General features: G+C 33.5%; 104 protein-coding genes and 1 riboswitch (1 of these 105 running past the window's edge). Of the genes, 58 read left to right on the top strand and 46 right to left on the bottom strand.

Features of this window, described 5'->3' with window-relative positions:
• A protein-coding gene (locus HM986_RS07725; RefSeq protein ID WP_179334511.1) for a heme-binding domain-containing protein crosses the window boundary here: on the bottom strand, positions 1 to 140 show its start. The gene continues 334 nt to the left of window position 1, outside the view; only the first 140 of its 474 coding nucleotides appear in the window; it begins with the start codon at positions 138 to 140; its stop codon lies beyond the left edge, outside the window.
• Between the two features lie 40 nt (positions 141 to 180).
• Here HM986_RS07725 and HM986_RS07720 point away from each other — a divergent pair, with 40 nt between their 5' ends.
• The 3 genes from HM986_RS07720 to HM986_RS07710 all read left to right on the top strand — a co-directional run bounded on the left by HM986_RS07720 (position 181) and on the right by HM986_RS07710 (position 2,436).
• Positions 181 to 747 (top strand): adenylosuccinate lyase, encoded by a 567-nt coding sequence (locus HM986_RS07720; RefSeq protein ID WP_179334510.1) that lies wholly within the window; start codon positions 181 to 183, stop codon positions 745 to 747.
• Positions 748 to 852: 105 nt separating this feature from the next.
• Positions 853 to 2,196: an adenylosuccinate lyase gene (gene purB, locus HM986_RS07715; RefSeq protein WP_179334509.1), complete on the top strand. Its 1,344-nt coding sequence runs from the start codon at positions 853 to 855 to the stop codon at positions 2,194 to 2,196.
• A gap of 12 nt (positions 2,197 to 2,208) precedes the next feature.
• Complete coding sequence (locus HM986_RS07710; protein WP_179334508.1) at positions 2,209 to 2,436, top strand: hypothetical protein; 228 nt, start codon at positions 2,209 to 2,211, stop codon at positions 2,434 to 2,436.
• Positions 2,437 to 2,477: 41 nt separating this feature from the next.
• Here HM986_RS07710 and HM986_RS07705 read toward each other — a convergent pair whose 3' ends face one another.
• From HM986_RS07705 to HM986_RS07690, 4 genes are read right to left on the bottom strand one after another with little or no spacing between them, the layout of a single operon-like run.
• Positions 2,478 to 3,023 (bottom strand): DUF4252 domain-containing protein, encoded by a 546-nt coding sequence (locus tag HM986_RS07705; RefSeq protein WP_179334507.1) that lies wholly within the window; start codon positions 3,021 to 3,023, stop codon positions 2,478 to 2,480.
• A gap of 40 nt (positions 3,024 to 3,063) precedes the next feature.
• Complete coding sequence (locus HM986_RS07700; protein ID WP_179334506.1) at positions 3,064 to 3,636, bottom strand: DUF4252 domain-containing protein; 573 nt, start codon at positions 3,634 to 3,636, stop codon at positions 3,064 to 3,066.
• 18 nt (positions 3,637 to 3,654) lie between these two features.
• Positions 3,655 to 4,140, bottom strand: coding sequence for a hypothetical protein (locus HM986_RS07695; protein WP_179334505.1), 486 nt, complete (start codon positions 4,138 to 4,140; stop codon positions 3,655 to 3,657).
• Positions 4,127 to 4,636 (bottom strand): RNA polymerase sigma factor, encoded by a 510-nt coding sequence (locus HM986_RS07690; protein WP_179334504.1) that lies wholly within the window; start codon positions 4,634 to 4,636, stop codon positions 4,127 to 4,129. Before HM986_RS07690 ends, HM986_RS07695 begins: the two co-directional genes overlap by 14 nt.
• 320 nt (positions 4,637 to 4,956) lie before the next feature.
• Here HM986_RS07690 and HM986_RS07685 point away from each other — a divergent pair, with 320 nt between their 5' ends.
• Positions 4,957 to 6,390, top strand: a complete 1,434-nt coding sequence (locus tag HM986_RS07685) for a S41 family peptidase (protein WP_246288477.1) — start codon at positions 4,957 to 4,959, stop codon at positions 6,388 to 6,390.
• 104 nt (positions 6,391 to 6,494) lie between these two features.
• On the opposite strand, the gene HM986_RS07680 is transcribed toward HM986_RS07685, so the two are convergent.
• Positions 6,495 to 7,544, bottom strand: coding sequence for a YncE family protein (locus tag HM986_RS07680; protein WP_179334503.1), 1,050 nt, complete (start codon positions 7,542 to 7,544; stop codon positions 6,495 to 6,497).
• Between the two features lie 10 nt (positions 7,545 to 7,554).
• A complete protein-coding gene (locus HM986_RS07675; RefSeq protein WP_179334502.1) occupies positions 7,555 to 9,405 on the bottom strand; it encodes a TonB-dependent receptor plug domain-containing protein in 1,851 nt (616 codons plus the stop codon).
• Positions 9,406 to 9,434: 29 nt separating this feature from the next.
• Positions 9,435 to 9,685, bottom strand: a riboswitch (cobalamin riboswitch).
• 191 nt (positions 9,686 to 9,876) lie between these two features.
• Between HM986_RS07675 and HM986_RS07670 the strand changes: the two genes are divergently transcribed.
• The 7 genes from HM986_RS07670 (at position 9,877) to HM986_RS07640 (ending at position 16,295) form a co-directional block, all read left to right on the top strand.
• Positions 9,877 to 11,022 carry an ABC transporter substrate-binding protein gene (locus HM986_RS07670; protein ID WP_179334501.1) on the top strand — a complete coding sequence of 382 codons (1,146 nt, stop codon included), beginning with the start codon at positions 9,877 to 9,879 and terminating at the stop codon, positions 11,020 to 11,022.
• Entirely contained in the window at positions 11,023 to 12,054 is a 1,032-nt protein-coding gene (locus HM986_RS07665; protein ID WP_179334500.1) for a FecCD family ABC transporter permease, read from the top strand. It abuts the gene before it with no gap.
• Between the two features lies 1 nt (position 12,055).
• The gene (locus HM986_RS07660) at positions 12,056 to 12,850 is read left to right on the top strand and encodes an ABC transporter ATP-binding protein (RefSeq protein ID WP_179334499.1); all 795 of its coding nucleotides are present in this window, start codon (positions 12,056 to 12,058) and stop codon (positions 12,848 to 12,850) included.
• A 97-nt stretch (positions 12,851 to 12,947) separates the two neighbouring features.
• Positions 12,948 to 14,336: a DNA recombination protein RmuC gene (gene rmuC / locus HM986_RS07655; protein WP_179334498.1), complete on the top strand. Its 1,389-nt coding sequence runs from the start codon at positions 12,948 to 12,950 to the stop codon at positions 14,334 to 14,336.
• A 102-nt stretch (positions 14,337 to 14,438) separates the two neighbouring features.
• The gene (locus HM986_RS07650) at positions 14,439 to 15,050 is read left to right on the top strand and encodes a transcriptional regulator (RefSeq protein WP_179334497.1); all 612 of its coding nucleotides are present in this window, start codon (positions 14,439 to 14,441) and stop codon (positions 15,048 to 15,050) included.
• Complete coding sequence (locus HM986_RS07645; RefSeq protein ID WP_317167342.1) at positions 15,047 to 15,763, top strand: DUF3307 domain-containing protein; 717 nt, start codon at positions 15,047 to 15,049, stop codon at positions 15,761 to 15,763. The genes HM986_RS07650 and HM986_RS07645 overlap by 4 nt, the downstream gene beginning before the upstream one ends.
• The gene (locus tag HM986_RS07640) at positions 15,756 to 16,295 is read left to right on the top strand and encodes an acyl-CoA thioesterase (protein ID WP_179334496.1); all 540 of its coding nucleotides are present in this window, start codon (positions 15,756 to 15,758) and stop codon (positions 16,293 to 16,295) included. The genes HM986_RS07645 and HM986_RS07640 overlap by 8 nt, the downstream gene beginning before the upstream one ends.
• Before the next feature lie 57 nt (positions 16,296 to 16,352).
• Here HM986_RS07640 and HM986_RS07635 read toward each other — a convergent pair whose 3' ends face one another.
• The 3 genes from HM986_RS07635 to rpmH all read right to left on the bottom strand — a co-directional run bounded on the left by HM986_RS07635 (position 16,353) and on the right by rpmH (position 19,929).
• Complete coding sequence (locus HM986_RS07635) at positions 16,353 to 16,703, bottom strand: T9SS type A sorting domain-containing protein (protein ID WP_179334495.1); 351 nt, start codon at positions 16,701 to 16,703, stop codon at positions 16,353 to 16,355.
• A 76-nt stretch (positions 16,704 to 16,779) separates the two neighbouring features.
• The gene (carB, locus tag HM986_RS07630) at positions 16,780 to 19,635 is read right to left on the bottom strand and encodes a carbamoyl-phosphate synthase large subunit (RefSeq protein WP_179334494.1); all 2,856 of its coding nucleotides are present in this window, start codon (positions 19,633 to 19,635) and stop codon (positions 16,780 to 16,782) included.
• A 132-nt stretch (positions 19,636 to 19,767) separates the two neighbouring features.
• Positions 19,768 to 19,929, bottom strand: a complete 162-nt coding sequence (gene rpmH / locus HM986_RS07625) for a 50S ribosomal protein L34 (protein ID WP_115809298.1) — start codon at positions 19,927 to 19,929, stop codon at positions 19,768 to 19,770.
• Between the two features lie 173 nt (positions 19,930 to 20,102).
• Between rpmH and HM986_RS07620 the strand changes: the two genes are divergently transcribed.
• Complete coding sequence (locus HM986_RS07620; RefSeq protein ID WP_179334493.1) at positions 20,103 to 20,681, top strand: tetratricopeptide repeat protein; 579 nt, start codon at positions 20,103 to 20,105, stop codon at positions 20,679 to 20,681.
• 4 nt (positions 20,682 to 20,685) lie between these two features.
• Here HM986_RS07620 and cls read toward each other — a convergent pair whose 3' ends face one another.
• The 3 genes from cls to HM986_RS07605 all read right to left on the bottom strand — a co-directional run bounded on the left by cls (position 20,686) and on the right by HM986_RS07605 (position 23,889).
• On the bottom strand, positions 20,686 to 22,134 hold the full coding sequence (gene cls, locus HM986_RS07615) for a cardiolipin synthase (RefSeq protein ID WP_218841416.1): 1,449 nt from the start codon (positions 22,132 to 22,134) through the stop codon (positions 20,686 to 20,688).
• A gap of 3 nt (positions 22,135 to 22,137) precedes the next feature.
• Positions 22,138 to 23,091, bottom strand: a complete 954-nt coding sequence (locus HM986_RS07610; protein ID WP_179334492.1) for a lytic transglycosylase domain-containing protein — start codon at positions 23,089 to 23,091, stop codon at positions 22,138 to 22,140.
• 135 nt (positions 23,092 to 23,226) lie between these two features.
• Positions 23,227 to 23,889, bottom strand: a complete 663-nt coding sequence (locus HM986_RS07605; RefSeq protein WP_179334491.1) for an alpha/beta fold hydrolase — start codon at positions 23,887 to 23,889, stop codon at positions 23,227 to 23,229.
• A 160-nt stretch (positions 23,890 to 24,049) separates the two neighbouring features.
• Between HM986_RS07605 and HM986_RS07600 the strand changes: the two genes are divergently transcribed.
• Positions 24,050 to 24,346 (top strand): N-acetyltransferase, encoded by a 297-nt coding sequence (locus tag HM986_RS07600; protein WP_179334490.1) that lies wholly within the window; start codon positions 24,050 to 24,052, stop codon positions 24,344 to 24,346.
• Positions 24,347 to 24,421: 75 nt separating this feature from the next.
• Here the strand turns inward: HM986_RS07600 and HM986_RS07595 are convergent, their stop codons facing one another.
• On the bottom strand, positions 24,422 to 24,925 hold the full coding sequence (locus tag HM986_RS07595; protein WP_179334489.1) for a hypothetical protein: 504 nt from the start codon (positions 24,923 to 24,925) through the stop codon (positions 24,422 to 24,424).
• Positions 24,926 to 25,010: 85 nt separating this feature from the next.
• Positions 25,011 to 26,345, bottom strand: coding sequence for a tRNA (N(6)-L-threonylcarbamoyladenosine(37)-C(2))-methylthiotransferase MtaB (mtaB, locus tag HM986_RS07590; protein ID WP_179334488.1), 1,335 nt, complete (start codon positions 26,343 to 26,345; stop codon positions 25,011 to 25,013).
• A 45-nt stretch (positions 26,346 to 26,390) separates the two neighbouring features.
• On the opposite strand from mtaB, the gene HM986_RS07585 reads away from it, so the two are divergent.
• Positions 26,391 to 28,040: an ABC transporter substrate-binding protein gene (locus HM986_RS07585; RefSeq protein ID WP_179334487.1), complete on the top strand. Its 1,650-nt coding sequence runs from the start codon at positions 26,391 to 26,393 to the stop codon at positions 28,038 to 28,040.
• A gap of 9 nt (positions 28,041 to 28,049) precedes the next feature.
• Here HM986_RS07585 and HM986_RS07580 read toward each other — a convergent pair whose 3' ends face one another.
• From HM986_RS07580 to HM986_RS07570, 3 genes are all read right to left on the bottom strand, one after another.
• Entirely contained in the window at positions 28,050 to 28,997 is a 948-nt protein-coding gene (locus HM986_RS07580; protein WP_179334486.1) for a TolB family protein, read from the bottom strand.
• Positions 28,966 to 30,141: a GlmU family protein gene (locus HM986_RS07575; RefSeq protein WP_179334485.1), complete on the bottom strand. Its 1,176-nt coding sequence runs from the start codon at positions 30,139 to 30,141 to the stop codon at positions 28,966 to 28,968. The genes HM986_RS07580 and HM986_RS07575 overlap by 32 nt, the downstream gene beginning before the upstream one ends.
• A 148-nt stretch (positions 30,142 to 30,289) precedes the next feature.
• Positions 30,290 to 30,541, bottom strand: a complete 252-nt coding sequence (locus HM986_RS07570; protein WP_020896857.1) for a type B 50S ribosomal protein L31 — start codon at positions 30,539 to 30,541, stop codon at positions 30,290 to 30,292.
• A 147-nt stretch (positions 30,542 to 30,688) separates the two neighbouring features.
• On the opposite strand from HM986_RS07570, the gene HM986_RS07565 reads away from it, so the two are divergent.
• The 7 genes from HM986_RS07565 to HM986_RS07535 all read left to right on the top strand — a co-directional run bounded on the left by HM986_RS07565 (position 30,689) and on the right by HM986_RS07535 (position 37,714).
• Positions 30,689 to 31,222, top strand: coding sequence for a DUF4199 domain-containing protein (locus HM986_RS07565; RefSeq protein ID WP_179334484.1), 534 nt, complete (start codon positions 30,689 to 30,691; stop codon positions 31,220 to 31,222).
• Positions 31,223 to 31,265: 43 nt separating this feature from the next.
• Complete coding sequence (locus HM986_RS07560) at positions 31,266 to 32,216, top strand: glycosyltransferase family 2 protein (protein WP_179334483.1); 951 nt, start codon at positions 31,266 to 31,268, stop codon at positions 32,214 to 32,216.
• A gap of 75 nt (positions 32,217 to 32,291) precedes the next feature.
• A complete protein-coding gene (locus HM986_RS07555; RefSeq protein ID WP_179334482.1) occupies positions 32,292 to 34,019 on the top strand; it encodes a phospho-sugar mutase in 1,728 nt (575 codons plus the stop codon).
• A 3-nt stretch (positions 34,020 to 34,022) separates the two neighbouring features.
• Complete coding sequence (locus HM986_RS07550; RefSeq protein WP_179334481.1) at positions 34,023 to 35,852, top strand: ABC transporter ATP-binding protein; 1,830 nt, start codon at positions 34,023 to 34,025, stop codon at positions 35,850 to 35,852.
• 305 nt (positions 35,853 to 36,157) lie between these two features.
• Entirely contained in the window at positions 36,158 to 36,700 is a 543-nt protein-coding gene (locus tag HM986_RS07545; protein ID WP_179334480.1) for an RNA polymerase sigma factor, read from the top strand.
• Between the two features lie 71 nt (positions 36,701 to 36,771).
• Positions 36,772 to 37,275 (top strand): hypothetical protein, encoded by a 504-nt coding sequence (locus HM986_RS07540; RefSeq protein ID WP_179334479.1) that lies wholly within the window; start codon positions 36,772 to 36,774, stop codon positions 37,273 to 37,275.
• A complete protein-coding gene (locus HM986_RS07535; RefSeq protein ID WP_179334478.1) occupies positions 37,268 to 37,714 on the top strand; it encodes a Spy/CpxP family protein refolding chaperone in 447 nt (148 codons plus the stop codon). The genes HM986_RS07540 and HM986_RS07535 overlap by 8 nt, the downstream gene beginning before the upstream one ends.
• Before the next feature lie 43 nt (positions 37,715 to 37,757).
• Here the strand turns inward: HM986_RS07535 and HM986_RS07530 are convergent, their stop codons facing one another.
• From HM986_RS07530 to HM986_RS07435, 19 genes are all read right to left on the bottom strand, one after another.
• On the bottom strand, positions 37,758 to 38,801 hold the full coding sequence (locus HM986_RS07530) for a WD40/YVTN/BNR-like repeat-containing protein (protein WP_179334477.1): 1,044 nt from the start codon (positions 38,799 to 38,801) through the stop codon (positions 37,758 to 37,760).
• Positions 38,802 to 38,878: 77 nt separating this feature from the next.
• Positions 38,879 to 40,174 (bottom strand): sulfatase-like hydrolase/transferase, encoded by a 1,296-nt coding sequence (locus HM986_RS07525; protein WP_179334476.1) that lies wholly within the window; start codon positions 40,172 to 40,174, stop codon positions 38,879 to 38,881.
• Between the two features lie 76 nt (positions 40,175 to 40,250).
• Entirely contained in the window at positions 40,251 to 40,901 is a 651-nt protein-coding gene (locus HM986_RS07520) for an SCO family protein (RefSeq protein ID WP_179334475.1), read from the bottom strand.
• A gap of 9 nt (positions 40,902 to 40,910) precedes the next feature.
• A complete protein-coding gene (locus HM986_RS07515; protein WP_317167341.1) occupies positions 40,911 to 41,411 on the bottom strand; it encodes a toxin-antitoxin system YwqK family antitoxin in 501 nt (166 codons plus the stop codon).
• 69 nt (positions 41,412 to 41,480) lie between these two features.
• Positions 41,481 to 42,347 (bottom strand): YHYH protein, encoded by an 867-nt coding sequence (locus tag HM986_RS07510; RefSeq protein ID WP_218841415.1) that lies wholly within the window; start codon positions 42,345 to 42,347, stop codon positions 41,481 to 41,483.
• Positions 42,348 to 42,500: 153 nt separating this feature from the next.
• The gene (locus HM986_RS07505; protein WP_179334474.1) at positions 42,501 to 43,196 is read right to left on the bottom strand and encodes an SCO family protein; all 696 of its coding nucleotides are present in this window, start codon (positions 43,194 to 43,196) and stop codon (positions 42,501 to 42,503) included.
• Positions 43,171 to 43,794, bottom strand: coding sequence for a toxin-antitoxin system YwqK family antitoxin (locus HM986_RS07500; RefSeq protein ID WP_179334473.1), 624 nt, complete (start codon positions 43,792 to 43,794; stop codon positions 43,171 to 43,173). Before HM986_RS07500 ends, HM986_RS07505 begins: the two co-directional genes overlap by 26 nt.
• A 2-nt stretch (positions 43,795 to 43,796) precedes the next feature.
• Positions 43,797 to 44,546 (bottom strand): YHYH protein, encoded by a 750-nt coding sequence (locus HM986_RS07495; RefSeq protein ID WP_179334472.1) that lies wholly within the window; start codon positions 44,544 to 44,546, stop codon positions 43,797 to 43,799.
• A 78-nt stretch (positions 44,547 to 44,624) separates the two neighbouring features.
• Positions 44,625 to 45,752 carry a YHYH protein gene (locus HM986_RS07490; protein WP_179334471.1) on the bottom strand — a complete coding sequence of 376 codons (1,128 nt, stop codon included), beginning with the start codon at positions 45,750 to 45,752 and terminating at the stop codon, positions 44,625 to 44,627.
• A gap of 64 nt (positions 45,753 to 45,816) precedes the next feature.
• Entirely contained in the window at positions 45,817 to 47,031 is a 1,215-nt protein-coding gene (locus tag HM986_RS17740) for a YHYH protein (protein WP_246288476.1), read from the bottom strand.
• A 56-nt stretch (positions 47,032 to 47,087) separates the two neighbouring features.
• Complete coding sequence (locus HM986_RS07475; RefSeq protein WP_179334470.1) at positions 47,088 to 47,615, bottom strand: EF-hand domain-containing protein; 528 nt, start codon at positions 47,613 to 47,615, stop codon at positions 47,088 to 47,090.
• Between the two features lie 34 nt (positions 47,616 to 47,649).
• A complete protein-coding gene (locus HM986_RS07470; protein ID WP_179334469.1) occupies positions 47,650 to 49,989 on the bottom strand; it encodes a CotH kinase family protein in 2,340 nt (779 codons plus the stop codon).
• A 167-nt stretch (positions 49,990 to 50,156) separates the two neighbouring features.
• Complete coding sequence (locus HM986_RS07465) at positions 50,157 to 50,789, bottom strand: hypothetical protein (RefSeq protein ID WP_179334468.1); 633 nt, start codon at positions 50,787 to 50,789, stop codon at positions 50,157 to 50,159.
• A 12-nt stretch (positions 50,790 to 50,801) separates the two neighbouring features.
• Positions 50,802 to 51,800, bottom strand: coding sequence for a YHYH protein (locus HM986_RS07460; protein WP_179334467.1), 999 nt, complete (start codon positions 51,798 to 51,800; stop codon positions 50,802 to 50,804).
• A 91-nt stretch (positions 51,801 to 51,891) separates the two neighbouring features.
• The gene (locus HM986_RS07455) at positions 51,892 to 52,644 is read right to left on the bottom strand and encodes a hypothetical protein (protein ID WP_178983996.1); all 753 of its coding nucleotides are present in this window, start codon (positions 52,642 to 52,644) and stop codon (positions 51,892 to 51,894) included.
• Between the two features lie 101 nt (positions 52,645 to 52,745).
• A complete protein-coding gene (locus HM986_RS07450) occupies positions 52,746 to 53,030 on the bottom strand; it encodes an EF-hand domain-containing protein (RefSeq protein ID WP_178983995.1) in 285 nt (94 codons plus the stop codon).
• 128 nt (positions 53,031 to 53,158) lie between these two features.
• The gene (locus tag HM986_RS07445; protein ID WP_179334466.1) at positions 53,159 to 53,662 is read right to left on the bottom strand and encodes a hypothetical protein; all 504 of its coding nucleotides are present in this window, start codon (positions 53,660 to 53,662) and stop codon (positions 53,159 to 53,161) included.
• A gap of 2 nt (positions 53,663 to 53,664) precedes the next feature.
• The gene (locus HM986_RS07440) at positions 53,665 to 53,979 is read right to left on the bottom strand and encodes a hypothetical protein (protein ID WP_179334465.1); all 315 of its coding nucleotides are present in this window, start codon (positions 53,977 to 53,979) and stop codon (positions 53,665 to 53,667) included.
• A gap of 39 nt (positions 53,980 to 54,018) precedes the next feature.
• Positions 54,019 to 54,597, bottom strand: coding sequence for an RNA polymerase sigma factor (locus HM986_RS07435; RefSeq protein WP_179334464.1), 579 nt, complete (start codon positions 54,595 to 54,597; stop codon positions 54,019 to 54,021).
• Positions 54,598 to 54,787: 190 nt separating this feature from the next.
• On the opposite strand from HM986_RS07435, the gene HM986_RS07430 reads away from it, so the two are divergent.
• The 12 genes from HM986_RS07430 (at position 54,788) to HM986_RS07375 (ending at position 75,444) form a co-directional block, all read left to right on the top strand.
• The gene (locus HM986_RS07430) at positions 54,788 to 55,999 is read left to right on the top strand and encodes an RsmB/NOP family class I SAM-dependent RNA methyltransferase (protein WP_179334463.1); all 1,212 of its coding nucleotides are present in this window, start codon (positions 54,788 to 54,790) and stop codon (positions 55,997 to 55,999) included.
• A gap of 27 nt (positions 56,000 to 56,026) precedes the next feature.
• A complete protein-coding gene (locus tag HM986_RS07425; protein WP_179334462.1) occupies positions 56,027 to 57,844 on the top strand; it encodes an endonuclease in 1,818 nt (605 codons plus the stop codon).
• A 224-nt stretch (positions 57,845 to 58,068) separates the two neighbouring features.
• A complete protein-coding gene (locus HM986_RS07420) occupies positions 58,069 to 59,157 on the top strand; it encodes an endonuclease (protein ID WP_179334461.1) in 1,089 nt (362 codons plus the stop codon).
• Between the two features lie 162 nt (positions 59,158 to 59,319).
• Positions 59,320 to 62,994 carry a phosphoribosylformylglycinamidine synthase gene (purL, locus tag HM986_RS07415; RefSeq protein WP_179334460.1) on the top strand — a complete coding sequence of 1,225 codons (3,675 nt, stop codon included), beginning with the start codon at positions 59,320 to 59,322 and terminating at the stop codon, positions 62,992 to 62,994.
• Between the two features lie 35 nt (positions 62,995 to 63,029).
• Positions 63,030 to 65,054, top strand: a complete 2,025-nt coding sequence (locus tag HM986_RS07410; RefSeq protein WP_179334459.1) for a sensor histidine kinase — start codon at positions 63,030 to 63,032, stop codon at positions 65,052 to 65,054.
• Positions 65,055 to 65,057: 3 nt separating this feature from the next.
• Positions 65,058 to 65,690, top strand: a complete 633-nt coding sequence (locus HM986_RS07405) for a response regulator transcription factor (protein WP_179334458.1) — start codon at positions 65,058 to 65,060, stop codon at positions 65,688 to 65,690.
• Positions 65,691 to 66,913: 1,223 nt separating this feature from the next.
• Positions 66,914 to 68,686 (top strand): AMP-dependent synthetase/ligase, encoded by a 1,773-nt coding sequence (locus HM986_RS07400; RefSeq protein ID WP_179334457.1) that lies wholly within the window; start codon positions 66,914 to 66,916, stop codon positions 68,684 to 68,686.
• Positions 68,687 to 69,028: 342 nt separating this feature from the next.
• Entirely contained in the window at positions 69,029 to 69,484 is a 456-nt protein-coding gene (locus HM986_RS07395; protein ID WP_179334456.1) for a MarR family winged helix-turn-helix transcriptional regulator, read from the top strand.
• Position 69,485: 1 nt separating this feature from the next.
• Positions 69,486 to 71,894, top strand: coding sequence for a 3-hydroxyacyl-CoA dehydrogenase/enoyl-CoA hydratase family protein (locus HM986_RS07390; RefSeq protein WP_179334455.1), 2,409 nt, complete (start codon positions 69,486 to 69,488; stop codon positions 71,892 to 71,894).
• A gap of 101 nt (positions 71,895 to 71,995) precedes the next feature.
• Positions 71,996 to 73,189 carry an acetyl-CoA C-acyltransferase gene (locus HM986_RS07385; RefSeq protein ID WP_179334454.1) on the top strand — a complete coding sequence of 398 codons (1,194 nt, stop codon included), beginning with the start codon at positions 71,996 to 71,998 and terminating at the stop codon, positions 73,187 to 73,189.
• Positions 73,190 to 73,226: 37 nt separating this feature from the next.
• Positions 73,227 to 73,589, top strand: a complete 363-nt coding sequence (locus tag HM986_RS07380; protein ID WP_179334453.1) for a four helix bundle protein — start codon at positions 73,227 to 73,229, stop codon at positions 73,587 to 73,589.
• A gap of 46 nt (positions 73,590 to 73,635) precedes the next feature.
• Positions 73,636 to 75,444, top strand: a complete 1,809-nt coding sequence (locus HM986_RS07375; RefSeq protein ID WP_179334452.1) for an acyl-CoA dehydrogenase family protein — start codon at positions 73,636 to 73,638, stop codon at positions 75,442 to 75,444.
• Positions 75,445 to 75,519: 75 nt separating this feature from the next.
• Here HM986_RS07375 and HM986_RS07370 read toward each other — a convergent pair whose 3' ends face one another.
• Together HM986_RS07370 and HM986_RS07365 are read right to left on the bottom strand one after the other, a co-directional pair.
• On the bottom strand, positions 75,520 to 76,932 hold the full coding sequence (locus tag HM986_RS07370; protein WP_179334451.1) for an N-acetylmuramoyl-L-alanine amidase: 1,413 nt from the start codon (positions 76,930 to 76,932) through the stop codon (positions 75,520 to 75,522).
• Positions 76,925 to 77,311 (bottom strand): BlaI/MecI/CopY family transcriptional regulator, encoded by a 387-nt coding sequence (locus HM986_RS07365; RefSeq protein WP_020896819.1) that lies wholly within the window; start codon positions 77,309 to 77,311, stop codon positions 76,925 to 76,927. Before HM986_RS07365 ends, HM986_RS07370 begins: the two co-directional genes overlap by 8 nt.
• 120 nt (positions 77,312 to 77,431) lie before the next feature.
• On the opposite strand from HM986_RS07365, the gene HM986_RS07360 reads away from it, so the two are divergent.
• Entirely contained in the window at positions 77,432 to 77,893 is a 462-nt protein-coding gene (locus tag HM986_RS07360; protein WP_179334450.1) for a DUF6265 family protein, read from the top strand.
• Positions 77,894 to 77,896: 3 nt separating this feature from the next.
• Entirely contained in the window at positions 77,897 to 78,688 is a 792-nt protein-coding gene (locus tag HM986_RS07355; protein WP_179334449.1) for a sugar-binding protein, read from the top strand.
• 5 nt (positions 78,689 to 78,693) lie between these two features.
• Here the strand turns inward: HM986_RS07355 and HM986_RS07350 are convergent, their stop codons facing one another.
• On the bottom strand, positions 78,694 to 80,496 hold the full coding sequence (locus tag HM986_RS07350) for a glycoside hydrolase family 15 protein (protein WP_179334448.1): 1,803 nt from the start codon (positions 80,494 to 80,496) through the stop codon (positions 78,694 to 78,696).
• 82 nt (positions 80,497 to 80,578) lie between these two features.
• Between HM986_RS07350 and HM986_RS07345 the strand changes: the two genes are divergently transcribed.
• From HM986_RS07345 to HM986_RS07320, 6 genes are read left to right on the top strand one after another with little or no spacing between them, the layout of a single operon-like run.
• The gene (locus HM986_RS07345) at positions 80,579 to 82,777 is read left to right on the top strand and encodes a bifunctional alpha,alpha-trehalose-phosphate synthase (UDP-forming)/trehalose-phosphatase (RefSeq protein ID WP_179334447.1); all 2,199 of its coding nucleotides are present in this window, start codon (positions 80,579 to 80,581) and stop codon (positions 82,775 to 82,777) included.
• A 1-nt stretch (position 82,778) separates the two neighbouring features.
• Positions 82,779 to 84,125, top strand: a complete 1,347-nt coding sequence (locus HM986_RS07340) for a M28 family peptidase (protein WP_179334446.1) — start codon at positions 82,779 to 82,781, stop codon at positions 84,123 to 84,125.
• 51 nt (positions 84,126 to 84,176) lie between these two features.
• Complete coding sequence (locus HM986_RS07335; RefSeq protein ID WP_179334445.1) at positions 84,177 to 84,527, top strand: hypothetical protein; 351 nt, start codon at positions 84,177 to 84,179, stop codon at positions 84,525 to 84,527.
• Positions 84,524 to 86,167 carry a M1 family metallopeptidase gene (locus HM986_RS07330; protein ID WP_179334444.1) on the top strand — a complete coding sequence of 548 codons (1,644 nt, stop codon included), beginning with the start codon at positions 84,524 to 84,526 and terminating at the stop codon, positions 86,165 to 86,167. The genes HM986_RS07335 and HM986_RS07330 overlap by 4 nt, the downstream gene beginning before the upstream one ends.
• 15 nt (positions 86,168 to 86,182) lie before the next feature.
• Positions 86,183 to 88,642, top strand: a complete 2,460-nt coding sequence (locus tag HM986_RS07325; protein WP_179334443.1) for a TonB-dependent receptor — start codon at positions 86,183 to 86,185, stop codon at positions 88,640 to 88,642.
• Positions 88,643 to 88,654: 12 nt separating this feature from the next.
• Entirely contained in the window at positions 88,655 to 89,257 is a 603-nt protein-coding gene (locus HM986_RS07320; protein ID WP_179334442.1) for a YdeI/OmpD-associated family protein, read from the top strand.
• 1 nt (position 89,258) lies between these two features.
• Here HM986_RS07320 and HM986_RS07315 read toward each other — a convergent pair whose 3' ends face one another.
• The 3 genes from HM986_RS07315 to HM986_RS07305 form a co-directional block, all read right to left on the bottom strand.
• Positions 89,259 to 90,716 (bottom strand): MoxR family ATPase, encoded by a 1,458-nt coding sequence (locus HM986_RS07315; RefSeq protein ID WP_246288475.1) that lies wholly within the window; start codon positions 90,714 to 90,716, stop codon positions 89,259 to 89,261.
• 83 nt (positions 90,717 to 90,799) lie between these two features.
• On the bottom strand, positions 90,800 to 91,930 hold the full coding sequence (locus tag HM986_RS07310) for a vWA domain-containing protein (RefSeq protein ID WP_179334440.1): 1,131 nt from the start codon (positions 91,928 to 91,930) through the stop codon (positions 90,800 to 90,802).
• Positions 91,931 to 92,303: 373 nt separating this feature from the next.
• The gene (locus HM986_RS07305) at positions 92,304 to 92,981 is read right to left on the bottom strand and encodes a Crp/Fnr family transcriptional regulator (RefSeq protein ID WP_179334708.1); all 678 of its coding nucleotides are present in this window, start codon (positions 92,979 to 92,981) and stop codon (positions 92,304 to 92,306) included.
• Between the two features lie 107 nt (positions 92,982 to 93,088).
• Between HM986_RS07305 and HM986_RS07300 the strand changes: the two genes are divergently transcribed.
• The 9 genes from HM986_RS07300 to HM986_RS07260 all read left to right on the top strand — a co-directional run bounded on the left by HM986_RS07300 (position 93,089) and on the right by HM986_RS07260 (position 102,424).
• Complete coding sequence (locus HM986_RS07300; RefSeq protein WP_179334707.1) at positions 93,089 to 95,464, top strand: heavy metal translocating P-type ATPase; 2,376 nt, start codon at positions 93,089 to 93,091, stop codon at positions 95,462 to 95,464.
• 79 nt (positions 95,465 to 95,543) lie between these two features.
• On the top strand, positions 95,544 to 95,732 hold the full coding sequence (gene ccoS, locus HM986_RS07295; RefSeq protein WP_179334439.1) for a cbb3-type cytochrome oxidase assembly protein CcoS: 189 nt from the start codon (positions 95,544 to 95,546) through the stop codon (positions 95,730 to 95,732).
• An 11-nt stretch (positions 95,733 to 95,743) separates the two neighbouring features.
• Positions 95,744 to 97,942: a cytochrome-c oxidase, cbb3-type subunit I gene (gene ccoN, locus HM986_RS07290; protein WP_179334438.1), complete on the top strand. Its 2,199-nt coding sequence runs from the start codon at positions 95,744 to 95,746 to the stop codon at positions 97,940 to 97,942.
• A gap of 6 nt (positions 97,943 to 97,948) precedes the next feature.
• Positions 97,949 to 98,134: a CcoQ/FixQ family Cbb3-type cytochrome c oxidase assembly chaperone gene (locus HM986_RS07285; RefSeq protein WP_179334437.1), complete on the top strand. Its 186-nt coding sequence runs from the start codon at positions 97,949 to 97,951 to the stop codon at positions 98,132 to 98,134.
• Positions 98,131 to 99,021 carry a cbb3-type cytochrome c oxidase N-terminal domain-containing protein gene (locus HM986_RS07280; RefSeq protein ID WP_179334436.1) on the top strand — a complete coding sequence of 297 codons (891 nt, stop codon included), beginning with the start codon at positions 98,131 to 98,133 and terminating at the stop codon, positions 99,019 to 99,021. Before HM986_RS07285 ends, HM986_RS07280 begins: the two co-directional genes overlap by 4 nt.
• 54 nt (positions 99,022 to 99,075) lie before the next feature.
• A complete protein-coding gene (ccoG, locus tag HM986_RS07275) occupies positions 99,076 to 100,500 on the top strand; it encodes a cytochrome c oxidase accessory protein CcoG (protein ID WP_179334435.1) in 1,425 nt (474 codons plus the stop codon).
• Between the two features lie 131 nt (positions 100,501 to 100,631).
• Positions 100,632 to 101,078: a FixH family protein gene (locus HM986_RS07270; protein ID WP_179334434.1), complete on the top strand. Its 447-nt coding sequence runs from the start codon at positions 100,632 to 100,634 to the stop codon at positions 101,076 to 101,078.
• Positions 101,079 to 101,780, top strand: coding sequence for a sulfite exporter TauE/SafE family protein (locus HM986_RS07265; RefSeq protein WP_179334433.1), 702 nt, complete (start codon positions 101,079 to 101,081; stop codon positions 101,778 to 101,780).
• Positions 101,781 to 101,860: 80 nt separating this feature from the next.
• Positions 101,861 to 102,424: a hypothetical protein gene (locus HM986_RS07260; protein WP_179334432.1), complete on the top strand. Its 564-nt coding sequence runs from the start codon at positions 101,861 to 101,863 to the stop codon at positions 102,422 to 102,424.
• A 196-nt stretch (positions 102,425 to 102,620) separates the two neighbouring features.
• Here HM986_RS07260 and HM986_RS07255 read toward each other — a convergent pair whose 3' ends face one another.
• Both HM986_RS07255 and hemN read right to left on the bottom strand, forming a co-directional pair.
• On the bottom strand, positions 102,621 to 103,454 hold the full coding sequence (locus HM986_RS07255; RefSeq protein ID WP_179334431.1) for a universal stress protein: 834 nt from the start codon (positions 103,452 to 103,454) through the stop codon (positions 102,621 to 102,623).
• A 98-nt stretch (positions 103,455 to 103,552) separates the two neighbouring features.
• Positions 103,553 to 104,917: an oxygen-independent coproporphyrinogen III oxidase gene (gene hemN / locus HM986_RS07250; protein ID WP_179334430.1), complete on the bottom strand. Its 1,365-nt coding sequence runs from the start codon at positions 104,915 to 104,917 to the stop codon at positions 103,553 to 103,555.
• Positions 104,918 to 105,064: 147 nt separating this feature from the next.
• On the opposite strand from hemN, the gene HM986_RS07245 reads away from it, so the two are divergent.
• From HM986_RS07245 to HM986_RS07215, 7 genes are all read left to right on the top strand, one after another.
• A complete protein-coding gene (locus HM986_RS07245; RefSeq protein WP_179334429.1) occupies positions 105,065 to 105,694 on the top strand; it encodes a YceI family protein in 630 nt (209 codons plus the stop codon).
• A gap of 54 nt (positions 105,695 to 105,748) precedes the next feature.
• Entirely contained in the window at positions 105,749 to 106,324 is a 576-nt protein-coding gene (locus HM986_RS07240) for a superoxide dismutase family protein (RefSeq protein ID WP_179334428.1), read from the top strand.
• A 95-nt stretch (positions 106,325 to 106,419) separates the two neighbouring features.
• A complete protein-coding gene (locus HM986_RS07235; RefSeq protein ID WP_179334427.1) occupies positions 106,420 to 106,947 on the top strand; it encodes an RNA polymerase sigma factor in 528 nt (175 codons plus the stop codon).
• 1 nt (position 106,948) lies between these two features.
• A complete protein-coding gene (locus HM986_RS07230) occupies positions 106,949 to 107,743 on the top strand; it encodes an anti-sigma factor (RefSeq protein ID WP_179334426.1) in 795 nt (264 codons plus the stop codon).
• Between the two features lie 219 nt (positions 107,744 to 107,962).
• The gene (locus tag HM986_RS07225; protein WP_179334425.1) at positions 107,963 to 108,658 is read left to right on the top strand and encodes an SMI1/KNR4 family protein; all 696 of its coding nucleotides are present in this window, start codon (positions 107,963 to 107,965) and stop codon (positions 108,656 to 108,658) included.
• 332 nt (positions 108,659 to 108,990) lie between these two features.
• Positions 108,991 to 109,287, top strand: coding sequence for a hypothetical protein (locus tag HM986_RS07220; protein WP_179334424.1), 297 nt, complete (start codon positions 108,991 to 108,993; stop codon positions 109,285 to 109,287).
• A 631-nt stretch (positions 109,288 to 109,918) separates the two neighbouring features.
• A complete protein-coding gene (locus HM986_RS07215) occupies positions 109,919 to 111,901 on the top strand; it encodes a T9SS type A sorting domain-containing protein (protein ID WP_179334423.1) in 1,983 nt (660 codons plus the stop codon).
• Between the two features lie 303 nt (positions 111,902 to 112,204).
• Here HM986_RS07215 and HM986_RS07210 read toward each other — a convergent pair whose 3' ends face one another.
• Positions 112,205 to 114,352, bottom strand: coding sequence for a S46 family peptidase (locus HM986_RS07210; RefSeq protein ID WP_179334422.1), 2,148 nt, complete (start codon positions 114,350 to 114,352; stop codon positions 112,205 to 112,207).
• Positions 114,353 to 114,676: 324 nt separating this feature from the next.
• Here HM986_RS07210 and HM986_RS07205 point away from each other — a divergent pair, with 324 nt between their 5' ends.
• Positions 114,677 to 115,138 (top strand): hypothetical protein, encoded by a 462-nt coding sequence (locus HM986_RS07205; protein WP_179334421.1) that lies wholly within the window; start codon positions 114,677 to 114,679, stop codon positions 115,136 to 115,138.
• Positions 115,139 to 115,343: the final 205 nt, after the last annotated feature.

The following is a 115,343-nucleotide window of genomic DNA, read 5'->3' as shown; positions in this document are numbered from 1 at the left end:
TTAACATCTTCGGGTGGATTAGTATCTGCGAAAAAAGCATTAACCGAAATAATAGTCTCCTCATTTCTTTCAGGTCCAAAAAATTGAGCCACTGCAAATATTATTAAAAGTAAAAGGCCTATCTTTTTTATAATCTTCATTTTTGATTATTTTTAAAGCTCTAAAGTAACCAATTTACATTTGACCAAAGCAGAACTTTATAAGGAATTGAATTACGTTAATCATTCGCGAGACATGCGATTAAAGTATGCTAATCTCGTTATTGATAATCCGGAATTGATACCTCCACTCTTAGATATTCTTTTTGATGTGGATGATAAAATTTCATGCCGAGCTGCTTGGGTTTTTGAGTTTATGTGTGGAGAAAAACTAACCGCTATTATTCCGCATCTCGAGAGTTTTACTAATAATATTTCAAAAGTACATTTAGATCCAGCGGTCAGACCTATAGCAAAGATTTGCGAATATTTAACCAAAGCTCATTACTCCAAAACGGTCAATGCCATCACAACAGCACTTTCTGAAACGCATAAAGAAAAAATTGTAGAAGCTTGCTTCGATTGGATGATTAATGATGAAAAAATTGCACCTAAAGCTTATAGCATGAATAGTCTATTTCTTTTAGGAACTGAATATGATTGGATCCACCCTGAACTCGCTATTATTTTAGAGCGCGATTATGAAATGCAAAGTTCAGGATTCAAAGCTAGAGCTAAGCATATTTTGAAGAAGATAAAGCATCGTTAGCATTTGGAAGCTTGGTGTTAAAAAATATCCTAAAAACTTCGTGCTTCGAGCTTCAAACTTCAAACATACTTCCATATATTTACCACTTCAAAAAAACCAACATAAATGGCACTTTCACCTCTTAATGCAATTTCACCAATCGATGGTAGATACCGATCTAAAGTTGAAGCTTTAGGCAATTATTTTTCAGAAGAAGCACTGATTAAATATCGTGTTTTAGTAGAGATTGAATATTTTATTGCCCTGTGTGAATTACCATTACCGCAATTAGACTCCGTTTCTTCATCTGTTTTTGAAGATTTAAGAGCTATTTATAAAAATTTTACAGCCGTTGATGCTTCTGCAATTAAGGAGATTGAAAGCGTTACTAATCACGATGTAAAAGCAGTTGAATATTTTATAAAAGAAAAATTTGATGCATTAGACTTATCTGCTTACAAGGAATTTATACACTTTGGGTTAACCTCTCAAGACATCAATAATACTGCAATTCCTTTAAGTATTAAGGAGGCGATGAATGATGTTTACGTTCCTGAATATTTATTACTTTTAGAAAAAATTGAAGGCCTAGCAAAAGATTGGGGACATATCCCAATGTTAGCAAGAACACATGGTCAACCAGCATCGCCAACACGTTTAGGAAAAGAGATTGAGGTTTTTGCAGTACGATTAAAAGAGCAATTCAATTTATTAAACGATGTACCTAGTGCCGCTAAATTTGGTGGTGCAACCGGAAACTTCAATGCTCACAAAGTCGCATATCCTAATATCGACTGGAAAGCCTTTGGAACTAAATTTGTTCAAGAAAAATTAGGCTTACACCATTCTTTTCCAACAACACAGATAGAGCATTACGATCATGTTGCAGCTTTATTTGATGCCTTAAAACGTATTAACACTATAATTATTGACTTAGATAGAGATATTTGGACCTATGTGTCAATGGATTATTTTAAGCAAAAAATTAAAGCTGGTGAAGTCGGAAGTTCTGCAATGCCACATAAAGTAAATCCTATTGATTTTGAAAATAGTGAAGGGAATTTAGGAATTGCAAATGCTATTTTTGAGCACCTTTCTGCGAAATTACCTCTTTCTAGATTACAACGTGATTTAACGGATAGTACCGTTTTAAGAAATGTGGGTGTGCCATTCGGACATACACTTATTGCGTTTAAATCTACAGTGAAAGGCTTAGGGAAATTATTATTGAACGAACCTAAGTTCGCTCAAGATTTAGAAAACAATTGGGCTGTGGTTGCCGAAGCTATTCAAACCATACTGAGACGCGAAAGTTATCCTAACCCATATGAAGCTTTAAAAGGACTTACAAGAACTAACGAAGCAATAACACAAACTTCTATTTCAAATTTTATTGATACCTTAGAGGTTTCTGATGCTATTAAGTCGGAATTAAAAGCGATTACACCTAGTAATTATACTGGAATCTAATTTTTAAAATCTGTGAAATTTCTACCAACATCACCAGACTCTCAAGCCTTAACTTGCGTAACGCTTATAACCTTAAGCATATTCATAGCTGGTTTGTTAGATGTGCTTGACTATATAATTGTAAAAGGAATTTTATTTTTAGCGGTTGGAACGTTGTTTGTTTTTGCGGTTCACTATGCAGTGAGAAATGATATTAAAGAAAATCGTCTTAAGGATATTCCTCAAGACGATTCACATTAATATTTAAATATTAAGACCTATTACACTTGGGCCTATTCAGGTTACTTAAAAAAATCTGTTAATCCTTTTAATTTAGCTTTATCAAAATCTGCCTTTTCCAATACAGAACTTAAAGACATTAATTTGCTAGCATTCATATCATCACCTAAAATCCTAGCGATTACAAAGCCCTTGTTTTTAGCATTCCCAAAAATGATAAGCTCATCTATATTATCGATATCGCCTAAAAACTTCACCACAAATTTTCCATCCACAGCATTACCACCACGCATTAATTCTTCGTATTTAGGATTCTTAAGAATGGTATTTACCTTCTCTAATTCTAGTTTATAGTCTTCAGTATCTGTATCATCTTTCATAAATGTTAAGACATTCAACTTATCCACAGAGTTATAAGCTTCTTCTTGCTCTTCAGTTAAGTCAACATTCTCAACATTTATAAAACTTGTTGGCACATCAAACGACGCAAAACCAGGTTTTAATTCATTATCTACGTAATAGGTTTGCAATGTAGGCCCTTGGTTACAGCTGGTAAAAGCGGTAACCAAAAGCAACATTACTATTGATTTTTTGATTGATTGTATCATATTTATCGACCACAAAAATGGTTGTCTTTTTTAGTTAATATTAGTTTTTCTTATCACCTGCTTTCTTTAACTGCTCACCACCTGGAATATCCATTGTATTGGTAATTTTTGAGATTTGTCTTAAATCAATATCTCCTGTTAAGGACAATACAACGGTTTCAAACACGCGTTTTTTACCGTTAATTTCTATATCTTGTCCTTCAGTTAACTCCTTCAAACCTGACATAAACATCAGTAATTCTTTTACATGGTTTTCGTCTTTACCTTCTTTTACGTAAAACTTTACGGTTTGATCACCATCTTTAAAGCGCATTAATTCTTCAAGCTTAGACGATTTTAGATAAGAATCTACTGTAGACTTCATATCCGCAGATACTTTATCATCTCCTGTAGTGAATACTTTAAGTCCGGTTATTTTCTTAACCATTTCCATAAATTCTTTCGCTTCAGGATCATCAATATCCATATCTATAGTGGCTAACATTCTAAAAGCCTTTTGATTAATAACGAAGGATGCGACCACATCAATATCTTCATATTTATCGAATATACCTTGAGCGAATGTCAATATTGGTGTCAATAAAAGGGCTGTGATTATAATTAATTTCTTCATAATTCGTGATTTTTTGTTTTAATTGTTTTTCAAAATTTTGTTTGTCATTATACTAAATTGGCTTAGTTTACTTGCTTGTTGAGCACCTTCTTTGATGTTCTCACCAACTAAAGCTAAACTTGATAATTGTGTTTTTCCTTCATTCATCCCTAAAGAAATTAAACTAAAAGCTTCCATCGTTTGGTTATACACCATAAGGGCTTCTTGTTTTTCCTCTTCTGTAGGACCCATAAAACTTGGCACAATTAAACCAAGCATTAGAACGGCAACAGCTGCGACAGAAATCCATTGATACAATTTTGTTTTCTTAGAGTTTAATGGAACGTCTTTGGTATACTGTTCTTGTTTTGATTTAGAAAAGTATATAAACATGGGCTTGTAATGCTCAAATTCTGGTGCCACATGATCTCCGTTGAAGTACGCCTTTAGTTGCGCTTCTTCTTGCAAAGATGTTTCTGCATTATTATACTTTTCTATTAATGTTTTTATATTATTTAATACCATATTGATGTGTATTAGTTAATTTTTCTCTTATTGTTTTTCGTGCTCTAGATAAATTGACTCTTATCGCTGTTTCATTCATGTCTAACATTTTTGCGATCTCTGAAAAATCATATTCTTCAATATCTCTTAATTGCACTATTATTTTTTGTTGTTCTGGTAGCTCTTCCATTATTTTAGATACCCAATCCACGCTATCCTTTGCTTCAACCTGATGTTGTAATGATGCATTGTTATCTGTATAGTTATTATGAACAATTTTTAAATTCTGTGCCTGTCTCGATTTTAATCGGTCTAAGCAAAAATTCTTTGTCATCGTCATTGAAAATGCTTCTACATTTTTATAATCCCCAATCTTTTTGTTGTTCTTCCATAATTTCAAAAGTATCTCTTGTGTGGCATCTTCTGCCTCTTCACGAGAAACTAGTAATCGTTTTGCTAAACGAAACACTTTATCCTTAAATGGCATTACTAAGCTTACAAAATCTGCTTGCTTCATTACGTTTTTGATTGGTTGGTAAAGTCGGTTGTTATTCGCCTTCATTATTACGACGATACACTTTATGTTTTGTTACACGTCGGAGTCATTTAATCTTCTTCTCTTATCTACGAATTTGCATTTTGCATCCTAATTTTTAAATTTCTTAGATCACACTATGCAATGTAAAATTGATTTCATTAGAGCACATAAACCTTTATTCTCGTTCACAAATAAAAAGATAATATCTCTTCATTTTTTTATTTAACAATAATGTAAGTAAATTTAGAGTTTTACACTAAGAGATAAGACGTTGCTACTTATAAAATAAAAACTACATTATGAAAACAATTAGAATTATATTACTGACTTGTGTTGCTATGGTTACAATGACAGGTTGTTTTGACGATATGGATGATAATATCGTACCAACTTCTACATTAAACATTAATGATTTTGTTTGGAAAGGAATGAATATAGTATATTTATATAAGTCTGATGTCCCTGATTTAAATGAAGGCAGATTTATTTCTGATGAAGATTACACCACTTATTTAAGTGATTTTAATAGTCCTGAAGTTTTATTTGAATCCTTAAAATATAACCCGGATACCGTGGATCGGTTTAGTAGAATCTACGAGAACTATTTTGATTTACAAAACCAGCAGTCTGGTACAACTTTAACTGATGGTTTAGAATTTAATTTATACCGTATTCCCGGAAGCAATACTGAAATATTTGGAGTCATTACCTTAGTTTTAAATAATAGTGTTGCGGACAATTTAGGATTACAGCGTGGTCAAATATTTAGAGCAGTCGACAGCACCAATTTAACAGATTCTAACTATATCAATTTACTCTATGGTCAAAATTCTTATACCTTAAATTTTGCGAGTTACAATGATAACGGTACGCCAGCAACCGCAGATGACACTTTAGAATTAACTGGAGATAGTGCCGATTTAACCAAAGTAATATATACCGAAAACCCAGTACATGTTTCAGAGGTTTTGAATATTAACAACGTTAATATTGGCTACTTAATGTATAATGGTTTTAATCAAAATTTTGATAGCGAATTAAATAACGCTTTTGGGGAATTTAAATCTGCAGGAGTATCTGAATTAGTCTTAGATCTTCGCTACAATGGCGGAGGTTCTGTGCAAACAGCTGCTTATTTAGGAAGCATGGTTACAGGGCAATATAATGGCGAGATTTATTCAAAATTATTTTATAATGAAAACTTAAGCAACAATGATCGCAACTACTTATTTACCAATTCCATTGAAGATATAGGTGCAATTAACAGCCTTAACCTTTCAAAAATATATGTATTAACCACCAATAGAAGAACAGCATCTGCTAGCGAGCTAATAATTAATAGCTTAAAACCTTATATAGAAGTCGTCGTTATTGGAGAAAATACTGTAGGAAAAACGCAAGCCTCACGAACAATTTATGATTCACCTGACTTTTCGTTTGAAAATGTAAATCAAGGTCATACGTATGCAATGCAACCCTTAATTGCCAATTCTACAAACGTTAATGATTTACTAGTGCCACCTAACGGAATTATTCCAGATATAGCTATTAGTGAAACTTTCAGCACGTTAGGAACTTTAGGTGATGTAAACGAACCGTTATTGGCCGAAGCTATCGCCCAAATAACGACAACTGACCGACCTGTAAATCGATCTGGTATTAATGAAAATCTTCAATTTATAGAAATTATAAAACCAATTTCTGCTTTAGAACAGGATATGTTTATTGATTAATTTATTCATTAAAAAAAATAAAGCCGCTTTCTACAAAATGTAAAAAGCGGCTTTTTTAATCAAAAAATAGGAACAGACTTAATAATCTTAAATCATGTTTATAGTTAATTAAAATATATTTTTGAAGCTACTACTGGCGCTGTAAAACTATTTATTAAAGAATAGCTCGTTTCATCATAGATGAACAATTGCCCTGCACTAGTATAATCAACTGCATCTACAAAATACAAACGATCATCTTTTGCTGCCATTCCATATAAAGTTGTTGCTCCTGTTGTAAATAGAGGTGTTGATGTTACAGCAGTAGCATCATCCGTTATACTCAAAACTGAACTTCCTAAGTTGTAATACAGATTTCCATTTAAATACATCATTAATTCAGGATGTTCTCCATCTGAAAACTCTAGTGTTGTAGATACCGTATTTGTATCCATATCTATTTTTGTTATTGCAGCCTTTGTTTCATCACCTGTCCAAGCTGGTTTCCCACTACTTAAAACCACTAAATCACCAGTATTATCCACAATCATTTCATCTGGATTATCGTTTACAGTGATTGTTGTTGTTAGAACATCTGAAGACGTATTTATCACTGAAACAATATTGTTTGTACTAAAGGCTCCTTTATGAGACACATACAGAAAATTATCTTCAACTAAAATTTGCTCAGGCCCATTACCAACAGGTATAGTATTAATTACTGTATTAGCAGTTAGGTCTACCACAGCTATAAAATCATCAGTTTCATCATTGGGATCTCCCCAATTTGTAACATAGCCTTTATCATTTGCAAAAGCAATATACCTTGGATAAGTTAATCCTGTAGAAATAGTTGCTAACTTTTCAAAAGTATAACGATTAACAACCGTAATTGTACCAGCATCTACTACAATATATGCTTTATCATCATTAAAGCCTAAAGATTGTAAATACACCCCAGTAGCTTCATTATTAGCATTGAAATAAATTTGATTTTCTGAAGTCGTTAAATCTTCTGATATATAAGAAATAGATGATGGTGATCCTTCACCACTAATTATAATTCCATCTTCGTAGGCACCTAAAGGTTCCGTAGATATATTATCATCATTGTCTTCTGAACACGAAACGATTAATAATGACATTGCAAAAATTGATAAAATGATTCTTTTCATTGTACTTGTTTTAAAATTTATATTGAATTTGAAAATTAAAATTACGATCTGGCATTGGTCTAAATGCCACGTTCTCGTATGCTGTATTAAATAGATTATTCACCTTTAAACTTACATCTATTTGCTGTGATTTTGTTTTGAACAACTGATAACTTACACCTAAATTACTTACCTGATAAGCCTCTACACTATAAAAACGGCCAGACAAATTTTCTGGAGTTGTATATACTTCTCCGTTATATAAATGTTGAAAAAATAAGGACATACGCTTGTAGGCATAAGCCAAATTGACATTTGCTTTATGGTAAGGCACATAAATTAATTGGGCATTGGTTTCTAAATCTTCAGAAACGGTGTAGGCATAATTCATTAGTAAGGAAAAATGATGCGTCTTAATCCTTTTGGTGATGTCCAAGTTTGCTTCGGCTCCAAAATTTTGAGTTTTAGCAATGTTTTCTGGACTCCAAAATCCTGTAGTATTCGGTTTCCATTGAATGAGATCGGTGGTCTTTATATAAAAAGCGTTAAAATTTAGTTTAGCACTTTTATATGTTATTTCTTGACCTAAATCTATTTGATAAGAGGTTTCGGGTACTAGATCTAAGTTACCTCCTGGTTGCCAATATAAATCGTTAAATGTCGGTACACGGTAGTTCTTAGAGCCATTTATTTTTAAAGTATAATAGTTGGTAACATCGTATGCGATATCAAAAGAAAACAATAAAGGGCTTTCAAAACCAGACGTTATATCCTGCCTTATATTCAGTCCATATTGCCATTTCTCATTAGGTTTGTACTGAAGCAGTGCGGTGGTTGAAAACTCCTGTCGGTTAGGATCTTCAAAACTACTGCCACTACCTTCGTAATAATTATAAGACACTATTGGCTTCAATTTTAGATCTGTTGATACATCTATATCAGCTGTATAGTTAATGAGGTAAGTATTCACCTTTCCGAAAGTAAAATTTTCAGTATTTTTAGTACCAAAGTATTTAAAGTGCTCTTGTAAATGTGCCACTTTCAATTTCGAAAACGCCTTATCTCCGTTGCGCGACCATTCTAACATGGTTCTAAAATTTTCATCCTCATATTTCGCCAAAGAAGGAGAACTTAGGGTGCCAGAAAATTCACGTTCACCAATAAACGTCTGATGATAAAGCTTTAAGACATCTTTACTAGATAAGACATGACCGACATTAGCATTGACACTCCCATTGTAATAAGCTCCATTTGTATTACGTTTATCAGTATTTAGGTATTTATAATCATTGTCAGAGTCAATATAATTTACCCCAATATTAAAAGACCATTTATCATTGGCATAAGACGACAGGTAACCGATATTCTTAGTCTCATAACTTCCATACGATAAAGTTACCGTATTATCAAAATGAGGATTAAAACTCAACGTATTATTTAAATGGATACTTCCACCAATGGCACCACTACCATATTGTACTGAGCCCCCACCAGAACGTATTATTACACTATTAAAATTAGTGGTATTAATCGTATTAAAATCAGTTTGCCCCGTTAGTTGGGAATTAATGGAAATCCCATTCCATATTACAGCAGTTTGTGAAGCATTGGTACCCCTAAAAGAAGGTGAAGAGACCATGCCATACCCATTTTCCTTAAAATAGAGATTAGAATTAAAACGTAAAAGATCGGTAAATGAGCTTCTATTCTTTTGAAGTAAAGAGTCTCCGAGAGCAGTGACTTTATAGCCATGAGCATAACGTTTCAATTTCACATCGCTCAATATGACTTCATCAAGTTTCTGAATAGAATCAGTAGGTGTCTGTGACTTAGCAACACTACCAAATAACAACAATAAAAAAAAGAGTACTACACGTATCATTCTGCAATCACTTTTATCCCGAAAGTTTGATGTCTTCGTTGAATTAGGCAGGTCTCCTGACTTGTTTCTTATTATTTCACCTTCCCAACATGAACGTCAGTGGTTTTGAAGAAAATAATAACTCTCAAAAATGAGATGCTCAATCTAATTGAGCATAAAACTTACAGTTGCGGGAACAGTACAAGAATGAAGATTTTCGATTGTAAATCGTGCCTCTTTTCACTTGATTCCCTTTTAATCTAATCGGTTAACGATTAGAACCTAATTTCGAGGCAAAAATAGAATAAAGTTATGAGATTAGTCGTCCTTTTTCTTATTCATTTTGTAGATTAAATAGATGAATCCTATTAAAAAATGTGCTAGGATTATTCCTGCAACGATATATAGTGTTAAATTTGAATCGTCTCTCATGACTTTAGTTTTAACAAATTTATCTATTCAAGATATAATCATTAGTTACAAAGGTTACATATGAAAATTATAAAATTCTTAATACTTCTACTTGTCGTAAGTGCATGTAAAAACGAAACTAAAAGCACTAGCCCTTTACAGCACACTGAAAGTAAACAGATAGCTCTAAAATATGCTAAAGGGTTTAAAATTTCGCAATCAGATCATAGTAAAACTATAAAAATCACTAAAGCCTGGCCAACAGCAGAAAAGACATATACCTATTTATTACTTACAAAAGAACAAGCTGCAAAAACGACCTATAATAAAGACGATTATGATGGCATCATTATTACGCCAATTACTAAAACCGTAGTGACGTCTACAACCCATATTCCCGCTTTAGAGCTTATAGGAGCGGAAGAAACCCTAATTGGTTTTCCTGGTTCTGATTATGTGTCTTCAAAAAAGACCAGAGCGTTAATTAACGCGGGCAAAGTACGAGAGCTAGGAAAAAATGAAGGTCTTAATACCGAAGTTTTACTCGCTTTAAATCCTGATATTGTGGTTGGTTTTGGAGTCGATGGAGTAAATAAAACCTTCGAAACCCTTAAAAAATCTGGTATTCCTGTGATTTACAATGGTGATTGGGCAGAAGCTTCTGCCTTAGCAAAAGCGGAATGGATTAAATTTTTTGGTGTACTTTTTAGTAAAGAAAAAGAAGCCGATTCTATATTTAACAGTATTGAACGAGACTATCTCGCAGCAAAAGAAATTGCAAAACAAGCCAAACACCAACCTACTGTTTTAAGTGGAGCGATGCACAAAGATGTGTGGTATTTACCAAATGGCTCTAGCCCTGAGGCTCAGTTTTTAAAAGATGCTAACGTCAATTATTTATGGAGTGATACGACAGGAAACGGTAGTTTAGCCTTAAGTTTTGAAGTGGTCTTAGACAAAGCTAAGGATGCTGATTTATGGCTGAGCCCATCGTACTATTCTAGTTTAAAACAATTAGAAGACACAAATTCACTTTACACCAATTTTGACGCTTTTAAAGAACAAAACATTTATAGCTTCTCCAACACAACAGGAGAAACTGGAGGTGTCCTATATTACGAATTAGGAACCACACGACCAGATTTGGTTCTAAAAGATTTAATAAAAATTTGTCATCCTGAATTGCTCACAGATTACACACCTTATTTCTTTAAACGTCTTAATTAATTGAATAACCAAAAAACATATCGATTTCAATTCTTATGCCTCTCAGTAGTACTATTGGTTTGCTTTATTGTGAATATTAGTTTGGGCTCCATTAATATTCCGCTTAACGCTATTTTTGGAAGCTTTTTTGGAACTATTGATACCACTTCAAATTGGAACGTTATTGTTATAAATTATAGATTGCCTAAAGCCATTACTGCGATTATGGTGGGGTCTGGTTTGGGAATTTCAGGATTATTGATGCAAACCTTATTTAGAAACCCTTTAGCTGGTCCTTTTGTTTTAGGGATTAGTTCTGGTGCTAGTTTAGGTGTGGCTTTAATTATTTTAGGCTCAGGTCTTTTTGGTGGCTTATTTGCAACTGCTCTAGCTACAAAATGGAGTATTGTTATCGCAGCAAGTTTAGGCAGTTTTCTGGTTTTATTGGCGGTTTTGGCGGTTTCAAATAAAGTTAGAGATACGATGGCAATTCTTATCATTGGTTTAATGTTTGGAAGCATTACCGCAGCAGTCGTTAGTGTATTATCTTATTTCAGTTCAGCAGAACAGCTTCAACAATATATATTTTGGGGATTTGGTAGCCTGAGTAATTTATCTTGGAGTGAACTTTTAATTTTCTTCGCTATATATGTTGTTGGGCTATTACTCAGCATCTCGTCTATCAAAGGATTAAACAGTTTATTATTAGGTGATAATTATGCCAAAAGTTTAGGTTTAAATTTGAAGCAAAGTAGACTCATAATCATATTAGCCACCAGTTTAATTGCAGGCACAGTTACGGCTTTTGCAGGACCAATTGCATTTATCGGTTTAGCAATTCCGCATTTAACACGTCAGGTTTTTAAAACAACCAATCATAAAATATTATTACCAGCTGTATTTTTATTTGGAGCGATTGTGATTCTAATATGCGACACTATTGCACAAGTTCCAAATAGTGATTACACCTTACCCATTAATGCGATTACCGCTTTGGTTGGTGCTCCGGTTGTAATATGGTTATTAGTGAGACAACGAAAAATGATGTTTTAAAATGAAAACAGAAACCTCACAAATCATCCTTAAAGCAGAGCAACTTTCTATTGGCTACAAAACTAAGAAAGCTGAAACAGTTATTGCTTCAAATATTAATTTTGAATTAAAAAAAGGCCAACTTATTGGCTTAGTTGGCGCCAACGGCATTGGCAAATCAACCTTACTAAGAACACTCATTAAAGTACAACCTGAATTATCGGGTTCAATTCTACTTAACGATAAAAACCTTAAATCGACTTCGATTGTAGAACTCGCCAAACAATTAAGTATTGTGTTGACAGAGCCTTTAACGTCTAAAAATTTATCAGTTTTCGAGTTGGTATCTTTAGGTCGACATCCTTATACCAATTGGATAGGCAACCTCACCGAAAATGATACTGCAATTATTAAAAAGGCCATGACATTGGTTAATATTTTCGAATTAAAAGATAAAAAATGCTACGAGCTTAGTGATGGGCAGTTACAAAAAGTAATGATTGCAAGAGCTTTAGCCCAAGATACAGCTATTATTGTTTTAGACGAGCCCACCTCACATCTCGATATGTATCATAAGGCCTACATTTTAAAGTTGCTTCAAAAGTTAACCAAAGATACAGGTAAAACCATATTATTTTCTTCGCATGAAATTGATTTAGCCATTCAATTATGTGATACCATGATTGTAATGCAAAAGGATAATGTAGTTTGCAATCAACCTTGTCAATTAATTACGGAAGGTATTTTTGAATCCCTTTTCCCTAAAGACCTGATTGTTTTTGATGATAAAACAGGAAGCTTTAGAGTGACGAAATAATTTTACTGTTTCTTCAGTTCAATTTTATTTTCATTTTCATTTTCAACTTCAATTTCCTTTTTATAAATTATCTTTGAAAAATATCCATTTTCAAACTATGAACGACTCACTAATTCTATTTTTAGCTATTATTATTTCTGCAGGTATCGGAGCATTTATTGGTCTCAAATTTTCTCAATTAAAGAGTAAAAGTGACAAAAGCACTTTAGAAGAGCGTAATGCTAATTTGCAACAACAATTCAATGAATTCAAAATCCATTCTGAAACTGAAAATCAAAAACAGAATCAATTTTTCACGCAACAATTAACAGATTTGAAAGAAACGGTTTCTAAAATTGAAATTGAACGTGAAGCGATTAGACAAGAAAAAGACTTTTTAAATACGGAACTTTCGAGACGTAATTCGGAATACGAGAATCTTGAAAAAATAAACCTAAAACGCGACGAAGAACTCATCTTACAACAAGAGCAGTTGCGAAAGGATTTTGAGCTAATGGCCTCTAAAATATTAGATGAAAAATCTGAAAAATTCACACTTCAGAATAAAGAGAACATCAAAAATATATTAAATCCTTTACAAGAAAAAATACAACTCTTTGAGAAAAAAGTTGATGATACGCAAAAGGAAAGTATCAGCATGCACTCGGCTTTAAAAGAGCAGTTAGTGGGGCTTAAAGATCTTAATCAAATTATGGCAAAAGAAGCCACAAACCTTACCCGTGCGTTAAAAGGAGATAGTAAAACACAAGGAAATTGGGGCGAATTAGTCTTAGAGCGTGTCTTAGAAAAATCAGGATTAGAGAAAGATAGAGAATATTTTGTACAACAAAACTTTCAGCGTGAGGATGGTTCTCGTGTGATGCCAGATGTAGTATTACATCTACCGGATTCTAAAAAAATGATTATAGATTCTAAAGTGTCATTAACCGCTTACGAGCAGTTTGTAAACGCTGAAGACGACCAACGTCCTCTGTTTTTAAAAGCGCATGTGAATTCAATTAAGAAACACGTAGATCAGCTTTCTGCTAAAAATTATCAAGATTTATACGATATTGAATCACCCGATTTTGTATTGATGTTTATTCCTATTGAACCTGCTTTTGCAGTCGCCATTAATGAAGATAATTCATTGTACAATAAAGCTTTTGAACAGAATATTGTAATCGTTACACCTTCTACCCTTTTGGCAACTTTACGTACCATAGATTCTATGTGGAATAACGAAAAACAGCAACAAAATGCTTTAGAAATTGCGAAACAAGCTGGTGCGCTTTATGATAAATTTGAAGGCTTGGTTATAGACTTAACTGGTGTTGGTAAAAAGATTGATGCCGCTAAGAGTGACTATTCAGCTGCGATGAATAAGTTGGTGGATGGAAAAGGTAATCTTATTTCTCGAGTCGAGAAGATTAAAAAAATGGGAGCTAAAGCTAAGAAATCACTTCCTGAAAGTTTTATCAAACGTGCTAATGAAGATGATTTATAAAATAGTCCTATTTAAAGGCATAATTACAAATATGCCATAATAAAGGCATAAATTAGATTATTCCGTTTTAAAGGCATATATTTGAGGGTAATATAAGAATATATGACAAGTATAATTACTGGTGATATTATAAAATCTAGAGAAGCAACGAGCCAAAGTTTATGGTTAGACACCTTAAAAACGGCTTTAAGCACACTATCTACGCACACTTCTGACTACGAAATCTACAGAGGAGATAGCTTTCAAATTGAATGTAGTGATGCGCTCAACGGTTTCAAAAATGCTGTATATTTAAAAGCATGTATTAAAACGATAAAAGGTTTAGATGTGCGACTTGCTATTGGTATCGGAGACAAAACGTATCAAGGTAAAACGGTAAGCGAATCTAACGGTGAAGCTTTTATATATTCTGGTGAAACTCTTGAAACCTTAAAAAAAGAGAAAGTCAATCTAAAACTTAAGACCAACAGCGACGTGATAAATACAGAGCTTAATCTTTATTTTAAACTTGCTTTAATTGCCATGGATAATTGGACAGTAAACTCTGCAGAGGTTGTGAAACTCAGCATAGAACACCCAAATATGATTCAATCTGACTTGGCTAAGCTTATTAACATAAGTCAAGATGCAGTAAGTAAACGCCAAAAACGTGCGTATTTAGACGAAATTTTAGAATTAGACCATTTATTTAGGCAGAAAATAGACCAATTATGATGTTACTCATTTTAAAACTTTTCTTGGCACACCTTATTGGAGATTTCTTTCTTCAGCCCACAAATTGGGTAAAACATAAAGAGCAAAAGAAACTAAAATCCGTTTGGTTGTATGTACATGTTGCGGTTCATCTGGCCTTAATGTTTGTATTCGTTTGGGATTTATCATACACTCCATTAATATTAGGTATTGGTTTGTTACACCTAATTATCGATGGCTTAAAGCTTATTCTTCAACGTAAAAAAACAAAACGTTTATATTTTTTATTAGATCAGTTATTCCATATTATTTCAATCGTTGGGTTAACAGCACTTCTATATGTTGATGATTTTGACTTCTCTTTGATTTTAGATGCTCAGCTTCTACTCTTGATAATTTGTGTGGCCTTTTTAACAAAGCCTACATCTATAATAATGAAAACCATTTTCTCTAAATGGAACATTTCAAAACTGACAAAAGACAACGAATCATTAAAAGATGCAGGCACCTATATTGGTGTTTTAGAACGCCTTTTAGTATTTGTCTTTGTCATTTTAGGCCATTGGGAAGCCGTGGGATTTTTAATAACGGCAAAATCCGTTTTTAGATTTGGAGATCTCACGGCATCTAAAGAACGAAAATTAACAGAATACATTTTAATAGGTACATTAATCAGTTTTGGCATTGCTATAATGACTAGTTTGCTATACTTAACTCTTATAAATTATGTTTAAACCCACTGAAGATTCTAGGATTCAGATTTCAGAATTAATGAAACCATCTCATGCCAATTTTGGCGGAAAGATCCATGGCGGTTACATTTTGAGTCTAATGGATAATGTTGCTTTTGCTTGCGCATCAAAGCACTCTCGCAGTTATTGTGTCACAGCATCCGTTAATAAAGTCAACTTCTTAAATCCAATTGAAGTTGGAGAATTAGTAACCATGAAAGCCTCAGTAAATTACGTAGGTAATTCCTCCATGGTTGTAGGCATAAGAGTAGAATCTGAGAACATTAGAACAGGCGCAACAAAACATTGCAATTCTTCTTATTTTATAATGGTCGCTGTTGATGAAGAGGGCAATAAAGTTTCTGTTCCCGGTTTAATTTTATCCAATAAATTAGCGGCAAAACGCTTTATTAAATCTATAATTAGACAAGAAAGCGATACTAAACGAAGTATGGATTTAGAGAATCTCTATAAAAATTTAGACCAACACTTAGAAAAGCTCGAGGATTACAAAGTCCAAGTTGCCTTTAAATAGAAAAAAGGCTAGTTCAAAAATGAACTAGCCTTTTTTTTATAAATAATTATGGCTATTTTACTGTTTAATAAAACGTTTAGTGTGTGTAACTGTGTCATCAGTTATTCTCACTAAATAAACTCCACTTTTCCAATTAGAAACGTCAATTGAAGATTCTAATTTAGTTATTAGACCTTTATAGATTCGTTTTCCTAAGACATCAAAAACTTCTAATTTTAAATCTTCACTTGTATTAAGTAATTTAATATTAAGTTTATTCTTAGCCGGGTTAGGTGCAATAGTAAATTCATTATTTTGAATCTCAATTGAACTTAAGCCCGTTCCGCTATTAGAAACTTGAGTTGCCGGTGCCTGAGCAAACGAATATGCCACTATAAAAAAGAGTAAGAAAAGTAATTTTAATTTCATATAAGTAGGGCATTGATTAATGCTAAGTTAGTAATTATTAATGAATAACACTTACACTTCATCGAAAACCATGCCATTATTTACTTAAATACATTTTTCTTCTCGCATATAAATCATAAAACTGATCGTCCTTTAAATTCTCAATAAATAAGATACTTTCTCCTGTACTTTTCATTTCTGGCCCCAATTGTTTATTAACGTTTGGAAACTTATTAAATGAAAATACAGGTTGCTTAATAGCGTACCCTTCTAATTGCGGATTAAAATTAAAATCAGTCACTTTTTTCTCTCCTAACATTACCTTAGTTGCATAATTTACATACGGTTCTTTGTACGCTTTTGCGATAAAAGGAACTGTACGTGATGCTCTAGGATTGGCCTCAATAATGTAAACAATATCATCTTGAATAGCGAATTGAATATTAATTAAACCAATAGTATTTAAGGCTCTTGCAATAGTATGGGTATGATCTATAATTTGCTGCATTACCAAATCACCCAAATTGAAGGCTGGTAATAATGCATTACTGTCACCTGAATGAATTCCACACGGCTCAATATGCTCCATTATACCAATAATATGAACATTACCATCTGCATCACAAATAGCATCTGCCTCTGCCTCTATCGCACCATCTAAATAATGATCTAATAACAACTTATTACCAGGAATAGATTTTAATAAATCGATTACATGAGATTCTAGCTCTTGTTTATTAATTACAATTTTCATCCCTTGGCCTCCTAATACGTAAGAAGGTCTCACTAGAATCGGAAAATCTAAGACATCTGCAATAGCTAACGCTTCATCTGCTGATTCAGCAACATCAAATTCTGGGTATGGAATATTATGTTCTTTTAATATATTTGAAAAACTTCCTCTATCTTCGGCTAAATCTAAAGATTGGAAGCTCGTTCCCATAATTTTAATACCATAGCGCTCTAGCTTTTCAGCAAGCTTTAAAGCTGTTTGACCACCTAATTGAACAATAACACCTTCTGGCTTTTCATGTTGAATGATATCATAAATATGTTCCCAAAATACAGGTTCAAAATATAATTTGTCTGCAATATCAAAATCGGTAGAAACCGTTTCTGGGTTACAGTTAATCATTATAGTTTCATAACCACATTCTGCAGCTGCCAATACACCATGCACACAACAATAATCAAATTCGATACCTTGACCAATTCTATTTGGACCAGAACCTAAAACAATAATTTTCTTTTTATCTGTAACGACACTCTCGTTTTGTACATAAACAGATCCGTCTGGTTTTTCTACTTCACTTTCAAAAGTTGAATAATAATATGGTGTCTGTGCTTTAAACTCGGCAGCACAAGTATCTACTAATTTAAATACACGATTGATACTTAATTCGCTTCGTTTATTATAAACTTCACTTTCTAAACAACCTAACATATGTGCTATTTGTCTGTCACCATAGCCTTTTTGCTTAGCTTCTAACAATAGTTCGCGCTCAATAGTATTGATTTTAAAGGTCGAAATCTCTTTTTGAAGTTGAAACAATTCTTCATATTGCTTCAAAAACCACATATCAATTTTTGTGATTTCATGAATACGACTCAATGGAATTCCCATAGCGACTGCATCATAAATCACAAATACACGATCCCAACTGGCATGTGTTAATTTTTCAATTATAGTATCGTAATCTTTATTACTTTTACCATCTGCTCCTAATCCGTTTCTCGAAATTTCTAAAGATTGTGTGGCTTTATGAAGTGCTTCTTGGAACGAACGACCAATTGCCATCACTTCACCAACAGACTTCATTTGTAACCCTAATGTACGATCTGAACCTTCAAACTTATCGAAGTTCCAGCGTGGAATTTTTACTACAACGTAATCTAAAGTTGGCTCAAATAACGCAGATGTTGATTTTGTAATCTGATTATCTAATTCATCTAAATTATAACCAATAGCTAATTTTGATGCAATCTTGGCAATAGGATAACCTGTTGCTTTACTCGCTAATGCAGAAGAACGAGATACACGTGGATTGATTTCAATGGCGATTATTTCCTCTTCATCATCAGGACTCACAGCGAATTGCACATTACAACCACCTGCGAAATCACCAATACTTCGCATCATATGAATGGCCATATCTCGCATTTTCTGATACGTTTTATCAGATAATGTCATTGCAGGCGCCAATGTAATTGAGTCTCCGGTATGAATTCCCATCGGATCCATATTTTCAATTGTACAGATAATAACTACATTATCGTTTTTATCTCGTAATAACTCTAATTCGTATTCTTTCCAACCGATTAAAGCTTTGTCAATCATGACTTCGTGAATTGGAGAAACCTCCAAACCACGCGTTAGCATTTCGTCAAAATCTTCTTCTTTATATACAAAAGAAGCGCCTTCCCCACCTAAGGTGTACGATGCTCTAATTACTAAAGGGAAACCAAATTCTTGTGCAATTTCCTTACCTTTTAGATACGAGGTTGCTGTTGCTTGAGGTGCCATTCCAACACCAATCTTTAACATTAACTCTCTAAATTGTTCTCTGTCTTCAGTAATATTAATAGCATCAATATCTACCCCTATAATATCGACGCCAAAATCTTTCCAAATTCCTTTTTCGTCAGCCTCAATACAAAGATTTAACGCCGTTTGTCCTCCCATGGTAGGTAATACAGCATCAATTTGCGGATGATTCTTTAAAATTTGAATTAGTGATTTAGTAGTTAATGGCAACAAATATACATGATCCGCCATCGTGGGATCAGTCATTATCGTTGCAGGGTTAGAATTAATAAGAATAGTTTCAATTCCATCTTCTCTTAATGATCGAAGCGCTTGAGAACCTGAGTAATCGAATTCACAGGCTTGCCCTATAACTATAGGACCAGAACCGATAAGTAAAACAGATTTTATGTTTTTGTTTTTTGGCATGAGACTTTATGTTTAGTGAAATTGCAAATGTGTTTCATATGTCATTTGCAGATGCAAAAATAGTTATCAATAGGATACAAAAAAAGGCGTTACACCTAAGTAACGCCCTAATATATTAACAATTGTTAATCATTATTTTTTATGTCTTGTTTCTGTAGATACAGATAATTTCTTTCTTCCTTTAGCTCTTCTACGCGCTAAAACTTTTCTTCCGTTAACAGAAGCCATTCTTTCTCTGAAACCGTGCTTGTTTTTTCTTTTTCTTTTTGACGGTTGAAACGTTCTTTTTGGCATGTCTTATATATTTTATAAACTAATAATCATTTTTCAATTTGAGAGGGTCTCTCAAAACTGCGTGCAAATATACAACAAGTTTTTACTTTAGCAAGAAGCAAAAGAAAAATTTTGTTTAGAATTTTAACTCTTAGATTTTATTATCTTTGCGCTCTGCAAAAATACACAGAAATATGTTTAATAAAAATATAAAACTAGTCATTGCCGCGTTAATTATTGGTTTCGGCGTCTATCAATTCACTGAAGGTAACATTGGTAATGGTATAATGTACCTTTTACTTTCTACGATATTCATTTTCCTTTATTTTAAAAATGAAATGATTCTACTAGCATTTTTAAAACTCAGAAAACAAGATTTTGTTGGAGCTAAAAAGTGGTTAGATAAAATAAAGAACCCTGAAGGCGCTTTAGTAAAAAAACAACAAGGCTATTTAAATTATCTAAACGGTATTATGGTGTCTCAAACAAATATGAACGAAGCTGAAGGCTATTTTAAGAAAGCAATTAGTTTAGGTTTATCAATGGATCACGATTTAGCAATGGCGAAACTGAATTTAGCCGGAATCGCTTTTTCTAAACGCAGAAAGCCAGAAGCGCAAAAATTATTAGCTGAAGCTCAGAAATTAGACAAAAGAGATATGCTTGCTGAGCAAATTAAGATGATGAAAGATCAAATGAAAAAAGCGACCATGCCAAAACAGCAATACGGGCAACCAACATCTGCTAGACAAAACCGAAGAAGCAGACGATAATAGTTTACAATATAGGAGCCATTAAACGCGCAACTGCCTCAATTAGTTTTGTGCGTTTAGAGCGGTTTTTCCAAGATTCTAAATCTAACCTTTCGCAATGCTTTAAATCATCATTAAAGAAGTCCGTTAACTCACTACTGATTTTTTCATTATAGATTAAAGCATTCACCTCAAAATTAATATTGAAACTTCTATAATCCATATTGGTTGTCCCTACGGTACAAAATACGCCATCAACAACCATCGTTTTGGCATGGATAAATCCTTTAGTGTAGCGATAGACCTCTACTCCCGCCTCTAAAAGCATTTCTAAATAAGAATTTGTTGCATATTCTGCAATCCAAGAATCCGACGTTTTTGGAACAATAATTTTAACCTCTTTATTACTCCGAGCCAAAACTTGAAGCGCTGTAACTATTTCGCTATTTGGAATAAAATAAGGTGTTGTAATATACACATGGTCTTCTGCATTTGTAATAGCCACAAAAATAGCCTCCATAATATTAGACCAATCTGTATCCGGACCACTAGCTGCAATTTGAAGTGGAACATTTTCTTTACAATTATGCTTTGGAAAATATGTTTTTGAAATTTCTAATTTGTCGCCACTAACAAAATCCCACGTTGTAAAAAATAATATTTGTAATGGTTTTACAGCTTCTCCTATAATACGAATATGTGTATCTCTCCAATACCTCGTGTTATTAGCATTGACATAATCATCAGAAACATTAATACCACCAACATAGCCAATTTTTCCATCGATCACAACAATTTTACGATGATCGCGATAATTCATTTTTCCTGTTGAATTAGAAAACCGAACCGGCATAAAGGAATGCATTTCTATACCACATTCCTTTAACTTACGTTTCATCTTAGACGTTATAGAGCTTCCAACGTCATCTATTGCTATTCTAATTTCTAATCCTTCATTTGCTTTTTTACATAATAAATTGAGCAATTCAGTTCCTATTATGTCATCTTTAATTATAAAATATTCAAGATGGATATGGTATTCTGCTTCTTCAATATCTTTAAATAATAATCTAAATTTTTCGTCACCATTTTTAATGAGTTTTACATCATTATTAATGGTCAGTTTTGATTTTTCATTATTGTATAATAAAGGTATGACTTTAGATTTTTGATCTAATAAATCATCAACTTCGTTGACCTCCTTACTATCTAGCTCTAATTCGCTTTGAATTCTTTTAACAATCGATTGATTTAAAACATTCTTTCTAGAGAAAATTTTATTCTTTCGGTACTCTTGCCCAAATAGGTAATAGACAATTAAACCTAAAAAAGGTAAAGCCAATAGACCAATAATGTAACTTAAAGCCTTTGTTGGATTTACCTTTTTTAATAAAATAGTAACCACTGCAGACAAAGCAACCGTATAATTGAGAACAATTAAAATTTGCCAAATATGGTTTTTTAAGAACTCCAAAATTTATGGATTGGTATTATAATACCCTTCTTTCGGAATCTCTATAAAATACGATTTCCTAGATTTATTATTTAAATGAGGTTCTCTTAACCAAGGATTATGAAGTTTTAGGATTTTATAGTTAACACCAAATTGTTTAGCAAACTTTGCAAAATCAGTTACCGCAGTATCAACTTTTACTTTATAAGTTGGCACTTCTTTGTATAAATGTGATTTATTAAAATTAAAGCCATACTTCTCTGGATTAGAAAGTATTTCTTTTAAAGCCACTATTCTAAACACATAACGACCAGTTTCTTCACCTAAGAGTAAATCGTAATAACCAGAAACGTCTTGTTCTTTTAATCGTCTAGACACGCCATAATTACCTGCATTATATGCTGCTGCTGCTTTGGTCCATGACCCTAAACTTGCTTTTGCCTTCTTTAAATAATCGCAAGCAACTTCCGTGGCTTTTTCTAGATTATAACGTTCATCAACATTATCGTTAACCTCTAGACCATTTTCACGTCCGGTGGCAGACATAATTTGCCAAACACCACTTGCACCTGCTGGCGATTTTGCAGTTTGAACCAATCCACTTTCAATTACTGCTAAATATTTAAAATCATCTGGCACACCATTTTTCTTCAAAATTGGCTCTATTATTGGAAAATATTTTTGAGCACGCTTAAACATTAAAAGTCCATTAGATTGCCAATATGTATTTACCAATAGCTCCCTATCCATACGCTCATAAATATCCGGATCGTTAACCGGTACAACTTCACCTGCAAAGTTTAAATTTTCTGGCATTTCTAAGGCGTACACATTATAACTATTTACGATAGGGTCTTCTTTCCCTACTAAATAATCTGGTATCGCCATCTCATCTGGTGACTTTTGCATTGAAAAAATAAATAAGCCTGATATACAAATCACACCTATTAGTGCTAAACTATTTTTTATAATTTTCATGTGTTCTATTTTAATTTAATTGAATATTTATAGTCTCCGACATCGTTCACACCTCTGAATAACAACACCTTAAACATAAACATTCATCATTTTTCTTTTTTATAAATGTAATCAATCTAAGAACAGTATTCAACTTCAAGCTTCAATAAGTTTTGGTAAATTTTCGTTAAACCACTTATACTTACTAATCACCATAATATGCGTACCGCCTTTAACAACTATACAATTCCCCCCACAAGAATGGGGAAAAACGGCATCGTTATCACCATGAATATAAACAGCCTCTGGATGCGGTTCTTCTTGACTCCAACAAACCACTTGCTTAATAGCCCAATCCAAGTAAGTTTTATCACTTACAGAAAGGTATTTCTTATATAAATCTACACGTTTCTTTACAGTCTCACCGAAAGCATATTTAGCTAAAAGGTCTATATTACTCACTAAAGATGTAGGTAATATTTTGTAAGCTTTAGTTACTTTAAGTAGTTTTAATCGTTTAGGAAGTTCGTGATGAGACTTAACACTCGAAACAACTATTAATTTTTTTACACTTATATACTTACTCATTTCCTGAACTAAAATACCACCAAAAGACACCCCTAATAAAACGATATTATTATGTTCTATAAATTGACACATACGTTGTGCGTAAGCATTAAGCGTTTCATTGATATCAGGAATTTGCCACTCTAACCAATGAATTTTATAATCCTCCTCGGGTAATTTAATATGTTCAAAAATCGTTGGATTTGCAGCCATGCCTGGCATTAAATAAACATGTGTTAATTTACGATTCATTGGTCTTAAAACTTTTAAATGGTCGTCTTAATTAATTACAATTTAAGGTTTTAACACGGACAACCTGAAACATTCGTTGATTTTTTGTACCTTTGCACAGCAAAACTATATAAAATATAGTATCTACACTGCCAACCGCTGAATTTAATAAAAAGAAATTATGACAGAAACTGCTCAGTTAATTGACAACGACTTCCTGCGTCAATTTGAATTAAATGTTGAAAACGAAATGGCAATTATTGAATATTCTTTGCAGGAAAGGAAGATATTCTTAACAAAAATGATTATTCCAGATGCTATTAGAACCGAAGAATTTGAATTAGATTTTATAGATTTAGTTTTTTCTAATATTAAAGAACGAAACATCAGTGTGGTGCCAACAAGTCCTGAAATTGCTAAATTTGTAAGACGTAACAGAAAATATAAGCGCATGCTTCCTGTAGGTATTCGCATATAACTGCAGAAAATTAACACATAAAAAAAACCGAAACTTTAAAAGTTTCGGTTTTTTTTATGTGTTAATTTGATAAACTTACTGTTTCGTATAAATGAGTTTTAAATCTTTAGTTTCGATGACTTCAGAAAAATCTTCAGTATAAATTTTTACCGAATTTTTATAGATTGTTGTTAAGGTATCCCCACTTAATACATAATCTCTATTTGAAATTTTAATTGTAGTTTCTTCAATGATTTGAAACTCAGACGCGAAACTTATTATACCTTCCGTGTTACAGTCCGAAATTATTTTATATTCATTTGTTCCCTCTTCTTTGTAATACTTTAGTGGATTAGAAAACTCATTGCCTGAAAACACAGTACCATTATTTTCAAATGTTAGTGTCTCTTTTGTATTACAGTCTAATTCTTTAATGAGATTTTCATTAGACACCCCATCTTTATTTACATCAAAGGGGAGGTCAATTGTACGCGTCGTTAATAACCAAACTCCAATAACGTGGTGTTCATTATTATCTGAACACGAAACCGCAGAGCTCAATAAAACAATAAGAAGAAAAGCAGATGCTATTTTTTTCAATGTAAAATCCTTAATTAAAAGTCAAATATAAAACGAAATAACTTATTTATAGGAAAATACCTATTATTAAAACATAAAAATCTAATTAGTGAAGTGTTAAATCTTCTTGAAACTCAAATCGAACGAGGCCATCTTCATCTATCTTAGTTAATCTCACTTTCTCTAATGTGTTAACTAACTCTGGATTCCACGGTGTTTTTACTTTGACATAGTTTTCTGTAAACCCATGAATATAACCTTCCTTGTTTTCGCTTTCAAACAACACAATACGGTCCGTATCTAATTGATTTTCATAAAAAGCACGACGCTTTTTAGCAGATAAACCTCTCAACATTTTACTGCGCTTAACTCTTTTTGCCTTAGAAACAACATCTGGCATTTTTGCCGCTTCAGTGTTATCGCGTTCAGAATATTGAAACACGTGTAAATATGAAATATCTAATGAGCTTAAGAAATTATAAGTTTCTAGAAAAACATCATCAGTTTCCCCAGGAAAACCTACTATTACGTCTACACCAACGCAAGCATGAGGCATGACTTCTTTTATTTTTGAAACTCTATCTATATACAATTCCTTCATATAGCGGCGTTTCATCTTCTTTAATATCTCATTACTTCCGCTTTGTAATGGAATATGAAAATGAGGTACAAATGCTCGCGAATTTGAAACCAAGTCTATAGTTTCATTTTTCAACAAATTTGGTTCTATTGACGAAATTCGTAAACGTTCTATGCCTTCAACTTTATCTAATTGCTTGACTAAATCTAAAAATGTATGTTCGTGTTTTTTATTCCCAAATTCTCCTTTTCCGTAATCACCAATATTAACACCCGTTAATACAATTTCTTTAATCCCTTGTTCCGAAATCTCTTGAGCATTCTTCAAAACATTGGTCATGGTATCACTACGAGAAATTCCTCTAGCTAAAGGAATGGTGCAATACGTACATTTATAATCACAACCATCTTGTACTTTTAAAAATGCTCTTGTTCTGTCTCCAATAGAATAGCTACCAACATAGAAATCTGCTTCTTCTATTTCACATGAATGAACTTCACCAAAATCATTTTTAGTTAAATCGTTTAAGTAGTCGGTTATCTTAAATTTTTCTGTGGCCCCCAAAACCAAATCTACACCATTTACATCTGCTAATTCCTCTGGCTTTAATTGCGCATAGCAACCAATGGCCGCGACAAAAGCATCTGGATTACTTTTCTGAGCCTGCTTTACAATAGTTTTAAAACGCTTGTCTGCATTTTCGGTTACCGAACAGGTATTTATCACATAAATATCAGCCGATTCTTTAAAATCTACACGATCAAAACCTTCTTCTGCAAAACCTCTTGCAATTGTAGACGTTTCTGAAAAATTCAATTTACAACCTAATGTATAAAATGCGACTTTTTTTGTTGGATTCATTCTTGTACTTTTACCAAGTTGGCAAATTTACAACATATAACTTATATGCTAAAGCTCGTACGATTCTTATTCAATAGTTTACTATGTGGAGCCATCTTCTTAATGGCTATTTCTTGTACTTCAAAACAAAATGAACCATTAGACCACCTCGTTTTTAGATATAATGAACATAAAAATATAGGATCCTTAGACCCTGCATTTTCTAAAGATTTAGCAGACATTTGGGCTACGCATCAATTATTTAATGGACTAGTACAAATGGACGACCAACTCAATGTAAAACCCTCTATTGCTAAATATTGGTCCATTACTGATAGTGCGAAAACTTACACTTTTACACTTAGAGATGATGTGTTTTTTCATAAGCATGAATTGTTTAGTACTTCAACTTCGCTGAACAACCAAGATTCTACAAGGATAGTTACAGCATCTGATTTTGAATATAGCTTAAACCGCTTACAAAATAAAGCAATTGCGTCTCCAGGAAGTTGGGTTTTAAATAAGGTTGAAGACTTTTCTGCTGTTAACGATTCTACATTTCAGATTAAATTGAAACAAGCTTTCCCTGCATTTTTAGGCTTATTAACCATGAAATATTGTTCTGTAGTGCCAAAAGAAATTGTGGAACACTATGGTAACGATTTTAGATCTCACCCTATTGGCACGGGGCCTTTTAAATTTAAACGTTGGGAAGAAAATTTAAAATTAGTATTCAGAAAAAATGACAGCTATTTTGAAAGAGACTCTATAAACCAAAAGTTGCCGTATCTTGAAGCTGTAGCCATTACTTTTTTACCAGATAAACAAAGTGAATTTCTACAATTTGCCCAAGGTAATATTGATTTTGTATCTGGTTTAGACGGCTCTTATAAAGATGAAATCTTAACTACCGTCGGGCAACTAAAATCGAATTATATTAATGACGTAAATATGATTCGCGGCCCTTATCTTAATACAGAATATCTCGCTTTTTTTATGGCAAGTGAAGTTAGCACGATTCAATCTTTAAAACTCCGAAAAGCGATTAATGTAGGTTTTGACCGTAACAAAATGATGATGTATTTAAGAAATGGTATCGGAATTCCTGCAAATGGTGGTTTTATCCCAAAAGGTTTACCTGGTTTTAATGCCACAATTGGTTATGACTACCAGCCCGATTTAGCAAAGCAATTGGTATCCGAGTTTAAAGTAGAAACAGGAATTAATAATCCAGAAATTACATTAACCACTACAAGTAATTATTTAAGTTTTTGCGAATTCATTCAACGAGAACTGCAAAAAACAGGTTTGTTGGTTGCTATTGATGTTATTCCACCTTCGAGTCTTAAAGACGCAAAAGCCAATGGTCAAGTCGATTTTTTTAGAGCGAGTTGGATTGCGGACTATCCTGATGCTGAGAACTACTTATCCCTATACTATAGTAAGAATTTTGCCCCGAAGGGTCCTAATTACACCCATTTTAAGAATAATGCATATGACGCTATGTATGAAGCTGCATATTTAGAAACAGATTATAATAAACGCATAGAACTGTATACTAAAATGGATTCTTTACTTATGGCGTCTGCGCCAATAGTGCCTATGTTTTATGATGAAGTGGTTAGATTTACGAGAAAGAATGTCACTGGTTTAGGAATTAATGCGACTAATTTATTAGAACTGAAATCCGTTAAAAAGAGTGCAATTCAAAATTAAACACTCCAATTAATCGTTACTCTTAAATCCTGAAAAATAATACAAATCATCTCTGCCCTCACCTCTTAAGCGTCGCGACGATAAGTACCCTGTAGATAAATCATCATTGAGAAAGAATGAGAAATCATCACCAATACTATTTATAGGTTCATCTAAAGATACAGCAATCTGTTCAGGATTATCGTTCTTTAAATCATAAGAATACACATCTAAAGAACCTTTACCCCCTCTTCTATCAGAAGAAAAGTAAAGTTTGTTATCTGTGCTTACAAAAGGATAAAGCTCTGTTCGAGAAGAATTAATACTATCGGATAATTTTGTTACTTCACCATAACTTTTATGATCCGACACTGAAACTTTATATAAATCTGATTTCCCCTTTGTCCCTTCAACATCTGCAATAAAATACAAGGTTGAACCATCTGGAGATAAAGCCGGATGTGCATAATTAAATGCAGGGTCACAAAATGGTAAATCTTCAAAGTTTGTCCACCCTTTATCTTCAATATATTCAGCTCTTTTGATTAAAAGTTTATTAACTTTTTTATCCTTTAATTTATCCTCTCCCTTTCTGTTATGATTACCGGTGAAGTACATATATTTTCCATCTTCTGAGTGAGTTGTAACAGACATATTAAACTGGCCATATTCTGTTTTCTTTATAAGTTCGATATCTTTTATCTCACCATTGTTATCAACGATACCAGAATATACTCCAAAAAGTTCCTGAGAAAAATCATCTGTTATTGCTCTCCCTCTTTTTGTGACAAGATTAGAGCTAAAAAACACTTTATCATTTACAACTCTAGCTGCAAAATGATCTAGTTTGGTGTTAATTTCAAGTTTTTTAATTTCAATCTCTTGTGAAAATCCGAGACTTATCAAAAATAAAAAAAGTAAGGTAAATTTAGGCTTTAACATGGCTTTAGTCTTTTCTATATTGCTTTGATTCTTCAAAAATATGATTTAAAATTGCTTTGTCTATATCTGTGAATTCCTCTTTACGTCGTCCCATTACCACTTCTGCAACTTCAAAGGCCTTATTCGTTTTATACGTTACAAATCCTTTGCTTCCTCCCCAAGAGAAACTCGGCACAAAGTTTCTAGGAAAACCACTTCCGAAGATATTAGCGCTCACACCAACAACGGTACCTGTATTAAACATGGTATTAATACCGCATTTACTATGATCTCCCATCATTAATCCACAAAACTGTAAGCTTGTTTTAGCAAAACCTTCCGTTTGGTAATCCCAAAGTCTAACTTCTGCGTAATTATTTTTTAAATTACTAGTATTCGTATCTGCCCCTAGATTACACCATTCGCCTATAACAGAATTCCCTAAGAAACCATCATGGCCTTTATTGGAAAAGCCAAAAATAACTGAGTTACTTACTTCTCCTCCAACTTTACTATGTGGTCCTACAGTCGTTGGGCCATAAATCTTACTCCCCATTTTTAATGTAGCATTGTTACATAACGCAAAAGGACCTCTTACAATAGAACCTTCCATAACTTCGGCATCTCTACCAATATAGATTGGACCAGAACTAGCATTTAATGTTGCAAAATTTAAGGTCGCTCCTTTTTCGATAAAAATATTTTCGGGATTAATGGTATTTATTGTCGCAGGTATTGGTTGCGATTCTCTATCCTTAGTAATTAAACTAAAATCTTCAATAATCGCCTCACCATTCAGCCTAAAAATATCCCAAGTATGTTCAATTTTTAAAAGATCCCCCTCAAACTCTATCGCTTCAAAGGTTGAAAAATCACTAACTTCTTCACCTTCTTCAATAAAAAAGGCTACGACATCTTCGCCTTTAAATAGCGCTTGATTTTTGGTTAAGTTTTTAACAACTTCTGCAACTTCCATATTAGGTAGAAAAGTAGCGTTAATCATAATATTATTTTCCATTTCTACCATCGGAAACTTCTCAGATAAGTAATCTTCGGTAACAGTTGTCGTGGTATAATCAATATACGATTCCCATTTTTGGCGTATCGTTAAAATACCAACTCTTAAGTCTGCAACTGGTCTTGTAAAAGTAAATGGCAGAAGATTATTACGATAAGGACCGTCAAATAATATGTAATTCATGGCGAGATTTTGAGTTATAAATTGACATTTAGATGCGTGAAGCTTATAAACTCAACTTAATTATAAGATCAAAAATAATGTAATTGCTTAAAATAAAAAAGCCTTTCTGATCACAGAAAGGCTTTTTATAAATATTATTAAGCAAAGTTTATTTTTTAAACTTTGCGTATTTGTTTTTGAACTTGTCGATACGACCAGCTGTATCTACTAATTTAGATTTACCTGTATAGAATGGATGAGATGTTCTAGAAATCTCCAATTTTACTAATGGATATTCAGTACCATCTAGATCGATAGTCTCACTTGTGTCTGCTGTAGATTTTGTTAAATATACCTCTTCGTTAGACATATCTTTAAACGCTACTACTCTATAATTTTCTGGATGTATTCCTGCTTTCATCACTAAATGCTTTAAATGTATTCGATTTTTCGAGGTGCAAATTTAACCAATTTTTATAAATCTACAATCTTTTTGACAAATTTTATTTAGTAAAAGTATGTAACATTTATGTAACTTTGAATACTAACTAGAAAAACCAACTTAATTATGGAAAAAACTTTAAAATCTGTAGCAGTTAATTACGGAGTTTATTTGAGTCTTATTTTAGTTTCATTTACAATAATAGGTTATGCTATAGACCTAGAATTATTAGTGAATTTTTGGCTTGTAATGTTATTACTACCTTTAGTCAGTATTATTTTTGGAATTATTTCTTGTGCAAAGGCTAAATCCATGCTAAATGGATTTATTAGCTTCAAACAAGCGTTTTCATCATATTTTATAACGATCGCAATAGGTATTTTCATTAGCACACTCGTTACATTTATATTATTCAATTATGTGGATCAAGATGCCGCAATAATTCTTAAAGAAATTGTACTTGAAAAAACATCGACTTTAATGGAAAGTTTCGGAGCTCCAGCTAGTGAAATAGAAAAAGCGATGATTGAAATGGAAAAACAAGATACCTTTGCAATCGGAACACAAATAAAATCTTTAGCTCAAGGCTTTGTCTTTTATTCAATAATTGGACTTCTTGTTGCTTTGGTTATGAAAAAAAATGATCCTAACGAAGCTTAAATAATTTCTTTATTTTTGAAGTGTAGAAATTAGACTTAAACATATGGATATATCAGTAGTAATTCCACTACTTAACGAACGCGACTCTTTAAAAGAATTACACGATTGGATAGTATCAGTAATGCTATCCAATCAGTTTTCTTATGAAATTCTTTTTATAGACGACGGTAGCACTGATAAATCATGGCAAATTATTTCTGAACTAGGTGAAATTAATCCTAAAGTAAAAGGTATTAAGTTTCTAAAAAACTTTGGGAAATCACAAGCCTTGCATGCTGGTTTTGCGAAAGCAGAAGGAGATGTAGTCATTACGATGGATGCGGATTTGCAAGATAATCCTGAAGAAATCCCAGAACTTTTTAAAATGATAAAAGGTGATGGTTTTGATCTTGTTTCTGGCTGGAAAAAGAAGCGTTACGATTCTTATTTCTCTAAAAATTTACCTTCAAAATTATTCAATTGGGCAGCAAGACGTACTTCTGGTGTTACTTTAAATGATTTTAATTGCGGCTTAAAAGCCTATAGTAATACCGTAGTAAAACATATTGATGTGTACGGCGAAATGCATCGCTACATCCCTGTTCTTGCTAAAAATGCAGGATTCACGAACATAGGGGAAAAAGTAGTACAGCACCAAGCCCGTAAATATGGCCATACTAAATTTGGGATGAATCGCTTTGTAAATGGCTTTTTAGATCTCATTACCATTTGGTTTGTATCCCACTTTGGAAAAAGACCAATGCACTTATTTGGGGCACTTGGCGTCATCATGTTTTTTATCGGGTTTTGTTTTTCCTTTTATTTAGGTATGGACAAGCTATTTTTAAACCCCGCAGGACGACTCATTACAGACCGACCACAATTCTACATTGCATTATCTACCATGATTATAGGTTCGCAATTATTTATCGCAGGCTTCTTGGGCGAACTTATTTTACGCTCTAACCGGCAACAACAACGCTATTTTATAAAAGAAAATTTGAATCTTTCTTGATAAACTAATTTTATTGTTTACAAGACTTATTAAAATTTTGAATTGTTTATTTTTGTTAATAAATCCACTTTATCCATGATACATATTAAACCAGAAATTTTAGAACGTATAAATTCTTGGCTAACACCAACTTTTGATGACCATTCTCAAAAGGAAATTAAAAACATGATTGCCTCTAATCCTAAAGAATTAGAAGAGAGTTTTTATAAAGATCTCGAATTTGGAACTGGTGGAATGCGAGGTATTATGGGATTAGGCACCAACCGAATCAATAAATATACTTTAGGAAAAAACACACAAGGTTTAAGTAACTACTTAAAAGAATCCTTCCCAAACGAAGAATTAAAAGTTGCGATTGCCTATGATTGTAGGCATAATAGCCAATCTTTCGGAAAGCTTGTTGCTGATGTATTTTCAGCTAATGGTATTAAAGTGTTTTTGTTTGAAGAATTAAGACCAACACCAGAATTATCATTCGCGTTAAAACATTTAGACTGCCATTGTGGTATCGTTTTAACAGCGTCTCATAACCCACCAGAATACAATGGATATAAGGTATACTGGCAAGATGGTGGTCAATTAGTGCCACCACAAGATGCTGCTGTAATCGCTGAAATAAATCGTTTAGATTATTCTGAAATTAAGTTTGAAGCTAATTCCGATTTAATTCAATATATAGGTAAGGACGTTGATGATGTATTCATTGATGCTTCTGTAAAAAATGGAAGTTTTGATACTTCGAAAGAAGCTAAAGAAAATCTAAATATTGTATTTACCTCTTTACATGGTACTTCAATTACAGCCGTTCCAGAAACCTTAAAACGTGCAGGCTATACCAATGTAAATATTGTTGAAGAACAACGTGTCCCTAATGGTGATTTCCCAACGGTAGTCTCTCCAAATCCTGAAGAACCAGAAGCTTTAAAAATGGCTATAGCACTTGCAGGAAAAGTTGATGGAGATATTGTTATTGGTACAGATCCAGATTGCGATCGTTTGGGAGTTGTGGTGCGAAACTTAGAAAATGAATTGGTGATTCTTAACGGAAATCAAACGATGATTTTAATGACTAATTTTCTATTAAACCAATGGAAAAATGAAAATAAAATAAACGGAAACCAATTTATAGCCTCTACAATTGTATCTACTCCAATGATGTCTGTTTTGGGTGATTCTTATGACGTAGAGTGTAAAATTGGATTAACTGGTTTTAAATGGATTGCAAAAATGATTAAAGACTTCCCAACCATGGATTTTATTGGAGGAGGTGAAGAAAGTTTTGGATTTATGGTAGGTGACTTTGTTCGCGATAAAGATGCTGTAACTTCTACGCTATTAGCTATTGAAATTGCTGCACAAGCAAAAGAAAAGGGCAAAACTATGTATCAAGAATTAATTGATTTATATGTTGAACATGGTTTTTTTAAAGAGCGCTTAGTATCTATAACTAAAAAAGGAATTGAAGGAGCACAAGAAATTAAACAAATGATGATTGATGCTAGAGAAAATCCGCTAAAAGAAATCAACGGCGAAAAAGTAGTCTTAATTGAAGATTACCAATTATCTATTTCTAAAAACCTTCAATCTAACGAAGAAACAACTATAGATATTCCAAAATCTAATGTATTAATTTACTACACTGAAAACGGAAGTAAAATTGCACTTAGACCAAGTGGTACAGAACCAAAAATCAAATTCTACATCAGCGTAAATGCTGACCTTGACAATTCGGCAGACTTTGCGACAACGGAGCAATTGTTGGATAATAGAATTAATGCGATTTTAGCAGACATGAATTTATAGTAGATGAATTATATAAAGAAACTCATACCTTTTGCACTACCTTACAAGAAGTATGCGTATTTAAACATTTTCTTCAATATTTTATATGCCCTTTTTAGCACGCTTTCTTTTGTTGCTTTAATTCCAGTATTAAAAGTTATTTTTAGTGATCAACGTGAAGTAGCTATTAAGCCTACATGGCAAGGTTGGTTAAAACTCCAGAATTACGGTGAAGATTACCTTAATTTCTTTATGGTTGATAGCATAGAAAAGTATGGTGACTTTAAAGTGTTAATGATGATGGTAGGTGTTATAATAAGTATGTTTTTACTTAAAAACATTTCAAATTATCTCGCCATGTATTTCATTACGTTTTTAAGAAATGGAGTATTAAAAGATATCAGAAATAAGTTATACGATAAGATTGTAACACTACCATTGGCTTTTTATTCTGAAAAGTCAAAAGGTGATACCATCTCTAGAGTAAGTGCAGATGTTAATGAGGTAAGAAACTCATTTCTATCCATCTTAGAAATGATTGTAAGAGAGCCGCTTACTATATTGTTTTCATTAATTACCATGCTGGTTCTTAGTCCTAAGCTGACCTTATTTGTTCTCGTATTTATTCCTATATCAGGTTTTATAATCTCTAAAATCGGTAAATCGTTAAAGAAAGGATCGTTAAAAGTTCAAAAAGAGCAAGGCATCTTTTTATCTGTTTTAGAAGAAACTATGGGAGGTTTGAGAATTATCAAAGCCTTTAACGTAGAAAAAATGTTTGCTGGTAAATTTGAAGACAGTAATGCTAGATATTATAAGTATTCTAACAAACTATTAAACCGACAAAATTTAGCATCTCCTCTAAGTGAATTATTAGGTATTATTGTTATTGGTGTGTTACTCGTTTATGGTGGTTACCTCGTCTTTGTAGATAAAACAATGGATGCCAGTTTCTTTGTTGGCTATATAACATTAGCATATAACATTCTTACGCCTGCTAAAGCAATAGCTAAAGCAAGTTATAGCGTAAAACGTGGTGATGGTGCTGCCAATAGAATTCTAGAGTTTTTAGAAACAGAGAATGACATAAGAGAAATTGAAAATCCGATAGAAAAGCAAAATTTTGAAACGGAAATTACACTTGAAAATATTTCCTTTAAATACGAAGATCACTATGTTTTAAAGAACTTCAGTTTAGCAATCCCTAAAGGAAAATCCATAGCACTTGTTGGACAATCTGGAAGTGGTAAAAGTACTATCGCTAATCTCGTCACTCGATTTTACGATGTAAATGAAGGCAACATTTTAATTGATGGTGTAAATATTAAGGATCTTTCTAAAAAATGTTTGAGAGGTTTCTTAGGCTTAGTGAACCAAGACTCTATATTATTTAATGATACTGTAGCAAATAATCTAAGAGTCGGAAAAGAAGACGCTAATGATGATGAAATTATCGAAGCCTTAAAAATTGCTAATGCTTGGGAATTTGTTAAAGATTTACCTCAAGGTATTAACACTAACATTGGAGATTCTGGTGGAAAAATTTCTGGTGGACAAAAACAACGTATCAACATTGCCAGAGCTGTTCTTAAGAATTCACCGATAATGATTCTAGATGAAGCCACCTCAGCTTTAGATACTGAAAGTGAAAAATTAGTGCAAGATGCCTTAGAAAACATGATGAAAAACAGAACTTCGATTGTCATTGCACATAGACTTTCTACCATTCAAAATGCAGACCTTATTGTCGTAATGCAAAAAGGAGAAATTGCAGAACAAGGCACTCATGCAGAATTGATTGCTAAAAATGGAGTTTATAAAAAATTAGTGGAAATGCAAAGTTTCGATTCTTAAATAACCAGTTGCGCTAAGCGACAATAGAGAATAAAAAAAAGGATGTATATATTATACATCCTTTTCTTTTTTGTTATCAGATTTGGGGAACTGATAAACCATAATAGGTTAAGTTGAAACAAACATATACCAAATTAAAATAGCAAACAAGAAAAAACTGTATTTTATCGTTTATTTCAGTATTTTGTCGAAAAAAATGATTTTAAAACTCTGATTATCAACAAAAACTAAAAACAATAAATTTAACAGAAAAAATCAATTAAACTTTTAGTAATTTAAGAGGTCTTAATACCAAATGAAATCAATTGATTAACGAATCGGAATTTATAACCCGTTTAAAAAACCCTTTAACAAAAGAAGCAGCCTATAGAGAGTTATTACAGCTCTATAAGGAACGATTGTATTGGCATATTCGTAAAATTGTAATCAACCATAATGACGCTGATGACGCTTTGCAGAATACATTTATAAAGGTCTATCGTAGCATCGATAATTTTAAAGGGGAAAGTAAATTGTTTTCATGGCTGTATCGCATTGCTACTAACGAATCGATTACATTAATAAATAAAAATGCCAAACGTTTACAGATTAGTAACGAAGAACATCAAACCAGAGCTATCAATAATTTACAAGCCGATGTGTATTTTGAAGGAAATGATATCCAATTAAAATTACAGAAAGCCATAGCTACATTACCAGAGAAACAGCGATTAGTATTTAATATGCGCTATTTTGATGATTTAAAATATAAAGACATGGCCGATATTTTAGATACAAGTGAAGGAGCTTTAAAAGCGTCGTATCATATTGCAGCAAAAAAAATTGAAGCCTTTTTAACTTCAGATTAAACCATTTTAATAATTTGAAGTCTTAGTAATAGAAAACAGTTAAATCATTTCGGAAATTCCGAAAAACGAACATGAAAAATAATAATTTACATACGGTTAAATCTTCTGGTTTTAAAACACCCAAAAATTATTTTGAGTCGTTTGAAACTGATTTTTTTGAACGCTTGGATGAAAAAAAAGCCATGAAGACTTCAGAAGCTTCAGGTTTTATCATTCCTGAAAATTATTTTGATGTTGTTGAAGAGACAATCATAGAAAAACTTCAACCTAAATCAGAAAAACGAGTTATCAGCCTAAAACAAAAAAATACATTTTACTATTTTGCTGGTATTGCAGCAAGTATTGTACTCTTATTTAGTTTAGTATTCAATAACGACAACATTACAATTGATAATTTAGAAACCGAAATCCTTGAAAGTTACTTGTACCAAGAAGATTACACCAATGAGGATTATGCCTCATTGTTTAAATCTGATGATATTTCAGTAACCGATTTTATAGATATAAATATTTCAGATGAAGAACTCGATCACTACTTTGAAAACGTGGAGACTGAAGACCTAATTTTTGAATAAAACGATTATGAAAATAATACACACACTCATTCTTGCTTTGTTTATTTCTACTAGCATATTTGCACAAAAATTTGATAGAGAAAAAATTAAAGCTTTAAAAATTGCACACATCACAGAGCAATTAGATTTAACTGAATCTGAAGCACAGAAGTTTTGGCCTATTTATAATGCCAATGAAGACGCTGAAAACAAATTAAGAGAAAGTTCTACTAACAGAAGAAAAGACAAAAAGCCAGAAGAGCTTTCTGAAACAGAAGCAAAATCACTATTGTTAGCCATGGAAAAGACTGAGAAACAGAAAGTAGAATTACATTCTAAAATGCTTAATGAGTTATTAGAAATTCTCCCGGCAAAAAAAATAATTAAATTGTATCAAGCAGAACGATCTTTTAGGCAAAAAATGTTTGAAGAATATAAAAAACGGCACTCTAAACAATAGTGTATACCCTAAATAAAAAAGGAAGCTCTAGGGCTTCCTTTTTTTATTCTCTAAAAGTTAATTTACTAACTCTACCCTTACCTGCAGCGTAAGCTACAGAATCATTTAAAAATCGTATAGAATAAAAGCCTTCATTGCTTAAATGTCTCCATGAATCACCAGCATCATTGCTATAGTCAATACCTTTAAAACCGATAGCAACTAATTCTTTACCTTCAGAATTTGGAATGTACTGCACGCAGCTCCTGTAACCAGGTCCTTTTCCATTAGCTACAACTTGCCAAGTTTTTCCACCATCAATAGTTCTTATTTTATTGTTTATAGTATCGTTAGGTTTGGTGTAATCACCTCCAATAGCAAATCCATTTTTCTCATTATAGAAGTCTATAGAATAAATACCTGTAGTTACTTTACCTTGTATTATTGGTGTCTCGTAAACTTCCCATGTCGTTCCTTTGTCTGCTGAATATAGGATTCTACTCGCCTTGCCGCCGGTTGCGACCCAAGTATGATCACCAATTATAGAAATATTAGTATCACTCGCAGCGAATGCAGCTTCTCCATCTTTAGTTTTTGGTAAATCATCGCATAATATTTTTTTCCAAGTTTCACCTCCATCTCTAGTAATAATAATACTCATGCAGTCATCCGTCGGATCTCCAATAGCAATCCCTTCACTGTCATTCCAAAAGTCCATAGAATCGTAAAATGCTTTTGGATGGGTTTCAAAATATGTCAAAGCACCTCCTTTGAATAACTTTGCTGGATTTCCTATAGATAAAGTATAAGTATAATCTCCTTGAAAAGCCAATGCCCTAAAATTGTTATCCATTAACGAATCTTCGGTTATTTCCCAATATCTTCCAAAATCAAATTCCGAACCGAAACCGACATTTTGATAAATAGCACCTTTAGAAGTAGCTACTACGACTCTACCTTCATTTATTTCTATGGCTCTTACATCCAATGATGAATCTTGAAGCAATGTTTCAATTTTAACTTTCGAAAAACTTCTAGGTTTTACTGGTCCCTCTGATTTGCAAGAGACAAATCCTATTAATAAAAAGCAAGCAAGTAAACATCGCATAATTTTAATTTTCCCTAAAAATAGAAAAGCTTTGCGATATAACCGCAAAGCCTTTCAGATTATAAATTATAAAACTCTTAATCTACAATAGTATCCATCTCGGTTTTCAAAGTATTATATAGTTCCATATTTGAACCATCCAAAGCCTGATCTAATAAATTGGTATCTTCGAAGGGATCGTTAGATAAGTTAAAAAAGGCTTCCGTATTATCTTTAAACCTAATATATTTATGTGATAATGATCTTATTGCATAATCCGAGGTGCCATCGCCATAACTGATTTCTGAAAACAAATAGTTTCTGTTCCCTGTTATACTGTTAGAAAGTACATCTTTAAAACTTTCGCTATTATTGTTTTGAGTTGTAGAATTTCCTGACAAAGCAATAATGGTATCGTACAAATCAGTTGCATTAATTAAAGTAGTATCTATAGAATTAAGTCGAGAAACATCTTTCCCTGATATGACCATTGGCACATTAATTCCTCCGTCGTAAATAGCTCCTTTAGCTTTTCCTTGTCCATAACCTTGTGCTACCTGACTTGGGGAACCGTTATCTCCAATAAAAATTATTATGGTATTATCACGTTCTTCGGAAGGCATCGATTGTAGCAATCTACCCATTTCGGTATCCATTGCTTCAATAGCAGCTAAATAATATGGTAAGCGGTTCGCGTTAATACTAGCTTGGTTTGTTGGTAAATTACCTTGACTATGCAAATTAGTTGGCGGCAGATGAAAAGGTGTATGTGGAGCATTGTAAGCCATCCATAAAAACCAAGGTTCGTTCTGCTCTTCTACCCAAGTAATGGCTAAATCGGTAAGTTTAGTAGTGATATATTCTGTGCTAGTTGTAGAATTACCATTTTCTACTAATACCCAACTTTCATAATCTTGAACACCTCCAGACAAAATACCTGCGAAATAATCAATTCCCATAGCTATGGGCTGATTAATATCATTAGATAAATGCCATTTCCCTATTAAAGCAGTTGCATAATTAGGCATATCATTTTGTAAAATATGCGTTGAATTATTGAGCTGAAGTCCAACACGAGTGACTCCATTATTAGTTCCATATTTGCCTGTTAATATACTTGCCCTTGTTGGACTGCACACTGGATTAGCCCAAACATTATTGAAAGTGACTCCCTTAGACATTAAATCTTGAAGGACGGGCATATTGGGTTTTACACTTCCGATGTTATAATTTGGCGTAGCATCCAAACCCATATCATCAGCGATAATTAATAAAATATTTGGCGCTGATGGAGAAACATTATCGTCATCGTTTTGTAAACCGGCTGTGTCATCATTTCTACAGGATATGGCTAGTATAATAATGAATAGATATCTAATCTTCTTAAAAATCATGGTGTCTGTTTCTGATTATAACTTTTTAAACTTATATAGAATTTCTGACTTATAAAAACACAGTCTTTAAACCGACCTAAACTTCTTTTTCCAATAGCTTAATGTGACGTATTAAGCGCTGAAGGTCTAATTCTATAGTGCCGTTGTAGACTCCTCTTATATAACCTTCTTTGTCTACTAAAATAAAATTTTCTGTATGAATAAATTCACTTTCGTCTAGTGTTTTCTTAAAATCCTCATCAGCAAAATAGCCATTTCTAGCTATGGCATATAACTGATCTTTATCTCCTGTTACTAAATTCCATTTTTTAGAATCTACATTATTATTTAAGGCATAGGTTTCTAATTTATCAACAGAATCAACCCATGGCATTACAGAATGAGACAACAATAAAATATCATCGTTTTCTTTATATAGCTCTTGCAGTATATTCATGTTTTTTGTCAATTTCGGACAAATACCAGGGCAGGTTGTAAAAAAGAAATCAGCAATATATATTTTCCCTTTATAAGTGGCATTAGTTATGTTAATCCCATTTTGGTTTATAAATGAAAAGTCAGGGATTTTGTGCTTTACCTTTTCCCATTTTGGGGTAAAATCTGGAGACTCAAAATAAGGTAAATTTGTTGCAGAAACTTGAATGTCTTCAATTTTAGATTCACTGCTTTTCTTTTGGTTACAAGCAAAACAAATTGCAAATATTCCTATTATAAAAATTGATTTCATCTTCATCTCTTAGTTAACCTCTTCACTACCTACGGGGACTTGATAGCATTTTTTTAATCCGATTAATCCAAAGCGTTCCCCATTAATAACTTCGTAGTTTGCTTTTATCTTTCCGGTTTCATACCATACTTTTTGGCTCCCTACTTCGTTTCGATTAACGTAGTTAAAATCCTTTAGTATAGACCCCGTTTCGTACCATTCTTGTATATTACCGTGGTATTCACCTTTAGAATTAAAATGATATATAAATTTTGGATTTCCGTTATGCCACCATGCTTTGTGGACACCAATTTTTATACCTTTATTATAAAAACGTTCAGAAAAAACAGAATCATTTTGATACCATTTTTTTTCTAAACCTTCTTTTCTACCTGTACTATAATTTGTTCGAGATTTTATTTTCCCCGAGTTATAATACGATTCTAAAAGCCCTGTAAAAGGAATGTTTCCATGCATTAAAACACCATTTACTAAATCTAAGTTCTCCTCTGTATCGGGTATAACTAACACTCTATTTGATTGCTGACAAGACCAAATTAAACAGATAAAAAACAGATAATGTAAGCCGAAATTTTTCAATTAGTTGGTGATATTTCCTGGTGTTCCATAAAACCCATTTCCATTAAGGTATGGATCATCAGCTGTTATATGATAGTGGTAAATTCCATCAGGAAAATCTGCTGTAACTGTTAAGTGACCATGATAAACATCTAAATCTGATGATGAAATAGTTACACCATTTTCAATTGGTCCGTAAACAGGAAAACCATCCGCGAGTAATCCTAAAAAGGCACTATCGCCAAACTGCTGCGTTAAATACGTAGGTTCTATATGGTAGTGATACATGTCTTGCCCTGTTGGGTGTCCTAACCACTGATCGAAAGAATCAATCTCATTAGTTAATGGCTGATCTGGCCCTGCGTATTGATTAAAGAACACCACTCCGTTCCTCGAAATCCCTATAGGCCCAAGAGGTGTTGCCTGATGATTTACAGCTTCTGCTGGATTTAATGTTATTGTGAATGTAATATTTTGAGTTGCTATTTCATTTGGGTTTTGGTTATAATTGGAATTACTTCCATTGTATACTTCATATAATGCATTATTAGTCGGCCAATATGAACTCGTATGATTCGGTAAATCTTGAGTTGTAAAAGTTACGGAATCTTCATTAACAGCGTACGATAAACCTGTGCCATCAAATAAGGTTAATAGGGATGAAATATCATAATTTGCGGCATTAGGATTATCATTGGTGTCTGAGTTATCCGCTACATAACCTTCTGGCTGCTCGCAACCTTCTTGGCTCACATCTGGATTTCCTAAACCATCGCTATCTAAATCTTGATACCACATTGATTCCACACAAGGCGTTTCATCATTATTGGAACAAGAAAACATAATTAAAATCGCTAAAACTGCTACAAGTGGGTTGTTTATTTTCATATTTTTTCTATCTGATTAGCTGTTAATGTTGTGATAAGACTGATAAATAATTAAATCGTTTAATTGAGATCAAAAAAGAAAAGCTTTGCGATTTAACTGCAAAGTTTTTCAGTAACCATAATCAATCAATCAAATAAAAACTAGGTCATCACTCTAGCCTTCTTCTTTTAAAGCTTTAATATCTATTATTAATTGCTGCATTGATGCTCTATTTAATCCGTTATAGATACCTCTTATATGTTTGTTTTTATCTATGAGCAAAAAATTCTCTGTATGTAAAAAATCTTCGATACTCTTGGGTTCACCTAAATCATTTTCTACAAAATATTGCTCGCGACCTAAGTTGTAAATCTCTTGCTTGTCTCCGGTCACTAAATGCCATTTATTAGCAATTACTCCATATTTTTCAGCATAGTTTTTTAATACCGGAACTGAATCTTGTGATGGTGTGACCGTATGAGAAAGAAATAAGATCTCATCATCATCTTTAAATTCTTCCTGAAGCTTAAACATATTTCCTGTCATTTGTGGACAAATCCCTGGACAGCTCGCAAAAAAGAAATCTGTGATATAAATCTTATCATCAAAAGTGTTCGGGGTTACGACATCTCCTAATTGATTCCATAACTTAAATTCTTGAATCTTATGAAATTGACGTTCTTCTTCTGTTCCTGGTGTCATCCAATTAGGCGTAAACGATGCTTCATCGTAATAGGGTAAATACTCTACTCTACTTATTTCCGCTACTTCCAAATCTTCATTTTTAATTTGTTCTTTACAGCTAAAAGAAAGATTAGTTAGCACAATGACAATCCATAAAATTTTACTTTGTTCTAATAACTTTTTCATTTTCTAATTTATAACAAGTTGTCGCTCGCTTCATCCCAAAAACACGTCCATTTTTAGCTTCGTAATTCACATATAATTTACCATTAGGCAGCCAAGCTTTTTGAATGCCTTGTTCTAGACCGTCATTTAACCAAAGTAACTTAGAGCGTTCACCATTAGAATACCATTGCCCTTCTTCACCTTGCTTTTTACCATTTACATAATTGACTTGCAACGCAACATTACCATTTTCCCAGAAGCTTTTATAAACTCCGGTTAATCTATTTTGATTATAATAAGCCTCAATACGCAAAACTCCATTTTCGGACCATGTTTTAGCTACTCCCTGTCTCTTACCATTATGAAATCCTAATTTTTCTTGTAATGAATCGTTACCGTGAAATTTTACGGAATAGCCATTATAAGGTTCATTATGATAATACCACGTACCTTCGAGTTGATTCAGGCTTAAGTCGGATTTTAAAACTTCTTTATTTTTAATCGTAATTACATTTTCTACATGGACTTTAATAAAATCATCCGAAGTATTATTCTTCGAAGCGTCCTGACAACAGAAACAGCATATAGTAGTAAATAGGATAACAGTAAATGACTTCATAATTAATAGCCTTGGTAAGGTCCTGCAAATGCTAAATATGATCCTGTAGTAGAATACACTTCATTAATAATATGATAATGATATTCCTCTTCTCCATCTGTATATTGTGTTGTTGATGTATGTCCGCCAGAAGCATCTAAATCTGTTGGATACGTTCCTGTTGAACTACATTGTCTCCCATAAAGAAATACTCCGTCTAATAAAATGCCCACTAAATTATCGTCATCATCTGAAAATGCTTTTGGCTCTAAATGGTAGTGGTATACTCCTGGTCCTATGTGTGCTCCTGTCCAATCTAAACTAGCAGCTGCTTGATCTAAATCCCCTGCACCTTCTTGATCATTAAATATGGAAGCTCCACTCACAGCTATCCCAATAGTATTTAATTGTGTTGAGACAGTACTTCCTGTTAAATCTGGCGTCGCATCGACTGTAATTGTAACAGCATTATTGTTACTAGACATAATGCTTGGTGTTAAAGCTACATCGGGTTCGTCTCGATAAAGCTCATTCCCAACTCCCCAATATACTGTTTCATGATCTGGCAAACCGGTTGTTTCAATTATAATATTAGATCCATCGACATAAATAGTTGTAGCATCCGTGTTGAATGCTGCAAAAGCTGCATGAAGTTCTGCGACCACACTATCATCACCATCATCTGTTACTGTTGAATCGTCGTCTGCTGAGCAAGCTACCCCTATAGTAAAGAGAAGCAAGATCAAAGTTGATAATTTAAATACCTTTTTCATAATTAAATTTTATTAGTGTTTGCAATCGTTTAGTTTTTAGATGCGATTGTCAGCAAAAACTTGCGCACTATTTTAGAATTATTTTCTATCCCTTTGAGAACCTTGCTTTTTACCTCGACTTTCTTTTTTTAATTCTTCTTCTGTAAGGTAACCATCTGCATTAGAATCGACTTCAGAAAACGCATCAACCAAAGGCCCTTTTACTTCGTCTTTAGATAGTTTACCATCTTTATTAGCATCCATCTTTTGAATTAAATCAGAAGCATTTGATTGTTGACCTTGTCCTCCCCCTGGTCTTTGTCCTCCGCCTTGTGGTCTCGCTTCTTCATAGTCTCCCATTAAACATCTACTGATGTATGGAAACTCGGCTGTGACTAAATACATATAATCTCCATCAATTGTGATACCGTTGCATTCATCTAAGTCTCCTAAACCTGCTATATATTCATAATCAGAAGTAAATGTTCCATCATGATGACCTCCGACAGAAATATCGATAGATTGATGCGGATTTTCATAGGTGCAATCTTCACCTTCTCTATTACCATCTATAGCCTTATAACTTGGTTTGAATTTCCCTGATTTAGAATAATACATAGGAAAGCCATCGTGCGCAAAACCAACATGTACTAAATCTTCGCCTGCAACAAAATCTTCAATTACAGACGTTGGTGCGCCATGATAATGATACGCTCCTGTTGGTTGCACATGTGCATGATTAAAATCTAAGCCTAAATCTATGGCATCTTGAAGTGCTTCTACACGATAATTTTCGCCTGTATCACAAACCACAACTTCTGCTGTTCCTGGTTCAAATTTTATACCATTTAAAGCGACACCTGGCTCTCTTGCCCAAGTTGCTTTTCCTGTATATTTTGGGTTTAAAGGAAAACTGTAAGTATTATTCTGAGCAGAAATTGTATTTGGATTTCCTGGGTTTGGAAATTCTCCTGTTTTATGATTTGGTAATGCGTTAGTAACCATAATGCGCTCGTCTTTTGTAAGTGTCATTTTAGTTATAGTACCGTACTCCTTATTTTCTAAATTGTACGCTCCAAAATAATTATTGCTCTCAACTATACTTTCTGTAGTATGTGAATGCGCTTCGCCTCCATTGTGACTGTGTTCTGTATTGTTTTTTTTGCTTTGGCAACCGAACACTACACATAAGGCAAGAATACCTGTGAATTTAAATATATTTTTCATTTATAAATTTTTGAATCGTGTATTTAGATGCCAATTAGATTTAAAACTTGCGTTACATTTCTTATTATCCTTTAACTGTGAGTGAGCCACTAACTCCATGCAAACAACCTAAAACTTGATTGCTACCAGCATCTCCTGCGTGGTAATGATATCCTCTAACATCGTCATAATGTCCTCCACAATCATCTAGATCACTATACTCTTTTCCGCTGTTGTCTTTATGTCCATAAATACCAAAACCATCCATAGCATAACCAATCATTGGTGCATGAACATCTTTTTGTTTGACCTCTTTTGTATTACCTGTAACGGCATGATAATGGTAACCTTGATGAGGATTAACATGACCACCAGCATCATCTAGAGGTGCCAAAGTATGAGCTGCAAGAATAGCATGTGTTGGTGCAGGTGCTTCAAAATTAACACCGTTAAATGCAACACCAATTCCGTTTCTTCCTAATGTATTTGAACTCTCTAAATACATAGGTTTAACAGGAATAATATAAGTTGAGACTTTTTCTTTATAATAACTTGGCAGACACTCTACGCAATAGTTGTTGTATTTCTCGTCAACATCTGGTCTTGCAGCAGCTTCACATTCCTCTTGAGTTGTTGTCACTTTAACTGAACCATCTTCTCTAAATAAAGCCCATTCCTCATCTGAATAAAACGCTTTTAGATTAGCTATAAAATGACCATCTACATCATATACTTTATCGTCTTTAAACCAAATTCCGCCTTTATCTTTACCATCATTAATATGTGTTGGGCACCAAGGCCCCATTTTGTGCTCTTGTGGTTGAGAAGCTGTTGTAATTACGTAACAAAGAGCTTTAGTTCCGTTTGCTAACGTGCGTTCTTCTTTGGAAATTTCTTTTAATAAACTTTCCTTTATAAATAATGAAGGATCTACATTTATAGTGACTTCGAAATCTTTTTGAACACTAGTGTTACTTGTATTATTGCCTCTTGGCTCTCTTCTTTGTGGTCTTGGTGCATTATCTAATTCTTCTTTAGAGAGGAAACCGTCTTCATTGACATCAATTTTAGAAAAATCATTTGATAGAGGTCCTTGAACTTCAGATTTTGATAGTTTTCCATCTTTATTGGTATCCATTTCGTTTATTAAACTTTCTACACTTGGACCTTGTTCTTGTTCTTGACCTTGAGGTTGGTTTGAAACATTTTCATCGGCAGATTTTGTACCTGGTTTACAACACACTAATAAAAGTGTAATTATACATAATTGAGAAAATCTTAAAACTTTTATATAATTCATTTGAAGTTGATTTTTGAATTAAACTATAATTTAGTGAAAAAAAAGCATGGTATGGTCTAATCCTTCTTTTTCCTAGTTTTCTTTTTATCCTCATCTTTAGAATAAAAAGCCTTGAGTTCTTCTAAATCTAATTGACTATCCGCATTAACATCTATCACAGAAAAATGCTCCATTAAATCACGTTTATCTTTTGCTGCCACTTCTAATTCATTTAACAATCCGTCTTCATCTTGATCTACTTCTTTTAAAAGCTTCTCTGCAGAGACTTTTTTAGGCTTTGAACTATCTAAAAACGATTCCAATTCTTCTAAATCTATAAATCCATCCTCGTTACTATCTATTGTATCAAAATCTTGAGAAATCTTTCCTCTTTCAGCTTTTGAAGCTTCATCTTTATCTATAAGATCATCATTGTTAGCATCTAACACTTTCAATATTTCTGAGGCATCTGGTTTTCCGCCTTTGGGTGCTCCACTTCCTCCTCGTCTTCCGCCTCCTCCTCCAGGAGGTCCTTGTGCAAACATTGGAATACATACTAGCATTGAAAAAACTGTGATGGCTATTTTAATTTTTTTATAATTCATTTTATTTCTTTTTAATATTATGCCTCTTTATTCGTTAATTTTTTGAAATTTTTAATACTGCTGATGTATTAACAACAACGATATACAATCCTTTTGAAAAAGGTGAAAAATCAATAGTTATAGCAGCTTCGTTTGAAAACTTATTAGTAAATAATTGTTGTCCTTGTAGATTATAAATCTCAACAGTTTGAATATTATAATTTGAATTTTCAATAGTAAGATAATTCGACGTTGGATTAGGATAAACTTTAAGCGCATTTTTAAAAAGCACCTCGTCAACAGACAGTGTTTCATTATTGGCATTAAACGTTGGTTCTTGGATAACAAAATCACCTGTACCGTTAGGATTTCTCGCATAACCCATATCATCTGTTTGGGCGCCAAACGTTATATTTTCAATTACAGTTCCGTCTGCATAAGATAAAATGGCACTTTCACCATCTGAAGAAAATTTTATATCTGCATGTAAACCTTCTTGATCATCATCTTTATCGCACCAAACGATTAAATAACTATCTGGTTCTATTGTTAATCCTGAAGGAAAAGCCCACACTAATAAATCATCTTGATCATCAGATAAATATAAATTATCTAAACTTAATGTCTCTGAGCTATTATTGTATAGCTCTAACCAATCATCATAGTCTCCATCTTGATCTACAACTGTAGTTTCATTGGATGCCATAATTTCATTGATAACTAAATCTCCAACTGCGATAGTGGTGTAGGTTGCTTCAATACTATAAAATTCATACTCAGCTCTAGCTGGTGAAAACGCACCAATATTTGAATTTTCTGCATAAATATAATATTGAAGATTAGCCGTATCTATAGTGACATCAATGCCATAAACATTATCACCTGCAGCACCATCATTATGAGTACCATCATCAAACATTTCTATTTTTGTAAAAGGTTCCGTTAGATCTGTTCTATAACCTAAATACACATTATCTGTATCTGTTACCTCTGCAGTGATTGAAACCGTATCTCCAATTAATGGTGTCGATTCCGAAGATTCAACATTACTTATAGTAGGCTGTGCCGTTGTAAAATCTGACTGACTTAGTAGATATGAACTTCTTGCGATCATTAAATTGGTTAATCCACATGCCGTATTTCCACCGATATTATAATCCGTATTTATATTACCTGAGAATTGTGTATTTGTGTAAAATTTATTTAGGTCTGCAGTAACAGCTTCTGAAATTATAGCTTGGTAATCATTAGCTAATGTTAAGTAATTTGAGTTACTGATGTTTTCGGTCAAAATAGTTTTAAAATGTGCTAAATACATTCTTTTGTATTTAGGTATTGCTAATAATTTAGATATCAACGGAAAATCAGTATCTGTATCATGAAGCAAATAATCCAACTCTGCTTTTTCAGTAGTTGAATTCAAAGTTCCACTTGAGCCACCTGGTCCTCCTGGACCACCCGGACCTCCTGGACCACTAGTACTAGTCTCACCTGTCATAGCAAACGTACCGAAAGACATATTTAAATCCCAAACTACAGGTTTAAACTGGCCATTATTGTCTTTATATAAATAATAATTTTGTTTAAATTGACCTATATAACTATCTAGGTTTACCATTACATTATCGAAGGCCAACATCCATATCGCCATATCAACGTCTAAAACAGTTTCAATATTCGTAATATCATTATTCAAAACATTGGTTAATTCTATCAAATCATCCCAATGTGGAAGTGCTACGGACGCATCGTCTTCATCATCAGATTTAATTTCATAAGCATCATCGTAGCTTGTGTAACTGGTTCCCAAATATTCTAAATTAGGGAGTGTGATTGTTTCTGGACCGGCTCCATCTGGTGGACTACAACTAAAGAACGCATTATCGTTAGAATTAAAATGCTTGTTTACAAATTTCTTAGAAACAGATTCCGTATTGGTATACAAACCGATTAAAGTGCCATTGACATAGACATTTGCATAATTGGCCTGAGGTGCATCCATATATTGGTTGACAATATTATAAGCTACGGTCTCTCTTACGAATGAAGGATCTGCAAAAACATTAGCTAATTTAATATCTGTATACCCTTGATAATCTTGATCTACATAGGTATCTAATTCGATATGAAATGGATTTTTTGTCTGGTTAGCACTATAAGAACTATTGCCCTTATACTTAACACCTACTTGGTTAAAAACCGTACCATTAATAGTAACAGATGTCGCTTCTGTATACTCATTGTCACCGGCTTTTTCAGCATCTAACAACGCATCCCAATTGCTTTCAGCAAATTCAATTTCTATAGTTTGTATCGTATTAATGTCGTACAATTCTTGTGAAAAGACATTGATAGATATCAACAAAATAATAAATTGAGTAATTGTTTTTTTCATCGTATTTATATTGAAATTATTTCTTGTATAAAACTTTAGATGCTATAAGTGGTTAAAACTTGTGCTCAATTTTAAAATTTTCAAAAAAAAAAAAAAAACTTCGTGATTTCTCACAAAGCCTTTTCCAATCAAACAATTTAAACAAATATTATTTTTAGTATGTTTTATTAATAATTCTTTTTCAACTTTTTTCTTATGCCGATACTATGAACCAAAAGACCTAAAGCACAAATCACAAATAAAATTAAAATCACATTTAAGGATGATGAACTCAGTGTTTTTTCTTCAACGCGAATAAATTTATGTCCTGTTGATTCAAGTTTCAGAATATGGTTATTGTCTTTGGTTAATACAAAATTATCTTTATCATAGCCTTCTTTCAAAATCACGACTGCACTTTTATTATTATAAATATCTTGAAAGGTTTTATTTTCAACTACAACAGAAGAAATTTCTTTCGGTACACCTTCAAGTTGAAATATGACTTTAGTCTCATGACCTAATTTAACCAAACCTTGACTTAAGGTAACTTCATGATTTCCGTTAAATTCTATGTCTAAATTAGTCTTAACATGGGCAATTACCATCTCACGAAATTCCTCTGGCGAACTGTAAGGTGTCTCGGCATAATGCAATTTAATTTCCTGTTGAAAGGCCGTTAACGACGCACTAATCTGAAGTACCCATATATTGTTACTATTTTCTACTAGCATAGTGGTAGAAATTTCTGGCTGATGCGCTTTTACCGATTGTGAAAAAAATAGCAATCCTAAAACACAAAATGACAAGATTCTTTTCATAAGATACCTGTTTTAAATCGCGTATGCTCCTTTCAGACCATTTATAAAATTGTTGTTTCCTGCCGCATCTACGTGGTAATGATAACCACGTGTATCATCTGTATGACCACGATAGGTATCTAGGTCAGTTGGTGAATTACCTTCACTATCTTCTAATTCATAAATCCCATGACCATCTAAAGCATAACCAATTAATGACGCATGTCCATCGGTTTGCTCTATTTTAGTACTAAAACCTGTTGCAGCGTGGTAATGGTAGCCTTGATTAACATTAATATGTCCGCCTGCATCATCAAAAGGTGCCAAAGTATAAGCCCCAAGAATATTATCCACAGGTGCTGGTGCTGAAAACTCAATACCATTTAAGGCGATACCTCGTGTTGAAGGTGCTGTATTTGCTGGTCCACCTGGTCCTGTTGCAAAAAACACGCCTGTATTTTGAAGTACTGGCGAAATTGGTATCAGCCAAGTTTGCGTTAAATCGGTGATGTAAGATGGCAGACATTCTACACAAAAATTCTCGTAGGCTTCGCTAACATTAGGGTTTGCTGCGTTAATACAATCATCCTCTGTTTCTGTAATATAAATGTCTCCATTGCCATCGTACATTAACCAATTATCATCGTTATAAAACGTGGCAAGATTTTCTACAAAAGCGCCATCGACATCGTAGACTAAACCATCTTCTAACCATATACCACCAGCAGAAGCATCATCAGAAATATTATCTGGACACCAAGGCCCTAGCGTATGGTCTGTTGGTATGCTACTTGTTACAATTTGGTAGCAGTCTGTAGATGTACCATCAGATAAAGTACAAGGTACAGTTGTAATAGTAACCGATCCATCACTAGTTGTAAAAAAGGATGCATCTACATTGGTCACTAAAACTTCATCATCACCTCCATCGTCTGAACTATCTGTACTATCATCAGAACTACATGATGTAAATACTAATAAAACAAAGCTAAAAATTGAAATTGACTTTATTAAAAATTGATTCGTTCTCATAATTATTTACATGTTTTAGTTAAACTCTATTATTTTAGATGCCACAGTTTTAAAAAACTTGCGCTCCAACTAAAAATATCACATTTATTATTTAGTTTTCTAACTCCTTACTGAGTTGATAAGCTATGGTTTGTGTTTTATCCCTTAAGCTTATAGCGTTGGTTAATTGAATTTCAGTTTGTAATAACCTATCGACTAAACTATTCTGATATTCTCTACTTTTAAGCAGTTGTGTGTAATTTGATTCCGTTGAAAATGAATCGAGACAATTAATTTTAAATTCACGTTTCGTAAGCATGTCAATTAAAGACACATATTTCTCTATAGCTGGTTGCAATCGATTAACTATAATATTTTCAATTTTAGTTTCTTGGCTTTCAAAACTGTCTAATTCATTCGGATAAGCAGCTATTAAATCTTTTAGCATATCACTTTCTATAAACTCAAATTTGTTTGTCGTATTCACAGAGTTTATAGCTCCATAATGCAATTTTGTAGGTTTATAATTAACATAAACGACACTTCTTTTTTCCTTTTCTGTTAATGTTGAAGGGAGCTCGTCCATTATAATATCAATTGTGTTTTCTATAATTTTAGTGTTTTCAGTATAACTTACAATGGAAGCATCCAGAAGCACTAGGTTTGAATTTAACTCCTCATTAAGTGACTGATATATTTTTAATTCTACGATTCTATTTTTTCTTAATTCATTTAAATCATTAATTTTCCATGCTATTAAAACACCGATAACAATTAATAGAATTTCGCCTAATGCGTAAATTACGTAGTTTCGAATTTTGCCTGATATCAATAATTTTCTTCTGATTTTTCTAAATAGTCTCATAATTCCTACTGCTAATTATACATGTACATCGCTTTTTTATTTATAAAAAGACTTCGTAATTTCTCACGAAGCCTTTAAAAAATCAACCAATCAATTCAACTTTAATTATCTCTCTTTTTACGCTCTGGCTTTGGAGCATTTTTAAATTCTTCCTCACTTATAAAACCATCTTCATCCGTGTCTATTTCTGAAAAACTATCTTTCAAAGGTCCTTTTACTTCATCTTTTGCAAGTTTTCCATCATCGTTGGCATCCATCTCCTCTAAAAGTTTAGCATACGTTGGTGGTCCTTTTCTGTCTTGTTTGTCTTGCCCATAAGAATGGTTCACCATAAATAATGAAACTATTGCAACTAGGACTACTGTTTTTAATGTGTGATTTTTCATCTTTTAAATTTTTAATGTTATATAAGTTTAGATGTGCTTTTACTATTAAACTTGTGATGGTCTTTGTTAAATAAAACACAAAAAAAACCTTCATTTTAGTTGAAGGTCTTTATATCATTTTACTAGTATTAGTTTTGTCTCGGAGGTGGTCTATGACCCTCTTCCATATTAGGCGGAGGTGGTCTATTAGCATTATCTCCTTGTCGCAAAGCATCAAATAATATATTTTTAAATTTCTTCTTTTGCTTCTCATTAGAGATATCTTGAATCATCTTAAAATGATAAAACATTTCCTTTTCCTTCGCTGTTTCTTTTTCGCAAACTAAAGACGTAATGGAGTCTATTGTTCTTGTACTGACAGTATCATCAGATAACGTACTAAAAAGATAATCTTTTAATTCTTTTACTTCATCTGATAATTTAATCATAGTTTGATGATGTCCTTTACTTTTCTGATTAAATTCCTTTAATTGTGCTGCATTAAAGTTAAGTTCTTTTACGATAAAATCCTTATCACCATGCTGTTGTTTAGGCCTATCCTTAGCACTTAAACCCATGTAATTATACAGGAAGAATCCATTAACCACGATTAAAAAAACAAGTAAAACGTATAATATTGTATTTTTTTTCATAATTATTTTAATAAAGTAGATTCTGTACTCGTAGATAAACCATAAGACTCGGCAAAATCACTTAAGCCCTCTTCGTAAGTTGTGTCTTTTAAATTATTAAATGCTACAATATTTAAAACCACAACACATACCAAAGTTGCCAATTGTAATTTAGGTGTAAACCATGTCCTAGTAGCATCTTGGATGTCCTCTGATGCATGACGTATTTGATGCATAACATTTTCCTTCAAAAAAGGAGACACTTTAACCTCTTGGATAGACTCAATAGCATCGAAGGTGTCTTTTACTTTTTTATTCATTTCAACATTAGTTTTCATAATTATATCTTTAGATGCATAAGTTTAAAAAAACTTGCGTTAATGTTCATTTTTATAATAATTCTCTAAAAGATTTTTCAAATTCTTTTTAGCTCTAAACATAATAGACTCTATTGAAGACAAACTACGTTTTGTAATCTCAGCTACTTCTTGGTAACTTTTACCATCTATTTTATGTAGCGTAAACACAACAGACTGACTCTCAGGCAAACTGTTAATAGCTTTAAATAAGGTGGCATTAAGTTCCTTATTTTCTAATAAAATTCCCGGATGATTCATTTCTGTAAAATAATTGGTTTTATCCATCGGAATGGCATTTCCGGTTATAGACTGTAAAAAAGCAAAGCGCTTTTTAGTATTCTTCTTTCTTATAAACTCTAAACATTTATTGGTGGTAATTCTGTAAATCCATGTCGATAATTTAGAATCACCTTTAAACTTATTAATCGAATTAAAAACTTCTATAAATACATCTTGGGCTATATCTTCAGCATCTTCTTTGTTAGGCACAAAAGAAATACAAGTGCTAAACACTTTTTGCTGAAAATCATCTAAAAGCTGACTGTAAGCTTTAGTGCTTTTCAATTTTAGTTCTTGTATAAATTCAGTTTCTTCCAAAAAGTATATTCTATTATATAGCTGCTAATTTAGTTTAGATGTCACTAAAAAAAAAACTTGTAGAAATTATTTACTATTATAAGCTAACACTTTGTAATATTATATTATACTCTTAATCTTTTCTCTTACCTTTGCACGTTCATTTTTGCAGAAATATTAAAACTGCATTCTGAAATTCTAATACTTATTTATGAGATTACATAGAAACTTATGCTTCGCAGTTATTGACGGATTACACCTTATCTTTAATGAGGGCGAATATGCTGATAAAGTAATACAACAATTACTAAAACGCGATAAACGTTGGGGAAGCAGAGATAGAGGATTTGTTGCCGAAACTGTTTATAGTATCGTACGCTACCAAAGACTTTACGCCGAAATTGCGGATGTTAAAGCACCATATGACAGAGATAATCTTTGGAGAATTTTTGCTGTTTGGGCAACATTAAAAGGTATAAAACTACCCGATTGGAAATACTTTTCAGACACCCCATCTCGAAAAATTAAAGGTCGTTTTGACGAATTGTCTAAAATTAGAAAGTATAAAGAATCGATTCCAGATTGGATTGACGAATTAGGTGTAAAAGAATTAGGGGAAGCTGAATGGTCTAAAGAAATAGCCATGCAAAACGAACAAGCGGAAGTTATTCTTAGAGTGAACACCCTTAAAACAACTAAAGCCGATTTACAACTAAAGTTGCAGTCTGAAGATATTGAGACGGAATTTTTACCAAATCATCCTTCTGCTTTAAAGTTAAAAGAACGTGCTAACGTTTTTGTAACTCAAGCATTTAAAGATGGTTGGTTCGAAGTACAGGACGCCTCTTCTCAATTAGTTGCTGACTACTTAGATGTTAAACCAGGAATGAAGGTTGTGGATGTTTGTGCTGGTGCTGGTGGTAAAACCTTGCACTTAGCATCTTTAATGGAAAACAAAGGACAGCTTATAGCTATGGATATTTACGAAAGTAAATTGAGAAAACTAAAAGTGAGAGCACGTCGAAATGGTGTTCATAACATCGAAATGAAAGTCATCGATTCTACGAAGCCTATTAAAAAATTGCATGGTAAAGCCGATCGATTATTAATTGACGCACCTTGTTCTGGACTCGGGGTTTTAAGACGAAATCCGGATGCCAAGTGGAAATTACAACCTGAATTTATTGAGAATATCAAGAAAACTCAGCAAGAGGTTTTAGAACAGTATTCTAAAATGGTGAAATCTGGTGGAAAAATGGTCTATGCGACTTGCTCTGTCTTGCCTTCTGAAAACCAAAAGCAGGTTGAAAAATTCTTGAATTCGGAAACAGGTAAAGAGTTTACACTTGTTAAGGACAAGAAAATATTAGCCTATAAATCTGGTTTTGACGGTTTTTATATGGCCCTTTTAGAAAAGAAATAACAAAACAACTTATTTACCATACGATATATGAAACACATTTACATTCTGTTTTTATTTGTATCAAGTATTGGATTTGCCCAAATCCCTTCAAATTATTACGATAGTGCCAATGGTTTATCTGGTTTTGAATTGAAAACACAGTTAAAAAGTATTACCTCTAATGGACATACCGCTAGAACATACGATCAACTATATGACGGTTCTGGCGTGTCTGGCTCTAATGGCTATGTAGACACACACTCTGACACGGATGTTGTTGGTGGAACAAACTATGAAAATGACGGAACGGTTTTAGATTTCTATTCTGAAAATCCAACGGGTGATGACCCATACAATTTTACGCATAATGTGGATGAAGGTGGTAATCAAAATTCAGAAGGAGATTGTTATAACAGGGAGCATATTATTCCACAATCCTCTTTCAATAGTAATTACCCAATGCAAAGTGACATTCACCACGTTATCCCAACGGATTGTCGTGTAAACAACTACAGAGGCTCTTATCCTTTTGGTAATGTTGGATCTGTTAATTTAACATCCGACAACGGTTCTAAACGCGGAACAAGTGGAATGGCTGGTTACTCAGGTATCGTTTTCGAACCTATTGATGAATTTAAAGGCGATATCGCGAGATCATTATTATATTTTGCAACACGTTACGAAGATAATATTGACGGTTACACAAGTTTTAACATGTTCAACGGTAGTAATAACCAAGTCTTTTTTCCTTGGGCCATTGAGGTTTTGTTGGATTGGCACAATAATATAGACCCAGTAGATCAAAGAGAACGCGAAAGAAATAATGCTGCTTTTAATTTTCAAGGTAATGCAAACCCGTTTGTAGATCACCCAGAATATGCAAATTTGATTTGGAACCCTTCTCCAGATACTGAAGCTCCATCAACCCCTATTAATTTAGTTGCCTCTAATCCTACTGATAATTCTATTGATTTAAGTTGGGCAGCTTCGACAGATAATATCGGAGTGACAGCTTACGATATTTACATGGATGGAAATTTTGCTTTTAGTTCAAACAACACCTCCGCTACTAAACTGAATTTATTACCGGGCCTTCCCTTTTGTTTTACAGTAGTAGCAAAAGATGCTGCAGGAAATGAATCTGGTTTCAGCAATGAATCTTGTGAAACCACAACAAATAACGGTGATACAGATCTCACCTGTACAACTGAGACGTTTGAAAACATAGGTGCAGCTTCTGGTTCTTATACAGAAGTTACCTGGACAGGTGATAATAATCTTACATGGAAGGCAACTGATGCTAGAACGGATCAAACATTAGATAATAAAGCCATTACTATTAGAGATGGCCAATTAGAAGCTACAAATATTAGCGATATATTTGACACAATTGAAAATTTAACAGTAACTACAAAAAGAACTTTTGGCGGGGCTTCTGGAACTTTCGATTTGGTTGTAAACGGAACTATTGTGGGAACAATACCTTACGGCGATGACCCAATAACAACCACTATTAATGTTAATGTAAGTCCTGTAACATCATTAGTCATTAACAATAATAGTTCAACATCAAACAGAGTAATGTTCGATAATTTATCTTGGTCTTGTGGTTTACTTTCTGTTGCAGACTATAATTTAGACAATTTAAAACTGCACCCAAACCCTGTTAAAAATATGTTGACTGTAGATTTAAAGTCTGACGTTAGCACAAGCATAGAAATTTTTGATATTTTAGGAAAACGTGTTTTAAAGCATGCCACATCTAAAACAACGGAATTAAATCTTCAGAATTTAAAAACAGGAATCTATATCATAAAAATTACACAAGGTAATTCAACAGTAACGAAAAAGCTTATGAAGCAATAAATTCAAATATTCTCAATCATATAAAAGCAGTTATTCACTAAGCATTGTCAAAGTGTAACTGCTTTTTTTATTTAAAACCATCATCACCAACATTTAAAAGATATACATTCTAAAAAGGTGCTAAAAAAAACTAATCTCTATTTTTCTTTACCTTTGCTTCAGACAAAACCTAAAAATCTTTTTTCTAAAGATTCTATTTGCCTCTATTAAAAAATCAAAAATTAATGAAACACATTTACACATTATTACTAGCATTTGTAACCTCATTTTCATTTGCACAATTAGCTCCTCCAAATGAATTAGAATCGTATTATAGTACTGTGGATTTTACTGCAACCGGTATAGCATTAAAAGCTGATTTAATTAATATCACCACAGATAAACATATTAATTTTCTGAGCTATAGTGATGTTTGGGAGGCGTCAAGCGTTACTGATTTAGATCCAAATAATTCTAACAACGTTATCTTAGTGTATGGATATAACGATACGGACGGTAATTTAACGACAGACAGAACTAGAGGAAAGTTTCAAAACGGAGGAAACGTAGGCGACTGGAACAGAGAACATATCTACCCAAAATCCTTAGGAAACCCGGACTTGGGAACTTCCGGACCAGGTTCTGATGCGCAAATGTTAAGACCTAGCGATGTTCAAAGAAATGGTCAACGTGGAAATCTAAAGTTTGCCGATAAAAGTACTAATCAATTCAACAATGGTGAATCTGGCGCATCTAATGGCGGCTGGTATCCTGGAGATGAATGGAAAGGTGATTGTGCCAGAATCATAATGTACATGTACCTACGCTATGGTGAGCGTTGTTTGCCAACAAGTGTCGGTTTTGGTAGTAACGTTTCTACTCCTGATGATATGATAGATTTATTTTTAGAATGGAATGCTGAAGACCCTGTTATTGAAGGTGGATTAGAAGATGTTAGAAATGCGTATCACGGAAATTCAAGTAACACGTTTGCCCAAGGCAATAGAAACCCATTTATTGACAATCCTTATTTAGCGACTGTAATTTGGGGAGGACCTGAAGCTCAAAACAGATGGGAAAGCTTATCGGTTGCAGACGTACAACAAGATCATATTAAAATGTTTCCTAATCCTGCCAATGGTAATGAAGTCACCATCTTATCAAATCAAGATATTATTGTTGAAGTTTTTAACATTTTAGGAAAAAAGGTAACGGTTCAAAACATCACGTCTAACCAAACTAAATTAAATATCTCTGAATTAACTACAGGAGTTTATATCGTAAAATTGAATTCTGATAACGGAAGTCAGACGAAAAGATTGATTAAACAATAATTATAATTACACCTATTACACTAAACGACTCCATGAGTCGTTTTTTTTATGTTTAAAACATCGTGAACAACTCCCAATTTTCAATACTAGATTATGAGTTAAATAACGTATAAAAAAGGTAAATTTGCATTTTACTAAACACAACTCAAACACACGACATAAATGATTCATTTCTTCGGAAACCAAAACAGTAAGGTATTTGCTGTTCAAGCCACAAAAGAATTATCAACAGAAACCATTTCTAAATTGACATGGTTATTTGGCGACCAACCAAAACTAGAACAAGCATCTCTCGATGCTTTTTTTGTTGGACCTAGAGCTGCAATGATTACTCCTTGGAGTACAAATGCTGTTGAAATTACCCAAAACATGGGCATTTCTGATATCATTAGAATTGAAGAGTTTACTTCAGCTACTAAAGATTTCAACGACTACGACCCTATGATTTCTGAGAAATATCAAGATTTGAATCAGGATATTTTCAAAATTGATATTCAACCTAAAGCCATTCTAAATATTGAAAATATTTCAGAATATAACCAACAGGAAGGTTTATCGCTTAGCGACGAAGAAGTTGACTATTTAGAAAGCGTTTCTAAAAAAATAGGACGTCCCTTAACGGATTCTGAAGTTTTTGGATTTTCACAAGTAAATTCAGAACACTGTCGTCATAAAATATTCAACGGCACATTTGTAATTGATGGAGAAGAAAAAGAAACCTCTTTATTCAAACTTATTAAAGAAACATCGAAACAAAATCCTGGTACTATTGTTTCTGCCTATAAAGACAATGTAGCCTTTATAAAAGGACCTGTTGTAGAACAATTTGCACCGAAACGCGCAGACATTCCAGATTACTATACGACTAAAGATTACGAATCTGTAATTTCATTAAAAGCAGAAACGCATAATTTCCCAACTACAGTTGAACCCTTTAATGGTGCTGCAACAGGTTCTGGTGGAGAAATAAGAGATAGACTTGCTGGTGGAAAAGGGTCTTTACCTTTAGCCGGAACAGCGGTTTACATGACATCCTATTCGAGATTAAACGATGAGCGTCCTTGGGAAAAAGCATTTCCTGAGCGTAAATGGTTGTACCAAACTCCAATGGACATTTTGATTAAAGCGAGTAATGGAGCTTCTGATTTTGGAAATAAATTCGGGCAACCTTTAATTTGTGGATCTGTTTTAACGTTTGAGCATCAAGATACAAATGGTAAAATTGGTTACGATAAAGTAATTATGCAAGCTGGAGGTATTGGTTACGGAAAAGCAGACCAAGCTATAAAAGATATTCCGCAAGAAGGAGATAAAATTGTGATTCTTGGTGGTGATAACTACAGAATTGGCATGGGAGGAGCTGCAGTGTCTTCAGCTGACACTGGTGCTTTGGCTTCAGGAATTGAATTAAATGCGGTTCAACGTTCTAACCCAGAAATGCAAAAACGTGCAGCAAACGCAGTTAGAGGAATGGTTGAAAGTGATGAAAACTATATTGTTTCTATCCACGATCATGGAGCTGGTGGACATTTAAATTGTTTGTCTGAACTCGTTGAAGATACCGGTGGAAAAATAGATTTAGATAAGTTACCCGTTGGTGACCCAACATTATCTGCCAAAGAAATTATTGGTAACGAATCTCAAGAACGAATGGGGTTAGTTATTGCAGAAAAGCATTTAGAAACTTTACATAAAATTGCCGATAGAGAACGTTCTCCAATTTATGATGTTGGTGAAGTGACAGGAAAACACCGATTTACATTTGAGTCTAAAACTACGGGCGAAAAACCAATGGATTTAGCCTTGGAAGATATGTTTGGAAGCTCTCCAAAAACCATAATGAACGACATTACTGTTGAAAAAAATTATGGAGGTATTTCTTATGACACTGATAAATTTTACGATTATTTAGACCAAGTATTACAATTAGAAGCTGTGGCTTCTAAAGATTGGTTAACAAATAAAGTAGACCGTTGTGTTGGTGGTAAAGTAGCCAAACAACAATGTGTTGGTCCTTTGCAAATCCCTTTAAATAATGTTGGTGTTATGGCACTCGATTTTAAAGGTAAAGAAGGGATAGCAACATCGATTGGGCACTCTCCTATTTCGGGATTAATTAATCCAGAAGCTGGAAGTCGTAATTCTATTGCAGAAGCGTTAACTAATATTATTTGGGCACCTCTTAAAGATGGACTAGAAAGTGTATCATTATCTGCAAACTGGATGTGGCCATGTAAAAATGAAGGTGAAGATGCTCGTTTGTATGAAGCTGTAAAAGCAATTTCAGAATTTTCAATTGATTTAGGCATTAATGTACCAACAGGAAAGGATTCATTATCCATGAAACAGAAATATCCTGATGGCGATGTTATTTCTCCAGGGACCGTAATTATTTCTGCGGCCGGAAATTGTAATGATATTACGAAAGTAGTGGAGCCGGTTTTTCAGAAAGGAAAAGGATCTATTTATTATATCAATATATCTCAAGATACTTTTGAATTAGGGGGAAGTTCATTCGCGCAAATCAATAATAAAATAGGAAACACCACTCCTAATATTAAAAGTGCCGCATACGTTAAAACGGTATTTAATACCATTCAAAATTTAATAAAAGACAATCAAATTGTTGCAGGTCATGATGTGGCTTCTGGTGGATTGATTACAACCTTATTAGAATTGTGTTTTGCAGACACTAATTTAGGAGCTGAATTAGATATTACTAGCTTAAACGAAAAAGATGCATTTAAAGTTCTTTTTGCTGAAAATGCTGGTATTGTAATTCAATCTGAAAATGATGCGACTATTGAAACGACTTTATCTCATGCAGATATTGAATTTCATAAACTAGGAAAAGTGACTGAAAGTGATGTTTTAGGTATCATTAACGGTAAACAAGTCTTTACAATGACAGTATCTAGATTACGAGATACATGGTTCAACACCTCGTATTTACTCGATCAAAAACAAACGGCCAACGGTTTAGCGAAGGAACGATTTGATAATTATAAAAATCAAGCATTAAACTTTACGTTCCCAAGTCATTTTACAGGAAAACTAAAAGATGCTCTTAGCACAAACAGCTCACGTCCAAAAGCTGCCATTCTTAGAGAAAAAGGTTCTAATTCTGAACGGGAAATGGCAAATGCGATGTATTTAGCTGGTTTTGATGTGAAGGATGTTCATATGACCGATTTAATTTCGGGTAGAGAAACACTTGAAGATATTCAATTTTTAGGTGCCGTTGGTGGTTTTAGTAATTCTGATGTTTTAGGCTCTGCTAAAGGTTGGGCCGGAGCCATTAAATACAACGAAAAAGCGAATAAAGTCATAAATGATTTCTTTAAAAGAGAAGACACGCTGTCTGTTGGTATTTGTAATGGAGCACAACTTTGGATGGAACTAGATTTGGTTAATCCAGAGCACGAAACACATGGCAAGCTAACCTATAACGATTCTAAAAAACACGAAAGTGGCTTTACATCTGTTGAGATTCAGAAAAACATTTCAGTAATGCTTTCTTCTTTAGAAGGAGCTACTCTTGGGGTTTGGATTTCGCATGGAGAAGGAAAATTTAATTTACCTTATTCTGAAGACCAATACAATATTGTAGCCAAATATGGTTATGCAGCGTATCCTGCAAACCCAAATGGTTCGGATTTTAACACGGCGATGCTTTGTGATAAAACAGGAAGACACCTAGCTACAATGCCACATATTGAACGCTCAATTTTCCAATGGAACTGGGCCAATTACCCACAAGATAGAAAAGATGAAGTTTCACCTTGGTTAGAAGCTTTTGTAAATGCTAAAAAGTGGATTGAAGGCTCTGAAGACTAAATTTTCACTAATTTAGTTTTTCGAAAAATGCTTCAATGAAAAATGTCCTAATAGTCTTTTTACTCTTATTTTATTCCATTACTCATGCGCAAGACACAACGCATCAACATAAAGTTGATGCGTTAAAAGCGCTAATAAAATCCGAAAAGAATAGCGGTAAAAAATTAAAATTATTAGACAGTATAACCGACTTTCTTATTGATTATCCTAAATTAGGTTACGACTCTATTTCTAGAGTCACTATAGATTACGCGATACAATTAGATTCGTTTAATATTGCTTCTCGGAATACTCAAAACCTAATTAACTTTCACAATAATATTTTAGGGCAACCTGCAGAAGGCATTGTACTATTCAACACCTATTTTAACACCTTAAAAAATCATATTTCAGATAGAAACATGGCTGGTATTTATATAGATGCTGGTGATAGTTTTTATGCTACAAAGGAAATAGACACCGCCATGTCTTATTACAACAAGGCTAAAATATATGCTGAAAAAGCAGGTAACCACCGCTTAAAAGCTTTTGCTATTTTAAACCAAGGTTACGCCTACATCGACGAAGCAGAATATGCAAAAGCATCTCAATACTTACAAGAAGCGTCGGGAATTTTCACATCAGTAAAAGACACCTTTAACATTATTGCTTCAAAGAATGCGTTATCTATTATATATAGTACAAATGGATTTTTTAAAGAGGCAAAACACGAACGTGATGACGCCATTGCTTTAGCTAAAATCACTAAAAATTATAGTTTTCTCGTGTCTCTTTATTCTAATTACGCTGCAGACAATAATAAACAAGGCCTACAAACAGAGCGCTTAAAACATTTACACAAGGCTGCTACTATAAATAAAAAATCGAACTACTTTGAGTATTTTAATCCTATACTATTACATTCATTAGTCATCGCTTATGCTGAAAACGACAGTATTACTAAAGCCAAATCCTATTTTGAGACACTAATAAAAGACAAAAAAAATATAGAAGGTATTTATGAAAGTAAATATTATAAAGCTTGTGGGTATTTAGCTTTTGCAGAAAAAGATTACAATGAAGCACTAAATTGGGGTTTGAAATATCTTAACATTGTGAAAACTTCTAATCAAATAGAGAATATAGAAGATGGCGAAGCTTTTTTAGCGAAGATTTACGAAAAACGTAATGAATATAGTAAGGCTTATTCTCATTTAAAGTCTGCAAAAAAAATTGAAGACTCCTTAAAATCTGTCCAAAAAAATAATGCTTTAAGTTATTATCAAACCCTTTATGAAACCAATAAACGCGATCAAAAAATAAAGGATCAAAACAGTGAAATAAAACTATTAGATGAACAGAATCATAGAAAAGCTCAATTACTTTGGGGAAGTGTTATACTTTTAATAGCGCTTTTTACAATCATCTACCTCTGGCGTTCACGAAAGTATTCACAAAAAAATGTTCAACTTCAAAAAGCTTTTGCTCAAGATTTAATACATAGTGTAGAGACTGAACGCAAACGTATTTCTAGCGAACTTCATGATAGTGTCGGTCAAAGCCTTTTGCTTATTAAGAATAAAATTTTCTTAGAGAGCGAAACTAAAGCGGATACCGATTTGGTAGATCATGCCATTGATGAAGTTAGAACCATATCGCAACAATTACATCCTTTTCAATTTGAAAAGTTGGGTTTAATAAATTCGATAAAGAATACGATAGAAAACTTTCAGAAGAATTCTAATATATTCTATTCAGAAAACATAGAAATTGAAGCTTTAAATATCTCTAAGGACAAAGAAATATTTATTTATAGAATGCTCCAAGAATGCCTAAATAATGTTGAAAAACATTCAGGAGCAAAAGCCTGTGTTGTCAGTATTGAAAATTTAAAAGATGCCGTTCTTTTTCAAGTAAAAGATAATGGTATTGGCTTTGATGTCACTGAAAACACTGATTTACTGAATAGCTTAGGCATGAAAACCATAAAAGAACGCGCACAACTTATTGGTGCACAACTGAGTCTCAATTCGGTTAAAGGTAAAGGCACAACCATTCAAATCAAAGTAAAAAAAGATTAAACTATGTCAACCACTATAATTCTTGCTGATGATCATCCTTTATTATTAAATGGGACTAAAGAATTTTTAGAAAAAAAATGGTTCAAGGTTATTGATACCGCAACTGATGGTAATACCGCTTATAATAAAATTTTAGAATTTCAACCAGATATTGCCATTTTAGACTTTGATATGCCCAAGCTTAATGGCTTAGAAGTCGCTCAAGAAATAAAACGACATAACCTAACGACTAAAGTTGTCATTTTAACGTTACATAAACAAAACTCTATTTTGCAACAAATCGGTGAAACGATTGATGGTTATCTCACTAAAGATAGTGCCTTAGAAGAATTAGAATCATGTTTAGAGAGTTTAAAAAACAACAAAACCTATATTGGTGAAAAACTAAAAAACAATATTCATTTTAGTACAAATGTCAACCCTAACTTTGACAAATTAAGCTCTACAGAACTTAAAATATTGAAATACCTAGATAAGAACCTTAATAGTACTCAAATCGCTGAAGAATTATTTATTTCTAAACGCACAGTAGAAAAACACAGAAGTAATATTATTAAAAAGTTAGAAATAGATACCACTAACCAAAATGCTCTTTTTGTTTGGTTAAAAAACCATCCAAACATTTTTAATACGTAATCCTACGTATACTGTTGTCATGTAAGATTTTATAGATTTAATTTTCAATAAACGACAGCAGGCCATCGATAAAAAACACCTATATCACACTCCTAGTACCCATTGGTTTCTATATGTTTATTCTATAGAATTGAGCGTTAACGGAATTTATACAATACAACCAGAGGGCCACAGCTACATCATTTATAAGTTAGAAAATAAAAACACTATAAATTATTATCAACCGCAAGTCCAACCTTTACTTCTGAATGTTAAAGAGAATGCAGTTTATTATATTGTAAAATGTAAACCAACATTTGTAGGCTATCTAAGCCTAAGAAAAGTTGAAATTATAGCACTGACTCCGTTACATTTTCTAAACTGTATCTATTCTGATCAATTTAAAAATATCCCTCCAACGTTATTAGATAACATGTTAATACATATGTGGCACGACGCCGATACAATAGGGTTATATGATTTAAAACAACGCTATCAATGTAGCTCAATAAAAATTCATTCGTTATTCAAAGAAATACTTGGGTTATCCTTTGACGACTATCAAAAGATAGTATTTAAACTACGTAGACCTACGCATTGATTTAGTCTTAAGATCCTTCTAATTTAGTCCTATCACATTCAGCTTATAAAAGCTTTATTAAGATTTAAATTACATACCATATAAACTCGCTATTAATCATGGGAGATCAGGTTGAGCCAATAATGTGCTTAGCCTGATTTTACTTAAAAAAAGAGTTTTAATTATCCATGTAATTGCGACAACAGCTACCGCCAATCAAAAATTCATTCTTCCATCCATATTATAACCTACATCGGTTAAATAAAGATTCCAATCGCAAAAAGCGATATCAAATAAATCAATGGTAACATCAATAGTCTTTAGATGTTCAATATATCCACCCGCTGAGAGCACATATTTAGCATAAGCGACTAATAATGGCTAGAGGATTACAGAAAAAGAGAGCTTTTATGTCTAAAAATGTTTTCATCATAAACTATTTGTTAAATGTTTTACTCATCAAATATTTAAGAATAATTATGGTGTTAATAAAAAAACTAAACTAATATTACGAAATTCGACATAGCATCATTAAATTTATATAATTATGATAATCAATTTTCATATTATCAATTTATTTATATCAACATTACTAATTTTATATTTTATAACTTTAATTTTTATATTTTCGTAATATCTCTATACTAAATAAGCGCCAATTAATATGACAGAAGTAACACGTCTTTTTGATTTTCCATATTTTCAATTACAACACAAACCAAATCCTAAGGCATTGGTTACCAAATACGATGGTAAATGGAAGCCGACATCTACACAAGAATATGTAGATAATTCTAATGCAATGAGCAGAGCTCTATTACGTTTGGGTGTGCAAAAAGATGATAAAATTGCAGTTATTTCTACGGCAAATAGGACCGAATGGAACATCATGGATATTGGAATTCTCCAATTAGGTGCACAAAACATCCCCATATATCCAACGATTAGCGCAGAGGATTATGAGTATGTATTAAATCACAGTGAATCAATTTACTGTTTTGTATCTGATGTGGAAGTCTTAGAAAAAGTAAGAAAAGTTCAAGCTAACACGAAAATAAAAGAGGTTTATTCTTTTGATCATATTGAAGGTTGTAAACACTATTCAGAATTACTAGAACTTGGTATGGATGAAAGCAATCAACCTGAAGTAGAATTAAGAAAAGATGCCGTAAAATCATCTGATTTAGCTACTATAATTTATACCTCTGGGACTACGGGTAAGCCAAAAGGTGTTATGTTATCGCATTGGAATATAACGAGTAATGCCTTAGACAGTTCTCCAAGAGTACCACACGTAGAAGGTGAAAACCGCATATTAAGCTTCCTACCCATTTGTCACGTGTTTGAACGGGTTTTAATTTATGTTTATCAATATGCTGGAATGTCCATTTACTATGCGGAAGGCATTGATAAAATTGGTGATAACGCTAAAGAGATAAAACCGAATTTAATGAGTGTTGTACCACGTCTACTTGAAAAAGTTTTCGATAAAATAATGCATAAAGGGGAAGAATTAACTGGGATAAAAAAAGGATTGTTCTTTTGGGCTGTAAGGTTAGCTGAGCGTTGGAAGCCTTATGGAGCTAACGGTGGATGGTATGAGTTTCAGTTAAAAATAGCGAATAAACTTATTTTTAGCAAATGGAGAGAAGCTCTTGGTGGAAACTTAAGCACAATGGTTTCAGGTAGTGCTGCATTACAACCAAGGTTAGCACGGATATTTGGAGCCGCAGGGATGCAAATTATGGAAGGTTATGGATTAACAGAAACCTCGCCAGTAGTTGCTGTTGGAATGTATAATGATAATCATTATAAAGTAGGCACTGTAGGTAAGCCAATTGATAATGTAGAGGTTAAAATTGCTGACGACGGAGAACTCTTAATTAAAGGCCCTAATGTTATGATGGGTTATTATAAAGATCCTGTAAAAACTGCTGAAGTCATGACTGGTGATTTCTTTCATACAGGAGATAAAGGAGAAATTGATGCCGATGGTTTCTTGAAAATTACGGGGAGAAAAAAGGAAATGTTTAAAACCTCTGGAGGAAAATATGTTATTCCACCACTTTTAGAGAACGACATGAAACAATCACTTTTCATCGAACAAATTATGGTTGTTGGTGAAGGTGAAAAAATGCCTGCAGCTTTAATTCAACCTAATTTTGATTTCATACGCGATTGGATTGACTTTAAACAAAATGGTGTTGGAAAAACAGATACAGAAATTGCCAGTTCAGAAATTGTGATTAATAGAATTCAAGAAGAAATAGATAAGTACAATAAACATTTCGGTAAATGGGAACAAATTAAGCGTTTTGAACTTACGCCAGACGTTTGGTCTATAGAAGGTGGACACCTCACTCCTACTATGAAAATGAAGCGTGCTATTATTGTTGGTATTTATCAAGATTTATACGATAAGATCTATAGAGCTTAATTCTTTAAAACTTTTTTACATACAATTAAAAAGGATTAGCAACACTAATTAGTGTAGCGGGTCCTTTTTTAGTCTATCTAAATTTGAATTACACGAACCTTCAATTCATATTGCATTTAATCAAGTTTTCAAAGCACCTAAGTAGGTTAAATAACTATAATTTTAACCATTAAGCAATTGTTTAAAATTATTTTATAATTGAAGTATTCATAATTTATAGCACCTAAAAAAGGGTTTCCTTCATTTTAATAACACAATTTTAACATTATGTAAATAATATTTTTAAATATTTATTATGCACGCATAGTATTTTTCCTTATATTTGGTACTCAAATTAATAGCATGAAAGATAAAACCATTGATTACGTCTTAAGAACGACATGGTTAGCAGTTAATAAAATGTACAACGAGGAAGCCTCTCAATTTGGAACCACCATGGCTACAGGTTTTACATTATTAAGTATTGATCCTGAAAAAGGAACCCCTTCAACCTCATTGGGACCTAAAATGGGAATGGAAGCAACGAGCCTTTCTAGAACCTTAAAAACTATGGAGTCTAAGGGCTTAATAGAACGAAAACCAAATCCTGAAGACGGTCGTGGAGTGCTTATATTTTTAACGGACTTTGGTAGAGAGAAAAGAGCTCTATCCAAAGAAAAAGTTTTAACCTTTAATGAAACCATTAAAAATAATGTCTCTACAGAGGAACTTACAAATTTTTATAAGGTTGCCGAAATCATAAATAACATGATTTCAAATAAACAGATATACAATAAAAAAGAACACATTTTAAAGTAAGATGAGTAAACGAAGAATTAAAAAAGTAGCAATTATTGGATCTGGAATCATGGGAAGCGGTATCGCTTGTCATTTCGCCAATATTGGTGTCGATGTTTTATTATTAGACATTGTCCCTAGAGAACTTAACGACAAAGAAAGAGCTAAAGGTTTAACTTTAGAAGACAAAGAGGTTCGAAACCGATTAGTAAACGATGCCTTAACAGCATCGTTAAAATCGAAGCCCTCTCCTATTTATAGTCCAGCATTTGCAAGTCGCATTACTACAGGAAACTTAGAAGACGATATCGCTAAAGTATCTGACGTAGATTGGATTATGGAAGTGGTCGTTGAACGCCTTGATATTAAACAACAAGTTTTTGAAAAGCTTGAAAAATACCGTAAACCAGGAACTTTAATTACATCGAATACTTCTGGTATTCCTATTAAGTTTATGAGTGAAGGTCGTAGTGACGATTTCCAGAAACATTTCTGTGGCACACACTTCTTCAATCCTGCACGATATTTAAAATTGTTCGAAATCATACCTGGTCCAAAAACAGACCAAGCGGTATTAGATTTCTTAAATGATTATGGTGAAAAATTCTTAGGTAAAACGTCTGTTATTGCTAAAGATACTCCTGCATTCATTGGAAACCGTATTGGGATTTTCAGCATTCAAAGTTTATTTCACACGGTTAAGGATTTAGATTTAACTATTGAAGAAGTTGATAAATTATCTGGTCCTGTTATTGGTCGTCCAAAATCTGCAACCTTCCGTACAGTAGATGTTGTTGGTTTAGATACTTTAGTACACGTTGCCAATGGTATTAGAGAAAATTGCCCAAAAGACGAACGTTTAGAGTTATTTGAATTACCAGATTTCATCAATACCATGATGGAAAACAAATGGTTAGGAAGTAAAACAGGACAAGGATTTTATAAAAAAGTCAAAAAAGAAGATGGTTCTTCAGAAATTTTATCTTTAGACCTCAACACTTTAGAATATCGTGCGTCTAAAAAAGCAAAATTTGCCACTTTAGAACTTACGAAAACGATTGATAAAGTTGTGGATCGTTTTAAAGTATTAGTTAAAGGAAAAGATAAAGCAGGAGAATTCTACAGAAAGAGTTTCGCAGCCTTGTTTGCCTATGTATCCAATAGAATTCCTGAAATCACAGACGATTTATATAAAATAGATGATGCCATGAAAGCTGGTTTTGGTTGGGAACATGGTCCTTTCCAAATTTGGGATGCTATCGGAGTTGAAAAAGGAATCGAAATTATGAAAGCAGAAGGTTTAGAACCTAATGCTTGGGTAAATGAGATGCTCGCTTCTGGAAACACATCTTTTTATACCGTAAAAGATGGAGCGACTTATGCTTATGATATTCCTAAAAAATCACAAGAAAAAATTCCGGGTCAAGATAGTTTCATCATCCTAGATAATATCAGAAAAACAAACGAAGTGTTTAAAAACTCTGGCGTTGTCATTGAGGATTTAGGTGATGGAATTCTTAACTGTGAATTCCAATCTAAAATGAACACTATTGGAGGTGATGTGCTCGCAGGATTAAATAAAGCCATCGACTTAGCCGAAAAAGATTTTGCCGGATTAGTTGTTGGTAATCAAGCCGCAAACTTCTCTGTTGGTGCAAACATCGGTATGATTTTTATGATGGCTGCAGAACAAGAGTATGACGAGCTTAACATGGCTATCAAATACTTCCAAGATACGATGATGCGTATGCGTTATTCTTCAATCCCAACGATTTCTGCGCCTCACGGCATGGCTTTAGGCGGTGGATGTGAATTATCATTACACGCAGATAAAGTAGTAGCCGCAGCAGAAACTTACATGGGACTTGTAGAGTTTGGTGTTGGTGTTATTCCTGGTGGTGGTGGTTCTAAAGAAATGGCTTTAAGAGCATCAGATCTTTTCCATAAAGGCGATGTGCAATTAAATATTTTACAAGAATATTTCTTAACCATTGGTATGGCAAAAGTATCGACGTCTGCATATGAAGCTTTCGATTTGGGATTACTTCAAAAAGGAAAAGATGTTGTGGTCGTTAATAAAGACCGTCAAATAGCAGTCGCTAAACAGCATGCTAAATTAATGGCAGATTCTGGTTATACGCAACCTGTAAAACGAAATGATGTTTTAGTTCTTGGTAAACAAGCCTTAGGTATGTTTATGGTAGGAACAGATTCTATGGAAGACTCTAATTACATTTCTGAACACGACATGAAAATCGCCAACAAATTAGCTTACGTTATGGCTGGTGGTGATTTATCTGAACCAACACGTGTAACAGAACAATATTTATTGGATTTAGAGCGTGAAGCTTTCTTAAGTTTATGTACAGAACGTAAAACTTTAGAACGTATTCAGCACATGTTAACCAAAGGAAAACCGTTACGTAATTAAAAATTACTAAGCGCTTAGCCTTTAGCCTTTAGCTATTGGCAATGATAATGTATAATTTTTAGACGCTAATAGCCAAAAGCTAATAGCCAAAAGCATAAAATATGAAAACAGCATATATAGTAAAAGCATATAGAACCGCAGTTGGTAAAGCACCAAAAGGCGTGTTCCGTTTTAAAAGAACAGATGAATTGGCAGCAGAAACCATCAAATATATGATGAAGGAATTGCCAGGTTTAGACCCAAAGCGTATTGACGATGTTATTGTTGGTAACGCAATGCCAGAAGGTTCTCAAGGATTAAATATGGCACGTTTAATCTCTTTAATGGGATTAGAGATTGTGGATGTTCCTGGTGTCACTGTCAATCGTTTTTGCTCTTCTGGAGTAGAAACTATTGGTATGGCAACGGCGAAAATACAAGCCGGAATGGCAGATTGTATTATTGCTGGTGGAGCAGAAAGCATGAGTGCAGTGCCTATGACAGGTTTTAAGCCAGAATTGAATTACGACGCCATCGTAAAAGCAGGTCATGAAGATTATTATTGGGGCATGGGAAATACGGCTGAAGCGGTTGCAAAACAATTCAACGTATCTCGTGAAGACCAAGATGAATTCGCCTACAATTCACACATGAAAGCTTTAAGAGCGCAAGCTGAAAATCGTTTTCAAGATCAAATTGTTCCTATTGAAGTGGAACAAACGTACATTGATGAAAACGGAAAGAAAGCTACAAAATCGTACACTGTAACTAAAGATGAAGGACCTCGTGCAGGAACTAGCAAAGAAGCTTTAGCAAAACTTAGAGCAGTATTTGCTGCTGGTGGAAGTGTTACAGCTGGTAACTCGTCACAAATGAGTGACGGAGCGGCTTTCGTCATGGTGATGAGTGAAGATATGGTGAAGGAATTAGGACTAGAGCCTATTGCAAGAATGGTAAACTATGCTGCAGCAGGTGTTGAGCCTCGTATTATGGGTATCGGACCAGTAAAAGCTATTCCAAAAGCCTTAAAACAAGCAGGTTTAAAACAAGACGATTTATCTTTAATTGAGTTAAATGAAGCGTTTGCTTCACAATCTTTAGCGGTAATTAGAGAGTTAGGTCTTAATCCAGATATTATTAACGTCAACGGTGGAGCCATTGCATTGGGTCACCCATTAGGATGTACTGGAGCAAAATTATCGGTACAGTTATTTGATGAAATGCGTAAGCAAAATATGCAAGGTAAATATGGTGCTGTAACGATGTGTGTTGGTACAGGTCAAGGTGCTTGTGGGATATTTGAGTTTCTTAATTAAAAGGGAAAAGAGAGCATAGAACAAAGAGAAAAGACTGATGCGTCCTAAACAGAGACATAATTATAAGAATTTAAAAATTTGGAAACTCGGTTTAGAGATCACCAATGATATCTCTGACTTATTATTAAATTTTCCGAAGCACGAAAGATTCGATTTAAGTTCTCAGATTAGTAGATGTTCGGTTTCAATGCCAAGTAATATTGCTGAAGGTTCTGCTAGAACAGATAAATCCTTTAGTCATTTTTTAGACATCTCTTTAGGTTCTTCTTTCGAATTAGGAACGCAGCTTTTAGTAGCAAAACATAGAAATTATATAAACGAAAACAATTTAAAAATACTTGAAGAAAAAATAGAAGAATTCCAAAGAATGACAATGGAGTTTCAAAATAGTCTCAGTTAAAGTCTATTCTCTTTTATCTATTTTCTCTTTTCTTAAAACAAAAAAAATGGCAGATACAGAAAAAGACATCCTACGTGGAGGTCAGTTCTTGGTAAAAGAAACAAATTGTGACGATGTGTTTACTCCTGAAGATTTTTCAGAAGAACAAACCATGATGAAGGAATCCGTAATGGAATTTAATGATCGTGAAATCATTCCTCATAAAGCACGTTTTGAAGCTAAAGATTATGCATTAACTGAAGAGGTGATGCGTAAAGCTGGTGACATGGGCTTTTTAAGTGTTGCTGTTCCTGAAGCTTATGGCGGAATGGGAATGGGTTTTGTTTCTACGGTATTAACTTGTGATTATATCTCTAGTGGAACAGGTTCTTTTAGTACTGCTTTTGGTGCACATACAGGAATTGGCACTATGCCAATCACCTTATATGGTACAGAAGAACAAAAGCAAAAATACGTTCCTAAATTAGCAACTGGTGAGTGGTTTGGTGCTTATTGTTTAACAGAACCAGGTGCAGGATCTGATGCCAACTCTGGTAAAACAACGGCTACACTTTCAGAAGACGGTAAGTCTTATAAAATTAACGGTCAAAAAATGTGGATTTCAAATGCAGGTTTCTGTAGTTTGATGATTGTGTTTGCGCGTATTGAAGATGATAAAAACATTACAGGTTTCATCGTTGAGTATGATGGTGAAAATCCTAACGGTATTGTGCTCGGTGAAGAAGAACATAAATTAGGTATTCGTGCCTCTTCTACCCGTCAAGTATTTTTTAGTGATACTGTAGTACCTGTTGAAAATATGTTAGCGGGTCGTGGTGAAGGATTCAAAATTGCCATGAACGCGCTTAATGTTGGTCGTATTAAATTAGCTGCGGCTTGTTTAGATTCTCAGCGTCGTATTTTAACGACTGCTGTAAATTACGCTCAAGAACGTAAACAATTTAAAACTCCTATTGCAGACTTTGGAGCTATTAAAGTAAAGTTAGCTGAAATGGCTGCTAGTGCTTATGCTGGTGAATCTGCAACCTATAGAGCTGCTAAAAATATTGAAGATAGAATTGCTATGCGCGAAGCTGCAGGTAATTCGCATCAAGAAGCAGAACTAAAAGGGGTTGAAGAATACGCTATCGAATGTTCTATCTTAAAAGTGGCTGTATCAGAAGATGTACAAAATGCTGCAGATGAAGGTATCCAAATTTTTGGTGGTATGGGATTCTCTGAAGAAACTCCAATGGAGTCGGCTTGGAGAGATGCTCGTATTGCTCGTATTTACGAAGGCACTAACGAAATCAACAGAATGTTAGCTGTTGGTATGTTAGTAAAGAAGGCGATGAAAGGTCATGTTGATTTATTAGGACCTGCTTCTAAAGTACAAGAAGAATTAATGGGAATTCCTTCTTTTGAAACTCCAGATTATTCTGAATTATTTTCAGAAGAAAAGCAAATGATTGCAAAACTTAAGAAAACATTCTTAATGGTTGCTGGTGGAGCTGTTCAAAAATTTGGACCGCAACTAGAAGAACATCAACAATTGTTAATTGCTGCTGCAGATATCTTAATTGAAATCTATATGGCAGAATCGGCAATTTTAAGAACAGAGAAAAACGTAAAACGTACTAGTGAAGCAGAACAATCTGCACAAATCGCGATGGCGAAATTATATTTATATCACGCTGTAGATATCGTTGAAGAAAAAGGAAAAGAAAGTATTATTTCTTTTGCTGAAGGAGACGAACAACGTATGTTATTAATGGGACTTAAGCGTTTCACAAAATATGCAAACTATCCAGATATCGTAGATTTACGTATTGAGATCGCAGAAAAAGTAAAAGCAGAGAATAAGTACTGCTTTTAAAAATTTAGGTTAAGTTGAATGGTTAAAAGCCAACACTTCCGATTCATGATTTTCGGTTGTGTTGGCTTTTTTAATTTAGTTACTCTTTCTAATTTCTTCTAATCCTTCAAAAATTGAAGCTGCTATTTGCTTTTGACGATCCGCATTCATCAAAACCTTATGATCCTCTTCATTCGTAATAAATCCGAGTTCTAAAAATACACCAGGACTATTGATATGTCTGAAAATATACATAGGCACTGTTTTAAGTCCGCGATTGGTTGAAAAGAATTCCATCTGGTTTTCTAATAAAATTTTGCCAAAAGCATAAGATTTATCCTTAAACTCGTCTTTGTCGTTGTAGTAAGCCTCTACTCCATTAGTCAATGGATTTGAATGCGCATTGGCATGTAAACTTACAACTAGGTCTGCATTTTGCGCATTAATAAAATCAACACGTTCTTGTAATGTAAAAAATGTATCCTCAGTTCTTGTGGTAATAATTCTGATATTATCACTACTCAAAAGAGATAACTGATTAGAAATATTTAAAACAATATTTTTCTCATCTAAATTACCAGAATCATGTCCTCCATGACCTGCATCTATAACAACTACGAGCGGTTCTTTTAAGTCTTTGTAAGAACTTAATACAAAGATGCCTGCAAGAAGTAAGCTGACAGATATAATGTTTAAAGTTCGTTTGAATACTGATGATTTTGATTGATGTAACATAATGATTCGATTTTTGATGTGAATGAAATTAAATCCGCTAGTTAGAGGAACGCGGTATTCCTTTTGTCCCAAGTTTATTATAGTATTTGAATAATTCTCAATATCAATCCCTGATGAGACGGACTTTTCATCTGCTCTAAATTCGTGATTCTGCAAAGTGGATTTTTTGTACAACCAAATAAATGGATTAAACCAAAAGATGCAACTGAGCAATTCTAAAAGAATGATATCTACAGAATGTAATTCTTCACTATGGACGGTTTCATGAGCAATAATGCTTTCGTAATCCTCTCTAGACAGCGTGTGCTCTTTAGGAATAAACATATAATTAAAAAAACTAGACACCATATCAGAGTCTGCACTCTTTATCACTTTAAGTTTTCCGTTGTATTCATATTCGTTTCTTGTCAATCCATAAATCTTAAATAAATTCTTTAAAAATCGGAACAGAAAAAACAATGTTATAATAATGTAGACATAGAAAAAAGGACTTTTTTGAGAGTGGTCGACCTGCTGAGCCTCGTCAAAAGTTACGTCTTCTATAGGCTGAGTTTCCACTACCGAAGCAGTAAATTTCTCTAAAGGTATTTCAGTAATACTCGGTACAGCCTTAAAGAGTTCAATTTCCATAAATGGTGCAACTAGACACAAAAGAAGAGAACCTATTAAGAAAAAGCGATTAAACTGAAATGTCTTTTGCTTTCTGAGTAACAAAACATAAACCGCATAAGAACAGCCTAAACTAATAATGGTATAAATAAAATAACTAATCATTGGCTTTCTTTTGATCCATTTTTTGCTTTAACAACGCTTGAAGTTCTTCTAATTCTTGCATCGATAAATCGGCATTTTTAGCAAAAAACGAAGCAAATTGGGCTTTAGAATCGTTGAAGAAATGCTGAATCATGCCATTAACTTGTTTCGTGAAATAATCATTCTTTTTAAGAATTGGAAAATATTGTTTGTCTCTACCCAAACGTTCAAAACCTATATAATCCTTATCTGTCATACGTTTCAATAAAGTCGAAATCGTTGTATACGCTGGTCTTGGTTCCGGAAATTTTTCTACAATGTCTTTCATAAATCCTTTTTCAAGCATCCATAAATACTTCATTATTTGAAGCTCAGATTTATTTAGTTGTTTTATATCCACAATTATAGTTTTGATACTACAAATGTAGTAATAAAATTTAATTATCCAAATTCAGTTTAAAAAAATATATCTTTAGTGCTGTTGTAAAACAGCATTAATTCACCTTAAATCAATCATTCTATGAAATATGTAATCATCTTCTTATTAATATTTGCAACATCTCATGCACAGCTTACAAAACCATTAGAGCCCAAACTAGAAAACATTAAATGGATTGCTGGCATATGGCATGGTGAAGCTTTTGGTGGCATTACTGAAGAAATCTGGAGCGAACCATCAGGTGGTTCTATGATGGCAACATTTAAATTAATTAACGACGAAAAAGTCACTTTCTACGAAATTGAAGTCATAAGAGAAATCGAAAATTCATTAATCCTTCAACTAAAACATTTCGGTTCAGATCTTAAAGGTTGGGAAACCAAAGACGAAACAGTAGACTTTCCTTTAATAGCAATTACAGAAAATAAAGTTATTTTTGAGGGCATGTCCTTTGAAAAAATTTCAGATAATGAAATGAATATCTATGTTGATATCGAAGACAAAGGAAAAACCGAAACCGTAAAATTTAATTACAAAAAATAACCCATGAAAAAAGCCACCTACCTCCTACTTCTCTTAGTCTTAGTTTTCAATTGTAAAAATGAAACGTCTAAAAAAGCAGAACAACCTCCTATAAAAGAAGCACCTCAAAACATAGCATCAACTAAAATTGAAAAGCAATTACGAGAAGTTTACAAATCTAGAGATAACATTATTATAGACGCTGTAGCAAACGATTCTGCTTGGGCAAAAAGTACATGGTATGCTTTAGACCAAGTATGGTTAGGCGATTCACTTACCAAAGAAGATTATTCGGGACGTTTTAAATTGAGTTGGTCAGATGATGCACTTTATATTTTAGCTGAAATAAAAGACGATACGTTAATTGATAACATTGCAGATCCTTTAGTAAAATGGTGGGATGATGACTGTTTAGAAATTTTTGTAGATGAAGATAATAGTGGTGGTGAACATCAATATAATCACAATGCCTTTGCCTATCATATTGCTTTAGATGGTAATGTGGTTGATATGTCTACTGAAAAAACAGGAAAACTGTACAATTCACATATAGAATCAAAAAATAAAACCTTAGGAAACACAACTATTTGGGAAGTAAAAATGTCATTATATGATGATTCTTACAACGATAAAGGCTCTAATACACCTGTAAATTTAAGCGTTAACAAAAAAATAGGCTTTGCCATTGCCTACTGTGACAATGACAAAAGCCTAGAACGTGAAAATTTTATTGGTTCTATTCCTGTAGAAGGTGAAGATAAGAACAGAGGTTGGATCGATGCTAATATCTTTGGTACCATCATATTAAAAGAATAAATAATTTAACCTAAGGTATCTCTAACTTTTTCTTCGGCAGTCGTAACATTCGATAGGTTAATTGCTGTTTCAATTAATGCTAAATGTGAGTACGCTTGCGGAAAATTACCGAGTAAGCGTTTCGTTTTAAAATCGATATCCTCACTGAATAAGCCTAAGTGATTACTGTAAGATAATAGTTTTTCAAATTGTTCGGTGGCTTTTTGCTCCTCTCCTATTTTGTATAAACTATTAATAAACCAAAACGTGCAAATAGTAAATGAAGATGATGGTAACCCAAAATCATCTTTCGTTTTATAGCGGTACAAAAGTCCTTCGTAACATAAATCGCGTTCAATAGCTTTTACGGTACTCACAAATTTAGGATGTTTAGCATCAATAAACCCATAAGATTCCATAAGCAACACTGAAGCATCCAAATCTTCAGAATTGTAGGCTTGTGTAAACGCTTGGGCTTTTTCATTCCAAGCATTTTCCATAATATCTGTTCGTATCTCTTCTTCTAAAACCTCCCAACGTTGAAGTTTAGATGTTTTACCTAAGAGTTTAGCTACCTTTACGGCTTTATCTACAGCAGTCCAGCATAACACTTTAGAAAATGTAAAGTGCTGATCTCCTTCTCTAAATTCCCAAATACCCTTATCTGGTTCTCTCCAGTGTTTACTCACAACCCAAACAATGCCTTTAGTCATGGTCCAAAGTTCTTCGCCATTGTCTATATCATTGCTAAAATTTACAAGTAACTGATGAATCACATCCATTAGAATACCATAAATATCATTCTGCTTTTGCATGTAAGCTGCGTTTCCAACTCTAACAGGACTCGAGTCTTTATAGCCAGATAAATGATCTAAAGATACCTCGGTTAATTTCTTTTCTCCACTAATGCCATACATAATTTGTAGTTTTTCATCCTTATCTGGCATCAAATCAATAATGAACTTTAAATAACGTCTAGCAATATTTTTATGGCCCAATTGTGACATTACTTTTATGACCATAGAAGCATCTCTAATCCAGCAAAAACGGTAATCCCAATTTCTAACTTCCCCAATAGTTTCTGGCAACGATGTGGTTGCAGCAGCTAAAACGGCTCCTGTTTTATCATAACTCAACAACTTTAATGTCATTGCGCTACGCGATATTTGTTCATTAAATTTCTTATACGTTGGTGTACGCTCTAACCAGTTTAACCAATATACTTTAGTACGTTCGTACTCTAAACTTGCGTATTTTAAATTGGGTATGAACAATTTTTCATTGTAACCCACTAAGAAAAAATGATCCGATTCTAAAGCTATTGTTTCGCCATTAATTACAGCATTTTTATCTAAATCTGTATATAAAAACAAGGTATCATAAGTATCTTCATTATTAAGACTTACAATAAAATCATCTTTTACATAAGTGGAAGTGACTCCTTTGGCATATTCTAATTTAGGATCATAAGCTACTTTTAATTCTGGTTGCCCCGAAACATATTTAAGATATCTAATAAATTCTGGGGGTGAATGGTAATTACCATTTGGTTTATGATACCTAGGCATAAAGTCTATGACCTCAAAAACATCATTACCTTTACTAAAACGTGTAATTAATATCGCTGTATTTTCTTGATAAAATTGATTTGTAATGTAACCTTCGTCAACAATAAAGCCAAAGCTACCTCCTATGTCATCATCTAATAACTTTGCAAATACAGATGCGGAATCAAACTTTGGTAAACAACACCAATCAATGGATGCATTTTTGGATACTAAAGCGGCACTTCTACAATTTCCTATAATTCCGTAATCTAAATTATTCATTAATTTCTTTATTTAAAATGATGATAAAAATTCTAATTTCTTTAAATTAACGAAAATATTGAAACCCATCCAAAATATTAGCATGAATAAAACAATAATTGTATCAAACCGATTACCACTTCAAATCTCAATAGAAGACGACAAACTCAACGTAACTCCTAGTGTTGGTGGACTTGCAACAGGAATGAAGTCTGTACATGCAGACGGAAATGGCGTTTGGGTTGGTTGGTCCGGAATTACAGATGAAGATTTAAACGACAGCTTAAAATCTAAAGTTAATGCTAAAGTTAAAGACGCCAAATGTAGAAGTGTAGGTCTTACTGAAGCTGATGTTGAAGATTTTTATTTAGGATTTAGCAATCGTACGCTTTGGCCTTTATTTCATTATTTTTTAGAATATACTGAGTTTGAAAAATCACAATGGGAAGCTTATAAACGTGTGAACGAAAAATTTGCTAAAGTTGTATTAGACACCATTGAAGAAGGTGATACCGTTTGGGTTCATGATTATCAATTATTACTTTTACCTCAGCTTATAAAAGAAGCACGGCCAGATGTAACCGTAGGTTTCTTTCTGCATATTCCATTTCCTTCTTATGAGATATTTAGAACATTTCCTTGGCGTGAAGAACTTTTAACAGGAATGCTTGGTGCAGATCTCATTGGTTTTCACACTTATGATTACGAACGCCATTTCTTAAGTTCCGTAAAACGAATTTTGCGTCTAGATGTTAATTTTAATGAAATTACCTATCACGATCGCATTGTTAAGGTAGATTCTTTTCCTATGGGAATAGATTACGATAAATTTTACAATGCTGCTCTTGTACACGACGACCCAAAAACCAAAAAATCGGAACTTCAAAAACGCCTAGACACGCACTTAAATGAAGCTCATGATCAAAAATTTATCCTTACAATTGATCGGTTAGATTACACGAAAGGAATTCCAAACCGGTTACGTGCATTTGAGCATTTTCTAAACACCTATCCGCAATATAAAGAAAAAGTAAGATTAGTAATGCTTGCCGTGCCTTCGCGTTCTAATGTGCCACAATATAAAAAGCTAAAACGTGAAACCGACGAATTGGTTGGTCGTATTAATGGTGAATTTTCTACAGTAAGCTGGACACCAATTTGGTATTTTTACAGATCGCTGCCATTTGAAAATCTTATTGATTTGTATACCTCTTCTGATGTGGCTTTAATCACTCCGGTTAGAGACGGTATGAATTTAGTTGCCAAAGAATATGTGGCTACCCGGACAAAACAAGATGGTGTCCTTATTCTAAGTGAAATGGCTGGTGCAGCTAAAGAAATGAACGAAGCTATTCTTATTAATCCTAACAGTTTTGAAGATTTTTCTACAGCATTAAATAAAGCGTTAACAATGCCTTTAGAGGAACAAAACAGCAGAATGAAAATTTTGCAAAAACGTTTAAAACGTTATGATGTAGAAAAATGGGCTGGCGAATTTTTCAAAACCTTGGATTCAACTAAAGAGCTCAAAGATGTGAGTGTTTCAAAAAAGTTAAATGAAGAGGAGGAAAACCTAATTATTGAACGTTTTAAAAACGCCAAAAACAGACTAATACTTTTAGATTATGATGGTACCTTAGTTGGCTTTAAAAATAATCCACAAGATGCCAAACCAGATGAAGAATTATACAGACTTTTAGATCAATTTGAAGAAAAAAAGGATGTTAGACTTTGTTTAATTAGCGGAAGAGATAAAGCGACGTTTCAACAATGGCATGGAGAAAAGGACTATGACCTTATTACCGATCATGGAGTTTGGATGCGGGAACAAAAAAAATGGACTCCGTTAGAAATTCTTAAAACAGAATGGATGTCTAATATTAAACCTATACTCGAAACTTTTGTAGATAGAACACCAGGAACGTTTATTGAAGAAAAAGAATATTCTTTAGCTTGGCATTACAGAACTGCGGATCCTGAATTAGCACAAATACGCACCATGGAACTCAGCACCGTTTTAACAAGTATGATCGCCAATAATGAATTATCTGTTTTACAAGGCAATAAGGTTATAGAAATAAAAAGTAGTAACGTTAATAAAGGTAGAGCAACAACCCAACTATTAATGAAAGATGATTATGATTTTGTCTTAATTATGGGTGATGACTGGACCGACGAATATATGTTTGAAGCCGCACCAGAATCTGCCGTGACTATAAAAGTTGGTTACGTAAAAACAAAAGCTAAGTATCAAATTAAAGGCCCAAATGAAGTGAGGGAATTACTCAAGAAAATTATTTAAGATGCATAAAATTTTAGTAATAGTCACCCTAGTTTTTACAATTAGTGTATCTGCTCAAACCGACCAAAAAATCTACGATATAATCGATGCCGTATCAGAGGACAATTTACGCGATAATGTAAAAACCCTAGCTAATTTTGGCACAAGACACACCTTGAGTGACACGCTATCTAAAACTAGAGGTATTGGTGCGGCGCGTCGTTGGATAAAATCTGAATTCGAAACCATATCAAAAAGTTGTGACAATTGTCTCGATGTTTTTTACCAGAAAGATTTGGTAAAAAAAGGAGAAAACCAGCGTATTATTAAAGATGTGATGGTTGTTAATGTGGTTGCTATTCAACGTGGTACAAAATATCCAAATCGTTTTATTATAATGAGTGGTGACATTGATTCTAGAGTTTCAGACCCAAACGACTTTACATCTGATGCACCTGGAGCTAATGACAATGCTACAGGTATGGCAGGTGCCATTGAAGCTGCTAGAGTGTTATCGCAATACCAATTTGAAAATAGCATTATCTACGTAGGATTGTCTGGAGAAGAACAAGGTTTGTTTGGCGGACTAGGTTTATCAAAATATGCTCAAGAAAAGAATTGGGAAATTATAGGTGTTTTAAATAATGACATGATTGGAAATATCGCTGGAGTTGACGGTGTGATTGACAATAGAACCTTTAGGATTTTTTCAGAACCTATTACTACTGCTGAAACCAATCCAGAGAAATTAGCAAACCAAGCGAGAGCTAGACGGTTTTACGGTGGAGAAGTTGATGGAACATCTCGTCAGTTAGCACGTTATGTACACAAAACGACAAAAACTTACATGCCAGAAATGAATCCGATGTTAGTGTATCGTTTAGACCGTTTTGGTCGTGGAGGTCATCATAGACCTTTTAACGATGCTGGTTTTCCTGGTCTAAGAATAATGGAAGCTCATGAAAATTACACACAACAACATCAAGATATTCGTACAGAAAACGGAATTAATTATGGAGATACTTTTGAGCATGTTAACTTTGCATATTGCAAAAAACTAACCGCAGTCAATGCAATAACTTTAGCAAGCCTCGCTTCTTCTCCTCCATCACCAACCGAAGTTAGTATTGGTGGCATTGTTGAAGCCTCAGTAAAACTAAGATGGTCTAAAGTTGAAGGAGCCAAAGGATATAAAATCTATTGGAGAAATACCACATCGCCAGCTTGGGATTACAGCCGTTACGTAGAAGATAGTACTGAGTTTACTTTAGAAGGTATCGTAATTGATAATTTCTTTTTTGGGGTGGCAGCTGTAGGTGCAGATGGCCATGAAAGCGTGGTTGTTTTTCCGAATAAAATTTTAAGATAAAAGCCCAATTAGATGAGTTAAACACTGAGCTAATTGTTACAAAAAGGAACCATGAAAAATAAAACAATTACATCCCTACTGCCAGAATTATTTTTAATCTGTTCTATTATTTACTATTGGACTTTAACCTCTAACCTTTTTAACCCCATTGCTATAGCGTTATTAGCTATTCATATGTATCAAATATTCAGTAAAAAAATGATTTTAGGATTACTAATTTCTACTGTAGTTATAATATTGTCCTTATTTATGGTATTAGCATTAGTTTCTGAGTTAGCTAAATTTAGTGTTGTTAATCAAAGTTATTATAACCTTCTTCTTTTTGGCTCCTTGTATCTAGGACTAACACTGCTACTGGCAGGATTGATGTTCTTTAAATATTTAAAACTACAAATGAAATGAAATTTAAATACGCATGTCTTATCACTGTCATTCTTTCAACGTTTTCTGTAAAAGCACAATTACTTCAAGATAAAGAAAATTTCACACATCAAGATACTCTAAGAGGAAGCATAACGCCAGAACGCGAATGGTGGGATTTAACCTATTATCATTTAGATATTGAGGTCAAACCTGAAGACAAATTTATTTCAGGAAAAAACACAATACACTATAAAGTTTTAAAACCACATCAGGTGATGCAAATTGATTTGCAAGAGCCCATGGAAATAACAAAGGTTCTTCAAGATGGAAAAGAATTAGAAGTGAAACAGGAAGGCAATGCACATTTCGTAACATTGATTAATGAACAACATAATGGAGATATAAATTCAATAGAGATTTACTACAAAGGTCATCCAAGAGAAGCCAAACGCGCTCCTTGGGATGGTGGATTTTCGTGGAAGAAAGACCAAAACAACAATGATTTTATAGCCACCTCTTGTCAAGGTTTAGGTGCTAGTGTGTGGTGGCCAAACAAAGACCATATGTATGACGAAGTAGATAGTATGCTGATTAGTGTTACCAATCCTAAAGGTCTAACCAATGTGTCTAACGGTCGCCTTAGAAAACTGGTTGAAAATGATAATAACACAGTGACTTCGCATTGGTTCGTTAACAACCCTATTAACAATTATGGAGTCAATGTAAATATTGGAGACTATGTCAATTTCTCTGAAGTTTTTAAAGGCGAAAAAGGGGATTTAGATATGGATTATTGGGTACTTAAAGATAATCTAGAAATAGCAAAAAAACATTTTAAAGATGCGCCTAAAATGATGAAAGCATTTGAACACTGGTTTGGTCCTTATCCATTTTATGAAGACAGTTTTAAATTGGTTGAAGTGCCTTATTTAGGCATGGAGCACCAAAGCTCTGTAACTTATGGAAACCAATATAAGCAAGGCTATTTAGGACGTGATTTATCGGGTACAGGTTGGGGTTTAAAATTTGATTTCATCATTATCCACGAAGCAGGTCATGAATGGTTTGCGAATAATATTACCAATAAGGATATTGCAGATATGTGGATTCATGAAGCCTTTACCTCCTACTCTGAAAATCTATTTTTAGATTACTACTACGGTAAGGAGGCTTCTGCTGATTATGTGATAGGCACACGCGCTAATATTCAAAACGACAAACCTTTAATTGGCACTTACAATGTAAATAATGAAGGCTCTAGCGATATGTATTATAAAGGAGCTAATATGCTGCACACACTACGTCAACTCATTGAAGATGATGAAAAATGGAGGCAAATACTGAGAGGTTTAAATTCCGAATTTTATCACCAAACGGTGACTACCAAACAGATTGAAGATTATTTAAGTGAGCACTCAGGTATTGATTTAACTGCGTTTTTTAATCAATATTTGAGAACATCTAAAATTCCAACTTTAAAATATGCTATTCAAGCTGGTGTATTAAGATACCGTTGGATTAATAGTGTTGAAGGTTTTGATATGCCTATAAAAGTTAAAACAGGTCGACGTTCTGAATGGTTATATCCTACCGACGAATGGAAAGATAAAAGTATAAAGGTTGACGAGATTGTAATCGATCGCAATTTTTACATAGAAACAAAAACATATAAATCTTAGCACCATTAATCTCTGATGAGAAAAGGAATTATCTATTGCACGCTACTTTTACTTTTAACCTCCTTCGTGGTTAGAAATGATAATAATTTCAATTTATTAGTTAAAAATAAACTTGAAAATTATACAAAAACCAAATGGCCCGAAAAAATTTATGTACAAACTGACAAACTCAATTATACCCTTAATGATAGTATTTGGTTTGCTGCCTACCTGGTCAATGGGGTAACACATTTAAAAAGCACCAGAAGTAACGTTTTATATGTAGAACTTATTAATAATAAAGATAGTATTGTTGATAAAAAAAAATTACATGTAACTGATCTCAGTACAAAAGGTGATTTTACAATTAAGGAGAACTGGAGCAGCGGAAAATATATATTGCGAGCTTACACCAATTATATGCGTAATGAAAACCCTAACTATTTTTTCCAAAAAAAAATAAATATTTGGTCACCAGATCAATTAGAGTCATTTAATATTTTAGAAAATAACCAAGCGATAAACGAGACGTTAATCTCAGAAAAACCAGAACTGAACTTTTATCCTGAAGGTGGACACTTAGTAGATAATGTTGCAAGTAAAGTTGCCGTTAAAATTGAAAATACGATTTCTAGTGATACCGAAATTTCTGGCTATATTACAGATAACGAAGCTAATATTGTTACCAATTTTAAAATAATAGATATAGGATTAGGTTTATTCTCTCTAAAGCCTATTCCGAATAAAAATTATGTTGCAAATTTAGAATTAAATGGTATTAAGTACAGCTATCCGCTGCCTAAAGCCTTACCCAAAGGCTATAATTTAAATGCGATTTATAAATCAAACAATTTACTTGTCGATATAAATTCTACTACTGAGACAGGGCTCTCCGGAGCTTACATAATGATTCATCAACGTGGTAAAATACTTTATGAGAAACTACTTTCAGAAACTAAAAACAGTTATGCTCTTAGAATATCAGCAAATGATATCCCAGATGGTGTAGCACATTTAACATTATTTAATGCTGACGGCAACCCTGTATGTGAACGTTTAGTTTTTATTGAGAATAAAAAAAACCAAGGACACATTAAAATCAAAAACGATACAGACATTGTTGGTACTAAAGAGAAAGTAACCTTTTTATTAAACACCGAAGGTTTAGATAAATCGTTTCTTTCTAGTCAGTTATCACTGAGTGTTAGACATGTTAATACGCTATCGAAGAATGGATCGCCAGAAAACATAAAAACGTGGCTATTACTAAACTCAGACCTAAGAGGTGAAATTAAAAACCCAAGCTCTTATTTTTTAGAATCAAATGATAACAAACGACAATACCTTTTGGATTTGGTAATGTTAACAAATGGCTGGAGACGTTTTACATGGCAAAATCTCCTTTACAAAGACGAAAAGGTAAATGAGTACGCAATAGAAAAAGGTATTATCATTTCTGGAAACACCAAGTTATTAGAAAAACCATATACTTTAAAACCGGCATATACGTCGTTAACTTTTTTAAGTAATGGTATCAATGTACAACCTGCTCAAAAGTCGGGCGTCGATGGAAAATTTAGTTTTGGGCCATTTGAATTTTATGATTCTATACCTATAATAATTCAATCGCGACTAAACGATTTTAAATCTAAGGATCCAAATAATAGAGCACTACAAATTTCAGTAGATGACGACATTGCGAGTCCTGATGTACCAAAACTCAAAAGTATGCCATTACTTAAAAACGATGCTACTAATTATTTAAAAATGACTGAGTATATTAGCGATGTTAATTTTCAATATAACCCCAACAGTCATAATTTAGACGAGGTTCTTGTTATTGGGAATAAAAAAGAAGTAAAAGATGAAAGAGACAATGAAATGGACGAAAGATCTCAATTTGGCTTTCCAAGTTTTAGGCTAGATGTAGAATCTGATGCAACTTTGAGCGGTCAAAGTATACAACTATTATTATCACAACTTCCTGGACTAACATTTGATGGAACGGATTTTTCCTCTAGAGGAGGCTCTGTAAATCCTAAATTTATTGTGGATGATGTCGAAGTAGACATTGAGGACATACTCTACTTAACGGTTGATCAGGTGTCTTTCATTGACTTTTATAAAGGAGCTAATGCGGCAATCTATTCAAATTCTAGTAACGGTGTTATTGTTGTTTATACCAAAATCGGAAGCGCTAAAGTGTCTAAAAACACAAAGCGAAAACCGGGCATAATTAACTTTAGTGCAAAAGGATTCTATACTGCTAAGGAATTTTATTCGCCGAATTACAGTAACGAAATGGATAAAAACTTCAATGCTGATGTGCGAACAACCTTATATTGGAACCCAAACATCAGAATTACAGATCAAAATACTGTTGAAGAGATTTCATTTTTTACCGGTGATATAAAAGGAGATTATAGTATTGAGATTGAAGGCATTTCTGAGTCTGGAATACCACTTTACCAAACAAGTACATTCTCAGTAGAATAATTTTTAATTGGTATGAATTTAAAAAGCACAAAAACGGCAACATTAAAATTACCCGAATTATATTTTAAAACAGATTCGGAATGGAGAGCATGGCTATACGACAACCATGATTCTATAAATGGTGTTTATCTTATATTTTATAAAGTAGAGCATAAAAACGATTCTATGCGATGGGAAGAAGCTGTAAAAGTGGCTCTTTGTTTTGGTTGGATAGACTCTACGGTAAAAAGTTTAGGAAATGGAAAACGGCGACAATATTTTTGCCCAAGAAAACCTAAGAGTGTTTGGAGTGCGGTAAACAAAAAATATATTATAGAATTACATAAAGAAAATTTAATCCAGAAAAGCGGTCTTAATTCTATAAAAATAGCTAAAGATAATGGCAGTTGGACAGCATTAGATGATGTAGAAAACGGAATTATTCCTAACCATCTTCAACAAGCTTTTGATGCCAATGAAAATGCTCTTAAGAACTACCTCAACTTTGCTCCTAGCTATAGAAAAAGCTATTTGTATTGGTTAAATCAAGCAAAAAGAGAAACTACACAACAAAAAAGAATCGCAGAGATAATTAAACTCTGCGATGCTAATATTAAAAGTCGTGATGTTCGGTAGATTACAAACCACTAATATAACTTCCATAAGGATCTTTAAATTGCATACCTTCAGAATAACTATACTTGCTTAACTTATTAAATTGTGTTAATCCCCAGAGAATAAATTCCTTCTCAAAATAAACATCTCTTGAATCAATTTCTGGTTGATAATCTGCAATTAAAGCATCTAAAGGAGTGACCTCATCTAGTTTTGCTTTGTAAGCTTTATCGTCATATTCATTTAACAATTCAAAACCGTCTCCATTGAAAAACCAAGAGATTAAATCATCATATGGAGTTTCATCTCCTTGTTTCTCTAACTTCTCCACTTTAGGGAAGTATTTAGGAAATAACGTTTTCACTGCGGCTTCCATTAACGCATTAGCTACAAAATCGGCACCTTCTTGTTCTCCTTCATATACCAACTCTACTTTCCCTGTAATTGCAGGAATCACTCCTGTAAAATCAGACAATCGGACTGCCGTTGCATCATCTCCTGCAATTAAAGCTCGCCGTTCTGCTGTGCTTAGTAAATTCTCAAAAGCTGTAATACTCATACGCGCACTTACCCCACTTTTCACATCTACATATTCACTTTCTCTAGCCTCAAAACTAATTTGTTCTAGTAAATCTTTTGCCAATTCCGGAACGTAAACAGATTCTGATTGCCTTGAATCTAACTTCGCTTCTTGTGCTGTAATGGTTCTTGCCGTTTCTACATCTTCAGGGTAATGTGTTAAAATCTGAGAACCAATTCTATCTTTTAACGGAGTTACAATACTTCCTCTATTGGTGTAGTCTTCAGGATTTGCCGTAAACACAAATTGCATATCTAAAGGTAAACGCAATTTAAAACCTCTAATTTGAATATCTCCTTCCTGCAAAATATTAAATAAGGCGACTTGAATTCGCGCTTGTAAATCTGGTAATTCGTTAATCACAAAAATACAACGATTGGCTCTTGGAATCATGCCAAAATGAATCACACGATCATCGGCATAGCTCAATTTTAAATTGGCTGCTTTTATCGGATCCACATCACCAATAATATCGGCAACGGTAACATCGGGTGTGGCTAATTTTTCTGCAAAACGATCGTTTCTGTGTAACCAAGTTATTGATGTATCGTCACCTTTTTCTTTAATTAATTCAATTGCAAATCTAGAAATGGGAGCTAAAGGATCGTCATTAATCTCTGAACCGCCAACAACTGGAATATATTCATCTAAAAGATTCACCATCATCCTAGCCAAACGTGTTTTTGCTTGCCCTCGTAATCCTAATAAATTAATATTATGTCGCGACAAAATAGCCCTTTCCAATTCTGGAATCACCGTATTTTCATAACCATGAATCCCTTCAAACGTGGTTTTCTTGTTCTTTATATTTTCAATGAGATTATCTCTCAATTCATCTTTAATAGATTTTGATTGGTAACCTGCTTTTTTTAATTCTCCGAGTGTTTTTATGTCTTTCATTTTATAGCTTTTGGCAATTAGCATTTAGCTATTAGCGAGCTCGTTTGAGCTAAAGGCTAATACCTAAGAGCTAAAAGCTGTTTTTATCCTTTAATTCTCTTCTTTCTGTTATTCTCGTAATCTTCAAAAATCATTTCACCTAAACCTTTCAGCCCTGTGTAGAATGCTTTTCCTCTATTGGCTTGTGTAAATTCCCTAATAAACTGCATTAAATAGGGATCTTGAGCAATCATAAACGTGGTTATAGGAATATGTAAACGTCTAGCTTGCTGAGCCATGGCGTAGCATTTATTGGTGATAAATGGATCTAAACCATTACTGTTTTTGTAATATTGTCCATCTGGCATACGCAAACAACTAGGTTTACCATCGGTTATCATAAAAATCTGCTTGTTAGTATTTCGTTTTCTGCGTAACATATCCATTGCTAATTGTAATCCAGCAACCGTATTAGTGTGATATGGCCCTACTTTTAAATAGGGTAATTCTTTGATTTTAATAGGCCAAGCATCATTTCCAAATACTAATATTTCTAACGTATCTTTTGGGTAGCGAGTGGTAATTAATTCCGCTAGTGCCATTGCTACTTTCTTCGCTGGAGTAATCCGATCTTCTCCATAAAGAATCATACTATGACTAATATCAATCATTAGAACGGTACTCATTTGGCTTTTATGAAGGGTTTCTTCAACTACCAAATCATCTTCAGTTAAACTAAAATTACCAATGCCATTATTGATCTGAGCATTTTTTAAACTCTCTGTCATAGAGACTTTATCTAACCCATCACCAAATTGATAGGCTCTTAAATCCCCCGTATGTTCGTCTCCTAAACCAACACCTTTACTCTTATGATTACCAGAACCACTGCGTTTTATCTTTCCGAAAATTTGATCTAAGGCTTGCTGACGAATGGCACGTTCGGTCTTTGCAGTAATCGTTATACCTCCTTCACCCGTTCCATTAGGATCAATTTCTTCTCTGATGTAACCTTTGTTCTTAAGGTCTTCAATAAAATCATCGATGGTATACTCTGGCGTCGTTAACTTATATTCTTTATCGAGACTACGTAACCAATCAATAGCTTCATCAAAGTCTCCTGAGGTATGTGTAATGAGCTCCTTAAAAATTTCAAAAAGTTTTTCAAAAGGTGACTGATTCGGAGCTTCGTAGGTTTTAAAGACAAAACCCGATTTCTTCGTTTGTTCTTTCATGTGTTTCTCTTTAGTGTTATTCAACTGACACATACAGTTCGCTATTATTCTAAACCTTTATATGATAAAATTTTTAAAACGTTCTTATCATAGCCGTATAAAAATAATACTTTTCCAACTCCTATTAAGAAGTATTAACACCACTTTTAGAAATTAGTAATCGCTTTTTACTGTTATAATACGGAAAAACGGACGCTTTTTGAAGCCGATATAAAGGTCAATGGACTATAACCTATTTGCAGCAAACACATTGAATAGCAAAAAAAAATGAGGCTTACTATAAATCCACGCGACTTATAAGGCCTCAATATATTTAATATCGAAAGATAAGCTTGTAGCCTGAAGAGTAATACTATCAGCAGGCTTTATAGCTTTACTCAATACGCTTTAAGCTTTCTAAATCTAAAATCTTTATTTGTTTACCCGTGGTAGAAATATAACCTTCTTTTTTAAATTGAGATAAAATCCTAATGGCAGATTCTGTTGCAGTTCCTACAAGGTTTGCATAATCTTCTCTAGATAATGTTACTCCTAAAAATCCCTTGTCATCATTATCGAAGGTTGTATTTAAATAGACTAATACATCAGCTAAACGTTGCTTTACGGATTTTTGAGCCATATCTACAATGACATTATCTGCAATTCTAAGTTCTTTTGCCATATCTTGTAGCATATCTAAAGAAAAATTTGCGTTTTTAGATAGATCATTTAGAATTTCACTTTTAGGAATAAAACAAACTTCCATTTCATTTACGGCTATAGCTGTAAGATTAGATTTTTCATCTGTAACTAATGAACGCTGCCCTAATAAATCACCTCTCACAACAAGTTTAACAATCTGATCTTTGCCATTGGCACTCAACTTCGTTAACTTACAGACTCCTTCCTTAATGCAGAAAACCCCATTAATACTTTCACCTTCTCTAAATAACACTTCGCCTTTCTGAATAAATTTAGAGGTCTTACAACCAGAAATACGAATTAAATCATTTTTCTCTAAAGATTTCAAAGCATTAAATTGCCTAACTATACATTGTTCGCATTTCATAATTCCTAAAAAAGTATTAAATTCAAAGTTAATGAAAACATGATAAATATCATAGTTTAAACACACTTGTTTAGGGACATTTGTAAAAGGTATAAATGAGCAAATTAAAAATGGAAAACAAAACTTGTTTTCATTGTGGAGATGACTGTGGAGGTCATCCAATAACGTTTCAAGAAAAATCGTTTTGTTGTAATGGCTGTAAAACCGTTTTCGAGATTTTTAATGAAAACGACTTAACGTGTTATTACGATTTACAAAATTCTCCTGGAGCGATTCCGAAAGAAATAGAAGGTAAATTCGATTTTTTATCTCAGGAAAATATTATCGAAAAACTAACAGAATTTAGAGATGATTCTATAGAAATTGCCACGCTTTACATTCCACATATTCACTGTAGTTCTTGTATCTGGATATTGGAAAACCTCAATAAACTCAATCCTAATATTTCAGACTCACAGGTCAATTTTGGCAAGAAAACGGTAAGAGTCACTTATAATTCTGAAACCACAAATTTAAAATCGGTTGTTTTATTATTAAGTTCTATAGGCTATGAACCGTATATCAGCTTAGAGGATTTTAGTTCTGGCAAAAAACACATCAACCGCAGTTTAATCTATAAGCTTGGGGTTGCAGCCTTTGGTTTTGGTAATATTATGTTTTTGTCGTTTCCAGAATATTTTGAAGTCAATGAGTTTTGGTTAGAACAATATAAACCGCTCTTTCGTTGGCTAATGTTCGCCATGTCTTTACCAATTGTTTTTTATTCTGCACAAGATTATTTTATTTCGGCTTATAAGGGTTTAAAGGCAAAATTGCTGAATATCGATGTCCCCATCGCTCTTGGAGTCTCTGTACTTTTTATTAGGAGTACCATCGAAATTACATTTGATATGGGCTCTGGTTTTTTCGATAGTTTAGCCGGATTAATTTTCTTTCTATTAACAGGAAAATTTTTTCAACAAAAAACTTACGATTTCTTGTCTTTTGAGCGCGATTATAAATCGTATTTTCCAATTGCTATTACTAAAATAGATAAAGAAGGTAACGAGAACTCTATTCAGGTTTATGATATTAAAAAGGGAGATCGTATTTTAATTCGGAATGAAGAATTAATCCCTGTCGATGGTATTTTAATCAACGGTAAAGCAAAAATAGATTACAGTTTTGTTACTGGCGAATCACAAACGGTTTCTAAACAATCTGGAGACAAATTATTTGCTGGTGGTAAACAGACCAATGGAGTCGTTGAAATGGAAGCATTAAAATCCGTTGAGCAGAGTTACCTTACGCAATTATGGAGTAATGATGTTTTTAATAAAAATAAAGAAGACGGTTTTACCAATATTACAAATACCATTAGCAAACATTTTACTATAGCAATACTTGCAATAGCCTTTATAGCAACTACCTTTTGGTTATTTGTAGACTCAAGTAAAGCCATGAATGTATTTACTGCAGTATTAATAATTGCGTGCCCTTGCGCTATTGCGCTTTCTGCACCTTTTACATTTGGTAACCTTTTAAGAATCTTCGGCAAACACAAGTTTTACGTAAAAAACGCCAGTGTTATTGAACAATTGGCTCAAATAAATACGGTGATTTTTGACAAAACCGGAACCATAACTTCTAATAAAAATAGCAATGCAGAATATGACGGAGAACGACTATCGGATTCTGAAAACATAGTGCTTAAAAATTCGCTTAGAGGCTCTAATCATCCATTAAGCCGAACGTTGTACACCATTTTAAAAGAAAACAACATCATTACACTCGATACTTTTGAAGAGCATATTGGTAAAGGTATTGAAGCGAAACACGAAACAGTTAACATGAAAATTGGATCGGCTAGTTTTGTTGGAAATCCTAATCAAACTGCGATTTTAAATACGACTGTTCATGTCAGCAGCAATAATATTTATAAAGGAAAATTTACATTTTATAACAGCTATAGAAAAGGGGTTTCAAAATTATTTAATCAATTAAAACGGCATTTTGATTTGGTTATTCTTTCAGGTGATAATGAAGGCGAGCTTGAAAATCTAAAAAAATTATTACCGGCTAAAACCAAATTAATTTTCAATCAAAAACCAGAAGATAAATTAGAGTTTATAAAATATCATCAATCTGAAGGTGCCAAAGTTTTGATGATTGGAGATGGCTTAAATGACGCTGGCGCATTGGCTCAGAGTGATGTTGGCATCGCCATATCTGAAGATGTCAACGTCTTTTCTCCTGCTTGTGATGCGATTTTAGATGCTTCTAAATTTAAGCAGTTATACAATTACATAAAAACTTCTAAATCAGCTATAAAAATCATCAAATGGAGCTTTGTGGTGTCATTTTTTTATAATATCATTGGATTATATTTTGCTACAACCGGACAATTAGAACCTGTAGTTGCTGCAATCTTAATGCCTCTAAGCTCTATTAGTATTGTTGTATTTACAACAGTTGCGACCAACCTTTTAGGAAAGCGATTAAAATGATTAAAAATAAGCAAATATGATAAAAATCATGTTTTCAAGACTAGTACAAGCGTAAATTTGAACCATAACTTCAGTAGGTATGAGTGTTATTTATATTTTATTATCGGTTAGCGTCGTTATTGGCGTGGCTTTTTTCGTCATTTTCTTAATGGCAGTCAAGTCCGGACAATATGATGATGACTATACTCCTTCTGTACGTATGCTTTTTGAAGATGAGCTTGTTAAAAAAGAATCTTCCAATACCTCTAAAAAAACTAAAACTGACTAATTATATTAAATATGGAAATGCAACAATTCTACTACGATAATAAGATCGTTAAAAAATTCCTTTATGCTACCATTCTTTGGGGAGTTGTTGGGATGCTTGTAGGGCTAATTTTGGCCTTTATGTTTTTATTCCCAAACATGACTGATGGCATCTCTTGGTTAAGTTTTGGGCGATTAAGACCATTACACACCAATGCTGTCATCTTTGCCTTTGTTGGTAATGCTATTTTTGCAGGTGTATATTATTCTACACAACGCCTCTTAAAAACTAGAATGTATAGCGATTTTTTAAGTAATTTAAATTTCTGGGGATGGCAACTTATTATTGTAGCCGCAGCAATAACACTACCTTTAGGCTATTCTACATCTAAAGAATATGCAGAACTAGAGTGGCCAATAGATATTGCTATTGCTTTAATTTGGGTTGCTTTTGGTATTAACCTTATTGGTACGATGATCATACGTCGTCAACGCCACTTATATGTTGCATTATGGTTTTACTTAGCAACGTTTGTAACGGTTGCTGTACTTCATATTTTTAATAGTTTAGCACTTCCTGTAAGTTTCACAGGCATGAAAAGTTACTCTGTTTACGCAGGTGTACAAGATGCCTTAGTACAATGGTGGTACGGACATAATGCTGTTGCATTTTTTCTAACAACGCCATTCTTAGGGTTAATGTATTATTTTGTACCTAAAGCAGCGAACAGACCTGTGTATTCGTATCGCTTATCTATTGTTCACTTTTGGTCATTAATCTTTATTTATATTTGGGCAGGACCACACCACTTATTATATACTGCATTGCCAGAATGGGCACAACATTTAGGTGTGGCATTCTCAATAATGCTACTAATGCCATCATGGGGTGGTATGATCAATGGATTATTAACCTTACGTGGTGCTTGGGATAAAGTACGTACAGACCCTGTTTTAAAGTTTATGGTAGTCGCTATTACTGGTTATGGTATGGCAACGTTTGAAGGTCCAATGTTATCTTTAAAAAATGTAAATGCCATTGCTCACTATACTGATTGGATTATTGCCCACGTGCACGTTGGCGCTTTAGCATGGAATGGTTTCCTTGCCTTTGGTATGATCTATTACCTAATTCCTAAATTATTTAAAACAAAACTATACTCTACTGGTTTAGCCAATATGCATTTCTGGATTGGTACTTTAGGTATCATGCTATATGCATTACCACTTTACGTTGCTGGTTTTGCACAAGCAAGTATGTGGAAACAATTTAATCCAGATGGAACTTTAGTTTACGGTAACTTTTTAGAAACTGTTACTGAAATTATGCCAATGTATTGGATGCGTGCCATTGGAGGTACGTTGTACATTGCTGGTATGATCATTTTAGTAGTCAATGTTATTCTTACCGTTGTAAGCTCTAAACATGGCGTTACTGATGAATTAGCTGAAGCACCAGCATTAAAACGTGTTTCTAAAGGACGTGTAGCAGGCGAAGGATGGCACACTTGGTTAGAACGTAAACCAGTACTGTTAACGATTTATGCTACAATTGCTATTTTAATTGGTGGCGTTGTTCAAATTATACCAACTATTGTTGTCAAATCTAATATCCCAACAATTAGTACTGTTAAACCATATACACCTTTAGAGCTCGAAGGAAGAGACCTCTATATAAGAGAAGGTTGTGTAGGTTGTCACTCTCAAATGGTACGACCGTTTAGATCGGAAGTAGAACGTTATGGAGAATACTCTAAAGCGGGAGAATTTGTTTACGACCACCCATTCCTTTGGGGAAGTAAACGTACAGGACCAGATTTACATCGTGTTGGAGGTAAATACTCAGATAACTGGCATTTTAACCACATGTACGATCCACAAAGTACATCTTCAGGATCCATTATGCCAGCCTATCAATGGCTAATCAGAGATGAGTTAGACAAATCTGACACACAAATGAAAATGGAAACCATGGTAGCTTTAGGCGTACCTTATACAGATGAAGAAATTGCAAATGCTCAGACCCATATGTTAGAACAAGGTACTCAAATTGAGAAGAGCCTTTATAACGACCCCGACTTTGTAACCTCTTATGAAGCAGATAAAGCGGCATCAGGTGAAGATTTCGTAGAAATGCGAAACAGAGAAATCGTGGCCTTAATTGCTTATTTACAGCGCTTAGGAACCGATATTAAAATAAAAGATATTTTAGACGAAACAGCTCAAAACTAATTTATTATGTTCAAATTTATAAAAGGTCATTTGGAAAGTATCACAGGTATAGAAATATACCCAATGATATCACTTCTTATTTTCTTTATCTTCTTCGTCGTGTTATTCTATTGGGTAATCACCGCTAAGAAAGAGTATATAACCACAGTTAGCAATATTCCATTAGACAACCAAAACGATACCGAAATATGAGACATTTAATCCCATCATACATTAGAATACCTGTAATGTTTTTCGCCATTGCCGGACTTGTAGAATACTTTGTAGACTCAGGAGATCAACCTGCCTTTATTGAGCAACCTATAATCTTATTATTTCTGCTATTGGTGCTATTAGTGCTTATTGCTATTGAAGGTATTGTTAATTCATTAGACAACATTCTTTATCAGAGTTTAGACGAAAAAGAAAAGAGACGATATATAGCATCGCAGACTAAAGCGCCTAAGTTTACAAAGGTAAAAGCACTTTACTCAAAATTAGTCGGTAAACATAAACCTATTGAAGAGGAAGGTGAGATTATACTAGACCACAATTACGATGGTATTAGAGAATTAGATAACAATTTACCGCCATGGTGGGTGTATTCGTTCTATATCTCAATAATTGCCGCCGTAATTTATATGGTTCGTTATCATGTTTTTAATGCAGACAACCAAATTGTAGAATATGAAATGGAATACGCACAAGCTAACAAGGACATTGAAGAGTACAAAAAAACAGCAAAAGGTTTAGTAGATTTTAACACTGTAGAACTCTTAACAGAAACAGCAGATTTAAAAGCTGGTCAAAAGATTTTCGAAACCAACTGTGTCGCTTGTCATATGGTAGATGGTGGCGGTGGAATTGGTCCAAATCTTACAGATGAACACTGGATTTTAGGAGGAGGCATTAAAAATGTATTTAAAACTGTTTCCGAAGGTGGACGATCTGGTAAGGGAATGATAGCTTGGAAACAAAGTTTAAAGCCTCTTGAAATGGCACAAGTCGCAAGTTATGTTTTACAGTTCCAAGGAACAACTCCTACAAATCCTAAAGATGCTGAAGGTGATATTTGGGTAGCTGAGAGCACTGAAGAGTAATACAGAAGCAGACGTAATAAGATTTGTTTCTAACTAAAAGTTAATGACAACACAATGGAAACGCCAGAAAATGAAGTTTTTAGAGATTCAATTGGTACCATCGATGAAGAAGGCAAACGTAAATGGGTATTTCCTAAAAAACCGTCTGGACCATTATATGAGAAGCGTAAATTAGTAAGCTATTTTTTATTAGCGTTTTTACTAGCTGCTCCATTCATAAAAATTAATGGGAACCAATTTCTATTATTCAATATTATAGAAAGGCGTTTTAATATTTTTGGATTTCCGTTTTGGCCGCAAGATTTTTACCTTTTTGTGGTGTCCATGTTAATTGGTGTTATTTTTATTACACTATTTACTGTAGGCTTTGGCCGTGTGTTTTGTGGATGGATTTGTCCACAAACCATCTTTTTAGAAATGGTCTTTAGACGTATTGAATATTGGATTGACGGAGACAGAAATAAGCAAATGCGTTTAGCCCGACAAAAATGGGATGCAGAAAAGATAAAAAAACGGGTTCTAAAATGGTTTGTATTTTTAGTGATTTCATTTGTAATTGCCAATGTTTTTCTGGCTTATTTAATTGGAGGAGACAAACTCTTAAAATATATAACCGAAGGCCCTTTTGAGCATACAAGCACCCTAATTCCCTTGTTAATATTCACTGCTGTATTCTATTTTATATTTGCGTGGTTTAGAGAGCAAGTTTGTATTATCGCTTGTCCTTATGGTCGTTTACAAGGAGTGCTTTTAGATAACAAATCTATTGTTGTAGCGTATGATTACAAACGTGGAGAAGCTGAAAATGGCAGAAAGAAATTCAGAAAAAGCGAAGATAGAGAGGCTTTAGGTCATGGAGATTGTATTGATTGCTCTCAATGTGTTAACGTTTGTCCTACAGGAATAGACATTAGAAACGGAACGCAATTAGAATGTGTTAACTGTACAGCATGTATTGATGAGTGCGACCATATTATGGAAAGCATTAATCTTCCAAAAGGCTTAATCCGTTTTGCAAGCGAAAATGAAATTGAGAAGAAAGAGCCTTTTAAGATAACAGCTCGTATGAAGGGCTATATGGCAGTACTAACTATTTTAATCGGAGTTTTAGCTGGTATGCTATTATTAAGAAGTGATGTGGAAGCTCGGATTTTACGATTACCAGGGCAGTTGTATGAACATAAAGACAATGGGGTTATAAGTAATGTTTACACGTTTAAATTAGTAAATAAAACTTCTAACGAAATAGATGACTTAAGCTTTAAACTGCGGGGTTGGGATGGCGATATACATATTGTTTCTACATCTGAAACCTTTATAGTAAAAGCACAAGGCATTGCAGAAGGTACCTTATTTATAGAATTAAAACAAAGTGATTTGTCTGGCGATAAAAACGACGTTATGATTGACCTCTATAGTAACGGTGAATTAATTGAAACCACATCTGTAACGTTCTTAGGACCTAGAAGTTTTAATTAAAGTAGACCTAGACCTAGCAGGTTTCAAAAAACCTAGAAGGTCTTTATAGAAACAAAAACTTACATTACCAAGACAAACAGTCGATTATAAGATGAAACCCTGAATGTTATTCAGGATAAAAATAATTAATTATGAAAATAAATTGGGGAACAGCAATCGTAATTGCTTTTGTATGTTTTATTTCTTTTATCATGTATTTTGTTATAACGATGAGTACAGATACTAAGTATGAACATGATTTAGTGGTAGAAGATTATTATGGCCAAGAGCTGCAGTTTCAAGCTGATTTAGATCATGAAGAAAATTCTAAAAGCTTAGCAAGTAATGTGTCTTTAAAAAAAACTAATGAAGGCATTCTAATTTCATTTCCAGAAGACTTAAACATTCAAAGTATTGAGGGTAAAGTGTTCCTATATAGACCATCTAACAAGCAACTAGATTTTGAAACACCGATTTCACTATCTAACCACAATTTGCTCATACCTGACAAACGTTTGTTGGATGGTCGTTGGAACATTAAAATAGATTGGAAATATAACACAAAGTCTTATCTCTTTAAAAAAGAAATCACATATTAAATGTTAGTCTCGGCGTTCATATTAGGTTTATTAGGAAGTTTACACTGCGTTGGTATGTGTGGACCAATCGCCTTTATGTTACCCGTAGATAGATCTAACTCGTTTAGAAAAGTGAGTCAGATTGGTATGTACCATTTTGGTCGATTACTAGCGTACAGTAGTATTGGTTTAGTCTTCGGTTTGGTAGGCAAAAGCTTTTCTCTTTTTGGAATTCAACAGCAACTTTCTATTATTATTGGTGTATTAATGATTGCTATTGTACTTTTACCTCAACGCATTATAGGTAAATACAACCTTACAAAACCTCTATACAAAGGAATTTCTAAAGTAAAATCATCCTTAGGTAAGGCTTTAAAAAAGAAAACAGCAGACACCTTTTTAACCATAGGATTTCTTAATGGATTCTTGCCTTGTGGATTAGTTTATATGGCAGTTTTTGGAGCCGTTGCAACAGGCAGCTTGTTAGAAGGCAGTCTGTATATGGTTTTATTTGGGTTAGGCACGATTCCATTAATGACCACAGCTATTTATTTGGGTAAGTTTTTAAACACAACTATAAAACAACGCATCCAAAAAGCCATTCCTGTTTTCGTTGTAGTTATTGGCTTATTATTTATTCTTCGTGGACTTGGCTTAGGAATTCCTTACCTCTCACCTGCTCCCATAGTAGAAACAGCCTCTAGTGCTATAGAATGCCATTAATCAAAATTAATAATTTCAGAGTGGAATGATAATTGATATCTTAGCCTTTTATAAATCAACATCATCAATCTATCGAAATCATGAAAAAACTTAGCCTTTTATTAATTTTCAGCCTCTCTATTGCAACTGTGACTGCACAAGATGCTAGCGTCGAAAAATCCACTTACGGTATACAAGCTGGTCTTTTGGGACTCTGGGGACATAACGAATCTAAACTATCAAACGCTATAGCATTACGAAGCGAATTGGGGTTAGACGTTGGTATATATAGTAACAGCTTTGTTGGTAGCCGAGGCTTTATATTAGTACCTGCACTAACCTTAGAACCACGCTGGTATTACAATCTTAATAAAAGAGTTTCAAAATCGCGACGTATAGACGGCAATAGCGGTAATTTTATTGCAATCAAAACCACATACCATCCCGATATTATTGTTAATTCTGTAGAAGATAACTTAAATTTTATTAGCGATATATCTATTATTCCTACTTGGGGGATTAGACGAAACGTCGGTAAACATTTTACATATGAAACTGGGATAGGCTTAGGGTACATACACTACTTTAAAGAAAAAAATGTATATCTAAAAGATAATAGCGGTTTAGCATTGAACCTGCATTTGAGGCTTGGATATCGTTTTTAAAGGACACAAACTTAAACTTTATAATTTAAATTTTAATCCGCTACTTCTTTTTGCTGCTTGTCTTCCGTGGCTTATTTTATTTAAAGAAAACAATAACGTATAGGAACATCACTAAAAAAGAAAAACGCCAAAGAAGAATCTATGGCGCTTTTCGGACGATGATTAATAACACTAACTATTATAATAACATCATCAGTTAAATTTTAAATGTCATAACTGGCAAAGTCGAATGGTTTGCAATATCTTCAGAGACACTACCTTCAAATATATGCGATAAGCCTTTTCTGCCATGTGTTGCCACAGCAATAAGATCCGCTCCAATAACATTAGAAAAATTAAGAATACCTTTTTCTATAGAATAATCTGAAACAATATTAACTTGATTTAAATTATCTAAATTCCCTTCTGCTTTTCCTAAGAAATCAGAGACACGTTTATCTATTTCAGAAGAACTTCTAAAGTTTCCATCTGGAGAATTCACGTATACCATATGTAGCTTAGTACCAAGTAAGTCAAAAATTGCTTTAGCTCTTAAATAGGGTTCAACAGTTTCTTCTGAGAAATCACAAGCAAAAACAACATTTTCAAAATCCATTAATATTGGATTATGTTTAATAACTAAAACAGGAATTTCAGAATGACGTACAACTTTTTCGGTATTAGAGCCTACAAATACTTCTTTAATACCACTTGCTCCTTGAGAGCCCATAATTATTAAATCTGCCTGATGTTCTGCAGCCACCAAATTAACTTCGCTCCATACTTTAAAATGTTTTACTATTGGCGTGAGTTTAAGACCTTCTAAATAGGGTTTATCTAAAAAGCTCTCAAATTTTTGTTCTGCAAGTTTTAAATAAAAAACAGCCTCTTGATTTAAAGTTTCGCTTGCTGACGAAATAATTGCATTAGACAACTCTAACATGTGTAATACAATAAGTTCAGATCCATACTTTTGAGCTAAACTGGCTGCAGCTTCAAGCGCAAATTCGGAATGTTCTGAAAAATCTACTGGTACAATTATTTTTTTCATGGTTTTTTATTTATTATTTTTCACTTGTCACACGCTGTTCGCTATTAATTACCTCACTAGGTGATTAAATTATAAACATGCTCGTTCCTTTTTTCATATTAAATAGTCATTGAAAACAACTGAGTTTCCGGTTTTTTGCGTTGCAATAACAAATCGAAAGCCATACATATGTTTCTTATAAAAGCTTTTCCTTTCTCGGTTACAATGACTTGTTTATTTTTAAACTGAAGTAAACCATCCAATTCAAATTCTTTTAATTTTATAACTACGTCGTGCAATTCTTTAAATACTAACGTATCGTCTTCCCAATCCGTCTTAAAATTGCACATTAGGTTTAAAATATGTTTTCTAATCACCAAATCTTCAGCATTTAGAATATGACCTTTAAACACCGGAATAATATTGTGTTCTAACAAATGGTAATATTCTTCGTTAGATTTTACATTTTGAGCAAACCCATACCAACTATCACTGATTGATGAGACCCCCAACCCAATCATAGCTTTAGTCTTGGAAGCGGTATACCCCATAAAATTGCGATGCAAACTACCCGTTTCCATGGCCTTATAAAGTGAATCTGTTTTTAAGGCAAAATGATCCATGCCTATCTCTATATAACCTGCAGCTTCAAAATGTTGTTTTCCGGTTTCGTATTGCTGACGCTTAGAATCTGGGGTCGGTAAATCGGCATCACTAAAGCCACGTTGACCATTGCCTTTAATCCAAGGCACATGCGCATAACTATAAAACGCAATACGATCTGGCATTAAAGACTTCGTTTTATTGATGGTTTCTATGACATCGGCTTCTGTCTGAAATGGTAAACCAAAAATAATATCATGCCCTATAGAAGTATAACCGATTTTACGCGCCAAATCTGTCGCACGTTTTACGTTTTCGAAGGGTTGAATCCGATTGATTGCTTTTTGAATATTAAGGTTATAATCCTGAACTCCATAGCTTACACGTCTAAATCCTAAATCATATAAGGTTTGTAAATGTGCTTCTGTGGTATTGTTTGGATGCCCTTCAAAACTAAACTCATAGCCGCTTGCCAAATCTGCATCCTTCACTAATTCAGAAATTAAATAATGAAGATGTTCAGGCGAAAAAAATGTAGGTGTACCTCCACCAAGATGTAATTCTTTAATCTTTGGTTTGTGTCCTAGTAGATCCAAATACAGACTCCATTCTTTTAAAACCGCTTTAATGTATGGAGATTCTACTTCATGACGTTTTGTAATGCGTTTATGGCAACCACAAAAGGTGCATAAACTTTCGCAAAATGGCAAATGAATGTATAAACTTAGACCTTCAGAAGTATTACTTTCTTCAAAAGCACGCTTTAAAGAAGCTTTCCATTGGGCCAAAGAAAACGAATCTAAATCCCAATACGGAACCGTTGGATAGCTCGTATAACGAGGTCCTGAAACATTATATTTAGAAATTAACGACTGACTCATAGCTTTTTATTCAGAGTCAAAATTAGTCGTAAGCGCTAATAAAAAATATGACTTTTATCATATGGGTTAAAATTTTTAGCTTAAGAATCATTCCTTACTTGCATTAACGCAGTTATATGACTAATTTTACTTAAATTAAATAAAAACATGAAAAGCATAAAATTCTTATCAGTACTCTTTACTGTTGCCTTAGTCCTTTCGTCTTGTAAACAAGAGAAAAAAGAAGGTGAAACTAAAGCGGATGAAACCGTAGAAAACGCCATAAAATATGTCGTTAAACCTGAAGCAACCACTGTAAAATGGACGGCTTACAAAACAACAGACAAAGTACCTGTAGGTGGAGAATTTGCAACTCTCAATTTTGAAAATAAAGAAGGAGCAACACCTCAAGAAGCTTTAAATAATTTAGAATTTTCAATTCCTGTAAGTAGTTTATTTACTAAAGATGAAGTTAGAGACGAGAAGCTAAAAACTTCTTTTTTCGGAGCCATGCTTAATCCGGAATTTTTAAAAGGAAAGATTATATATGCTGACAGCACTTACTCTGCTGAAATCACTATGAATGGGGTTACTAAAAACTTACCATTAGAGGTTAACACTACTGATGAAAGACGTGTTAATATGACAGGGACTATGAATCTTAATGACTGGGATGCATTAGGAGCCTTAGAATCTCTAAACAAAGTTTGTTTTGATCTTCATAAAGGAGCTGATGGAGTAAGTAAAACTTGGGAAGATGTCGCTATTGAAGTGAACACTTACCTACGTGAGAAATAAAGCTATATCATGTTTGACATTGTAAAATTATATTAATTTAAAAATTATTACATTATGAAAAACATAAGACTATTTACCTTGGCATGCACTGCATTATTAGTTGCTACGGCATGTAAAGACGCTAAAAAAGAAACCGAGACAGTTACTGAAACTGAAGTTGAAGAAGTTGTAACACCTCCAAAAAAATTATCAATTACCTTATCTCCAAAAAGTGGTAGTAACGTAGAAGGCGTTATTAATTTTACAGAGACTGATGGTATGGTAAGTATGGTTGGTACAGTAACAGGTTTAGAAGAAGGAAAACACGCGATTCACATTCATGAAAAAGCAGATTGCTCTGCAGACGATGGTACATCATCTGGGGGGCATTGGAATCCTACAGGCCAACCACATGGTGCGTGGGGTGATGCCACTGGTTACCATAAAGGAGATATCGGAAATATAACAGCCAATGCCAACGGACGCGCTACAGTTACAAAAACCACAGATGAGTGGTGTATAGATTGTGGTGACGACACCAAAGACATCTTAGGAAAAGCGATAATTGTACACATAGGTGTGGACGATTTAAAATCGCAACCATCAGGAGATGCAGGTGCACGTGTTGGTTGTGCGGGCATTATAAATTAAATACCCATTATATATAAAACAATTAATTGTTAGAACAATTGCGGTGATTCACTTCCCCATTTCTGCGAAAGATTCTAAATAAAAATCGCCAATAAATGGATTTAGAACTACTGGTAAAACAGTTTCAAAGTAAAAATCATGCTGCTTTTGAAAAGCTCTATGGCATGTACAGTAAAAGCATACATGGAGTGGTCTACAATATTGTAAAAGATACGGCCATTGCAGACGAGCTAATGCAAGATGTCTTTATAAAGGCATGGCATAAAGCGGATACGTACTCTTCAAAAAAAGGCCGTTTTTTTACGTGGATTTTAAATATAGCGCGCAATGCTGCTATAGATAAAACACGTTCTAAAGCATTTAAACAATCTAAACAAAACCTCAACACCGATTATTTCGTAGATATCATAGCCAGCCATGATAATTTAGATGACAGTACGGATGCCATAGGTATTAAAAATTTTGTAACGCAACTAGGCGAAAAATGTAAAGCCGTTATTGAGCTCCTTTATTTTAAAGGATTTACTCAAAAAGAAGCTTCGGAACAATTACAAATGCCAATTGGTACTATTAAAACAAGAAACCGAAACTGTATTCAACAACTAAGAGATATGGTATTGTAATATGGATATAAACGCATACATAGAATCAGGTATTTTAGAGCTATACGTAGCTGGTAAACTTTCTGAAACAGAAAATGAAGAGATCTATGAACTCTTAAAACAGCACCCAGAGCTGTTGCAAGAAGTTTTAGACATAGAAGGAGCTGTCGTTAAATTAACAGCAGCTGTATCGCCAAGAGCAAATGGTTTTGAATCTATTAAGGCAAGACTAGATGCAGAAGAAACTAAAGTGATACAAATACAGCCTAGAAAAACTAATTGGATCAGTTATACAGGTTGGGCAGCCTCGGTTGTATTAGCTGCAGGTTTATTTTGGACCTTAAATCAGAACACCGATTTGGAACAAGAATTACAAACTGTAGACATTGAAAATCAATATCTCGAAACACAAATAGAAGACGCTAAAACCGATTTGGCTGCCACTAAAAATCTATTAAATGTTATAAGAGATAAAGATATTATTGCTGTACCACTTGGTGGCCAAGGTGATTTTGCCTCTAGCTTTGCAAAAGTGTATTGGAACAAGGCCGACAACACCATCTATTTAGATGCAGAAGGCTTACCCAATGCGCCAGAAGGAAAAGTTTGGCAAGTATGGTCCTTAACCTTAAACCCATTAACACCAACAAGTTTAGGAACTATCACTGATTTTAACACCGACGATAATAAAATATTTACCATTGCCAACGTTAACGAGAGTCAGGCCTTTGGTATTACTTTAGAACCCGAAGGTGGTAGTGCGTCTCCAACGATGGAGCAACTCTACACGCTTGGTGTTGTAAATACCGAGTCTTAGAGAAGAGATCGCATAAAATTTAGAAACCACCTTGTTGAAACTTGGTGGTTTTTTTTGTGTAAAATTATACGTGGCTTTACGTATATAAATTTGGTGTGTTTTGGTTATTTTTATAGACCTAAATAAGCTTAATAGTATACTCATCCTAAATTTAAAATGAGACAATAGTTACTTTTGGGTTTATATGATGAGTTAGCGGCAATATCTAGGAAACGAAATATGAGACATTTTTCAAAATACGAAATCAACAAGGATGACTTAAAAAATCTTCTGAATTACGAATCTCGAGATGGTTTTGAGTTAATTGAAAAAGACGATTTTGAAAGTATGCTCCAATATTTTGAGCAATTTGAAATTTACAAAAATCTGATTCCGATACTGACCGATCATAACTCAAACTATTGGTGTTTATATGTTGGAGGAAAATTAAAAGGAACTGTTTGTCATTTATCGCACGGCGAAGTAAATCTTGAACCTAAATTTAAGAACATTACTAAATTGATAAATACGATTAACAATAATCCAAATGCTTACGACTTTAATGAATTGAATTTTCAGGTTTTTGATTACCCGAAAAGAGAAAATGAAATTGACTTGGACAACAGAGAAGTAATAATCACTGAACTTCTAACCGAATTAGAACAAGTTTCTGAAAACAAAGAGGAATTAAGACAACAATTGGCTTTTTCAATTATGGCTTTAGTTAAAAGTGCGGAAATTGAATCTTATGTCTATCCTCTTTTGGATGATGAAGATATGTATATTCAGGAAAGAGCAATAAACATAATAGAATTTCATAAATATGAACCCGCAAGAAACAAACTGATTGAGTTGACAAAAAAGGCAATGGTTAATGGAAAATCAGCAGCAGAAAGAGCATTAAAAGAATTGAATAAAAATAAATACAGCAGCTAACAATCTCTAAAATTAATGGCTAGTTGTCGCCTACTTGCGAAAATCTTCACGAATTTTCTATTTGGTTTGTGTTTGCTAAATTGCATGATAAACACCGCAACTAATCATAAAAAAACACTTTACATCATATACCAATCACACTCTGACCATTAAAAGAAGGCCTATTTAGAAAGCGCTCGCTCAAAAATTTTTCACAACATTCTTAACGAACTTCCCGCAAGAGCGAACTATTACTCTGCGAGATAATTTCTTTGCTTAATTTACTTTTGAAATGAAAAACAAGCAGTAAGAGTAAAAATGAACATTTAAAAGACAATAAATAAGAAGACATTATGAAAGAAAAAAGTAAAAAATTAAATATCATCGCTATCCTAGCTTTATTAATTCTGCTATTTCTTTGTGAATTAATCATTCAAGATAGTCCTTTGAGTTGGGCACTTTTCCCTGGAGATTCATTGTTGTTATTTCCTTTACTATTTTTTATCCCTTTAATATTGTCTGTATTGTCTTTAAAGAGCAAGAAAACTATTTTTGCTATAATAATACTTAGTATTTCAACATTATTATTAATTACATCAGGCTTATTAGCTTTTTACGCCTTAGCTTTAGGAGCCGCTTGGCAAAATTAGAAAAGAGAACAATGGTTAAAGTGAAGTGCTATGTCTCGGAATTTTTAAATACCATAAAATTATGACCTGAATTACAACAATTAGCTAATACCGTATAGAATTTATTCCTAGTTCTCGCTTACTGACAAAACCTCTCACGAATTTTCTATTCGGTTTTTTAGCACCTAAATTAGTTGCTTTAAACCTGAAAGAGACCATATATTAACAGGTTCGGAATAATTTGATAAAACCGTAGCAAATACGAAATTGAAACATCAAATAAGAAAGTTAAAGATTTAGAAATTCTGACAAATTTATACGGACATATATGTGATTCGAGTTTAAAACTCAGAGCAGAAATAATTTGAGCACTAGTAGCTGGTGGTGTATCTACAAAAGGAATTATAAACTTAAACATACGATACACAACAAAGGACTGCAACAAAAAAAAAAAAAAATAGTATCGCCTTATAAAATTAACACCTAAACATCAATCATTTACAAAACTAATCTCGAATTTTATATGTTTAGTTTATGACGCTCAGGGTCTTTTTAAGTTCAATTTATTAAATTAGGCGCTTGAAACACGCAACGCCAAGTGCCAAGCACAGGAGGAGCCAACCAATTCTATCAATCATAAACTTATTGCAAAATGAAATTCTTTACATGTATTACACTATTACTTTTACCCTTGTTTGCTTTATCTCAAATAACCCTTAATCAAACGGATGATTTTGAAGATTACACCACTAAAAATTGGACTAAAGGAGACAACTCCACAATACCAAACCAAAACATTTTAACCGATGGACCTAACGGAACTGACGATAAATTCTTAAGAGTACAATCTAATGGCGGAAACGGTTCAGATTCTAAATTAGTAACCTTCAATAATGCACAATGGCAAGGAGATTATAATGCTGCTGGTGTAACTTATATTTCTATGGATGTGAGAAATTCGGGTTCTGAAACCCTTTTTTTACGATTAGCGTTCGAAGGCTTTTCAACCAGTAGAAGATTTAGTTCTACCAATCCTATAGCGGTGATCCCAGGACAGGGGTGGCAAACTATTGTATTTCCTATTGACGAAAATTCAGTAACCAACATCACAACCTCTGGTCTTGGGTACAATAGTACGTTTGACGATGTTACAGAATTTCGAATGCTTCATAACGATGCACCAAGTTGGGAGGGTGATCCTATTGAAGCCATATTGGACATAGACAATATTACAGCGAGAAATGACGATATGGGCTTAGCTGATACAGGTGAACCTAAAATAGCTCTAAATCTAATAGATGATTTTGAAGGAGTAACCACTGAAAACTGGACTAAAGGAAACAACTCCACCGTACCAAACCAAAACATTTTAACCGACGGACCTAACGGAAGTGATGACAACTTCTTAAGGGTGCAATCTAATGGCGGAAACGGTTCGGATTCTAAATTAGTAACCTTCAATAATGCACAATGGCAAGGTGATTATAATACTGCTGGCGTGACTTATATTTCTATGGATGTGAGAAATTCGGGTTCTGAAACCCTTTTTTTACGATTAGCGTTCGAAGGCTTTTCAACTAGTAGAAGATTTAGTTCTACCAATCCTATAGCGGTCACCCCAGGACAAGGGTGGCAAACTATTGTATTTCCTATTGACGAAAATTCAGTAACCAACATCACTACCTCTGGTCTTGGGTACAATAGTACGTTTGACGATGTTAGAGAATTTCGAATGCTTCATAACGATGCACCAAGTTGGGAGGGTGATCCTATTGAAGCCATATTGGACATCGACAATATTACAGCGAGAAATGACGATATGGGCTTAGCTGATACAGGTGAACCTAAAATAGCTTTAAGTCTTATTGATGATTTTGAAGGTGCAACCACTGAAAACTGGACCAAAGGAAACAACTCTACCGTACCAAACCATAACATTTTAACCGATGGACCTAACGGAAGTGATGACAACTTCTTAAGGGTACAATCTAATGGCGGAAACGGCTCAGATTCTAAATTAGTAACCTTTAATAATGCACAATGGCAAGGAGATTATAATGCTGCTGGTGTAACTTATATTTCTATGGATGTGAGGAATTCGGGCTCATCAATTATTATTTTAAGATTGGCTTTTGAAGGCTTTTCAACCAGTAGAAGATTTAGTTCTACCAATCCTATAGCGGTCATCCCAGGACAAGGGTGGCAAACTATTGTATTTCCTATTGACGAAAATTCAGTAACCAACATCACAACCTCTGGTCTTGGGTACAATAGTACGTTTGACGATGTTAGAGAATTTAGAATTCTTCATAACGACACACCAAGCTGGGAAGGAGATTCTCTTGATGCCGTTTTAGACATTGATAATATTCAAGCGAGAAATGAAACGCTAAGTTTAGTCCAAATTGAAGCACCAACTCAAAACATTAACGTGTATCCTAACCCATCTGCAGACTTTATTCAAGTTAATGGTAATTTAGAGGCATTTGAATATTCAATTTATGACATTACAGGTAAATTAGTATTGAGAGGAGAATCTAACAATCAAACTCCTCTTAACGTTAGCAATTTAATGAAAGGTACCTATTTCATAACTATAGGAGCTTACGATACGATTAAGTTTTTTAAGGACTAAATTAGACCACTATAAGCGAGAGCAGAGCAAACAATCATACGAAGTAATTGTTTGCTCCTCTCACGTAGATATCCTAATCGCCGCGATTTTCAGGAACTACATATGAGGACTTAAAACACACAGAGACATACACCATCTAAAATAAACCTAAGGCATCTTCTATTGTCGTTTAAACACAAGTTTAACGCACAAAACGAAAACCGATAAAACCTCATAAGCACCGCAACACCGTTTATTATAATGCAAAAAAAAGCGACCTGAATATCAGGTCGCTTTTTTTAGTAACACTAGTTTTAAGAATAATTACTTGGTAACAATCGTCAACTCATCAACAATATGCTTTGCATTAGAGTACTTATCAATTAACCACAATACATATCTAATATCTACGTTAATGGTACGTTGTAAATCTTTGTCGAAAATAACGTCACCTGCCATCGCTTCAATGTTACCATCAAATGCCAAACCAATTAACTCTCCTTTGCCGTTAACTACTGGAGAACCAGAATTTCCACCTGTAATATCATTATCGGTAAGGAAGTTTACTGGTAATTCGCCACGCTTGTTAGCGTAACGTCCATAATCTTTCTTTTCGTAGATATCTAACATGCTTTGGTCTAAATCAAACTCACTATCGTTAGGCTTATATTTTTTAATCATACCCTTAAATGTGGTATAATTATTTACTTTAGCATCATTTCTTTTATCTGCAGGTAAAGCTCTCACCTTTCCGTAAGATAATCTTAATGTAGAATTTGCATCCGGATATTGAATAGCACTTAATCCAGATTCGCGTAAGCCTTTTACTAATAGTCTAAAAGACGCTTCAAAATCGTTTTCTGGTTGCTCTAAGGCTTCCGGACTTTCTCTATACTTATCTAATAATTGATTCGATAATTTAAACATAGGGTCATTCTCTAATATCGCTTCATCAGGGTATTGCAAAAAAGCCAAAGCTCTTTCCTTAGAAGAGAATAAGCTTAAATCAAAAATAGCATTAGTATAGGCTGTAAAATCATTGTCATTTTTACCACCTATTTCTGCTACTAATTCTGGTAATGAATAATTAGATTTTGAAGCCAACAATCCTAATTGTTTAGCTAAAATTTCTTTTTCTAAAGGCAAGTGATAATCCTCATAGTTATTTTCGATAAACGCCGTTAATCTTGGTAAAAGATTTGTACGTTCGGCTTCAGTAGCACCAACATATTGTTTAAAAGCAGATCCTATTCTATATGGTAAAACAGCAAATTTACTAGAGCGCAAAATACCTAATAAATAATTAGTTTGTTTTGCTTTCTCGTTAGTTAAGCTGTAATATGAATTGATATTTGAGATAACATCTCCGTACATAGCTTTATTAGCTTTTTTATTGGCCCACTTGTTAAACTTAGCTTCCGTTTTACTCTTTTTCTCTACGGTTTTATGCTCCGTTAAGGCTTCAATCATACCTGCTCTATTTTTCCAATAGTTAGCAATACCTGCATAACCTGAGGCATACATTAGATTTACAGAGTCGTCTGCGTCCATGTATTTTTTCATCACATCCATGCTTAATTTTGAACCTTCTACCCAAGCAGGATATGCATATTTTACATTTTGCTCTACACCTTGTGCAGGCATCCAACGGTTAGTACGACCAGGATATCCTAGGATCATGGCGAAGTCATTTTCCTCTACCCCATCAATATTAATTGGTAAATGATATTTTGCTTTTAACGGTACATTGTTTGTAGAATAATCTGCCGGTTGTCCGTTTGTATCAGCATAAACTCTAAATAATGAGAAATCACCAGTATGTCTTGGCCATTCCCAATTATCTGTGTCACCACCAAATTTACCCACATTTTCAGGAGGTGTTCCTACTAAACGTACATCTTTATAATCCTCATAAACAAAGTAATAAAACTCATTACCTTGGTAAAACGAACGTACAGAAACAGTGTATTTACCACCGTCACTATTTTCTTGCTCAATTTTAGCTATTTCTTTGTTAAGGGCTACTTCACGTTCTTTCTCGCTCATGCTATCGTTGACTTGCGCAAGCATACGTTTAGAGACGTCGTCCATTCTTACAAAAAAGCGAACATATAAGCTTTCGGGTTTCATCTCTTCGGCTAAAGAACCTGCCCAATAACCATTTTTTAAATGGTTTTGTTCTGCTGTAGATAATTCTGCAATGGCATCATAACCACAATGGTGATTTGTTAATACTAACCCACTATCGGAAACAATACTAGCTGTACAGCCACCATTGAATTGCACAATAGCATCTTTTAAACTCTGGTTATTAACACTGTAGATTTCTTCGGGAGTTAATTGTAATCCCATTTTTTGCATATCGCGATGATTTAAGCGCTCTATATGCATTAAAAACCACATGCCTTCATCTCCCATTACTGACGAAAATGAAATGATAAAAGCAATAATTGTAAGCGAAATTTTCTTCATGTTTTTTGTTTTGAATATGGCTATAAAAATACTAAAATTTAAGTATAGTCTAAAACTACTTAGATGTTAAAACACTGTTATTTTAGAACATTCCATAGACCTAAACTACATAAGTTTAATAACGCCATTAAGTTACTGATGCTGTTTATTTTTTATAGAAAAAAAATACGTAACGTTACGTAAATGGGATTAATTAATTTTAAGTAATTTTAAAACCTAATAAAACATATAAACGACTGTTATCCCGAAAACAAGATGAGATAAGAGGTGTATTATGATTTATATAACACGTTGTGTGTAATTAGTGGAAACGCCCAAAACAAAATGAAACAAACTTATAAACTTTATCCAATGATATTATTATTCTCTTTTTTTGGTTTATTCGGACAAAGCAAGAAAAATGAAAATCAGAATACATCTGAACTGAAAAGCGGACAAATATGGAAATATAATACTCGAAAAGGGGAAGAAAATTCCAGAGTCGTAATTTTGAAAGTTGAGGATTATGGAAAAAGAGGAGAAATAGTACATATTGCTGTTAACGGATTAAAAATTAAAAATGAACATATTGAAGATGGAATTTCGAAAGAAATAGGACACTTACCATTTGACAAAGAAACTATTATAAAAAGTTTGACGGAATTGGAAAGCACAACTGATGAATTGCCAGACTTTATGGATGGTTATCTTCAATGGAAAGAAGCATTTGACAGCGAAAAAGGTGGAGTATTTACAATAGAAGTAAAAGAAGCAGTTGATTTTGTTGACCAATCAATGAATAAATAACTACACACAACACCGTATAAAAATAATTGCGGTTTAGTTGCTTAATCAAAGGTCGTTGCGTGTTTGTAACGTCTGATTTTCCTTCGGAAAATCCTCGCATACAAACCCGCAACTATTCTTATACATAAACGTTAACTACAAGCTGATTCCAAATCAACATTTTTCTAAAATTTAAACATCAAACTAACAACTTTGGATTGATTAC

Source organism: Winogradskyella costae (genome assembly GCF_013403865.1).
In the GTDB taxonomy this organism is placed as follows: domain Bacteria; phylum Bacteroidota; class Bacteroidia; order Flavobacteriales; family Flavobacteriaceae; genus Winogradskyella; species Winogradskyella costae.
Note: the sequence above shows the minus strand (reverse complement) of the source record. Positions and strands in the feature narration are given on the sequence as shown.

Bases quoted from the DNA above. Each gene is read 5' to 3' on its own strand.
- purB (WP_179334509.1), top strand. From the start codon at position 853: ATGGCACTTTCACCTCTTAATGCAATTTCACCAATCGATGGTAGATAC.
- HM986_RS07705 (WP_179334507.1), bottom strand. From the start codon at position 3,023: ATGATACAATCAATCAAAAAATCAATAGTAATGTTGCTTTTGGTTACC.
- HM986_RS07700 (WP_179334506.1), bottom strand. From the start codon at position 3,636: ATGAAGAAATTAATTATAATCACAGCCCTTTTATTGACACCAATATTG.
- HM986_RS07695 (WP_179334505.1), bottom strand. From the start codon at position 4,140: ATGGTATTAAATAATATAAAAACATTAATAGAAAAGTATAATAATGCA.
- HM986_RS07690 (WP_179334504.1), bottom strand. From the start codon at position 4,636: ATGAAGCAAGCAGATTTTGTAAGCTTAGTAATGCCATTTAAGGATAAA.
- HM986_RS07685 (WP_246288477.1), top strand. From the start codon at position 4,957: ATGAAAACAATTAGAATTATATTACTGACTTGTGTTGCTATGGTTACA.
- HM986_RS07680 (WP_179334503.1), bottom strand. From the start codon at position 7,544: ATGAAAAGAATCATTTTATCAATTTTTGCAATGTCATTATTAATCGTT.
- HM986_RS07675 (WP_179334502.1), bottom strand. From the start codon at position 9,405: ATGATACGTGTAGTACTCTTTTTTTTATTGTTGTTATTTGGTAGTGTT.
- HM986_RS07670 (WP_179334501.1), top strand. From the start codon at position 9,877: ATGAAAATTATAAAATTCTTAATACTTCTACTTGTCGTAAGTGCATGT.
- HM986_RS07660 (WP_179334499.1), top strand. From the start codon at position 12,056: ATGAAAACAGAAACCTCACAAATCATCCTTAAAGCAGAGCAACTTTCT.
- rmuC (WP_179334498.1), top strand. From the start codon at position 12,948: ATGAACGACTCACTAATTCTATTTTTAGCTATTATTATTTCTGCAGGT.
- HM986_RS07650 (WP_179334497.1), top strand. From the start codon at position 14,439: ATGACAAGTATAATTACTGGTGATATTATAAAATCTAGAGAAGCAACG.
- HM986_RS07645 (WP_317167342.1), top strand. From the start codon at position 15,047: ATGATGTTACTCATTTTAAAACTTTTCTTGGCACACCTTATTGGAGAT.
- HM986_RS07640 (WP_179334496.1), top strand. From the start codon at position 15,756: ATGTTTAAACCCACTGAAGATTCTAGGATTCAGATTTCAGAATTAATG.
- HM986_RS07635 (WP_179334495.1), bottom strand. From the start codon at position 16,703: ATGAAATTAAAATTACTTTTCTTACTCTTTTTTATAGTGGCATATTCG.
- carB (WP_179334494.1), bottom strand. From the start codon at position 19,635: ATGCCAAAAAACAAAAACATAAAATCTGTTTTACTTATCGGTTCTGGT.
- rpmH (WP_115809298.1), bottom strand. From the start codon at position 19,929: ATGCCAAAAAGAACGTTTCAACCGTCAAAAAGAAAAAGAAAAAACAAG.
- HM986_RS07620 (WP_179334493.1), top strand. From the start codon at position 20,103: ATGTTTAATAAAAATATAAAACTAGTCATTGCCGCGTTAATTATTGGT.
- HM986_RS07610 (WP_179334492.1), bottom strand. From the start codon at position 23,091: ATGAAAATTATAAAAAATAGTTTAGCACTAATAGGTGTGATTTGTATA.
- HM986_RS07605 (WP_179334491.1), bottom strand. From the start codon at position 23,889: ATGAATCGTAAATTAACACATGTTTATTTAATGCCAGGCATGGCTGCA.
- HM986_RS07600 (WP_179334490.1), top strand. From the start codon at position 24,050: ATGACAGAAACTGCTCAGTTAATTGACAACGACTTCCTGCGTCAATTT.
- mtaB (WP_179334488.1), bottom strand. From the start codon at position 26,345: ATGAATCCAACAAAAAAAGTCGCATTTTATACATTAGGTTGTAAATTG.
- HM986_RS07585 (WP_179334487.1), top strand. From the start codon at position 26,391: ATGCTAAAGCTCGTACGATTCTTATTCAATAGTTTACTATGTGGAGCC.
- HM986_RS07575 (WP_179334485.1), bottom strand. From the start codon at position 30,141: ATGAATTACATATTATTTGACGGTCCTTATCGTAATAATCTTCTGCCA.
- HM986_RS07570 (WP_020896857.1), bottom strand. From the start codon at position 30,541: ATGAAAGCAGGAATACATCCAGAAAATTATAGAGTAGTAGCGTTTAAA.
- HM986_RS07565 (WP_179334484.1), top strand. From the start codon at position 30,689: ATGGAAAAAACTTTAAAATCTGTAGCAGTTAATTACGGAGTTTATTTG.
- HM986_RS07560 (WP_179334483.1), top strand. From the start codon at position 31,266: ATGGATATATCAGTAGTAATTCCACTACTTAACGAACGCGACTCTTTA.
- HM986_RS07555 (WP_179334482.1), top strand. From the start codon at position 32,292: ATGATACATATTAAACCAGAAATTTTAGAACGTATAAATTCTTGGCTA.
- HM986_RS07550 (WP_179334481.1), top strand. From the start codon at position 34,023: ATGAATTATATAAAGAAACTCATACCTTTTGCACTACCTTACAAGAAG.
- HM986_RS07540 (WP_179334479.1), top strand. From the start codon at position 36,772: ATGAAAAATAATAATTTACATACGGTTAAATCTTCTGGTTTTAAAACA.
- HM986_RS07530 (WP_179334477.1), bottom strand. From the start codon at position 38,801: ATGCGATGTTTACTTGCTTGCTTTTTATTAATAGGATTTGTCTCTTGC.
- HM986_RS07525 (WP_179334476.1), bottom strand. From the start codon at position 40,174: ATGATTTTTAAGAAGATTAGATATCTATTCATTATTATACTAGCCATA.
- HM986_RS07520 (WP_179334475.1), bottom strand. From the start codon at position 40,901: ATGAAATCAATTTTTATAATAGGAATATTTGCAATTTGTTTTGCTTGT.
- HM986_RS07510 (WP_218841415.1), bottom strand. From the start codon at position 42,347: ATGAAAATAAACAACCCACTTGTAGCAGTTTTAGCGATTTTAATTATG.
- HM986_RS07505 (WP_179334474.1), bottom strand. From the start codon at position 43,196: ATGAAAAAGTTATTAGAACAAAGTAAAATTTTATGGATTGTCATTGTG.
- HM986_RS07500 (WP_179334473.1), bottom strand. From the start codon at position 43,794: ATGAAGTCATTTACTGTTATCCTATTTACTACTATATGCTGTTTCTGT.
- HM986_RS07495 (WP_179334472.1), bottom strand. From the start codon at position 44,546: ATGAAAAAGGTATTTAAATTATCAACTTTGATCTTGCTTCTCTTTACT.
- HM986_RS07490 (WP_179334471.1), bottom strand. From the start codon at position 45,752: ATGAAAAATATATTTAAATTCACAGGTATTCTTGCCTTATGTGTAGTG.
- HM986_RS17740 (WP_246288476.1), bottom strand. From the start codon at position 47,031: ATGAATTATATAAAAGTTTTAAGATTTTCTCAATTATGTATAATTACA.
- HM986_RS07475 (WP_179334470.1), bottom strand. From the start codon at position 47,615: ATGAATTATAAAAAAATTAAAATAGCCATCACAGTTTTTTCAATGCTA.
- HM986_RS07470 (WP_179334469.1), bottom strand. From the start codon at position 49,989: ATGAAAAAAACAATTACTCAATTTATTATTTTGTTGATATCTATCAAT.
- HM986_RS07465 (WP_179334468.1), bottom strand. From the start codon at position 50,789: ATGAAAAGAATCTTGTCATTTTGTGTTTTAGGATTGCTATTTTTTTCA.
- HM986_RS07460 (WP_179334467.1), bottom strand. From the start codon at position 51,800: ATGAGAACGAATCAATTTTTAATAAAGTCAATTTCAATTTTTAGCTTT.
- HM986_RS07455 (WP_178983996.1), bottom strand. From the start codon at position 52,644: ATGAGACTATTTAGAAAAATCAGAAGAAAATTATTGATATCAGGCAAA.
- HM986_RS07450 (WP_178983995.1), bottom strand. From the start codon at position 53,030: ATGAAAAATCACACATTAAAAACAGTAGTCCTAGTTGCAATAGTTTCA.
- HM986_RS07445 (WP_179334466.1), bottom strand. From the start codon at position 53,662: ATGAAAAAAAATACAATATTATACGTTTTACTTGTTTTTTTAATCGTG.
- HM986_RS07440 (WP_179334465.1), bottom strand. From the start codon at position 53,979: ATGAAAACTAATGTTGAAATGAATAAAAAAGTAAAAGACACCTTCGAT.
- HM986_RS07430 (WP_179334463.1), top strand. From the start codon at position 54,788: ATGAGATTACATAGAAACTTATGCTTCGCAGTTATTGACGGATTACAC.
- HM986_RS07425 (WP_179334462.1), top strand. From the start codon at position 56,027: ATGAAACACATTTACATTCTGTTTTTATTTGTATCAAGTATTGGATTT.
- HM986_RS07420 (WP_179334461.1), top strand. From the start codon at position 58,069: ATGAAACACATTTACACATTATTACTAGCATTTGTAACCTCATTTTCA.
- purL (WP_179334460.1), top strand. From the start codon at position 59,320: ATGATTCATTTCTTCGGAAACCAAAACAGTAAGGTATTTGCTGTTCAA.
- HM986_RS07410 (WP_179334459.1), top strand. From the start codon at position 63,030: ATGAAAAATGTCCTAATAGTCTTTTTACTCTTATTTTATTCCATTACT.
- HM986_RS07405 (WP_179334458.1), top strand. From the start codon at position 65,058: ATGTCAACCACTATAATTCTTGCTGATGATCATCCTTTATTATTAAAT.
- HM986_RS07400 (WP_179334457.1), top strand. From the start codon at position 66,914: ATGACAGAAGTAACACGTCTTTTTGATTTTCCATATTTTCAATTACAA.
- HM986_RS07395 (WP_179334456.1), top strand. From the start codon at position 69,029: ATGAAAGATAAAACCATTGATTACGTCTTAAGAACGACATGGTTAGCA.
- HM986_RS07390 (WP_179334455.1), top strand. From the start codon at position 69,486: ATGAGTAAACGAAGAATTAAAAAAGTAGCAATTATTGGATCTGGAATC.
- HM986_RS07385 (WP_179334454.1), top strand. From the start codon at position 71,996: ATGAAAACAGCATATATAGTAAAAGCATATAGAACCGCAGTTGGTAAA.
- HM986_RS07380 (WP_179334453.1), top strand. From the start codon at position 73,227: ATGCGTCCTAAACAGAGACATAATTATAAGAATTTAAAAATTTGGAAA.
- HM986_RS07375 (WP_179334452.1), top strand. From the start codon at position 73,636: ATGGCAGATACAGAAAAAGACATCCTACGTGGAGGTCAGTTCTTGGTA.
- HM986_RS07370 (WP_179334451.1), bottom strand. From the start codon at position 76,932: ATGATTAGTTATTTTATTTATACCATTATTAGTTTAGGCTGTTCTTAT.
- HM986_RS07360 (WP_179334450.1), top strand. From the start codon at position 77,432: ATGAAATATGTAATCATCTTCTTATTAATATTTGCAACATCTCATGCA.
- HM986_RS07355 (WP_179334449.1), top strand. From the start codon at position 77,897: ATGAAAAAAGCCACCTACCTCCTACTTCTCTTAGTCTTAGTTTTCAAT.
- HM986_RS07350 (WP_179334448.1), bottom strand. From the start codon at position 80,496: ATGAATAATTTAGATTACGGAATTATAGGAAATTGTAGAAGTGCCGCT.
- HM986_RS07345 (WP_179334447.1), top strand. From the start codon at position 80,579: ATGAATAAAACAATAATTGTATCAAACCGATTACCACTTCAAATCTCA.
- HM986_RS07340 (WP_179334446.1), top strand. From the start codon at position 82,779: ATGCATAAAATTTTAGTAATAGTCACCCTAGTTTTTACAATTAGTGTA.
- HM986_RS07335 (WP_179334445.1), top strand. From the start codon at position 84,177: ATGAAAAATAAAACAATTACATCCCTACTGCCAGAATTATTTTTAATC.
- HM986_RS07330 (WP_179334444.1), top strand. From the start codon at position 84,524: ATGAAATTTAAATACGCATGTCTTATCACTGTCATTCTTTCAACGTTT.
- HM986_RS07325 (WP_179334443.1), top strand. From the start codon at position 86,183: ATGAGAAAAGGAATTATCTATTGCACGCTACTTTTACTTTTAACCTCC.
- HM986_RS07320 (WP_179334442.1), top strand. From the start codon at position 88,655: ATGAATTTAAAAAGCACAAAAACGGCAACATTAAAATTACCCGAATTA.
- HM986_RS07315 (WP_246288475.1), bottom strand. From the start codon at position 90,716: ATGAAAGACATAAAAACACTCGGAGAATTAAAAAAAGCAGGTTACCAA.
- HM986_RS07310 (WP_179334440.1), bottom strand. From the start codon at position 91,930: ATGAAAGAACAAACGAAGAAATCGGGTTTTGTCTTTAAAACCTACGAA.
- HM986_RS07300 (WP_179334707.1), top strand. From the start codon at position 93,089: ATGGAAAACAAAACTTGTTTTCATTGTGGAGATGACTGTGGAGGTCAT.
- ccoS (WP_179334439.1), top strand. From the start codon at position 95,544: ATGAGTGTTATTTATATTTTATTATCGGTTAGCGTCGTTATTGGCGTG.
- ccoN (WP_179334438.1), top strand. From the start codon at position 95,744: ATGGAAATGCAACAATTCTACTACGATAATAAGATCGTTAAAAAATTC.
- HM986_RS07285 (WP_179334437.1), top strand. From the start codon at position 97,949: ATGTTCAAATTTATAAAAGGTCATTTGGAAAGTATCACAGGTATAGAA.
- HM986_RS07280 (WP_179334436.1), top strand. From the start codon at position 98,131: ATGAGACATTTAATCCCATCATACATTAGAATACCTGTAATGTTTTTC.
- ccoG (WP_179334435.1), top strand. From the start codon at position 99,076: ATGGAAACGCCAGAAAATGAAGTTTTTAGAGATTCAATTGGTACCATC.
- HM986_RS07270 (WP_179334434.1), top strand. From the start codon at position 100,632: ATGAAAATAAATTGGGGAACAGCAATCGTAATTGCTTTTGTATGTTTT.
- HM986_RS07265 (WP_179334433.1), top strand. From the start codon at position 101,079: ATGTTAGTCTCGGCGTTCATATTAGGTTTATTAGGAAGTTTACACTGC.
- HM986_RS07260 (WP_179334432.1), top strand. From the start codon at position 101,861: ATGAAAAAACTTAGCCTTTTATTAATTTTCAGCCTCTCTATTGCAACT.
- HM986_RS07255 (WP_179334431.1), bottom strand. From the start codon at position 103,454: ATGAAAAAAATAATTGTACCAGTAGATTTTTCAGAACATTCCGAATTT.
- hemN (WP_179334430.1), bottom strand. From the start codon at position 104,917: ATGAGTCAGTCGTTAATTTCTAAATATAATGTTTCAGGACCTCGTTAT.
- HM986_RS07245 (WP_179334429.1), top strand. From the start codon at position 105,065: ATGAAAAGCATAAAATTCTTATCAGTACTCTTTACTGTTGCCTTAGTC.
- HM986_RS07240 (WP_179334428.1), top strand. From the start codon at position 105,749: ATGAAAAACATAAGACTATTTACCTTGGCATGCACTGCATTATTAGTT.
- HM986_RS07235 (WP_179334427.1), top strand. From the start codon at position 106,420: ATGGATTTAGAACTACTGGTAAAACAGTTTCAAAGTAAAAATCATGCT.
- HM986_RS07230 (WP_179334426.1), top strand. From the start codon at position 106,949: ATGGATATAAACGCATACATAGAATCAGGTATTTTAGAGCTATACGTA.
- HM986_RS07225 (WP_179334425.1), top strand. From the start codon at position 107,963: ATGAGACATTTTTCAAAATACGAAATCAACAAGGATGACTTAAAAAAT.
- HM986_RS07220 (WP_179334424.1), top strand. From the start codon at position 108,991: ATGAAAGAAAAAAGTAAAAAATTAAATATCATCGCTATCCTAGCTTTA.
- HM986_RS07215 (WP_179334423.1), top strand. From the start codon at position 109,919: ATGAAATTCTTTACATGTATTACACTATTACTTTTACCCTTGTTTGCT.
- HM986_RS07210 (WP_179334422.1), bottom strand. From the start codon at position 114,352: ATGAAGAAAATTTCGCTTACAATTATTGCTTTTATCATTTCATTTTCG.
- HM986_RS07205 (WP_179334421.1), top strand. From the start codon at position 114,677: ATGAAACAAACTTATAAACTTTATCCAATGATATTATTATTCTCTTTT.